The sequence below is a fragment of the Pseudomonas fluorescens genome (genome assembly GCF_001902145.1).
Classification (GTDB): domain Bacteria; phylum Pseudomonadota; class Gammaproteobacteria; order Pseudomonadales; family Pseudomonadaceae; genus Aquipseudomonas; species Aquipseudomonas fluorescens_BV.
This window is the reverse complement of sequence record NZ_MRST01000020.1, coordinates 115,343-230,685: the sequence shown is the minus strand read 5'-3', so window position 1 is coordinate 230,685 and position 115,343 is coordinate 115,343. Positions and strand designations below refer to the sequence as shown.

The window sequence follows — 115,343 nt, the reverse complement described above, 5'->3', positions numbered from 1 at the left end:
ATCTCGAGAGTAGGTTGCAAAAACGCGCGAATCGGCATGGCAGCAACATCGTCGCTGGCCAGGGCGGCGCTCAAGGTGGTCAATTTCGAACTGCCGGAAATCGACAGCACGGTGTAGTCGGCCGTGGCCAGCAACGCACGACTCATGGTCAGGCGCTGGTGCGGTACAGTGGGCGCCAGCATCGGCCAGCAACGGCGGGTACCGTCGGCCTTCAGCGCTTCACTCAGGTTGGGGCTGTTGGGGAACAGCGACGCGGTGTGACCGTCATCGCCCATGCCCAGCACCAGCACGTCAATGGCTGGCAACTCGCCCAGCAGGCGATCGGCCTGCTCGGCAGCGTCTTCAAGGTTGGCAGCGGGGCTGTACAGGCTCAAGAACTTCGCCTTGGCCGCCGGACCTTGCAGCAAGTGTTGCTTCAACAGGCCAGCATTGCTGTCGGCGTGTTCGACCGGCACCCAGCGCTCATCGGCCAGGGTGATGGTGACCTTGGACCAGTCCAGGCCCTGCTTGGCCAGGTTCTGGAAAAACGCCACGGGGCTGCGGCCACCGGACACCACCAACGTCGCCTCGCCACGAGCACTGATGGCCGAGCGCAGTTGTTCAGCCACGTCATTGGCCAGTCCATCGGCCAGCAGCGCAGGCGTACGGTACTCATGGGCAGTGACGCCCTGAGGCAGTTTCAATTCAGATATCGCCATACCACGACCTCCCATCCCGCGTGATCAGTGCAATGGAGCTCATCGGCCCCCAGGACCCCGCCGCATACGGCTTGGGCGCATCACCGGATTTTTTCCACCCGGCGATCAACTGGTCACACCACTTCCACGCGGCTTCGATTTCATCTTTGCGAACAAACAGGTTCTGATTGCCGCGCATCACTTCCAGCAACAATCGCTCGTAGGCATCGGGGATGCGTGCGCTGCGATAGGTGTCCGAAAAATTCAATTGCAGTGGCCCGCTGCGCAGTTGCATGCCTTTGTCCAGGCCCTGCTCCTTGGTCATCACACGCAAGGAAATACCTTCGTCCGGCTGCAGGCGGATGATCAGCTTGTTGCTGATCTGCAGGCGCTGCTCGGGGGCGAAGATGTAGTGGGACGGTTCCTTGAAGTGAATGACAATCTGCGACAGTTTTTGCGGCATACGCTTGCCCGTACGCAGGTAGAACGGCACGCCGGCCCAGCGCCAGTTACGGATATCGGCACGCAGGGCAACGAACGTCTCGGTGTCGCTCTGGGTGTTGGAGTTGTCTTCTTCCAGGTAACCCGGCACGGCTTTACCGGCGCTGTAGCCGGCGATGTACTGGCCACGAACTACCTGGGTGGTCAGGCCCTCGGGGCTGATCGGCGCCAGGGCCTTGAGCACCTTGACCTTCTCGTCGCGGATGCTGTCGGCAGACAGGTCGGCGGGCGGGTCCATGGCAATCAGGCAAAGCAGTTGCAACAGGTGATTCTGGATCATGTCGCGCAGTTGGCCAGCCTTGTCGAAGTAACCCCAACGGCCTTCGATGCCAACCTGCTCGGCCACGGTGATTTCCACGTGGGAGATGTAGTTCTGATTCCACTGGGTTTCGAACAGGCTGTTGGCGAAACGCAGGGCGATCAGGTTCTGCACCGTCTCTTTGCCCAGGTAGTGGTCGATGCGGTAGGTGCGGTTTTCCGGAAAGAACTGCGCCACGGCGTCGTTAACCTTGCGCGACGACTCCAGGTCCGAACCGATGGGTTTTTCCAGCACTACGCGGGTATTTTCCGCCAGGCCGACCTTGGACAGGTTTTCGCAGATCGCGCCGTACACCGCCGCCGGGGTGGCGAAGTAGGCAATCAGGCGTTGATCGCTGCCAGCTTTTTCGGCCAGGGCGACGTAGTCGTCGGCCTTCATGAAGTCGACATGCACATAAGCCAGGCGTGCGAGGAAACGCTGGGCCACGGCTTCGTCGAGTTCCTTGCCAACGTATTTACGCAATTCTTTTTCGATATGGGCCAGGTGTTGCTGCTCGGAGCCGGCTTCACGGGCCAGGGCCAGGATGCGGGTGTCGTCGTGCAGCAACCCGGCGCCATCGAGTTGATAAAGGGCAGGAAATAACTTGCGCAGCGCCAGATCACCCAAGGCGCCAAACAGGGCAAAGGTGCAGGGTTCCACGGTTATCGAAGGCATGATGTTTGTTCTTTTATCAAGTTAAGCTACAAATACCTTTTTTCAAGGCATCACTCAAGGAAAAATGTAGTAATAACCACAACATTTTCCGGAAATACGCATTGCGAGTGGTGGTGTTCAGCTACCCTCAGTAGGATAGGCCACCGCGAAAAGCCACTCATCGATTGGTTACCGCCTTTTTATTTGCATCGTCGCCCGAAGGAAAGACTGAATGGACCGCGTGCGAAATCTTCTGGAACAGATCCGGAACCGCCTCGAAGAATTGAACAAGGCCGAGCGCAAAGTCGCTGAAGTGATCCTGCTCAACCCGCAGCAGGCCACACGCTTCTCGATCGCCGCCCTCGCCCAGGCCGCATCGGTCAGTGAACCGACGGTCAACCGTTTCTGCCGTTCATTCGGTGTCAGCGGTTACCCTGAACTCAAATTGCAGTTGGCGCAAAGCCTGGCCAGTGGCGCCGCGTATGTCAGCCGCGCCGTGGAGGCCGATGATAACCCCGAGGCGTACACCCAGAAGATCTTTGGCAGCGCCATTGCCTCCCTGGACAGTGCGTGCCAGGCCCTGGACCCGGCGTTGATCAGCAAGGCCGTGGACTTGTTGATCCAGGCGCGGCAAATCCACTTCTTTGGCCTGGGCGCTTCGGCTCCCGTGGCCATGGATGCGTTGCACAAGTTCTTCCGCTTCAACCTGGCGGTGACCGCCCACGCGGACGTGCTGATGCAACGCATGATCGCCTCGGTGGCGCACACCGGTGAGTTGTTCGTGATCATTTCCTACACCGGCCGTACCCGCGAGCTGGTGGAAGTTGCGCGTATCGCTCGGGAAAACGGTGCGTCAGTGCTGGGCGTGACCGCCGAAAACTCGCCGCTGGCCAAGGCCAGTACGGTGAGCCTGAACATCCCGTTGCCGGAAGACACGGATATCTACATGCCGATGACTTCTCGGATTATCCAGTTGACGGTGCTGGATGTGCTGGCGACCGGCATGACCTTGCGTCGCGGGGTGGATTTCCAGCCGCATCTGCGCAAGATCAAAGAGAGCTTGAATGACAGCCGGTATCCGGTGGGGGATGAGTTCAACTAGCAGTAATCTTTGCCAGCAGTACCGGCGCTATCGCAGGCAAGCCAGCTCCCACAGGGGAATGCATTCCAGATGTGGGAGCTGGCTTGCCTGCGATAGCGCCATCAGCCACACCGCTAAGCGCCAGCCCGCGCCTGTAAACTCAGATGGGCCCTCTCCCCCGGCGCCAGGCTCGCCGCCGCCATCGCCGCCTCTACGCACACAAACCCCGACGCTTCGTTAAAGCTCACGCCCAACAGCGGCCGGCTCCCCGGGTGCCACACCACCGTGTCGGCGCTGTCGCCCGTGTCGATGCACAATTCACGCTGCCAGGCGTGGTCCTTGAGTTGCAGTTCGCCCTCATGCTGGAACACCCGCTGGCAACCGCCATCGACCCGCAGGTCGCCTTCCTGCTGGCAAACCTGGCGATTGAGTTGGTCGTAGCCTTGCGCCCCTTCGAGCCCAGACAGCGCTATCTCATCAACGTGACCAATACGCCAGTAAGCGTGCAATGCATGACTCAACTGGCACGGCAGCTCGTCGTGATGCTCGGTGCTCAGGCGCAGTTCCAGGGTGTCGCCCAGGTGCGCGTGCAAGTCCACCTGCCAGTCACACAGCTGCAATTGCCAGTGCAGGCGCACGCCGTTGTCATCGGTGCTGCTGTCGAGCAGCTTCCAGTCGATCAAGCGGGCCCAACCGTGGGAAGGCCAGGCATTTTCGCTGGGGTGGCGGCCATACCACGGCCAGCACACCGGTACGCCGCCCCGAATGGCGCCGACCTGCGGCCACTTGGCCGCGCACCACAGCCAGGGTTTCTGGCCGGTGGGCTGAAAATGCAACAGTTGCGCACCCTGGCGACTGAACACCGCCTGGCACAGCGGATGGTCGATCACCAACACATCGCGCATCTGAAAGCGCTCCCAGGCGAACACCGGACGCTCGCGCAGGGATTTGAAAAAGCGTTGCAGCGGTTGCTCGTGCATGTGCCCAGGTCCCGAATATCACAGTGCCACGCAAAAAAAAGCGGATAGCCATGGCTACCCGCAAATGCGCACAGAGAGAGGAGCTTATCGCAACAGCGTTAGAACGTAGACTGAATTTTCAGGCCCGCTACCAGCGCGTTGTCGACTTTATCCACGCCGCCAGGCTGGACAACGTACTGCAGGTTCGGACGCACAGTCAGCCAGTTGGTGACGTGGAAACCGTAGTTGAGCTCGACGTTGTACTCAGTCTCACGAATCGGCGTGTACAGCGGATTGTCGTAGTCGCTCACACCATTGGCGGCGTTGAGCAATTGAGAGTTCTTCTTCACGTCATCGTTGACATGCAGGCGAGCGACGCCAATGCCGACGTCATCTTTTGGACGCGCGTCGAATGGGCCTTTGTACACGAGCATCAACGACTGGTAGTTGTCGACCAGGTTGGTTTCCTTGTCATGGAAGGTCGCGTTGGCTGCAATGTTCAGGCCACGGGAAGCGTCGCCGTTATGGGTGGTGAGTTGCTGTTGCGCAACGAACCAGTAGCCTTTCTTGCTGCTGCGGGTACGGTAATCAGCGCCAGTGGTAGCGGCATCGTTGCCGTTGATGTCTTCGCGAACGTCAGAGGCATCGGCGGCACTTTTATAGAAACCCACACGGTATTCGCCCGGCAGGTTATTAACCTTCGGCGACCAGACCAATTCCACCGGGATCACGGTGCCCTTGGTACCACTGCCGCTGAGTTTGAAGCCGTTGCCGTGCTCCAGCTGCGACGGGTTCTGGTTGTAGGCACCGATTTGCGCATACAGCTCAGGCGTGATGTTGTACTTCACGCGGATAGCGGCCTGGGCGACCGGCCAGTTGTACCAGGTATTGACGTAGTTACCGACCTGGGAGCCGCAGAACGACAGGTTCTGGAAGTCGCAAGGGAAGGTGTTGAAGTCTTCGCCTTCACCGAAGTAACCCAGCTTCACGTCCAGCTTGTTGTCGAACATCTGGTGCTGAATCCAGAACTGGGTCAGACGCACCATGTGGCCACGGCCATACACTTCTTGCGAGGAACTCAAGGTGCCGGCACGCGGGTCGCCAATGCGGTCATTGGAGATGTTCTGGCCATTACGGTTGGTCAACTGGATCTTGGCCTGGGTGTTATCCCAGCCCCACAGTTTTTGCAGGTCCAGCGCCACGCCCAGACCGAACTGGTCGGAGTAACGACCGGTCTTGTCGTCGTTGTAGCCGCCGTGGGCGTTGTAGCCCATCTCGCCCACGTAGTCGGCCTTGATGTCGATACCTTGCTCGATCAGCTTGGTACGCTCGCCGCCCCAATCGCCGGTCATCCACTTGGAATCGGCGCTGAATGCATCGGCCGCCATCGCATTGGCGGACAATACAAGGGCTGCTGCCGCTGACAGTTGGCAGATCAGCCGGGTGTTGTTGTGTTGCTTTTTCATCCCTACATCCTCGTCTTTATTGTTATTAAACTGTTTTTATCTAACGCGGGTTACATTTTTTAACGAAAACAACCAGTTATCTTGCTTAGCGGCCCTTGAACTGGGTCACGTTATCGGCATGCCCCTGTGCCGGCAACGAAGCAGCAGTCCCCAATCGCTCACCGGTCTTGGCGTCAAACAGCAACACCTTGGCCGGGTCGAATTGCAGTGTCAGCGTCTCGCCCACCTGCGGCGCGACGTCCGGCGCCAGGCGGCAGCAGACCTTGGTGTCGTTGAGCTGCACAAACACCAGGGTGTCCGGGCCCGTCGGCTCGGTCACCTGTACTTCGGCGCGAATGCTCGACGAGCCATTGCCCTCGCCTGCCGCCAGCACGATCTGCTCAGGCCGCAGGCCCAGGATCACATCGCGATCTTCAAGCCCGGCGTCATTCATGCCCAGCGGCAACTCGCAACGGGCCTGGCCGCTGTCGAGCAGCGCGACCAGACCACCGTTCTGGCGTTTTAGACGCATGGGAACGAAGTTCATCGGTGGTGAACCGATAAAGCTTGCCACAAACAGGTTGGCAGGGTCGTTGTAAATTTCTTTCGGCGTGCCGAATTGCTGGATGATGCCGTCCTTCATCACCGCCACTTTGTCGCCCAGGGTCATCGCTTCGATCTGGTCGTGGGTCACGTAGACGGTGGTGGTTTTCAGGCGCTGGTGCATCAGCTTCATTTCGGTGCGCATCTCGACGCGCAACTTGGCGTCGAGGTTGGACAGCGGTTCGTCGAACAGGTAGATCTTAGGCCGGCGCGCCAGGGCACGGCCCATGGCCACGCGCTGTTGCTGGCCACCCGACAACTGGCCCGGCTTGCGGTTGAGCAGGTGTTCGATCTGCAGCAGCTTGGCTACGCGCGCCACTTCGGCGTCGATGTCGGCTTGCGGCATCTTGCGAATCTTGAGGCCGAACTCGATGTTCTCGCGCACGCTCATGGTCGGGTACAGCGCGTAGGACTGGAACACCATGGCGATGTCACGGTCCTTGGGGCTCATGCCGCTCACGTCTTGATCACCGATCATGATCGCGCCGCCGGTGATGGTCTCAAGGCCGGCGATGCAGTTCATCAGCGTGGATTTACCACAGCCCGACGGGCCGACCAGGATGAGGAACTCGCCTTCCTTGATCGACAGCTCGATGTTCTTCAAGGTGTCGGGCAGGCCGGCGCCATAGGTCTTGTTTACATTGCGAAGTTCAAGCGTAGCCATGATTACCCCTTGACCGCGCCGGCCGTGAGGCCGCGCACGAAATACTTGCCTGCGATCACATAGACCAGCAGGGTCGGCAGCCCGGCGATCATCGCCGCCGCCATATCCACGTTATATTCCTTGGCCCCGGTACTGGTGTTGACCAGGTTGTTCAGCGCCACCGTGATGGGCTGGGAGTCGCCGCTGGAGAACACCACACCGAACAGGAAGTCGTTCCAGATCTGGGTGAACTGCCAGATCAGGCAGACCATGATGATCGGCGTCGACATCGGCAGGATGATCCGGCGGAAGATGGTGAAGAAACCCGCTCCGTCCAGGCGTGCCGCCTTGATCAGCGCATCCGGGATGCTCACGTAGTAGTTACGGAAGAACAGCGTGGTGAACGCCAGGCCGTAGACCACGTGGATAAATACCAGGCCGGTGGTGGTGCTGGCCAAGCCCATCTTGCCGAGGGTGAACGACGCGGGCAGCAGCACAGTCTGGAACGGCAGGAAGCAGCCGAACAGCAACAGGCCGAAGAACAGCTGCGAACCGCGGAAGCGCCAGAACGACAGCACGTAGCCATTCAAGGCGCCAATGGCGGTAGAGATCAGCACAGCAGGAACAGTGATCTTGATCGAGTTCCAGAAGTAGCCATCCACGGTGGCCCAGGCCTTGACCCAGCCGATGCCGCTGACCACGGTGGGCCAGCTCAGCAGGTTACCGGTGCTGATGTCTTCCGGGGTTTTGAAGCTGGTGAGCAGCATCACCACCAGCGGCACCAGGTACAGCAGCACCGCCAGGATCAGCACCGCGTAGATCGCGATGCGACTCAGGCTGATGGCAGGTTTGGCGACGAGACTAGTCATTACGTTTGGTCCTCAGCTCGGAATACAGGTACGGCACGATGATCGCGAGGATCGCACCGAGCATCAGGATTGCACTGGCCGAGCCCATGCCCATCTGGCCGCGACTGAAGGTGAACGAGTACATGAACATCGCTGGCAGGTCGGACGAGTAGCCCGGGCCGCCTGCGGTCATCGCCGCCACCAGGTCGAAACTCTTGATCGCAATGTGCGCCAGGATCATCACCGCACTGAAGAACACCGGACGCAGGCTGGGCAGCACCACGCTCCAGTAAATGCGCGGCAGGCTCGCACCGTCGATCTGGGCGGCGCGGATGATCGACTGATCAACCCCACGCAGGCCGGCCAGGAACATCGCCATGATAAAGCCGGAGGCTTGCCACACAGCGGCGATCACCAGGCAGTAGACCACGCGGTCGGGGTCGATCAGCCAGTCGAGACGGAAGCCTTCCCAGCCCCAGTCCCGCAGGAGTTTGTCCAGGCCCATGCCCGGGTTGAGCAGCCATTTCCAGGCGGTACCGGTCACGATCATGGAGAGCGCCATCGGGTACAGGTAAATGGTGCGGATAAAGCCTTCGCGGCGGATTTTCTGGTCGAGGAAAATCGCCAGCAGCACACCGATCACCAGGGTGATGCCGATGAACATGCCGCCGAACACGGCCAGGTTCTTGCTCGCCACCCACCAGCGGTCGTTATCGAACAGCCGCTGATACTGCGCCAGGCCCGCCCATTTGTAGCTGGGCAGGAACGTCGAGGTGGTGAACGACAGCACGAACGTCCACAGAATGTAGCCATAAAAGCCCACCAGCACGATGAACATGCTCGGCGCCAGCACCAGTTTAGGGAGCCAGCGCTGCAGCACATCGAATGGCGAGGCCTTGCTGAACACAGCAACAGAACTCATGGGAAAATCCAGTACAGGGAAAAAGGACTACAAGGTGAACCGTCTGGTACGCGGTTCGTGTGGGAGCGGGCTTGCTCGCGAAAGCGGCAGGTCAGTCACCAAACATGCTGTCTGATACACCGCTTTCGCGAGCAAGCCCGCTCCCACACAAGCCCGCTCCACAACTGTTACTTGGCCGACTTGATCGCAGCACCCAGCTTCTTGGCAGTATCGGCCGGGTCGGCTTTCGGGTCGTTGATGTAGTTGGTCACGACGTCAAAGAACGCACCCTGTACCGCCAGGGTCGTGGCCATGTTGTGGGCCATGCTTGGCTGCAGGCCGCCAGTCTTGGCGTCGGTCAGGAAGTCCTTGGCGGCGGTCTGGGCGCAGGAATCAAAGCCGTAGGATTCCATCTTGGTCAGCATGTCGTTACGCACAGGGATCGAGCCCTTGTTGATGCTGAACACCTTCTGGAAGTTTTCACCCAGCACAACTTTGGCGATGTCCTGCTGGCCCGCGGCAGTGCCTTTGTCTTTCTGCTTGAACACCGCCAGGGAGTCGATGTTGTAGGTGAAGGCTTTGTCGGTGCCCGGGAACGCTACGCACTCATAATCCTTGCCGGCGACTTTCTTGGCCGCAGTCCATTCGGACTTGGCCCAGTCACCCATGATCTGCATGCCGGCCTTGCCGTTGATGACCTTGCCAGCTTCCAGGTTCCAGTCCTGGCCCTTGCCGTCGACGTCCATGTAGGTCGCGACTTTCTTCAGCTCGGTGAGGGCCTTGACCATTTCCGGGCCGGTCAGGGCGCCGTTATCCAGGTCGACCAGGGCTTTCTTGTAGCCATCGGCACCCATCACCGAGAGCACCACCGCTTCGAACACGGTGCTGTCCTGCCAAGGCTGGCCGCCGTGGGCGAGCGCAATGAAGCCTGCAGCCTTGAGCTTGTCGCCCGCTGCGTAGAATTCTTCGAGGGTAGTTGGGTTCTTGGTGATGCCGGCTTTCTTGAAGACTTCCGGGTTGATCCACAGCCAGTTCACGCGGTGGATATTCACCGGCACGGCCACGTAGTCACCGTCGTATTTCACGGTGTCGGAGACTTTCTTGTCGAGCAGCGAATCCCATTTTTCTTCTTTGGCGACGTCTTTGAGCACGTCGGTGTCGAGCAGGCCAGTAGACGCCCATTCCTGGATGTCGGGGCCTTTGATCTGGGCAACGCCTGGCGGGTTGCCAGCGACCGCGCGGCTTTTCAGCACGGTCATGGCGGTGGCGCCACCGCCGCCGGCTACGGCACCGTCTTTCCAGGTGAAGCCGTCTTTCTCAACTTGGGCCTTCAGGACATCCACAGCCGCTTTTTCACCGCCGGAGGTCCACCAATGCACCACTTCCACCGTACCTTTGGAGTCGGCGGCAAATGCACTGAGGGGGAACAACGAGGCAATGGAAATAGCGACGGCGAGGCGATTAATCGCGTTCATCTGAGTACCTTTTCTTGTTGTTATGCATGCAAGTCTAGAGCTTGCGCTGCACGGAGTTTAAACATGGATTTTCAGGGCGCAGGTAACAAAGGGACGCACAAATGTCACCATCTGGTGACATAGCATCCACTGCCCAATGCGCTGGCCAGGCTGGGCGCCAAGGGCAGTGCAGGCAGCACGACCGCTTGCCAGGCATGGTACAGGTCAGGTTTACCGCCCCAGATTTTACTGCTGGGTTGGTTGTGCGGGCTGAGTTCGTGGTGCCAACTGCCCTGGAGCCGGTCGATGAAGTGGGTTTCGCAAAATTCCCAGAAGCGTCGGTACCAGGTTTCGTAATGCAGCTCACCGGTACGTTTGAGCAGCGCCTGAGCAGCGGCGCTGGCTTCGGCGTGGGTCCAGTGCAGGCGCTCGCGTACCACCGGGCGCTGGTTCCAATCCAGAGTGTAGACAAGGCCCGGCGCACCATCCACCGCCCAGGCGTACTCGCAGGCACTGGCGAACAGGCCTTTGGCGTCGCTCACCAGCCAGTCGGGCGTGGCCAGCTTGGCCTTAAGGCGCGCAGCTTCCAGGTGCAGCAGCAACCGCGCCCATTCGAAACCATGGCCGGGGGTGATGCCATAAGGACGAAAGCCATCGGCAGGGTTGTCTTCGTTGTAACCGAGCAAAGGTTTCCACTGCGCGTCGAAATGTTCGATCACCATGAACTGGTTGCCGACGGCGTGGGTGTGGATGACCCGTTCGACGATGCGCAGCGCGCGGTCCAGCCAGCGCGTATCACCACTGACATCGGCCAGCGCCAGGAAAGCTTCGGTGGCGTGCATGTTGCTGTTGGCACCACGATAGGCTTCGACGCCGCTCCAGTCCCGGGAAAAGGATTCGAGCATGACGCCCTCCTCTTCGCTCCAGAAGAACTGGTCGATAATATGGACGGCGTCGTTCATTAATGTGTGCGCACCCGGCGCGCCGGCCACCACGGCAGAGCTGGCGGCGAGGGCCACGAAGGCGTGCAGGTAGGCGGCCTTGCCGGTGTTGCCGTCAGCCGCGTGGGGCGCGGCGAACCAGCCACCGTGTTCACTGTCACGCAGCGGGCCGCTGAGCGCTGCCACACCGTGCGCCACCAGCTCGGCATAACCCGGCAACCCCATGGCATGGGCCATGGCAAAGCTGTGGGTCATGCGCGCGGTGTTCATGGTTTCGGCGCGGGCATTGGCCGGCAACTGGCCCTTATCGTCAAGGTTGCCGAAACCGTCCGGCAGGCGCGAGGCCTTGGCGAACGCCAGCAGACGCTGGCCTTCCGCGGCGAGCCAAGCGTGATGGGCAGGTGCATTCAGCCAACTGCTGGCAGGCAGTGGATGGGTGGTCATGGGTGGCCCTTATTGTTTTTTTGGGATGACCGGAGTCTAAACAAGGGCGCGGCAGGGGCAAGTAACGAAGGGGAAAAGAAATGTCACCGAGCGGTGACAATCCATGTAGGAGCGAGCTTGCTCGCGAAAAACTCACAGGCGCCGCGTTCATTCAGCAAGTACCCGTTATCGTTAACGTTTTTCGCGAGCAAGCTCGCTCCTACAGAGGGCGATTTGCGTTCATTGGCCCAGTGGCGTGGCCGCAGCAGGCGCATTGAGACGCTGATTCAAGTTCTGCACCTGGCTCTGCAAGGTGGTGATATTGCGCGTGGTCTGGATGCGGAACACGTCGAATTCCTTGTTGGTCGGCGCGTCGATATTGGCCGGCTGGTTTTCCTGGGCGCTCTTGAGCACCAGCACGTCCTGCTCGAGGCGGGCGATGGCCGCACTTGGGTTGCCTTGTTTCTTCAAGGCCGCCACATCGGTGGCCAGGCCCTTGCTCTCGGCCTGTGCTGCCGTGAGGCTGGCGACCGCGTCAGTGAGGGCCTGCACCTGGCCTTGCAGCTTGGTATTGGCCGCTGTCAGCTCGGTGTTGCTGGCACTCATCTGGGCCAGGCGGCTGTCCAACTCGGTGGCTTGACCCGCTACGCCCAACTGTTGCTTGCCCTGCTCCTGCAACTGGGCTTCCAGCTGCTTGATCTGCAGCTTCAAGGCTTCGCTGCCGTTGTTTACATTCGCTTCGCTGGCCACGACCTTCCCGGAAATCGCCTGCAGGCGCCCCGCCGCTTCCTCGCTGATGCGGGCAAAGCTTTCCTGGGTGGCGACCAACTGCTGGCCCATCAGGGAGATCTGCTGGAAGCTCCACCAAGCCAGGCCCGCGAAGGCGATCAACAGCGCGCCGACCAGTGCCCACAACGGGCCGGTGCTGGCGCTCTTGACCTTGACCACGGGCGTCGTTCGCGAACGCACCGACGTCGCGGGGGTCGGCACGAAATCATCGTCATCCCCAAGGTCGGCCCGCAGGCTGGGAACGTTGTCGAAGTCGTCTTTAGCATCGTTACGCATGAATCTACCCTGAATCAATGAGATGGCTGGCTGTAAAGCCGAGCGGCAGGAGTATAAACCGCACTCCCGGCGCATGGATCGACTCGGAACCTGGAATTGGGTTCCCGAAGTGTTGCAGCTTATGAGGTTATTGGCGGCCCGGGTCCTGGGCTTTCCACCAACTGCAGAACTCGTCGAGCGCGGCCCACAGGCTGACCTTGGGCTCGTAGTCGAGATAATGCCTGGCGCGACTGATGTCGAGGGTGAAGTTTTTGTTCATCACTTGCATGCCCAGACGCGATAACGCCGGTTCCGGCCGCCCCGGCCACATCGCGCAGAATGCCTCGTTCAACGCCGCCACGCTGTAGGACAAACCGTAGGACCGATAACGCGTCACTTGAGGCAGCTCCATTTGCCGCATCACGTAATTCACCACATCCCAGATCGGCACCGGTGCGCCGTTGCTGATGTTGTAGGCTTTGCCCAACGCCGAGCCGGTGGCGAGCAAGCTGCTGAGCAGCGCCTCGTTGAGGTTGTGCACGCTGGTGAAGTCAACTTTGTTCAAGCCGTCACCGACGATCGCCAGGCGGTTCTTGCGCTGCATTTTCAGCAGGCGTGGGAAGATGCTCATATCGCCGGCCCCGGTGACAAAGCGCGGGCGCAGGGCTATCACTTGCAGGCCGAACTCCTGGGCGCCGAACACCTTCTGCTCGGCCAGGTACTTGGTGGCGGCATAGGGATGTTTGAAACGCTTGGGCACTTGCTCTTCGGTGAGACCAAGGTGATCGCGACCGTCAAAGTAGATCGACGGCGACGACAGGTGCACCAGGCGCCCGACGCGCTGTTTCAGGCAGGCTTCGACGACGTTTTCGGTGACCAGCACGTTGTTCTGGTGGAAGTCCTGGTACTTGCCCCACAGCCCGACGGCGCCGGCACAATGCACCACGGCTTCGACATCGCGGCACAGGTCGCGTACCAGATCGGCATCATTCAAATCACCCTGGACAAACTCGGCACCGCGCCGCACCAGGTGTTCCACACCCTCGGCGCGCCGCCCGTTGACCCGCACGTCCAGGCCTTGTTCAAGGGCGAAGCGCGCAAAGCGCCCGCCAATGAAGCCGCTTGCGCCGGTGACCAGAATTTTCATGTTGTACTCCGTGTTCTTTCGTTTTTCATCGCTGTTGCCTTGACGCCCGCCATCACTCCAACGGCACCAACCAATGGCCACACACATCGGCCAGATGGTCGGTCAACAAGCCCAACAGTTGCCCGCCGCTGCGCCAATGATGCCAGTACAGCGGCACGTCGATGGGCTTATCTGGCAATAACTCGACCAATACGCCGGTTTCCAACTGGTCGCGCACCTGCAATTCAGGCACCAGGCCCCACCCCAGGCCGGCTTCCGTCAGGCGGATAAAACCTTCGGACGACGGGCATAGATGGTGTTCGAAACCACCGTCCACTCCCAGGGACGCCAGGTAGCGGTGCTGCAGGAAATCGTCCGGGCCGAACACCAACGCAGGCGTGCGCGCCAACTGGTCGGCCCGCACCCCTCCAGGAAAATGCCGCGCCAGGAAGGCCGGGCTGGCCAGCGCCCGATAACGCATGGCACCCAGCAACAGGCTGCGAGCGCCAGCCACGGGCCGTTCGCTGGCGCAGATACAGGCCGCCACTTCCCCAGCGCGCATGCGCTTGAGGCCCACGGTCTGGTCTTCGACCACCAGGTCCAGCAACAAATGCTGTTCGGCGCAGAAGTCGCTGACCGCCTCGGCCCACCAAGTGGCGAGGCTGTCGGCATTCAGGGCAATGCGCAGGCGCTCGGGCATGCCCTCCTCGTCCAGGGCCGGCACCTGGCTTTGCAGGTCACGCTCCAGCAAACGCACCTGTTGCACATGGTTGAGCAGGCGCCGGCCGATATCGGTGGGTGTCGGCGGCGAGGCGCGCACCAACACTGGTTGGCCGACGCGCGCCTCCAATAGCTTGATACGTTGGGAGATGGCTGACTGCGACAGTCCCAACACCTGGGCACCGCGCTCGAAGCCGGCTTGTTCCACCACCGCCGCCAAGGCGGAAAGCAATTTATAGTCGAACATCAGTTTCTCTAATGAGCGATCAGCAATATTGGTTTTTCTTATACAGCCCCGACCCGCACCATAGCCAGCATCGTTTGAGCATCAACAAGGATCTCCCCTATGTGGCAAAGCTATATGAACGGTTTGCTGGTGGCCCTCGGGCTGATCATGGCAATCGGCAGCCAGAATGCATTCGTACTCGCGCAGAGCCTGCGCCGCGAACATCACTTACCCGTGGCGGCGTTGTGTGTGATCTGCGACGCATTGCTAGTGGCCGCGGGGGTATTCGGGCTAGCCACCGTGCTGGCGCAGAGCCCGATACTGCTGGCGGTGGCACGCTGGGGCGGCGCAGCGTTCTTGCTCTGGTACGGCGCATGCGCGCTGCGCAGGGCGTGCTCCAAGCAGAGCCTGGACCAAAGCGACAGCCTCAAGACGCGCTCATTGCGCGCTGTGCTGCTGAGCGCTTTGGCGGTCACCTTGCTCAACCCCCATGTCTACCTGGACACCGTCCTGCTGATCGGCTCCCTGGGCGCGCAACAAACCGAACCTGGTGCTTATGTAGCCGGAGCAGCCAGTGCCTCGTTCCTGTGGTTCGCCACCCTGGCGCTGGGCGCGGCATGGCTGGCACCCTGGCTGGCACGCCCGGCCACCTGGCGCCTGCTGGACCTGCTGGTGGCCGCGATGATGTTCTCGGTGGCCTATCAACTGATCAGCGCCTGAGCAATATTCCAAAACGCTCTGGAACCTCTATCCCACACAGTTGTTGCGTGGTTATGCCGCACCCCCGGTGCTATGATCGGACCCCTGCGCCGCAAAGAGTACAAACTCCCCGGCGCATGTTTGGCCGCCCGTGATCGGCCTTGCGCTCACCGCAACTGACCTGATTAGGAGAATCATCATGGCTTTCGAATTGCCGCCGCTGCCCTACGCACACGATGCCCTGCAGCCGCACATCTCCAAGGAAACCTTGGAATACCACCACGACAAGCACCACAACACCTATGTCGTGAACCTGAACAACCTGGTGCCTGGCACCGAGTTCGAAGGCAAGACCCTGGAAGAGATCGTCAAGTCTTCCTCGGGCGGCATCTTCAACAACGCCGCTCAGGTCTGGAACCACACTTTCTATTGGAACTGCCTGGCGCCAAACGCCGGTGGCCAACCAACCGGCGCACTGGCTGAAGCCATCAACGCTGCGTTCGGTTCGTTCGACAAGTTCAAGGAAGAGTTCACCAAGACTTCGGTCGGCACCTTCGGTTCCGGTTGGGGCTGGCTGGTGAAAAAGGCTGACGGTTCCCTGGCCCTGGCCAGCACCATCGGTGCCGGCAACCCGCTGACCAACGGCGACACCCCGCTGTTGACCTGCGACGTCTGGGAACACGCCTACTACATCGACTACCGCAACGTGCGTCCAAAGTATGTGGAAGCGTTCTGGAACCTGGTCAACTGGAAGTTCGTGGCTGAGCAGTTCGAAGGCAAGGCCTTCACTGCCTAAGCGACGCTTGCAGTAGAAAGAGCCCGGCGATTGCCGGGCTTTTTCATGGGTGCCCTGATTGCCATGCCAGAAAGTCCGGAACCCAACGGTAGTCATTCACCACACAAGCGCCAGGAGGAATAAACCTCCAGAACCAATGTGGAGAATGACAATGGATCCTATTTCAACGGCCGCGGGTGCAATGCCAATGTTATCCGGTCTTCTTGAGAAGGGAATGGACCTGGCAAAAAGCGCACTGGACTTGACGGGCAAACTCGTAGACATAGCAGGTGAACAATCAAAGGTCGGTGGGGAAGAGCAACAGCCAGAGGGCAAGGTCAATTATTGAGAGCGTCGCCAAATAGAAGGCGGGGTCTGCTCCGCCTTCTTCTCTGCCAAGCCTCCAGCGTACGCCCGGCCCTTTGTCCACGTCTAAAACATCGTGACATAAGCTGGGATTCCTGCGCGTTTCGCCATCCCCCTCAATTGATCACAGGCCCGAATGTCCCTTTGACTGCCATCACCAGATTGCCAATACTCATGGCATATTGACGGCCACCCGCATGAGACAAGGAATGCCCCTTTGAAGCTGGAACTCAAGAACAGCTTGTCGGTGAAGTTGCTACGGGTTGTGCTGCTGTCGGCCTTGATTGTGGGTGTGGCACTGAGCGTGGCGCAGATCGTTTTTGATGCCTACAAGACGCGCCACGCCGTGGAAGGTGATGCCCAGCGTATCCTCGACATGTTTCGTGACCCCTCAACCCAGGCCGTGTACAGCCTGGATCGCGAGATGGGCATGCAAGTGATCGAAGGTCTGTTTCAGGACGACGCCGTGCGCATGGCCTCTATCGGTCACCCCAACGAGACCATGCTGGCGGAAAAAAGCCGCGCTTTGCAGCAGTCTCCCAGCCGCTGGTTGACCGACTTGATTCTTGGCCAGGAACGTTCCTTTACCACTGCGTTGGTCGGCAAGGGCCCCTACAGCGAATATTACGGCGACCTCAGCATCACCCTCGACACCGCGACCTATGGCCGAAGTTTTCTGGTCAGCTCGGTCATCATCTTTATCTCGGGCGTATTGCGCGCCCTGGTCATGGGGCTGGTGCTGTACCTGGTGTATCACTGGATGCTCACCAAACCGCTGTCGCGGATGATCGGGCACCTGACTTCGATCAACCCGGACCGTCCCAGCGAACACAAGATCCCTCAGCTCAAGGGCCACGAACGCAACGAACTGGGGCAGTGGATAAACACCGCCAACCAATTGCTCGAATCCATCGAGCGCAATACCCACCTGCGCCACGAGGCCGAATCGAGCCTGTTGCGCATGGCCCAGTACGACTTCCTGACCGGCCTGCCGAACCGCCAGAAGTTGCAGGCGCAACTGGATAAAATCCTCACGGACGCCGGCCGCCGGCAACGCCGTGTCGCGGTGTTGTGCGTGGGGCTGGATGACTTCAAGAGCGTCAACGAGCAATTCACCTACCAGGCCGGCGACAAACTCTTGTTGGCGCTGGCTGATCGCTTGCGCGCCCATAGTGGCCGCCTGGGCACGCTCGCCCGCCTGGGCGGTGACCAGTTCGCCCTGGTACAAGCCGATATCGACCAGCCCTACGAAGCCGCCGAACTGGCGCAAAGCATTCTCGATGACCTGGAAGCAGAGTTCGCCCTTGAGCATGACCTGATCCGCCTGCGCGCCACCATCGGCATCACGCTGTTCCCGGAAGATGGCGACAGCACCGAGAAGTTGCTCCAGAAAGCCGAGCAGACCATGACCCTGGCCAAGAGCCGCTCGCGCAACCGCTATCAGTTTTATATCGCCAGCGTCGACAGCGAAATGCGCCGGCGCCGTGAACTGGAGAAAGACTTGCGAGACGCCTTGGGCCGCGAGCAGTTCCACTTGGTGTACCAGCCACAAATCAGCTATCTCGACCATCACGTGGTCGGTGTGGAAGCCCTGCTGCGCTGGCAACACCCGGAACATGGGCTGGTACCGCCGGACTTGTTTATTCCGCTGGCGGAACAGAACGGCACCATCATTCCCATTGGCGAATGGGTGCTGGACCAGGCATGCCGGCAACTGCGCGAATGGCATGACCAGGGTTTCACCGCGCTGCGCATGGCCGTCAACCTGTCCACCGTGCAACTGCACCACACCGAGTTGCCGCGGGTGGTCAACAACCTGATGCAGATCTATCGCCTGCCGCCCCGCAGCCTGGAGCTGGAAGTGACCGAGACCGGCCTGATGGAAGACATCAGCACCGCCGCCCAGCACCTGCTGAGCCTGCGCCGCTCCGGGGCGCTGATCGCCATTGATGACTTCGGTACCGGCTACTCCTCCTTGAGTTACCTCAAGAGCCTGCCCCTGGACAAGATCAAGATCGACAAGAGCTTCGTCCAGGACCTGCAGGACGACGACGATGACGCCACCATCGTGCGCGCCATTATCCAATTGGGCAAAAGCCTGGGCATGCAGGTGATTGCCGAAGGGGTGGAGACTGCCGAACAGGAGGCCTACATCATCTCCGAGGGGTGCCATGAGGGGCAGGGTTATCACTACAGCAAACCGCTGCAGGCCCGGGAGTTGACGGCTTATCTGAAGCAGTCCGAGCGCAGTAACGCCGTGAGTCTTTGAATTTACACTTCGATACTCAACATTTCCTGCGTATAAGCCTTTACACAAAATGCAAATCTTTCGCATTATGTCGCAGCGTTTGCGCTCCCCGCGCGCCCTTTCAACAACCGAAGCAGGATGTTCGCCATGATTCGTATGCCCCTGGCCACCGCCAGTCTGCTGGCCATTGCCATTTCTCTCGCCGGTTGCGGCGAAGGTAAAGACAAGGCCGCCGCGCCCCAGGCACCCGCTGCCGCCAGCACTACCGCACCGGCGGCTGCCCCGGCAGGCCAGGTCGACGAAGCGGCCGCCAAGGCCGTGGTCGCGCACTACGCAGACATGGTGTTTGCGGTGTACAGCGATGCCGAATCCACCGCAAAAACCCTGCAGACCGCAGTCGACACCTTCCTCGCCAACCCGAACGACGAAACCCTGAAAGCGGCCCGTACCGCCTGGATCGCCGCGCGCGTACCCTACCTGCAGAGCGAAGTATTCCGCTTCGGCAACACCATCATCGACGACTGGGAAGGCCAGGTGAACGCCTGGCCCCTGGACGAAGGCCTGATCGACTACGTCGACAAGTCCTACGAACACGCGCTGGGCAACCCAGGAGCCAACGCCAATATCATCGCCAATAACGAGATCCAGGTGGGCGAAGACAAGGTCGACGTCAAGGAGATCACTCCGGAAAAACTCGCCAGCCTCAATGAACTGGGCGGTTCCGAAGCGAACGTCGCCACCGGCTACCACGCCATCGAATTCCTGCTGTGGGGCCAGGACCTTAACGGCACCGGCCCAGGCGCGGGCAACCGCCCGGCGTCGGACTACATGACCGGTGACGGTGCAACCGGCGGCCACAACGAGCGTCGCCGCACTTACCTGCGCGCTGTCACCCAACTGCTGGTCAGCGACCTGCAGGAAATGGTCGGCAACTGGAAGCCCAACGTCGAAGACAACTACCGCGCCACCCTGGAGTCGGAACCTGCGACCGATGGCCTGCGTAAAATGCTGTTCGGCATGGGCAGCCTGTCCCTGGGCGAACTCGCCGGGGAGCGCATGAAGGTGTCCCTGGAAGCCAACTCGCCGGAAGACGAGCAAGACTGCTTCAGCGACAACACCCATTACTCGCACTTCTACGACGCCAAGGGCATCCGTAACGTCTACCTGGGCGAATACACTCGTGTTGACGGCACCAAGCTGACCGGCGCCAGCCTGTCGTCCCTGGTGGCCAAGGCCGACCCGGCAGCCGATGCAGCCCTCAAGGCTGACCTGGCGGCCACCGAAGCGAAGATTCAGGTGATGGTCGACCACGCCAACAACGGCGAGCACTACGACCAGTTGATCGCCGCTGACAATGAAAAGGGCAACCAGATCGTGCGTGACTCGATTGCCGCCCTGGTCAAGCAGACCGGTTCGATCGAAGCCGCTGCCGGCAAGCTGGGCATCAGTGACCTGAACCCGGACAGCGCTGATCACGAGTTCTGATCAAGCGCAGTTGAAAGAGGCGACCTGCGGGTCGCCTTTTTCATGCGCGCAATAACTGCCGCGCCTATCCCTGTGGGCTGGCTTGCCTGCGATAGCGGCGGTTCAGTCGACTAATCTGTAACTGACACACCGCCATCGCAGGCAAGCCAGTTCCCACATTGGATTGCGGGGCGTCAGGTGGATATGCGCCGGCTGGCAGGCCAGCTTCCGCAGGGGTTCTCCATCAACCGGCAGCCCTTGGTTTACAAGACCTGCACCGCAGGTAGAATGGCGCCTCTGCCCAATCACCCGAGCGAACTTCATGGCGTTGCCGACCCTGCGCATCATCGGTTTCATCATCGGCATCTTCCTGATCACCCTTGCGGTCGCCATGGTAATCCCGATGGCGACCCTGGTGATCTTCGAACGCACCAGCGACCTGCCCTCGTTCCTGTGGGCCAGCCTGATTACCTTTATCGCCGGACTGGCGCTGGTCATCCCTGGCCGCCCAGAGCATGTGCACCTGCGCCCCAGGGACATGTACTTGCTGACGGTCAGCAGTTGGGTGGTGGTGTGCATCTTCGCCGCCCTGCCCTTTTTGCTGACCCAGCACATCAGCTACACCGACTCGTTCTTTGAAAGCATGTCCGGCATCACCGCCACCGGCGCCACCGTCTTGAGCGGCCTGGACAGCATGTCGCCGGGTATCCTGATGTGGCGTTCGCTGCTGCACTGGCTCGGCGGTATCGGCTTTATCGGCATGGCGGTGGCGATCCTGCCGCTGCTGCGCATTGGTGGCATGCGCCTGTTCCAGACCGAATCCTCAGACCGCTCGGAAAAGGTCATGCCTCGCTCACACATGGTGGCGCGCCTGATCGTGGCGGCGTATGTGGGCATCACCATCTTCGGCAGCCTGGCCTTCTGGTGGGCCGGAATGGGCGTGTTCGATGCGATCAACCATGCGATGTCGGCGATTTCCACGGGTGGGTTTTCCACCTCGGACGAGTCCCTGGCCCATTGGAAACAACCGGCGGTGCACTGGGTCGCGGTGGTGGTGATGATCCTGGGCAGCTTGCCGTTCGCCCTGTATGTGGCCACATTGCGCGGCAACCGTCGGGCGCTGATCAAGGACCAGCAGGTGCAAGGCTTGCTTGGCCTGCTGCTGGTGACTTGGCTGGTACTCGGCACCTGGTACTGGTGGACCACCGACCTGCATTGGCTCGATGCCTTGCGCCATGTGGCGCTGAACGTGACGTCTGTGGTGACCACCACCGGCTTTGCACTGGGGGACTACAGCCTGTGGGGCAACTTCTCACTGATGCTGTTTTTCTACCTGGGCTTTATCGGGGGCTGCTCGGGCTCCACCGCAGGCGGTATCAAGATCTTCCGTTTCCAGGTGGCCTACATCCTGCTCAAGGCCAACTTGAATCAGTTGATCCACCCACGCGCGGTGATCAAGCAGAAGTACAACGGCCACCGCCTTGATGAAGAAATCGTACGCTCGATCCTGACCTTTTCGTTTTTCTTCGCCATCACCATCTGCATGATCGCCCTGGCCCTGTCATTGCTGGGCGTGGACTGGATGACCGCGTTGACCGGCGCCGCCAGTACCGTATCCGGCGTGGGCCCGGGCCTGGGCGAGACCATCGGCCCGGCCGGCAACTTCGCCACCCTGCCGGATGCCGCCAAGTGGATCCTGTCCCTGGGCATGTTGTTGGGGCGCCTGGAGATCATTACCGTGTTTGTGTTGTGCATTCCGGCGTTCTGGCGTCACTGACAGTCGACATTTGTTGCAAGCGCGTCCGGTATTCCCCGGGCGTTGCATCGAACCAGCGGCGAAATGCGCGGAAAAAGTTGCTCGGGTCGGCAAACCCCAGCAAATAGGCAATTTCCAGCAGGGTCATGTTGGGTTGTGCCAGGTATTGCTCGGCCAGTTCGCGCCGGGTGTCATCGAGCAAAGCCTGGAAGCTGGTGCCCTCTTCCTGCAACCGCCGCTGCAAAGTGCGCTGTGACAGGTGCAACGTCTGGGCCACCGCTTCGCGCTTGGGCTCGCCCTGAGGCAACAGGCGGCACAGCACCTGACGCGCCTTATGAGTCACGCGGCTTTCGGAAAAACGCGCCAGGTATTCACCGGCAAAGCGATCATGCAACAGCGCCATGGCTTCGTTGGCCGTGGGCAGCGGCGCCTCCATGTCAGCCTGCTCGAAAATCAGCGCGTCATAGTGTGCATTGAATTGCAAAGGCGCATGAAAGGCCTGTTGGTAGGGCGCCAGGTCCGCTGGCTGCTCGCCTTGCAGCAGCACTTTGCGGGGCTGCAGTGTGCGCCCGGTGAGCCAGCCGCACAGGGCCAGGGCGCTGGCCAGCGAGGCTTCGGCGCTTTGACGGGTGGGCGGCAGGTGATCGCCATGCACAGTCAGAATCAGCGCATAGCCTTCGGGTAAGAGTCGGAAGCTCAAGTCAGCGCTTTCGGCGATGATGCGCTGGTAGCGCACCAATCGCATAAAGCCTTCGGCCAGGGTGTTGCTGGACATCAACGCATAACCGGCAACATGAAACGAGGCAGGCCGCACCACCTTGCCCATGTTCAGGCCAATCGCCGGGTTACCCGACACCTCCACCGCGCGCTGCCACAGGCGGGTCATGGCGTCTTGCGGGAAGCGCGCATCGGGGTCACTGAGGGCCCCATAGTCCAGGCCCAGTTGCCGGAACAAGGCACGGCAATCCAGGCCATCCATTTCCAATGCCTTGACGATGCCCATCACCCAGCTTGCAGAAGTTGTTCGTTCGCTCATGGCGTCTTCTTATTGAAAGCAGGCTCAAACGGCAGCCAGGAAGCCAAGGATACTAAAGTGGCATCTATTGTCACTGGCTGTTAGCACCGATCACTCTAGACTCAAATAAGCTCCCCGCCGCGCACCCGTTGGCGGCACAACAACCAGAGGGCCGGTGACCGTGGAAAACATCAAGAAATTCAACAGTTTTGCCGAGTTCTACCCGTACTACCTGAGCGAACATGGCAACAGCACCTGCCGACGCCTGCACTTTATCGGCACCACCCTGGTAATAGGCATTCTCGCGTACGCCATCGGCAGAGGCTCATTGGTCCTGCTGCTGGCGTTGCCTCTGGTGGGCTACAGCTTTGCCTGGATTGGCCACTTCTTCTTCGAAAAGAACCGCCCCGCCACCTTTCAACACCCGTTCTACAGCTTGTTGGGGGATTTTGTGATGTACCGCGACATGATCCTCGGCAAGGTGCCGTTCTAGGGGTGTGACCTCATGTCACTTGCGACTGAACCATGAAAAATTATGCATCCGGGGAGATAAAAGTCTTTTTGTCATTTACGGTGCTGTATCCTGCCAAGGCTTTTTGAGAGCGCGGAATCACCTGCGATTGAAAAAACAGACCTTGCGAGGAGCGACCACGATGCACGAGATACCTAATCTCCCCTTCCCAAGCCTGCACCCAACTGAGCAGCCAACACCGCAGCAGGCCAGCGACAAGCAGCCTGAGGCCAAAGAAGCAAAACCAGTCGAGCGCGAAAGCCGGGACTGACGCCGTACCAGACCGTGTGGAAAGCGCACCTTTGAGCGCTTTCCACACTGCCTGAATCATCCGAGACCTTCACTATGACCACTTCCCCTCCCGACACGCCAGACGCCGCTGTACTCGACGCTGCCTTGCAGATGGTCGAAGTCTGGAACCGCCTCAGTGCCGACAAGCAAGCCGCACTGCTCAAGCGCTTCGGCACCCAGGAAAACGCCCTGGCGGCCCTGGTGACCACCCAATTGCTGGCCCCCGCCCACGCTTGATCTGCCCTAGATCTGACGTTTTACATTTTTACCGCCCTGCCCGGCCTGCGCGCCGGTATCATTAGCAGCCTATCTTTACCTGCTGCGACAGTGGATCTCTCCCATGCCAGATACCCAGCGCCCCATGGCGGTCACGCTGCAAGTCGTTTCCATCGTGCTGTTTACCTTCATCGGCTACCTGAATATCGGCATCCCCCTGGCCGTACTGCCGGGTTATGTCCATAGCCAACTGGGCTATGGCGCCGTCATTGCCGGGCTGGTGATCAGCGTGCAATACCTGGCAACCCTGCTGAGCCGCCCCTATGCCGGCAAGATCATCGACAACCTGGGCAGCAAGCGCGCCGTGCTGATCGGCCTGGTGGGCTGTGGTTTGAGTGGCGTGCTCATGTTGTTGGCGGCGTGGTTTTCCAGCCTGCCGGCCCTGAGCCTCGGCTGCCTGCTGATAGGTCGACTGGTGCTGGGCAGCGCTGAAAGCCTGGTGGGGTCGGGCGCGATTGGCTGGGGCATTGGCCGCGTCGGCGCGGCGAACACGGCCAAGGTTATTTCTTGGAACGGCATCGCCAGCTACGGCGCGCTGGCGGTCGGCGCACCGCTGGGGGTGTTGCTGGTCAGCCATTTCGGGCTGTGGAGCATGGGGGTCAGCATTATTCTGCTGGCCGTGCTGGGTGTGTTGTTGGCCTGGAAAAAACAAGCCGCGCCGATTGTGCCCGGCGTGCGTTTGCCATTCATGAATGTGCTGGGCCGCGTGCTGCCCCATGGTTGCGCGCTGGCGCTGGGCTCCATCGGCTTTGGCACCATCGCCACCTTTATCACGCTGTACTACAGCACCCAGCAGTGGGATAACGCGGTGTGGGCCTTGAGCCTGTTCGGTGCCAGTTTTATCGGCGCACGCTTGCTGTTTGGCAATTTGATCAACCGCATTGGCGGTTTTCGCGTCGCAATCGCTTGCCTGTCGGTGGAAGTGCTGGGCCTGCTGTTGCTGTGGCTGGCGCCGGATGCCCAACTGGCGTTGGCGGGTGCAGCGTTGAGCGGTTTCGGCTTTTCCCTGGTGTTCCCCGCGTTGGGGGTAGAGGCGGTCAACCTGGTGCCGGCCTCCAGCCGTGGCTCGGCGGTGGGCGCCTACTCGCTATTTATCGACTTGTCCCTGGGCATCACCGGGCCGCTGGCGGGCGCGGTGGCGGCAGGTTTTGGCTTTGCCTCGATATTCCTGTTCGCCGCCCTCGCAGCTTTCGCCGGTTTGCTGCTGAGCTTCTACCTGTACCGCCAGGCGCCCAAGGCCCGAGAAACACGCGACGCCTAGAAGTCGACCTTGCCGCGCCCGGCCTTGATGCTGCCGCGCTTGGTCTTGGACTCCAGACGGCGTTTCTTCGAACCCAGGGTGGGCTTGGTCGGACGGCGCTTTTTTTCGACCTTGGTGGCGCTCTGGATCAACTCCACCAGGCGCTCCAGCGCATCGGCGCGGTTCTGCTCCTGGGTGCGATATTGCTGGGCCTTGAGCACCAGCACGCCTTCGCTGGTGATCCGGCTGTCACGCAGCGCCAGCAGGCGCTCCTTGTAGAATTCCGGCAATGACGACGCAGGGATATCAAACCGCAGGTGCACCGCACTCGACACCTTGTTGACGTTCTGCCCACCAGCACCCTGGGCGCGAATGGCGGTCAGCTCGATCTCGGCATCGGGCAACTGTACATTGTTGGAAATCACCAGCATGAGTAACACGGTCCTCCGGAAGAAGCCCTAGGATACGCGAATGCACCTTGGCCATCTCCTCAAACAACAAACCCGGCACAAGGCCGGGTCTGCTTAACAACATTGACGCTTACTTCACCGCTGGGACCGCCATGTCCATGGACTGCTGCGCCCGCTTGTTCTTGACCCAGTAACACACACCCATGAACGCCACCCACACCGGGATCGCGTACACCGAGCGGTCAATGCCGGGAATCATCAACATGGTGCCCAGGATAAACACCACGAACGCTACGCAGATGATGTTGCCATAGGGGTACCACAGCGCCTTGAACAGCGGCACCTGGCCGGTGCGGTTCATGTGCTGGCGGAACTTGAAATGGGAGAAGCTGATCATCGCCCAGTTGATCACCAACGTGGCCACCACCAGCGACATCAGCAATTCCAGCGCGTCATGGGGCATCAGGTAGTTCATCAGCACCGCCACCAGAGTGATCGCCGCCGAGGCCAGGATCGAACGCACCGGCACGCCGCGCTTGTCGATCTTCGCCAGCGCCTTGGGCGCATCGCCCTGCTCGGCCATGCCCAAAAGCATGCGGCTGTTGCAGTAGGTGCCGCTGTTGTACACCGACAGCGCGGCCGTCAGCACCACGAAGTTGAGGATATGCGCGGCCGTGTTACTGCCCAGCATCGAGAACACCTGCACGAACGGGCTACCGCTGTAGGCATCGCCAGAGGCGTTGAGGGTCGCCAAGAGGCTGTCCCACGGTGTGAGCGACAGTAACACCACCAGGGCACCGATGTAGAAAATCAGGATGCGGTAGATCACCTGATTGATCGCCTTGGGAATCACGGTGCGTGGCTGGTCGGCTTCGGCAGCGGTAAAGCCGAGCATTTCCAGGCCGCCGAAGGAGAACATGATGATCGCCATGGCCATCACCAAGCCGCCGACGCCATGGGGGAAGAAACCACCATGCTCCCACAGGTTGCTGACCGAGGCTTGCGGGCCGCCGCTGCCGCTGACCAGCAGGTAGCTGCCCAGGGCAATCATGCCGACGATAGCCACCACCTTGATGATGGCGAACCAGAACTCGGCCTCACCGAAGACTTTGACGTTGGCCAGGTTGATCGCGTTGATCAGCACGAAAAACGCCGCCGCAGAGACCCAGGTCGGGATCTCCGGCCACCAGTAGTGCACGTACTTGCCGACGGCCGTCAGCTCCGACATACCTACCAGGATGTACAGGATCCAGCAGTTCCAGCCCGACAGGAAGCCGGCGAAACCGCCCCAGTACTTGTGGGCAAAGTGGCTGAAGGAGCCGGCGACCGGCTCCTCGACAATCATTTCGCCAAGCTGGCGCATGATCATGAAGGCGATAAAGCCGCAGATGGCATAGCCCAGGATCATCGACGGGCCGGCGGATTTGAGCACCCCGGCCGAGCCCAGGAACAGGCCGGTGCCGATGGCGCCACCAAGGGCGATCAACTGGATATGCCGGTTTTTCAGGCCGCGTTTCAGCTCGCCTGAAGAAGAATGGGGTCCACTCATGAAAAGGGTCTCACGCAAGGTTTGAAGAGTTGAATGCAGGTTGCTGCCTTGAATTACCGACTCAAGCAGCGCCGCTCAAACCCCAGCGCAGGCACCAGGAGTACAGCGTCTTTCTAATGGTCATGCGTCACCTGTTTGTTTTTATCTGTGACGAAATCGAACCCGTCCGGCTCGTGGCCAGGCGGAGTGATCAGGGGGATCAAACCCTGAGGTCTTGGCCTTTTGCGTGGGTACGCAAGGGGGGTCACAGTAAAACGCGGCGCATTGTACACCGCTCGACAGCTTCGGCACGCACCGGGAAAGTGCACCGGTGAATCTGTCAGCTAATTCTTACATCCGCGCGATAATCAACAACGCCAGGGCACTTTCGTAAACCTATCGTTACGCGCCGGAAAATCTTCGTTACAGTCAGCTTTTTGCAGCCCTCAACGGAATTCTGTCGGAAGGCAACGTTTGAAGAATCGCTTCAGCCAATTTACTGTTTTGCCTGAATAAAAAAATCCGCCAAAAAACAGAAGAAAAAATCCAAATGAAACCGTGTCAATAAATTTTTTGCATTTCGAAACACTCTCTTCTAGGTTCTTTCCACTTGCCCGCGAAGCCCGTGGGTGAGCCGTTCTCAATCAACGTCCTCTAGGAGATACACCATGCAAGCACTGGAAAACGACCTGGAAACCGAACTGCAACTCGACGATTGGTTTGAAGCGCCGACCCATGAGGCCGCCGTTGAAATGATGCAAGCCGATGCCGTTGTGCCTTTTGGCACCGCGATGTGGCCTTTCTAATACCCGGCAGGCATCCGGCAGGCGCTGTGCACGGCGCCTGCCCCCTTACCCAAGGCACAGAAGGACACCCGTCATGGACAAGGCCCGCGCCGTCGAACACTTTCTCTACTACCTTGCGCACCACCCCGCCCTCAACGGCCTGAACCGCCCCACCGTGTTGCTGGGCCATACCGAGCGCTATGACGCCATCGCACAGGCGATCACCCACGGCAGCGCCGCCCGCTTCAACTTCCAACTGCAACGCCTGGACCTGGCGCCCACCGACACCCTGGCGCAGGCCATTCAAACCTGTGACCTGTACCTGTTTCTCTACGATTCCTCCACGCTGCCCAACCCGCGCGCCGAAGGGCCTGACTTTATCCGCGCCCTGCAAGGCGTGATGGCCGAGCACTGGAAAAAATCCCTGCTGTTCAAGGATTACGGCGACTATTTCTACGACACCTTCAGCGTCGAGCCCCAACGCATCGCCGACCTCAACGCCACACTGATCCGGCGCATGGCCCAGGCCAACGTGCTGAGCTTTACCGACAAACACGGTTCGCGCCTGGAAGCGCCGATGAGCAGCATCAAGAAGTGGACCAATATCAACGGCGTCGGCAACCACGACCTGGCGCCCGGCGAAATCGCCACCCACAGCGAGGCCATCAACGGCCAGGTGCGGTTTGTCGGCACCTTCCTCAGTACCATCCCCTTTGCACGCAAATACGGCGTGCTGCAATCGCCGCTGGAGTTATGGATCGAGAACTCCACCGTTTGCAGCGTGGCCAGCGATGTGCCGGGGCTGGCGGATGATTTCAACAAGTACCTGAATGCCAACCCGTCCAACCGCCGTGTGGAGGAACTGGGCATTGGCACCAATGAAGGGGTCAAGGACCTGTATGCGCGCAATGCCGGGTTTGAAGAGCGCCACTGCGGGTTGCACCTGGGCTTGGGGGGCGGGCAGAAAGGCAGTCATCACCTGGACCTGATCTTCGCCAGTGGGGTATTGGCGCTGGATGACAAGCCGGTGTTTGATGGCTCCTTTGCCTTTTAAAAGATCAACAGACGGGTAGAGATCCCTGCGGGAGCCGGGCTTGCCCGCGATAGCGGTGGGTCAGTTAGCATAAAGGTGACTGGCCCACCGCTATCGCAGGCAAGCCAGCTCCCACAGCGGATTGCATTTCAAATTCAGATTAAAAAAAAAGCCAACCCTAGGGTTGGCGTTTTTGTGCAGCGCTTAGCGCATCACTGCGGCTTCTTGCGACCAAAACCAGGGCGCTGGCCGGAACCCGCCGGGGCGCCACGGCGCTTGCCCGACGGCTCATCGGCTACCAGTTTCGGGCCAGGGCGCTTGTTCGCCGCTGGCTTGGCTGGACGCTTGGTGCTGGCGTTATCGGCCGGGCGATCCTCACCACGGTTGCTGCGACCACCCGCCGGGGCAGGACGCGGCGTACGTGGCGCACGCTCGCCTTCCTGACGCGATGGTGCGGTGGGGCGGCGCTCGCCTTCAATGTGCGGCTGACGCGAGATACGACCGCCGGTGGCCGGTGCATCCAGCGCAGGGCGCAGGGTGCGGGCAACACGTTCGGTACGTGGCACTGGGCGCGAAGATTTACGCTGCATACGCTCAAGCTTGTCTTTGCTCTTGGCGTTCATCTGCGGCATGGCGACGGGCGCCAGGCCCACTTCGGCGCTGAGGATATCGACTTCGTACTGGCTCATTTCGCGCCAGCGGCCCATCGGCAGGTCGGAGTTCAGGAACACCGGGCCAAAACGCACGCGCTTGAGGCGGCTGACCACCAGGCCCTGGGACTCCCACAGGCGACGCACTTCACGGTTACGGCCTTCCATCACCACGCAGTGGTACCAGTGGTTGAAACCTTCGCCACCCGGCGCCTGCTTGATGTCGGTGAACTTGGCCGGGCCGTCTTCGAGCACCACGCCCGCCTTGAGGCGTTCGATCATCTCGTCATCGACTTCACCACGTACACGCACGGCGTATTCACGGTCCATCTCGTAGGACGGGTGCATCAGGCGGTTGGCCAACTCACCGTCGGTGGTGAACATCAGCAAGCCGGTGGTGTTGATATCCAGGCGGCCGATGTTGATCCAGCGGCCTTCTTTAGGCTTGGGCATCTTGTCGAACACGGTCGGACGGCCTTCCGGGTCGTCACGGGTGCAGATCTCGCCGTCGGGCTTGTTGTACATGATCACACGGCGCACCGATTCGGCGGCCTCTTCACGCTTGATGACCTTGCCATCAATGGTGATTGCATCGTGCAGGTCGACGCGCTGGCCAAGGGTGGCCTCGACGCCGTTGACCTTGATGCGCTTCTGGGTGATCCAGGCTTCGACGTCGCGGCGCGAGCCCACGCCGATACGCGCCAGCACCTTTTGCAGTTTTTCGCCTGCTGGGCCGATTTCCTGGTCTTTCTGGTCTTGGTCATTCATCGTAAGCACCTCCCGGTGGGTCGATTCAGGCGTGGCCTGAGGGTATTGAAAGCGGGGCCTTGGCCAAATAGCTCGGCAAGGGGCCGCGAATCATACGCGCATGGCGCGTGTTGCGCATCACAGACTAGTCGATAACGCCCAGCTCATTTGCATTTCCGCCGACCGGTGGCCCCCAGGGCCAGCAATCGCAGTTCGGCTTCGGCCAATACCGTGCGCTTGTCGGCTTTGTCGAGTTTCTTCCAGGCGCGGATTTCGCGCTTGCTGCGGCCACAGCCGACGCAGATGTCGTCGCTGAATTTGCAGATGCTGATGCACGGGTCTTTGGTCGAACTCATACACTTCCCCAGGCGACGCTGATTAAATGTGGGAGCGGGCTTGCTCGCGAATGCGGTGGTTCAGTCAATGTATCTGCAAGCTGATACACCGCATTCGCGAGCAAGCCCGCTCCCACATGGGGTATTGCGGTGTTTGGAAATACCGGGTCAGTCTTCGAGCTGACGGCGTTCGTTTTCGATGGCTTCGGCCAACGCCCGGGCTTCGTCTTCTTCGTCGCTCAGGGGCGGCTGTTCGAGGGCGGCAACGGCGGCCAGGAGTTTTTCCCGGGCGTCGGCCACGCCGAGAATATCTTCCTCGGTGTGGACCTCAGGCTCGGATTCAACGTTCACCTGGGTTTCCGACTCCGCCCCACCGTCACGCAGCAAATCGTCGAAGTCGGTCTTTATCCCCTGCTCCATATCGTCCAGCTCCAGCAATAGCGTATGGAAACTGGTCTCGTCCTTGGGCTCCTCCGGCTCGGCGCTGGCGTCGGCCAGTTCCTGCAGGCTTTGCGGCACCGGCGCGTCGTCGAAGTCGAGCACAGGCTCGGCCTCCATTTCGCGCAGCTCGGCCAGGGGTGGCAGGTCGTCGAGGTTTTTCAGGTTGAAGTGATCGAGAAACACCTTGGTGGTGGCGAACATGGCCGGTTTGCCCGGCACATCGCGGTAGCCAACAATACGGATCCACTCACGCTCAAGCAAAGTCTTGACGATATGGCTGTTGACCGCCACACCACGCACATCTTCGATCTCGCCCCGAGTGATGGGCTGGCGATAGGCGATCAGCGCCATGGTCTCCAGCATCGCGCGGGAGTAGCGCTGCGGGCGTTCTTCCCACAAACGCCCGACCCACGGTGAAAACTTCTCACGGATCTGCAGGCGGTAACCCGACGCCACTTCGCGCAGTTCAAAGGCACGGCCCTCGCAGGACTTGCGCAGGATCTCCAAGGCCTTCTTGAAGACCGGCGGCTCCGGGCGTTCGGCCTCTTCAAAGAGTTCGAACAGGCGCTCCAGAGATTGCGGTTTACCCGAGGCCAGGAGAAAGGCCTCCAGCAAAGGGGCCAGTTCGCGGGGTTCAGTCAGATTCATCGATTCAGCTCGTTATTCGGCTCGCGCCCGCACGTGGATAGCCGCAAAAGGCTCATTCTGCACCAGCTCGACCAAGGATTCCTTGACCAGCTCAAGGATCGCCATAAAGGTCACCACCACGCCCAGTCGGCCCTCTTCGGCAGTAAACAACTCGACAAAGGGCACAAAACCACCGCCCTTGAGACGTTCCAGCACATCGCTCATGCGCTCGCGGGTGGACAGCGCTTCACGGCTGACCTGGTGGCTCTCGAACATATCGCCACGACGCAGTACTTCGGCCATGGACATCAGCAATTCTTCCAGGCTCACGTCTGGCAGCAACTTGCGCGCACGCGCCTCGGGGGCATCGAGCTTGGGTACCACCACATCACGGCCCACACGGCTCAGGCCGTCGATACCTTCGGCGGCGGCCTTGAAGCGTTCGTACTCCTGCAGGCGGCGGATCAGCTCGGCGCGCGGGTCATCCTCTTCGGCCTCCACCGTCTCCGAGCGCGGCAACAGCATGCGCGACTTGATCTCGGCGAGCATGGCCGCCATCACCAGGTACTCGGCGGCCAGCTCCAGGCGCACCGACTGCATCAGCTCGACGTAGCCCATGTACTGGCGGGTGATCTCTGCCACCGGGATGTCGAGGATGTTGATGTTCTGCTTGCGGATCAGGTACAGCAGCAAGTCCAGCGGGCCTTCGAAGGCTTCAAGAAAAACCTCCAGGGCGTCCGGTGGGATGTACAGGTCCAGGGGCATTTCCATGACCGCCTGGCCGTACACCATGGCAAATGGCAGTTCCTGCTGGGCGCCAGCCTGAGGATCAGCGGCTTCCACGGCCGACATTCAGGCCTCGACCATGAACGGAGTCGGGTCGCCACAACCCACACGCACCACTTCTGGCTCGCCGTCGGCCAGGTTGATCACCGTGGAGGCCTTGTTGCCGCCGTAGCCGCCGTCGATGATCAGGTCGACGTGCTTCTCCAGCAAACGGCGCATTTCGTACGGGTCGTACAATGGCTCGGTTTCGCCCGGCAGGATCAACGACACGCTCATCAGCGGTTCGCCCAACTCGGCCAACAGCGCCAGGGCAATCGGGTGTTCCGGCACGCGCAGGCCAATGGTGCGCTTTTTCGGGTGCAGCAACAGACGCGGTACTTCACGGGTGGCGTTGAGGATGAAGGTGTAGGGCCCCGGCGTGTGGGCCTTGAGCAGGCGGAAGGTACCGGTGTCGACCTTGGCGAACAGCCCGAGCTGGGACAAGTCGCTGCAGATCAGCGCAAAGTTGTGCTTGTCGTCCAGCTGGCGCAGGCGTCGTACCCGCTCGACCGCGCTCTTGTCGCCGATCTGGCAGCCAATGGCGTAGGACGAATCCGTCGGGTAGATGACTACACCACCGGCACGGATGATCTCCACGGCCTGCTTGATCAGGCGCGCCTGAGGGTTTTCCGGATGAATCTGGAAGAATTGGCTCACGTACTCTACCTGTTCAGACGGTGGCAATAATGGGGTCATGCTTGAATCGCCCCCACAACAGCGGCAGATCTTCCGGGACCTGGCGATACTCGCCAATCTCGGACCAGCCGCCTGGGCCATGAAAATCACTGCCGGCACTGACCAGCAGACCAAATTCGCGGGCAAGGATCGCCAGGCTGCCGACCTGTTCGGCGGGTTGATGCCCGTTGACCACCTCAATGGCGTGGCCACCCGCTCCAATATAGTCGCTGATCAGCTTGCGGCGCTTGCTGCGGGTGAAATCGTAATGCCAGGGATGCGCCAGGCTGACCCAGGCCCCGGAGGCCCGCAGGGTCTGGACGGTGTCTTCCAGGGTCGGCCAGTGCAGCTTCACATCGCCCAACTTGCCGGCGCCCAGCCATTTGCGAAAGGCTTCGGCACGATCCTTCACATACCCTTCACGCACCATCCAGTCGGCAAAGTGCGGACGGGCCGGTGCGTTGCCGCTGTCGCCCAGTTCCTGCTGGACAGCACGGGCGCCGTCGAGGGCACCTGGCATGCCTTTGAGGCTGAGCTTGCGGCTTATTTCTTCGGACCGCAGCCAGCGGCCATCGTGCAATTGGGCAATCGCCGCGACCAAGGGCGGGGCCTTTTGATCAAAACCGTAGCCCAGCACATGGATGGTGGCGCCGCCCCAAGTGCAGGACAATTCCACGCCGTTGACCAGCTGCATACCCAGGGAGTGCGCGGCCTGGCGGGCTTCGTCGAGGCCTTCAAGGGTGTCATGGTCGGTCAATGCCAAAACTCGCACGCCTTTTTCAAACGCACGCGCAACCAGTACCGCGGGCGCCAGGGCGCCGTCGGAGGCCGTGCTGTGGCAGTGCAAATCAACATTCACGGGGGTGTGTAACCTCAAGTCAGCTGGCGCTATCGCAACCAAGGATGTTTGTTATTATGCCGCCACATCCAGCTTCTGGCTCTTACTGTGAAACAATTCATCGACTTCATCCCGCTGTTGCTGTTTTTCATCGTTACCAAACTCGACCCCAGGGTCATCGAAATCGCCGGCCACCAACTATCGTTCGGGGGTATCTACAGCGCCACGGCCGTACTGATCGTCAGCTCCATCGTGGTCTACGGTGCCATCTTCATCTCCCAGCGCAAGCTGGAAAAAAGCCAATGGCTCACCCTCGTCGCCTGCCTGGTGTTCGGTGGCCTGACCCTGGCCTTCCACAGCGAAACCTTCCTTAAATGGAAAGCCCCGGTGGTGAACTGGCTGTTCGCCCTGGTGTTTATCGGCAGCCACTTCATCGGTGACCGCCTGCTGATCAAGCGGATCATGGGCCATGCGCTGACCTTGCCGGAGCCGGTATGGGTGCGTCTGAACGTGGCCTGGATCGTGTTTTTCCTGTTCTGCGGTGCCGCCAACCTGTTCGTGGCCTTTACCTTCCAGGATTACTGGGTCGACTTCAAAGTGTTCGGCAGCCTGGGCATGACCGTGCTGTTCTTGATCGGCCAGGGTATCTACCTGTCGCGTCACCTGCATGACACCACACCGAAAACCGAGGACTGACATGCTCTACGCCATCATTGCCACCGACGTTGCCAACTCGCTGGAAAAACGCCTGAGCGTACGCCCGGCCCACGTCGAGCGCCTCAAACAGCTGCAAGCCGAAGGCCGCATCGTACTGGCCGGCCCGCACCCGGCCGTCGACAGCAACGACCCGGGCGACGCCGGTTTCAGCGGAAGCCTGATCGTGGCCGAGTTCGCCTCCCTGGCCGACGCCCAGGCCTGGGCCAAGGCTGACCCTTATGTCGCAGCAGGCGTCTACGCCGATGTGGTGATCAAGCCGTTCAAGCAAGTCTTGCCTTGAGCCTGGCTGCGTCGAACCTAATCGTTTCGGCGTACTCCTAATGGCTCACGGCGTCACCGGTGGGGCCTTCGCCGCCGACAATGGCTAAATTGAGTGAGTCATGAGCGAGCTGTTACTGATAGATGATGACCAGGAGCTCTGTGAGCTGCTGACCAGTTGGTTGAGCCAGGAAGGTTTCCAGGTACGCGCCTGCCACGACGGCTTGAGCGCCCGAAAAGCCCTGGCCGACAGTGCGCCTGCGGCCGTCGTGCTCGACGTGATGCTGCCCGACGGCAGCGGCCTGGAGTTGCTCAAGCAATTGCGCAACGACCACCCGGAGCTGCCGGTGCTGATGCTCTCGGCCCGGGGCGAACCCCTGGACCGCATCCTCGGCCTGGAACTGGGCGCCGACGACTACCTGGCCAAGCCTTGCGATCCGCGCGAGCTGACGGCGCGCCTGCGCGCCGTGTTACGCCGCAGCCACCCGGCCGCGGTGTCGACTCAGCTTGAGCTGGGCGACCTGTGTTTCAGCCCGGTGCGCGGCGTGGTCAGCATCGATGAACAGGAGTTCGCCCTCACCGTCTCCGAAAGCCGCCTGCTCGAAGCCCTGCTGCGCCAGCCCGGCGAGCCCCTGGATAAACAGGAACTGGCGCAGATCGCCCTGGGCCGCAAGTTGACCCTGTATGACCGCAGCCTGGACATGCACGTCAGCAACCTGCGCAAAAAGATCGGCCCACACCCCGATGGCCGGCCACGCATCGTGGCGCTGCGTAGTCGTGGTTACTACTACAGCCTGTAGGAGCGAGCTTGCTCGCGAAAAACGCCAACGATAACGCAGGCATCCTGATTAAACGCGGTGCCTCTACGCTCTTCGCGAGCAAGCTCGCTCCTACAGAGACAGGGTTTTGTCAGCTTCTATCAAAACCGTCTTTACCGAAGCTTTACCCTCCCCTGACCGCCGCTGACCTTGCCCTGCGTAACCTACTCACATCCGGACTCACCGGAATAGAGACAGGAGAATCACCATGCGCAAGACCCTTATCGCTTTGATGTTCGCCACTGCCCTGCCCACCGTTGCCATGGCAATGCCGGAAGGCCCAGGCCCGATGGGTGGTCCTGAAAGCCACATGATGGGCGGCCCAGGCCACGGTGAACACGGTCCGCGTGGCAAAGGCGGCCCGCTCAGCCAGCTGGACTTGAGCAAGGAACAGCGCGAGCAGATCCGCAAGCTGATGGGTGACCAATGGCACGCCCGCAAAGACCTGGTCAAAAAATACCTGGACAAACTCCCAGCCGCTGACCAGAAGGCCATGCAGGACGAAATCGCCGCCGGCAAGCAGAAAACCCAGACCGATATCCGTGCCGTGCTCAAGCCCGACCAACAGAAGAAGTACGACGAGATCGTCAAGAAGCAAGCCGAGCGCCGCGCCGAATGGAAAGAGTTCCAGGACTGGAAAGCCCAGCAAGCGCAAAAAGCGCAATAATGGCCTAGCTTCACCCCAGCCCAGTGGTTCGCGCCGCTGGGCTTTTCCTGTTTGAGGGTTTCCTGTGCGTTCATTGTTCTGGCGTATCCTGGCGAGTTTCTGGCTGGCCATCGCCCTGGTTGCCGGTTTGTCGATCCTGCTTGGGCACATGCTCAACCAGGACGCCTGGATTCTCAGCCGCCACCCTGGCCTCAACAACCTGGCCCAAGAGTGGACGCAGCTCTACGAAACCCAGGGCGAAGACGCCGCCCAAGAGTTGCTGCAGCAGCGCAAACGCCAGTACCACATCGACGTGCAAGTGCTTAACGAAAGCGGCGAGCCGGTGGTGCGCGGCACCTTCCCGCGCCGCGCCGCCGCCTTCGAAGCCCGGCAGAACGACAGCCAGGATGGCCACCTGCCGTGGCGACGCCTGACCGCCGAGTACACCAGTGACAAAACCGGCGATACCTACCTGCTGATCTACCGTATTCCTCACCCGGAGCTGGACGCCTGGCACCGCAGCAGCCTGCTGTGGCCGCTCAGTGCATTGGCGATTACCCTGGTGGTGCTGACCCTGTTCAGCCTGCTGGTGACCTTGTCCATCACCCGCCCTCTGAGCCGTCTGCGCGGCGCGGTGCATGACCTGGGGCAAACCACCTATCAGCAAAACAGCCTGGCGCAGCTGGCCAATCGGCGTGATGAGTTCGGCGTGCTGGCCAACGACTTCAACCGCATGGGCGCCCGCCTGCAAAGCCTGATCGGCAGCCAGCGCCAGTTGCTGCGCGACGTCTCCCACGAACTGCGCTCGCCCCTGGCACGCTTGCGTATCGCCCTGGCCCTGGCCGAACGCGCCAGCCCCGAAGAACGGGAAAAACTCTGGCCGCGCCTGACCCGCGAATGCGATCGCCTGGAAGCCTTGATCAGCGAGATTCTGGTATTGGCACGGGTCGACGCCGACAACGCCAGCGCAGAAGACATCGACCTCAACCCGTTGCTTAGAACGCTGCAAAAGGACGCCCAACTCAGTGCCCCCGAGCAAGTGGTGCAACTGACGACTGCCAATGATTTGCAGCTTAAAGGCTGGCCGACCATGATCGAACGCGCCGTGGATAACCTGCTGCGCAATGCCCAGCGCTTCAACCCGGTTGGCGAACCGATTGAATTGCAGGCCCGGCATCAAGACGGGCGCATTCTGATCAGCGTACGCGACCACGGCCCCGGCGTGGAGGCCGAGCACCTGAGCCAATTGGGCGAGCCGTTCTACCGTGCCCCCGGCCAGACCGCCCAAGGCCATGGCCTGGGCTTGGCCATCGCTCGTCGCGCCGCCGAGCGCCACGGCGGCAACCTGATCCTGGCCAACCATCCCGATGGCGGCTTTATCGCCAGCATCGAACTGCCCTTGATCCCTGGGGTTGCCACACCGGTGGGATGATCTTCTATAGTGGCCCTTCTCTTACGGAGGGCCTTTGATGACTGACCTGCTGACTCCCATCCAAGCCGCACTCGCTTTACCGCACGCCCCACTGCTCCTGACCCAGGCCGGTGCCTTGCCCTCGACCTTCGCCGTGACAGACCTGGCGGCCGCCAGCATCGGCGCCGCGGGCCAGGCCGTCGCCCAGTTGATTGAGCAACAAACCGGCCGCCTGCCCAGCGTCAGCGTGGATCGGCGCCTGGCCTCGTTGTGGTTCTCCTCGTCGATTCGCCCCGTGGGGTGGCAAGTGCCGCCTTTGTGGGACCCGGTAGCGGGTGATTACTCCAGCGTCGATGGCTGGATCCGCCTGCACACCAACGCGCCCCATCATCGCGCAGCGGCCGAGCGGGTATTGGGACCTGCCGCTGATCGCGCAGCGATGGCGAGTAGAGTCGCGACCTGGAAAGCCGCCGAACTGGAACAGGCGGTTGTCGATGCGGGCGGTTGTGCGGCGCAGATGCGTAGCTGGCAAGCCTGGCAGCAGCATCCCCAAGGTTTGGCGGTAAACGCCGAGGCGTTGATCCAGCGCCAGGTCTTCGAACCCGGCACCGACAAACCCTGGCTCGGTTTTGCGGCGCGTCCACTGGCTGGCATCAAGGTGCTGGATTTGACCCGGGTGCTAGCCGGCCCGGTGGCCAGTCGTTTCCTCGCCGGCTTGGGTGCCGACGTACTGCGTATCGACTCGCCCACCTGGAACGAACCTGGCGTCGTCCCGGAAATGACCTTGGGCAAACGCTGCACTCGCCTTGATCTAAAGAGCCACGACGACCGCCAGGTGTTCGAAGCGTTGCTCAAGGACGCCGACATCCTGTTCCACGGTTATCGCGCCGATGCCCTGGAGCAACTGGGTTATACCCTTGGCGAACGACAGCGCATCGCCCCCGGCCTGATCGACGTCAGCCTCAACGCCTATGGCTGGAGCGGCCCATGGCGTAATCGTCGCGGCTTTGACAGCCTGGTGCAGATGAGCAGCGGGATTGCCGAGGCTGGCATGGCTTGGAAACAGGCAGATAAACCGCTGCCGCTACCGGTGCAGGCGCTGGATCACGCCACCGGCTACCTGATGGCCGCCAGTGCGATTCGGGCTTTGGCCGAGCGCCTGGAAACTGGCCGTGGCGGTTCGGCGCGCTTGTCGTTGGCACGCACCGCGAAATTGCTGGTGGAGGCCGGGCAAGTGCCACAGCAAGCGGCATTGCGTGAGGAAGACATCAATGACCAAGGCCTGGTGGTGGAGCAGACAGCCTGGGGCCAGGCTCATCGACTACTCGCGCCGCTGAGCATCAGTGGCACGCCGTTGCAGTGGGATTTGCCGGCGGTGGAACTGGGCTCGCACCGGCCACAGTGGTGACTGATACCCTGTAGGAGCGAGCTTGCTCGCGAAGGTCGCCAACGATAACGCGGGAAACCTGATACACAGCGGCGTTCTCAGGTTTTTCGCGAGCAAGCTCGCTCCTACAGGGTTGTCCACAAATGCTGCGCCGCATACGCCCTCAACGGCCGCCACGCCTCGGCCCGCGCCAATAACTGCCGCGCCGACACCGGCCCACCTTCCAAGGCCGCCAAGGCATTGATCAGCCCGATATCCCCCGACGCAAACGCATCCGCCTCACGCAACTGGCGCATGGCGATGTACTGCGCGGTCCACTCTCCAATCCCCGGCAACGCCACCAACTGTGCAACGCCGTCCTTGAGGCTGGCCTTGGGTTCGAAAAGCTGAGGATCATCCAACAGCGCCTGGGCCACACCAGACAAGGTACGGCCTCGCGCCTTGGGCATGCCCAGGGTGGCCAGGTCCGCCGCCGCCAGCACCTCAGGTGCCGGGAACAGGTGGGTAATACCGGCGTGCGGGGTTGGCAGGGTCTGGCCATACTGCGCCACCAGTTTGCCCGCCAGGCGAATCGCCGCCACTACGGTGATCTGCTGGCCCAGCACCGCGCGAATCGCCAGTTCCAACCCATCCCAGGTGCCAGGCAACCGCAGGCCAGGGCGGGCCGTAACCAGTTGCGCCATCAGGGGGTCCTGCGCCAATTGCGCGTTGATTACCTCAGGCACGGCATCCAGATCAAACATCCTGCGCAAGCGCTGCTCGATCTCGGGCATGGCGGCAGGCTCAGGAAAGTCGACCGTCACCTCCAGCCAATCCCCCGCACCCGGTTCGACGCTGACCCAGCCATATCGCCCAGCCACACTGATGCTGCGTCGATATACGCCGGCGACCACGGTTTCCAACCCGGTAATCGCCCGCGCCGATAAGAAACCCAGCATCGCCGCCCAGTCGTAGGGCCCTTGATACGCCAACTTCACAATGACAATACTCCGCTGTACAACCCATACGCGGCCAACCCGGCGCCCGCGATCACGCCGCCGAAAATGCCTTTTTCCACGGTGGTAAACAAGGGTTTGCCCTGCTCGCGCTTGGCCAGGGCAAACAGGATCACACCCGGTGCGTACAGCAACGCCGACAGCAGCAAGTACTTCAAGCCCCCCGCATACAGCAGCCAGATCGCATAGCCGAGGGCAATCAGCCCCACCAGCAGATCTTTCATGCGCCGACCCTGCCAGCCTGCATAGGTTTCGCCGCGTGCGCTCAACAGCACCGCATAGGCCGCCGACCACAAGTAAGGCACCAGGATCATCGACGACGCCAGGTAGATCAGGGTGGTGTAGGTGCTGGCTGAAAACAGCGTGATCACCAAGAACGCCTGGATCATCACGTTGGTCAGCCACAAGGCATTGACCGGCACCTGATTGGCGTTTTCCTTCTTCAGGAACGCCGGCATGGTCTTGTCCTGGGCGGTGGCATAGAGGATTTCCGCGCACAGCAGCGCCCATGACAGCAGCGCCCCGAGCAGCGAAACCGCCAGGCCGATACTGATCAGTACCGCGCCCCAAGGCCCGACGATATGCTCCAACACCCCCGCCAGGGACGGGTTCTGTAATTGCGCCAGCTCCGGCTGGCTCATGATGCCCAGGGACAGCACATTCACCAGCACCAGCAAGGCCAGCACGCCGACGAAACCAATCACGGTGGCACGCCCGACATCCGAGCGCTTCTGAGCCCGCGCTGAATACACACTGGCGCCTTCGATCCCGATGAATACGAACACCGTGACCAGCATCATATGGCGCACCTGCTCGACCACGCTGCCCATCTGCGGATTGCCCAGGCCCCAGATATCGCGAGTGAAAATATCCGCCTTGAACGCAACGGCGGCGATCACGATAAACATCAGCAGCGGCACGATCTTCGCCACCGTAGTGACTTGGTTGATGAACGCCGCCTCTTTGATCCCGCGCATCACCAGAAAATGCACAGCCCACAACAACAGCGACGCGCAGCCAATGGCGAGCGGGGTATTGCCCTGGCCGAACGCCGGAAAAAAGTAGCCGAGGGTGCTGAACAGCAAGACGAAATAACCGACGTTGCCCATCCACGCACTGATCCAGTAACCCCAGGCGGACGAAAAACCCATGTAGTCGCCGAAACCCGCCTTGGCATACGCATAGACCCCGGAATCCAATTCGGGCTTACGGTTCGCCAGGGTCTGGAACACAAAGGCCAGGGTCAGCATGCCAATGGCGGTGATTGCCCAGCCGATCAGTATGGCGCCCACTTCGGCACGGGCGGCCATGTTTTGCGGCAGTGAGAAAATCCCGCCGCCAATCATCGAGCCCACCACCAGGGCGATCAGGGCACTGAGCCGGAGTTTCTGGGCGGGTTGGGTCATGCAGGTTCCTCGAAATAAACGGTTGGCCGACAACTGCGCACGCAAGTAATTCAAATTAATGACGTTGTCATAACATAAGGATATGTAAAGGTACGAAGTTTAGGCTTATTTAGAATTTAAATACGTCAATTATGAAGTACTCGTCAAACAACGCACAAAAAATTTGCACATTCGCAAATAAGAACTAGCGTCAACACCCATGCCCCAACCAATTGATTAACCATAAAGCAAAGAGCGCTCTACCCAGCGTCTTTGCGGGATTTTCTTGCCCGCAAAACCTCACCCTAAGTCGTTAATTCACAATGGAATGTGCCAATGAAGTGATCTGAGTCAGCTGTTTGATTAGCGCACGGAATTATTCTGTGGTCTCTCTTCTCCTGCATTGGAGTCATGCAATGTCTGAAACTCCCGGAAAACTTCGATTAGGCGCCCTGGTCGCACTTGTCGTCGGTTCGATGATTGGCGGCGGCATCTTTTCATTGCCACAAAACATGGCCGCCAGCGCCGATGTCGGTGCGGTGTTGATCGGCTGGGTAATTACCGCCATCGGCATGTTGACCCTCGCCTTCGTGTTCCAGACCCTCGCCAACCGCAAGCCTGACCTCGACGGCGGGGTATATGCCTACGCCAAGGCCGGTTTCGGCGACTACATGGGCTTTTCGTCCGCCTGGGGTTACTGGATCAGCGCCTGGCTGGGCAACGTCGGCTACTTCGTCTTGCTGTTCAGCACCCTGGGCTACTTCTTTCCGGTCTTTGGCGAGGGCAATACCCCGACGGCGGTGATCGCTGCGTCAGTGCTGTTATGGGCCGTGCATTTTCTGGTGCTGCGCGGGATCAAGGAAGCGGCGTTCATCAACCTGGTGACCACCGTCGCCAAGGTGGTGCCGCTGCTGCTGTTCGTGCTCATCGCGCTGTTCGCGTTCAAGCTGGACATCTTCACCGCCGACATCTGGGGCGTGAAAAACCCTGACCTGGGCAGTGTGATGAACCAGGTGCGCAACATGATGCTGGTCACCGTGTGGGTGTTTATCGGCATCGAAGGCGCGAGCATCTTCTCGTCCCGCGCCGAGAAACGCAGCGACGTGGGCAAGGCCACCGTGATCGGCTTTATCACCGTCTTGCTGTTCCTGATGCTGGTGAACGTGCTGTCCCTGGGGATCATGACCCAGCCGGAACTGGCCAAGCTGCAGAACCCGTCGATGGCCGCCGTGCTGGAGCATGTCGTAGGCCACTGGGGCGCGGTGCTGATCAGCGTGGGCTTGATCATTTCCCTGCTCGGCGCGCTGCTGTCCTGGGTGCTGTTGTGTGCGGAGATCATGTTCGCCGCCGCCAAGGACCACACCATGCCGGAGTTCCTGCGCAAGGAGAACGCCAACCACGTGCCGGTCAACGCCCTGTGGCTGACCAACGCAATGGTGCAGATATTCCTGGTGATCACGCTGTTTTCCGCCAGCACCTACCTGTCACTGATCTACCTCGCCACCTCGATGATCCTGGTGCCTTACCTGTGGTCGGCGGCCTATGCCCTGCTGCTGGCGGTGCGCGGCGAGACCTACGAGAACGCCCTCAAAGAGCGCAGGAAAGACCTGTTCATCGGCGCCATCGCCCTGATCTATGCGATCTGGCTGCTGTATGCCGGCGGCACCAAATACCTGCTGCTCTCCGCCCTGCTCTACGCCCCCGGCGCGATCCTGTTCGCCAAGGCCAAGCGTGAACTGGGCAAACCGATTTTCACCCCCGTCGAGAAGCTGATTTTCGCCGCCGTGGTCATTGGCGCCCTGGTGGCGGCCTATGGGCTCTACGACGGCTTCCTGACCCTGTAATTGTTGTTCACTGGAGGATCTGTAATGACCACGGAAAAAGTGAAGTACGGCGTACATTCCGAAGCCGGCAAACTGCGCAAAGTCATGGTGTGCTCCCCAGGTTTGGCCCACCAGCGGCTGACCCCCAACAACTGCGACGAGCTGCTGTTCGATGACGTGCTGTGGGTGGCCCAGGCCAAGCGCGACCACTTCGACTTCGTGACCAAGATGCGCGAGCGGGACATTGATGTGCTGGAAATGCACAACCTGCTCACCGACATCGTCGCCAACCCCGAAGCGCTGGACTGGATTCTGGAACGCAAGATCACCGCCAACACGGTAGGCCTGGGCCTGGTCGATGAAGTCGGCTCGTGGCTGCGCAGCCTGGAGCCGCGCAAAATCAGCGAGTACCTGATTGGCGGCGTGTCTGCCGACGACCTGCCGAGCAGCTTCGGTGGCAAGACCATCGAGATGTTCCGCGATTTTCTCGGCCACGCCAGTTTCATTCTGCCGCCGCTGCCCAACACCCAGTTCACCCGCGACACCACTTGCTGGATCTACGGCGGCGTGACGCTCAACCCGATGTACTGGCCGGCGCGCCGCCAGGAAACCCTGCTGACCAGCGCCATCTATAAATTCCACCCTGAGTTCACCAACGCGGACTTCCAGATCTGGTACGGCGACCCCGACCAGGAACATGGCGCCGCGACGCTGGAAGGCGGCGACGTGATGCCGATTGGCAACGGTGTGGTGTTGATCGGCATGGGCGAACGCTCGTCCCACCAGGCCATCGGCCAACTGGCGCGCAACCTGTTCCAGAACAAAGCCGTGGAACGCGTCATCGTTGCCGGCCTGCCCAAATCCCGCGCCGCGATGCACCTGGACACCGTGTTCAGCTTCTGCGACCGCGACCTGGTCACCGTTTTCCCCGAAGTGGTCAACCAGATCGTGCCCTTCACCCTGCGCCCTGATGAGAGCAAGCCCCACGGCATCGACATCCAGCGCGAGAAAACCAACTTCCTCGAAACCGTGGCTGCAGCGCTCAACCTCAAGGCGCTACGTGTCGTGGAGACCGGCGGCAACAGCTTCGCCGCCGAACGCGAGCAATGGGATGACGGCAACAACGTGGTGGCCGTGGAACCGGGCGTGGTGATTGGCTACGACCGCAACACCTACACCAACACCCTGCTGCGCAAGGCCGGTGTGGAAGTCATCACCATCAGCGCCGGTGAACTCGGCCGTGGCCGTGGCGGCGGCCACTGCATGACCTGCCCGATCATCCGCGACCCTATCGACTATTAAGGAGATTCCATCATGGCTTTCAATATGCGCAACCGCAGCCTGCTGTCGCTGATGCACCACACTACCCGCGAGCTGCATTACCTGCTGGACCTGTCCCGCGACCTCAAACGCGCCAAATACACCGGCACCGAGCGCCCGCACCTGCTGGGCAAAAACATCGCGCTGATCTTCGAAAAAACCTCGACCCGCACTCGCTGTGCCTTCGAAGTCGCGGCCCATGACCAGGGCGCCCACGTTACCTACATCGACCCGGTGTCGTCGCAGATCGGCCACAAAGAAAGCATGAAAGACACCGCCCGCGTGTTGGGCAGGATGTTCGATGCCATCGAGTACCGTGGTTTTGAGCAGGAAATCGTCGAAGAGCTGGCCAAGTTTGCCGGTGTGCCGGTGTTCAACGGCCTCACCGCCGAATTCCACCCGACCCAGATGATCGCCGACACCTTGACCATGCGCGAACACAGCGACAAGCCGCTGCATGACATCAGCTACGCCTACCTCGGGGACGCCCGTTACAACATGGGCAACTCGCTGCTGATGATCGGCGCCAAGCTCGGCATGGACGTGCGCATCGGCGCGCCGAAAGCGCTGTGGCCCCATGAAGATTTCATCAAGCAATGCCAGGCCTTTGCCGAGGAAAGCGGTGCACGCATCACCATCACCGAAGACCCTGCAGAGGCCGTGAAGGGCGTGGACTTCATCCACACCGATATCTGGGTGTCCATGGGCGAACCGGTGGAAGCGTGGGACGAGCGCATCGAGCAACTGCTGCCGTACCAGGTCAACGCCAAGATGATGAAAGCCTCGGGCAACCCTCGGGTGAAATTCATGCATTGCCTGCCGGCGTTCCACAACAGTGAAACCAAAGTCGGCAAGGACATCGCGGCGCGCTATCCGCACCTGGCCAATGGCGTGGAAGTGACCGAAGAGGTGTTCGAGTCGCCGGCCAACATCGCCTTTGAGCAGGCGGAAAACCGCATGCATACCATCAAGGCGATCCTGGTGTCGGCGTTGGCAGACATCTAAACCCTGCCGCGATCCCACTGTAGGAGCGAGCTTGCTCGCGAAAAACTCAAGGGCACCGCGTTCATCCAGAAAGGGCGCGCTATCGTTGACCGCCTTCGCGAGCAAGCTCGCTCCTACACAGGATTGCGAGCTCTAGAAGGATTGCATTATGCGCATCGTCGTAGCCCTGGGCGGCAACGCCCTCCTGCGTCGTGGTGAACCCATGACCGCGGACAATCAACGGGCCAATATCCGTATCGCCACCGAACAGATCGCCAAGATCCACCCCGGCAACGAGCTGGTGATCGCCCATGGCAATGGCCCGCAAGTGGGCCTGCTGTCATTGCAGGCGGCGGCCTACACCAGTGTTTCGCCCTACCCCTTGGACGTGCTCGGTGCCGAGACCGAAGGCATGATCGGCTACATCATCGAACAGGAACTGGGCAACCTGCTGGACTTTGAAGTGCCGTTCGCCACCTTGCTCACCCAGGTGGAAGTGGATGCCAAGGACCCGGCCTTCCAGACCCCTACCAAGCCCATCGGCCCGGTATATGCCAAAGCCGAAGCCGAGAAACTCGCCGCCGAGAAAGGTTGGACCATCGCGCCCGACGGCGACAAATACCGCCGCGTAGTGGCCAGCCCGCGCCCCAAACGCATCTTTGAAATTCGCCCGATCAAATGGCTGTTGGAGAAAAAAGCCATCGTGATCTGCGCCGGTGGCGGCGGCATCCCCACCATGTATGGCGAAGACGGCAAGCTGCGCGGCATTGAAGCCGTGATCGACAAAGACCTGTGTTCCTCCTTGCTGGCCACGCAACTGGAGGCCGATTTGCTGGTCATCGCCACCGACGTCAACGCCGCCTTTATCGACTTCGGCAAGCCCACCCAGCAGGCCATCGGCCAGGCCCACCCTGACGATATGGAGAAACTCGGCTTCGCCGCCGGCTCCATGGGCCCCAAGGTACAGGCCGCCTGCGAGTTCGCCCGCCAGACTGGCAAAACCGCCGTGATCGGTTCACTCTCGGACATCGAAGCCATCGTCCAGGGCAGCGCCGGCACGCGCATCAGCACGGCCAAACCTGGCATCACCTACCTGTGAAGTTGAGGAGAATCGCCTATGGCTACCTTTGAACCCGGTCACTTGCATATCGAGCGACACGCGCTGAACAAGGACGATGTCAGCTACGACCTGCGCCTGGACTATGAAGTTGTCACGGATGACCGCGAAGGCAAAGGCATGCAGTTCACCCTGCATGGCAGCATCCAGGGCAAGGACATGAAGGAAACCTTCTTCCTGCCCAAGGACCAGGCCTACAACTTCGCCAGCAATGTGACCAAGATTGTCGAAAAATACGGCATTCCCAAGGCTCATAGCAGCGTCGGTTCACAGCACAAGCATTACGATCTGATGTTTGAGGATGTGCGCAAGCAGTTGGACATGAAGTCCGGCGACCCAGTCAAACCCGAACACCTGGAGTAAAAACACCGCAAATCCCCTGTGGGAGCGGGCTTGCTCGCGAATGCGGTGGATCAGTCAATAATCAGCTGACTGACCCACCGCATTCGCGAGCAAGCCCGCTCCCACATTTTGATCTCCACTCGCTCCAAGGCATACTTGCCGCCTCTGCTCTTCAGAATTGCCAACCGCCCCATGCGTATCCACGTCAGCTTCATCGACCGCGTCGGCATCACCCAGGAAGTCCTGGCCTTGCTCGGTGGGCGCAATCTCAATCTGGATGCGGTGGAGATGGTGCCGCCCAATGTCTATATCGATGCGCCGACCCTCAGCGCCGAGGTGCTCGAAGAACTGCGCGACGCGTTGTTCAGCGTGCACGGCGTGCAAGCGGTGAAGGTGGTCGACATCCTTCCGGGCCAGCGCCGCCATTTGCAACTCGACGCCCTGCTGGCGGCCATGACCGACCCGGTACTGGCTCTGGACAGCGCGGGCAAGATCCTGCTGGCCAACCCGGCGTTGATCGCCTTGTACGGGCGCGAACCGGCCGGGGAAAGCATCGCCGAGCTGTTCGATGATCCGGCCTTGCTGGAGACCCTGCTGGAGCAGGGCTTTCGATTGCCGTTGCGCGAGATCAGCGTCAACGGCCAGACCCTGCTGCTGGGCGCCACGCCGATCACCGACGCCGGCGCCCTGCTCACCCTCTACCAGCCCAACCGCATCGGCGAACAACTGTCGGCGCTGCACCATGACCACGCCGAAGGGTTTGATGCGCTGCTGGGCGAGTCCCCGGCGATCCGCACGCTCAAGGCGCGGGCGCAACGGGTGGCGGCGCTAGATGCACCGCTGCTGATCCAGGGCGAAACCGGTACCGGCAAAGAGCTGGTGGCCCGCGCCTGCCACGCCATCAGTGCGCGTCACAGTGCGCCGTTTCTGGCACTGAACTGCGCGGCACTGCCGGAAAATCTCGCCGAAAGTGAATTGTTCGGCTATGCCCCTGGCGCCTTTACCGGCGCGCAACGCGGTGGCAAACCAGGGCTGATGGAGCTGGCCAACCAGGGCACGGTGTTCCTCGATGAGATCGGTGAGATGTCGCCGTACCTGCAAGCCAAGCTGCTGCGTTTTCTCAATGACGGCAGCTTTCGCCGCGTGGGCGGTGACCGCGAAGTGAAGGTCAATGTGCGCATCCTCAGTGCCACCCACCGCGACCTGGAAAAGATGGTCAGCGAAGGCACCTTTCGCGAAGACCTGTTTTACCGCCTCAACGTGCTCAACGTCGCCGTGCCGCCCTTGCGCGAACGCGGCCAGGACATCCTGCTGCTGGCGCGCTACTTCATGCAGCAAGCCTGCGCGCAGATCCAGCGCCCGGTCTGCCGCCTGGCGCCCGGCACCTACCCAGCCCTGCTCGGCAACCACTGGCCGGGCAACGTGCGGCAGTTGCAAAACGTGATCTTCCGCGCCGCCGCCATCTGCGAAAGCAGCCTGGTGGACATCGGCGACCTGGACATCGCCGGCACCTCCGTGGCGCGCCAGAGCGATGGTGAAGTCGACAGCCTGGAACAGGCCGTGGAAGACTTCGAGCGCAGCCTGCTGGAAAGCCTCTACAGCCGCTACCCCTCGACCCGCCAACTGGCCAGCCGGCTGCAAACCTCCCACACGGCTATCGCCCATCGCCTGCGCAAATACGGCATACCCAACAAGCCTTGAGCCATGTTCTATCCACTGTAGGAGCGAGCTTGCTCGCGAAAAATCCGAGGGCGCTAGGTTCATCCAGGCTTCCCGCGTCATCGTTGGCGATCTTCGCGAGCAAGCTCGCTCCTACAGTGGGCGAAACCCAGATTTGGTCTGAGAACGACATTCAGTGTACTGAAAGCGCTACAGCGTAACGATATCGCTACAGCCCTGTTTTTTGCGTGCCATGCAAGGCTTTGATCCACATAGGCTTTTTTTTACGCACCCGACTGTAGCGAAATCGCTACAGTCAAATACATCCCCGCCCTTACCACAACTCTTAAATCGTTGATCTATAACGAATTAATAACCTTGGCCGCGATATTGCTAAGCAACTCCTCATTATTCCAATCCCGTCCACCAGACGATTCTGGCCCTGAGGAGTTTCCATGAGCGAGTTGCGTTTCACTGAAGATCACGAATGGCTGCGCGCCGAAGCCGATGGCAGCGTCACCGTGGGTATCACCGCTTTTGCGCAAAACGCGCTGGGTGACGTGGTTTTCGTGCAACTGCCGGAGTTGCAGGCTTATACCAAGGGCGCCGAAGCCTCCACCGTGGAATCGGTAAAAGCTGCCAGCGGTGTGTACATGCCGCTGGACGGCGAAGTGCTGGAAGTCAACGACAAGCTCGATGGCAGCCCGGAACTGGTCAACGAAGACCCGATGGGCGAAGGCTGGTTCTTCCGCTTTAAACCAACCGATGCCAGTGCAGTGGCTAAGCTGTTGGATCAGGATGCGTACGACCGTCTGATCAAAGCCAACGCTGAAGCTTGAGGAGCGCGCCATGACCGTTAATCTGACCACCGCCAACGAATTCATCGCCCGCCACATCGGCCCGCGCCAGGAAGATGAGCAGCAAATGCTCGCCAGCCTGGGGTTTGATTCCCTCGAAGCCCTGAGCGCAAGCGTCATCCCCGAAAGCATCAAGGGCACCAGCGTGCTTGGCCTGGAAGACGGCCTGAGCGAAGCCGAGGCCCTGGCCAAGATCAAGGCCATCGCCAGCCAGAACCAACTGTTCAAGACCTACATCGGCCAGGGCTACTACAACTGCCATACGCCGTCGCCGATCCTGCGCAACCTGCTGGAAAACCCGGCTTGGTACACCGCCTACACGCCATATCAACCCGAGATTTCCCAAGGCCGCCTGGAAGCCCTGCTGAATTTCCAGACCCTGATCAGCGACCTCACCGGCCTGCCGATCGCCAACGCCTCCTTGCTCGACGAAGCCACCGCTGCCGCCGAAGCCATGACCTTCTGCAAGCGCCTGAGCAAGAACAAAAGCAGCCACGCGTTCTTCGCTTCGGTGCATAGCCACCCACAAACCCTAGACGTCCTGCGCACCCGCGCCGAACCACTGGGCATCGATGTGGTGGTGGGCGATGAGCGCGAACTGACCGACGTCAGCCCGTTCTTCGGCGCCCTGCTGCAATACCCGGCCAGCAACGGCGACGTGTTCGACTACCGCGAACTGACCGAGCGCTTCCACGCCGCCAACGCACTGGTCGCCGTGGCCGCCGACCTGCTGGCCCTGACCCTGCTGACGCCGCCGGGCGAATTCGGCGCCGACGTCGCCATTGGCAGCGCACAACGCTTTGGCGTGCCACTGGGCTTCGGTGGCCCGCACGCCGCGTACTTCTCCACCAAGGATGCGTTCAAGCGCGACATGCCAGGCCGTCTGGTCGGTGTGTCGGTAGACCGCTTCGGCAAGCCGGCCCTGCGCCTGGCCATGCAAACCCGCGAGCAACATATCCGCCGCGAGAAAGCCACCAGCAATATCTGCACCGCTCAAGTGCTGCTGGCCAACATCGCCAGCATGTACGCCGTGTATCACGGCCCCAAGGGCCTGACCCAGATCGCCCAGCGCATTCACCAGCTGACCGCGATCCTGGCCAAGGGCTTGACGGCCCTGGGCTTGAAAGTCGAGCAGCAACACTTCTTCGACACCCTGACAATCCACACCGGCGCCCACACCGCAGCCCTGCACGACAAGGCCCGCGCCCAGCGCATCAACTTGCGCGTGGTGGATGGCGAGCGCGTTGGCCTGTCGGTCGACGAAACCACCACCCAAGCCGATATCCAAGCCTTGTGGGCCATCTTCGCCGACGGCAAAAACCTGCCAGCCTTTGCTGCAACCGAAAGCACCCTGCCGAGCGCATTGCTGCGTCAGTCGCCGATCCTCAGCCACCCGGTGTTCAACCGTTATCACTCGGAAACCGAGCTGATGCGCTACCTGCGCAAGCTGGCCGACAAGGACCTGGCCCTGGACCGCACCATGATCCCGCTGGGCTCGTGCACCATGAAGCTCAACGCCGCCAGCGAAATGATCCCGGTGACCTGGGCCGAATTCGGTGCCCTGCACCCGTTCGCCCCCGCCGCGCAAAGCGCCGGCTACCAGCAACTGACCAGCGAACTGGAAGCCATGCTGTGTGCAGCGACCGGTTACGACGCGATCTCCCTGCAACCCAACGCCGGTTCCCAGGGTGAGTACGCCGGCCTCTTGGCCATCCGTGCCTATCACCAGAGCCGTGGCGAAGAACGTCGCGACATCTGCCTGATCCCGTCGTCAGCCCACGGTACCAACCCTGCGACCGCCAACATGGCCGGCATGCGCGTGGTGGTCACCGCTTGCGATGCACGCGGCAACGTCGACATCGAAGACCTGCGCGCCAAGGCCATCGAACACCGCGAGCACCTCGCCGCACTGATGATCACTTACCCGTCCACCCACGGCGTGTTCGAGGAAGGTATCCGCGAAATCTGCGGGATCATTCATGACAACGGCGGCCAGGTGTACATCGACGGCGCCAACATGAACGCCATGGTCGGCCTGTGCGCACCGGGCAAGTTCGGCGGCGATGTGTCCCACCTGAACCTGCACAAGACCTTCTGCATTCCCCACGGCGGTGGCGGCCCGGGCGTTGGCCCGATTGGCGTCAAATCGCACCTCACGCCATTCCTGCCAGGCCACGCAGCCATGGAACGCAAGGAAGGCGCGGTGTGCGCCGCGCCGTTTGGCAGCGCGAGCATTTTGCCAATCACCTGGATGTACATCAGCATGATGGGCGGCGCCGGCCTCAAGCGCGCGTCGCAGTTGGCGATCCTGAATGCCAACTACATTTCCCGCCGCCTGGAAGAGCACTACCCCGTGCTGTACACCGGCAGCAATGGCCTGGTGGCCCACGAATGCATCCTGGACCTGCGCCCGTTGAAAGACAGCAGCGGCATCAGCGTGGACGACGTGGCCAAGCGCCTGATCGATTTTGGTTTCCATGCGCCGACCATGTCGTTCCCGGTGGCCGGCACCTTGATGATCGAGCCGACCGAAAGTGAATCCAAGGAAGAGCTGGACCGCTTCTGCGACGCCATGATCGCCATCCGCGAAGAGATCCGCGCGGTAGAAAACGGCACCCTCGACAAAGACGACAACCCCCTCAAGAACGCACCGCACACGGCTGCGGAACTGGTGGGCGAATGGAGCCACCCCTACAGCCGTGAACAAGCGGTGTACCCAGTGGCGTCGTTGATCGAAGGCAAGTACTGGCCGCCGGTTGGCCGGGTCGACAACGTGTTTGGCGATCGCAACCTGGTGTGTGCGTGCCCTTCTATCGAGAGCTACGCATAACCTGAGAATGCACCCGGTCAAAAATGTGGGAGCGGGCTTGCTCGCGAATGCGGTCTTTCAGATGTTGATTATTTGACTGACCCACCGCTTTCGCGAGCAAGCCCGCTCCCACATTGACCGAGTCGGCTTTCAGAAAATAATAAGAAACCGGAGAACAACCATGTCCCTCAGCGTGTTCGACCTGTTCAAGATTGGCATCGGCCCCTCCAGTTCCCACACCGTCGGCCCGATGCGTGCCGCCGCTCGATTCGTCGAGGGGCTCAAGCGTGACAACCTGCTAGCGGCCACCACCGGCATCAAGGTGGAACTCTACGGATCGCTGGGCGCCACCGGCAAAGGCCACGGCAGCGACAAGGCTGTGTTGCTGGGCCTGGAAGGCGAACACCCGGACACCGTGAATACCGAAACCGTGGCAGCACGCCTGGCGCAGATGCGCAGTGACGGGCGCCTCAACCTGCTCGGCGAACACAGCATCGCGTTCAACGAGAAAGAACACCTGGCGATGATCCGCAAGCCCCTTGCCTATCATCCCAACGGCATGATCTTTCGTGCCTTTGACGCTGCCGGCATCCAGACTCGCAGCCGCGAGTACTACTCGGTCGGTGGCGGTTTCGTGGTGGATGAAGACGCGGCGGGCGCCGACCGTATCGTCGAAGACGCCACACCCCTGACCTTCCCGTTCAAACACGCCAAGGACTTGCTCGGCCACTGCACCACCTATGGCCTGTCTATCAGCCAGGTGATGCTGACCAATGAAAGCGCCTGGCGCCCGGAAGCCGAAACCCGCAGCGGTTTGTTGAAGATCTGGCAGGTCATGCAGGATTGCGTCGATGCCGGCTGTCGCAACGAAGGCATCTTGCCCGGAGGCTTGAAGGTCAAGCGCCGGGCGGCGGCCTTGCATCGGCAGTTGTGCAAGAACCCGGAGTCGGCGCTGCGCGACCCGCTGTCGGTGCTCGATTGGGTCAACCTGTATGCGCTGGCAGTCAACGAAGAAAACGCCAATGGCGGGCGCGTGGTCACTGCGCCCACCAACGGCGCGGCCGGGATCATTCCTGCCGTGCTGCATTACTACATGCGTTTTATTCCCGGCGCGAATGAAGACGGCGTGGTGCGCTTTTTGCTCACAGCCGCCGCCATCGGCATCTTGTACAAGGAAAACGCTTCGATCTCAGGCGCCGAAGTCGGTTGCCAGGGCGAAGTCGGCGTGGCCTGTTCCATGGCCGCAGGCGCACTCTGCGAAGTGCTGGGCGGCAGCGTGTCCCAAGTGGAGAACGCCGCCGAGATCGGCATGGAACACAACCTCGGCCTGACCTGCGACCCAATTGGCGGGCTGGTGCAGGTGCCATGCATCGAGCGCAATGCCATGGGCTCTGTGAAGGCGATCAATGCGGTGCGCATGGCCCTGCGTGGCGACGGGCAGCACTTTGTGTCCCTCGACAAGGTCATCCGCACCATGCGCCAGACGGGCGCCGACATGAAAAGCAAATACAAGGAAACCGCCCGTGGCGGTTTGGCGGTCAACATTATCGAGTGCTGACGCCCACAAGCGCGTCGGCACGTTTTTCAGGAGCTGAATATGTCCACCGAAACCCTGTTGAAAACCCCATTGCATGCCCTGCACCTGGAACTGGGCGCACGCATGGTGCCCTTCGCCGGCTACGACATGCCGGTGCAGTATCCATTGGGCGTGATGAAGGAACACCTGCATACCCGTGAACAGGCCGGGTTGTTCGACGTCTCCCACATGGGCCAGATTCGTCTCACTGGCGCGAATGCCGCCAAGGCTCTGGAGACCCTGGTGCCCGTCGATATCATCGACCTGCCAGTAGGCATGCAGCGCTATGCGATGTTCACCAATGAGCAAGGCGGCATCCTCGACGACCTGATGGTCGCCAACCTGGGCAACGACGAGTTGTTCCTGGTGGTCAACGCCGCCTGCAAGGACCAGGACCTGGCGCACCTGCGCACACATATTGGCGACCAATGCACCATCGAACCGCTGTTCGAAGAACGCGCCCTGCTGGCCCTGCAAGGCCCGGCGGCAGTGAAAGTATTGGCGCGCCTGGCCCCTGAAGTCACCCAGATGACCTTCATGCAATTCGCCACCCTGCGTTTGCTGGGCGTGGACTGCTACGTCAGCCGCTCCGGCTACACCGGTGAAGACGGCTTTGAAATCTCCGTGCCGGCGGCCAATGCCGAGAGCCTGGCCCGCAGCCTGCTGGCCGAAACCGAAGTGCAGGCCATCGGCCTGGGCGCTCGCGATTCGCTACGCCTGGAAGCCGGCCTGTGTTTGTACGGCCACGACATGAACACCGACACCACGCCAATCGAAGCCAGCCTGCTGTGGGCGATTTCCAAGGCTCGACGTGCCGATGGCGCACGGGCCGGCGGCTTCCCTGGCGCCGACCGCATCTTCACTCAGCAGCAAACCGGTGTGGCGCGCAAACGCGTAGGCCTGCTGCCGCAGGAGCGTACCCCGGTGCGCGAAGGCGCTGAAATTGTCGATGCACAAGGTACGGTTATCGGCAGCGTCTGCAGCGGAGGCTTTGGTCCAACCTTGGGTGGCCCTCTGGCGATGGGTTACCTGGACAGCGCATTTGTCGCACTGGATACCGAAGTTTGCGCAATGGTACGTGGGAAAAAGGTGCCACTGCGTGTAAGTAAAATGCCATTCGTTCCGCAACGTTACTACCGTGGCTGATTAACTGTTTCTATAAGTAACGCGGTTGCGTTAACGTGCACTAAACTGTAACGCGACCGCCATAAAACAGTGCATTCACGATAGGCTTTTTATAGCTGATGCTCTATAACAAGTGAATAACTCTATCGAACAAGCCATTATCAGAACATTCAACAAAGTGTCATGAGCCCCAGTAAAATCAGGGCCTGCACAAGGGCTTGTTTTTTTCATATTAGTTGGCGTAGAGTTTGCCCACTGTGTTTGCATGGGTCGCTTGGAACCTGGACCTGGGCAGTAGCTCAAGTAGTTTGCTACAACCCGTTCGACGTCTCTTACTTTCCTGCAACCCAGCCCAGTACTCTTTCGTGTGAAAGGGGCTGTCATTAATTTTTAGCGTCAAAGGAAAGAAGAAAATGTCGGATAAAGGTGGACGTCAGAGCGGTACCGTCAAGTGGTTCAACGACGAGAAAGGGTTTGGTTTTATCACTCCTGAAAGCGGCCCGGATCTGTTCGTGCATTTCCGTGCAATTCAGGGCAATGGCTTCAAGAGCCTGAAGGAAGGCCAGAAGGTCACCTTCGTTTCAGTTCAAGGCCAAAAAGGCCTGCAGGCTGACGAAGTTCAAGCAGAGGGCTGATCCTTCCTGCGACAAAAAGCCCCTGATATGACATCAGGGGCTTTTTTATGGGCGCCATTGCGTAAACTGCGTGCTTTCTCCAGAGAGCCCTGCCATGTCCAAACCCCTGTTGAGCCCCCAGGGCGAATTCCCCGCCGTTGGCCTGGGCCGCCGCCTGGCAGCGATGTTCTACGACTTTCTTTTATGTACCGCACTGCTGATCGTCACCGCGTTTATCTACAAGCTGGTGTGGATCGCCTTCGTGGGCGAAGCGAAGATGCGCACGCTCACCGAATCCGGCGCGCTGGACGGTGACCCGTTGCTGTCCACGATCCTGCTGTTCGTGCTGTTCGGGTTCTTCGCCAAGTTCTGGACCCATTCGGGGCAAACCCTGGGCATGCAGGTGTGGGGCGTGCGCGTGCAAAACGCCGACGGGTCGCGGATCAGCCTGTGGCAGGCACTGCTGCGTTTTGTGGTGTCGATTGCGTCATGGCTGTGCGTGGGGTTGGGGTTTATCTGGTCGTTGTTCGATAAACACAAACGCAGCTGGCATGACATCTATTCGGATACGCAGTTGGTGCGGATCCCGAAGCAAAAGAAGTAACTCAAGCGCATCACAGATCAACTGTGGGAGCTTGCCTTCTGTAGGAGCGAGCTTGCTCGCGAAAAATTCAAAGGCGCCGCGTTCATTCCGCAAGCACGCGTTATCGTTGACGTTTTTCGCGAGCAAACTCGCTCCTACAGAGGGCAAGCCAGCTCCCACATTTTGATTTGTGTTCAGGCGTTGCCGGCCAGTTTCAACCGTGCTGCCTGGGTAAAGTCGAGCATGCGCTTGAGCGGTCGTACCGCCTGCGGAATCACCGCCGGCTCCACGAAGATCTCATTACTGCCCTCACGCAAACACTGCAACGTACGCTCCAGTGTGTTCATTGCCATCCACGGGCAGTGCGCGCAACTGCGGCAGGCTGCGCCGTTACCAGCGGTAGGCGCTTCGACAAAGACTTTGTCCGGGCACAACTGCTGCATCTTGTAGAAGATGCCGCGGTCGGTGGCGACGATAAAGGTCTTGTTCGGCAAGCGTTGCGCCGCAGCGATCAGTTGGCTGGTGGAACCCACCGCGTCCGCCAATTCGATCACCGAAGTCGGTGACTCCGGGTGCACCAGGATTGCCGCATCCGGGTACAGCGCCTTCATGTCTTCGAGCTGCTTGGATTTGAATTCTTCGTGGACGATGCAGGCACCGTCCCACAGCAGCATGTCGGCACCGGTCTGGCGCTGGATGTAGGTGCCCAGATGTTTGTCCGGGCCCCAGATAATGGTCTCGCCGTTGTCCATCAGGCTTTCGACGATTTCCAGCGCGCAGCTGGAAGTCACCACCCAATCCGCCCGGGCTTTGACCGCCGCCGAGGTGTTGGCATAGACCACCACGGTGCGTTCAGGGTGCTGATCGCAGAACGCGGAAAACTCATCCACCGGGCAACCCAGGTCCAGGGAGCAGGTGGCTTCCAGAGTAGGCATCAGGATGCGTTTTTCAGGCGTGAGGATCTTGGCGGTCTCGCCCATGAAGCGCACGCCAGCCACCAGTACGGTTTTGGCCGGGTGAGCGGCGCCGAAGCGCGCCATCTCCAGGGAGTCGGAAACACAGCCACCGGTTTCTTCGGCCAGGGCCTGAATGACCGGGTCGCAATAAAAGTGGGCAACCAGCACCGCGTCCTGAGCCTTGAGCTCGGCGGCGATGGCGGTTCGCAGGCTCGCCTCTTCGGCAGCGCTGAGTACCTTGGGCTGCTTGGCATCGAGGTGGGCTTGAACCAGTAGGCGTTCGGAAATGTGCGTCATGTTCGCAAGACCTGCAGGCGCAGTAGCGCGAAAGTCGAGTGTACCACCGGCTCAGGAGCCCTTCGGGCGCCGCCGGACGAAGTGTTTTTGTTCATCAAGCACGGGTAAAGCTTAAAGCTGCGCAAGGCTACAGAATATCCAATGGATTCAAAAGCCTAATCTGGCAACCGGGCAAGGTGCTCAGTCCCTGGTCGCAGCACGCCGATTAGGTGAAGCCCACACAACAATCAAAACCGCCCCGTCCCCCTCCCGCCCCCTGAGAAGTCAGGATTCTTGGGCTGAAATGCCCCTTCGCGCACTAAATTTGTGCATTTGAGCACTGCATCACACGATTTTTCTTACAGAATGTGCAATAAATCCTACGGCGATGTAACAAACCGTTCAGCACTCACTCAAGTGGGGCAAGTCTGCGCTGAGTTCAAGGTTTAGCTCGTGCGGTGTGGATCGTGTGTATTTCTACGTTAAGGATGTCGAGTGCCAAATCTGCTCTCAACCGGACACTTGTGTTGTACCCGGAACCTGGGCATCGCCCTGCTCTGCCTGTGCGCGCTGCCAGTGGCTGCCGCCGAGGCACCACAGCCAGGCCAGGAAGCCCTGCGCTTGCAGCAACAACAGCAACGCGACCTGCAGCAATTGCAACTGGAGCAGCGCCAGCGCCAGATGCAACGCGGCAGTTTCGGTACCCCACCGGTCACACCGGCCTTGCCCACGGACATCGCCAAGGATGAACGCTGCTGGCCCTTGAGCGGTACGCGCCTGGCCGGGGTCACGCTGTTCAGCCGTGCCGAGCTGGACAAACATATCGAGCCCTACGTGGCGCCTTGCATGGGCGTCACGCAGATCAACCGCCTGCTGGCCGAGATCACCCGGCTGTATGTCGAGGCCGGTTATATCGCCAGCCGCCCCTACCTGATCAGTGCGCCCGCCGCCGGGCAACCGCTGGATGTTCACGTCGAAGAAGGCTACCTGGAGGCTATCGAACTGGCCGACCAAAGCCTGCCGGTGTCATTGGGCGGGGCATTCCCCGGGATGCTCGGCAAACCACTGAACCTGCGAGACCTGGAACAGGGCCTGGACCAGCTCAACCGCCTGCGCTCGGTGGACCTCACCGCCGACATCGCCCCAGGCAGTACGGCGGGCGCGTCGCGCATCATCCTGCGCTCGCGCAGCAGTGCCTCGCGCTGGGCCCTGGGCCTGGGAGTGGATAACCTCGGCAGCGCTGGCACCGGGCGTGATCGCAATGCGATCAACTTGAGCCTGGACAGCCCGCTGCAAATCAACGACTCGCTCAACCTGAGCTTCAGCGACACGCTCAACCATGGGCCGCGCTACAGCCGCAGCCACAGCCTGTTCTACTCGATCCCCTACGGTTACTGGACCTACAGCCTGTTCGCCAGCCATGCCGAATACCGCTCGCCGTTCAAGCTCAGCCGCACCACGTTTTACAACAGTGGCCGCACCGATCAGGTCAGCCTGCGCAGCGACCGTGTGTTGTGGCGCGACCAGGGCCACCAACTGAGCGCCAACCTGCAACTGGCCTACAAAGACGTCGACAGCTACCTGCAAAAGGTACACCTGGACATCCAGAGCCCCACGCTGACCGTCGCCGAAGCGGGCCTGAACCTGTTCTGGCTCAACAGCGCGGTGTGGAACCTGGACGTCAATTACGCCCAGGGCCTGACCTGGTTCGGCGCCGATCGCGATGCCGACCAGGTGCAGAAAAACCGGCCCAAGGCGCAGTTTCAAAAGTACCGCGCCAACCTCACCCAATGGCGCAACGGCCGATGGGCAGCGCAGCCATGGCAGTGGCAGAGCCAGTTGTCGGTGCAGTACAGCCCGGATGCATTGCCCGCCATCGAACAGCTGCTGATCACCGACGACTCGGCCGTGCGCGGCTACCGCGAAAACAGTAGTTCCGGTGCCATTGGCGCGGTATGGCGCAACACCTTGCGCCTGCCGCTCAACACTGACTTGCCGGTGAAGCTTACCCCGCGTCTGGGCCTGGACAACGGCTGGGTCAAGCACGAACACGGTGCCCAGAGCCAACGCCTGAGCGGCGCCAGCGCGGGGCTCAACCTGAGCTGGAAGAACGTGCAGCTCGACGTCGACTACCAACGCAACCTCAACACCCCCACAGGTTTTCGCCAGGAGCCGGAGGTCTGGCTGACGCGCCTCAGCGTGCTGATATGAGTGTGCACCGATAAGCCAACACCTGTTTTTAGCCTGAGTCACCGCCGTACCTGACCACCCCAAGCAGCGTTGCAACGAACAACCCGCGTCGTGGATCAGCCAACACAGAGCGAGATTATTTATGCCGACTACTCCACACAGCTTCCACCTTTCACCCCAAGGCAAACTGCGCTGGGCCATCGCCAGCCTGTTCCTGCTGCCGCAGCTCGCGCTCGCCGCAGGCTTGACCGTCGTCGAAGGGCCTGGCGGCACGCCGCAACTGCAAAACCAGGGCGGTGTACCCATCGTCAACATCGTCGCGCCGAACGCCGGTGGCCTGTCCCATAACCAGTTCCTGGATTACAACGTCGACCGCCAGGGCCTGGTGTTGAACAACGCCTTGCAGGCCGGCCAGTCCCAACTTGCCGGGCAGTTGGCGGCCAACCCGCAGTTCCAGGGCCAGGCGGCGAGCGTGATCCTCAACGAAGTGATCAGCCGCAATGCCTCGACCCTCAACGGTGCCCAGGAGATTTTCGGTCAGGCGGCCGATTACGTGCTGGCCAACCCTAACGGTATTTCGGTGAATGGCGGCAGTTTCATCAACACGCCCAATGCCAACCTGGTGGTGGGCCGCCCTGAACTCAACGACGGCAAGCTGCAAGCCTTGAGCACCCGCGATGCCAACGGCCAACTGACAGTGCAAGGCCAGGGCCTGCACAACCGCGAAGGCTCCATCAACCTGATCGCGCCGCGCATCGACAGCGAAGGTCGCCTCAGTGCCCGCGATCAATTGAACCTCACCGTCGGCCGCAACCAGGTCGATTTCGCCAGCGGGCAGGTACGCCAGGTGGACCCGGCCAGCAAGACCCAGGACCAACGCATCGACGCGCGCCTGTTCGGCGCCATGCAGGCCGGGCGCATCAACATCATCAGCACCGCCGAAGGCGCCGGTGTACGCGTGGGCGGCGTGCAGGTGCAAGGCACTGACGGGGTGAAGATCAGTTCGGCCGGCGACCTTGATATCAGCGGCCAGGTGCATGCCAACAGCCTCGACGCCACCCGCGCTGGCGTGCACAGCCGCCAGGGCGATATCAACTTGCACAGCGCCAAGGACCTGAACCTGGCCGCCACCGACGTCAGCGGGCGCAACGTCAAACTCGACGCCAGCCGCAACCTCACCCTCAGCAGCCTGGAAAGCCGCAAGCTCCAGGAAAAGCGTGAACAGTGGAACAACAGCAACTTCCTGTTCACCTACGAAACCTACGACCGCACCACCACCGACAAAGACTCGCGCCAGCACGGCAACAAGGTTGTGGCGCAACAGGATGCGGCGCTGTCTTCCGGCGCCAACACCGAGATCAAAGCCAGCCATGTGGAAGCGGGCAACACTCTGCGCGTCGACAGCGGTGCCGACCTGCACGTTAACGCCGCCACCGAAACCCATGAAACCCGCGACCAGGGCAACCATCGCAAGCACCTGTGGAAAGCCAACTGGGATAAATCCAGCAGCGAACAACGCAGCATCACCAGCAGCCTCAAGGCCGGAAAGACACTGGAGCTGACCAGCCAACAGAAGCTGCAATTGCAAGGCGCCGAGCTGAAAACCCCCGGCGATATTCAACTGGCCGCCCGGCACGTGGAAATCACCAGCGCCAGCCGTACCCAGAGCAGCCGCGACAATGCCTACTCCGGCGACCTCACCGGTGGCAGCTTCTTCGGCAAGCAAGGCGACGGTAACCAGGGCAAGACGTCGAACACTGGTAGCAAGGTCAACGCCGACGGCAAGCTGATCGTCAAGGCCGACGACGTGCGCATCAGCGGCAGCCAGGCCCGAGGCGGCAAACAGGCCAGCGTCATCAGCGACAAAGGCTCGCTGGTGATCGACGGCGTCCAGGACACCTCCCACGACAACCGCTACAGCAATGACAGCAAGTTCTTCGGTATCTCCAAGGACGAAAGTCGCAAGAACCTCAAGGACAGCACCGTGGTTGCCAGCAACCTGCGCTCGGACAGCAACCTCAAGCTGCAAAGTGCCAAGGACATCACCGTCAGTGGCTCCCAAGTGTCCGCCGCAGGTGAACTGCAAGCGGATGCCAAGGGCGATATCAAGGTCGTTGCCGCCGAGAACACCACTCACGACACCACCCGCACCCATACCCGTGGCTTCGATGGCTACGCCAAGGAAACCGAGGGTGTCAGCCGCCAGTACCGTGCGGGCCTGAGCTATGAAGACCAGCAGCAAACCCACCAGACCGACACCACCGGGCAGCAGGCTTCCAGCCTTAAAGGCGCCAGTGTGGCGGTTAATGCCGCAGGCGATGTCAGCATCACCGGATCCAACCTCCAGGCCACCGAAGGCGATGCGAGCCTGAGCGGCAAAAACGTCGAGCTGTTGGCCGCCCACGACAAGCGCACCGAAGCCGTCGACAAAACCGCCACCGGAGGCAGTTTCTACTACACCGGCGGCATTGATCGGGCAGGCAGTGGCGCTCAGTTCAGCCACCAAAGCAGCCAAGACACCGCTGAAAAAACCACGGCGCAAACCAGCACCGTGGCCGCGACCGGCAAGCTGACCATCAACGCTGGCAACACCTTCACCAGCGAGGGTGCACAGGCCAAGGCCGGCGCCGAACTGCAGGTCAACGCTGGTCAGATCGACAACCAGGCTGCCCATTCCACCGAAACCAGCACCCACAAGGAAAATGGCTGGACCGCCGATGTCGGCGCCAATGTGGAATACAAAGGCATTACCCGCCCGATCGAAAAAGCCGTCGAGGGCGTGGCCCAGGCCAAGTTCCATCAGCCCGGTTTGCTGGACGCGTTCGAGCAGCCCAATGTCGGCCTGGATGTGGAAGTCGGCCACACGAACAAAACCGGCACAACACAGGACAGCACCGCCGTGGTCAGCCAGTTCAGTGGCGCCACGGTGCAGGTCAATGCAGCCGGCACGTTGCAGGACGAGGGCACCCAGTACCGCGCCACCGACGGCGGGCTGAACATCAAGGCGGGCGAGCACGTTGCCACCGCAGCGGCCAACACCCACAGCAGCAGCGAGCAAGGCGTGGACGCCAAGGCTGGCGTGCGGGTCTATACCACCACCGGTGAAGACCTGAATGTGCGCGGCAGCGGCCTGGGCGGCAGCAGCGATGTGCGCGAGTCCAGCAGCACGGCGGTGGTCGGCAGCTATGTGGCCAGCCAAGGCGTGAGCATCGAGACCAAGGGCGATGCCCGTTATGAAGGCAGCCAGTTCGACGGCGGCCAGGTCGGGGTCAACCTCAAGACCGGCGGTGAGCTGGCGTTTAACCAGGCCACCAACACCCAGAGCAAAAACAGCAGCACGCTGCGCGGCAACGGCTCACTGACGGTGGGTACCGCGCCCGGCGCCAATGGCAGCAACGTCAACCTCGGTGCCGGCGTGCAGTTGGATAACAAGCGTCTGGACACCCAGGACAGCCAGGCCCAGGTCGCGACTATCCAGGGCAGCGGCCCCGTCCAGCTCAGCAGCGGCGCTGACATGACCCTGCAAGGCACGCAGATCGGCAGTACTGGCGCGAAGACTGGTGATATCAGCCTCAATGCCGGCGGCAAGCTGGACCTGCGAGCCGCCACCGACAGCCACGTCAGCAACGGCAGCAACCTGGGCGGCGGCCTGACCCTCGGTGCCGGCAAGACCAGCAGCGCCGAAAGCAACAGCAAGACCGGCAGCCTCAGCGCCAATTTCAACATCGGTAAAGTGGCGGAGAGCGACAAGAGCGCCGTCGTCGGGCAATTGCACAGCAGCGGCAAGGTCAGCCTCGCCAGCGGCGCTGATACAACCGATGCCATCCACTTGCAGGGCACTCAGGTCAGCGCAGCCAGCGTTAGCCTCGATGCGCAAAACGGCGGCATCCTGCAAGAGTCTGCGCAATCGACCCAGTCCCATGGCAACTGGGGCGTCACCCTGGGCGCAGGGGGCAGCGTCGGCAAAACCACCTTGGCCGACGCCGGTGAACATGAGACACCCAAGACCCAGCGCGGCCTCAATGCGCGGGCCAAAGTCGATGTGGATCACTTGCAAGGCACCACCCAGCACAACAGCGTGATCACGGCGGGTGACGTCACCCTCAACAGTGCCGGCGATACCCATCTGGCCGGAGCGCGTATCGACGCCGATCAGGTGCACGGCACGGTGGGCGGCGACCTCATCGTCGAAAGCCGCAAGGACCAGGTCAACAGCACTCAGGTGAATGTCGACGCCAGGCTGGATGTCGAAAAAAACCAGCCGGGGGTGGTGGATAAGCTGGCCAAAGCCAGCGGCCCACTGAAGGACAAGGTACAAGCCAAGGCTGAAGGGGCGTTCGACAAGCATCGCGACAAGCTGGAGAACGTCGTCGATAAAGGCACCGGGCACCTGGCTTCGGCCAAGGACAGCGTGGTCAACAGCGTCGTCAATGCCAAGGAACGCCTGGGTGAAAAACTCACCCGCAGTGGCAGTTACGACGTGAACCCAGAGCCCCGTGGCGCCTTCGGCACCCGCGTGGACAAGGCCAAGGCTTACCTGGCAGACAAGACCGATGCCCTGGGCACGCGCCTGTCTGGCTTCAAGGATAAGGTCTGGCCAAAAACCAGCGACAGCTACACCGTCAGTGGCAAAGACACCACCGGCAGCAAGGTGGCCAATACCGCCGAAAGCGTGTTGTTCGGCGACAAGAGCGGCAACACCAACTACACCCCGACCCTGTATCTGGACGTCAGCCATGGGGTCAAGGACAGCGTCACCCAAGCGTCAGGCATCCAGGGGAGCCAAGGCGTTAACGTACAGGTGAAAGGTGATACGCAGCTCACGGGCGCGCGGGTCAGTGCGGCCAATGGCAAGGTCGAGCTGGGTGGCTCCAAGGTGACCGCAACCACACTGGCCGGCAGCGACTACCGCGCCGATGTCGGGCTGAACCTGTCGAAGTCACCGGTCAACCTGGCACTGGGCGCCAAGGACGAACTGACCCAGAAACACGACGACGCCACGCGCAAGGATCAAGCCTTCAACCTGGGCCCGCTGCGCGCGGGTGGGCACAGTGAAAGCCAGGCTTTGCAGGCGGGGATTGATCAGGCCATCAACTAAAGGGTAATGCCCACCCTTCTGTAGGAGCGAGCTTGCTCGCGAAGAACGTCAACGATGACGCTGGTGTGCTTGGAGTACGCGGCGCCCTCAGGTTTTTCGCGAGCAAGCTCGCTCCTACACATCAGTTGAAAAGCGCCTGTACGTTCTTCATCGCGTCATCGGCAAAGCCTTGCAGGAAAGCTTCAAACGCCGGTACGTCTTCCTTACCGCCCGTGCAGGGCTGGCCAATGATGGTCCAGGTCGCCAGGCTCTGGTTCGGGCCTTGTGGCACCACCTCCATCAGCGCCCACAGGTTGCCGATGTTCAGCGAGGTGTAAATCAGCGACCAGGTCATGGTCATGGTTTGGTCGTCATGGCTGTTGAGTTGCTCAATCACGACATTGCCGTCCTTGAAGAGTTTCTTGCGTACCGAACGCACGCCCTCGCCGGTCATTTCGATATGGGACAAGGCAGGGATAAACTTCGCGAAACCAGCGAAATCCCCCACCACACTCCACACACTGCGCGCATCGCCATTCACGCTGACGCGGGCGACGACAGGGCTGCCGACCGGGTTACGAACCAGGGTATCGGGTTGTTGCATGAGAGAGCTCCTTTTTCCGGGGGGCGGATAGTGGGCTCCTGCCAAACGCAATGGGCTGTACAAGTTCAACACCTGCTTGGCGTGGCTATCCGTTCTTGGCTGACTGCCGTAATGCCAAGGCCGCAACCCCGCACACGATCAACGCGATACAGGACACGTAGAACGCATCGCTGTAGGCCATCAGATACGCCTCGCGCCGCACGGTGTGGATCAAGCCCTCGATCACCTGCTGTTGAGCGGGTAACAGCTGGTTGAAGATAAAAGCTTCGCTGTCGGCCATGCTCGCCCGCAGGCGCTCCTGAAAGGACGGGGAAAACAGGGTGATCGACTCCCCTACCCGCTCAGAGTGAAAGCGCTCGCGCATGGCCACGATCTGCGTCAGGCCCGCCGTGCCCACGGCACCACCCAGGTTACGCAGCATGGAGAACAAGGCCGAGGCCGAGCCGGCTTCATCTTTGGCCAGGCCAGACACCGCCAGCACGGAAAGCGCCACCATGATCAGCGGCTGCCCGATGCCCCGTACCACGGTGGACGGAATAATCACGTTGGCGGCGCTGTCCACGTCCAGGTGCGCGCCGAGATAGCACCCCAGGGCCATGATGAAAAAGCCACTGGCGACCATCAGTTTCGGGTTGAGCCACTTCATCAGGCGCGGCATGAACGGCGCCAGTACCAGTTGCACCATGCCGTAGGCGATCAGGCTGATGCCAATCTCCCGGGCGTTGTAGCCCTGCAACTGAGACAGGTAATTAGGCACCAGGAACACCAGGCCGAAGGTGGCCGCGCCAAAGATGAACATCGCTGCGCTGGCCACGCCGAAGTTGTAGCTCTTGAGCAGGCGCAGGTTGATGAAGGAGCGACTGCCATACAACTGCGACAGCACGAAGTACACCAAGGCAACGCCGGCAATCAGTGACATCCACACAATGAAATCGGAGCCGAACCAGTCCTTGCGGCCACCTTCTTCCAGCACGATCTGCAAGCCACCCAGGCCGACGATCATGGCGATGATTCCGCCCCAGTCGCCGCGCTTGAGCAGGCTCAACTGCATGGGCTTGGCATCGATCGACCATGCCACCGCCAACAGCAAGAGAATGCCGGGAGCCAGTTGCAGGTAGAAGATCCAGCGCCAGGAATAGGCATCGGTCAGCCAGCCGCCAATGGACGGCCCGGCGGCCTGGGCGACGCTGTTGGACAGCGCGAACAAGGCCATGCCCATCGCGATCTTGCTGGGCGGCAGTTCAGTGATGATCAGTTGGAATGACAAGGGAATCAGCACTGCGCCGGCAGCGCCCTGGATCACCCGAATGATGATCATCACTTCCAGGTTGAGCGCCCAGGAGCAGGCAATCGACGCCACCAAAAATACAAACGAGCCCACGAGCATCACTCGCCGCAGGGAGAATACCTGCACCAGCCACGCTGTCAGCGGAATCATCACGATTTCCGCGACCAGGTAGGCGGTGGAAATCCACGAGCCTTCTTCGAACGTCGCCCCCAGGGAGCCTTCGATCTCCGGCAGCGCGGCGCTGGTCACGTGCACGTTCATGCCGGCCATGAAACAGCCGAACAGCCCCCCGATCACCGCCACCCAGGCGCGAAAGGAGACGCTCTTTTCAGCCGCTTCAGTCATGTGCAGCGCCCTGCTCAGCTGGGCGGGTGTCCACCGTGGTGATCACCGACATGCCCGGCAGAATAGGTCCGCCTTCATCATGTTCATCAATGACGATCTTCACTGGAAAGCGTTGCACGATCTTGGTGAAGTTGCCGGTGGCGTTATCCGACGGCAACAGTGCGAACACCGCCCCGGAGCCTGGCGAAAAGCTCACCACATGGCCTTTGAGCTTGCGCCCCGAATAGCTGTCGACGCTGATATCCACCGGTTGGCCGGCACGCATATCGCGCAATTGAGTTTCTTTGTAGTTGGCCACGACATAAGCCTGCTGCAAAGGCACCACCGCCAGCAGCGGCAACCCTGGCGCGACGTATTGGCGGGTACGCACTTTGCGCTGCCCCACCGCGCCGTCGATGGGTGAGCGGATCAAGGTGTCCTCCAACGCATGCGTCGCCAGGTTCAACTGCGCCTCGGCCTGGCTGCGCCGGGCTATCTGCTGCTGGAGCGAAGCCTGGGCCAGTTGGCGGCGGGTGATGGCCACGGTCAAGCGGGTTTCCTGCTGGCGTTGCATCGCCTTGGCAATTTCGACCGCAGCATTGGCCTGGGTGTAGCTGGCGGCGGCCGTTTCCAGACGCTGCGCGCTGGCAGCATGTTCGCGCACCAAGCCTTCGTAGCGACGCTGGTCGAGGCTTGCGCGGCGCAACTCAGCGGCCACACTGCGAGCATGGGCCTCAGCCTGGGCAACCCCGGCCTTTTGCTGGGCGATCAGGCTGTCAGTGACTTTCAAGTTGGCCTCTTGCGCTGCCACCGAGGCCTGGGTCTCGGCCAGTTCTGCGCGGGCTTGTGCCAAACGGGCCTGGTAGTCACGGTCCTCGATGCGCACCAGCACATCCCCTGCCTTGACCGGCTGATCATCCTCTACCATCACCTCGGCCACGTAGCCTGAGACTTTCGGGCTGATAGGGATCCAGTCGGCCCGCACATACGCATCATCGGTCTGCTCCAGATAGCGGCCGACGGTCATCCAGTACACGCCGAACACCACCGCCGCGATCAACAACGCGGCGCCGCCCAGCAGGATCAGGTTTCTTTTGCGCCGTTGCTTACGCGCATGCATAAGTTGCTCGAGCACATTCTCCTGCTCGTTCTGGACAGCAGTTTTTTCATCAACGGCGATATTCATGGCTGGGTACCGGAAGAAGGGATAGACGCGTGGGTGGGCGCAGCGGCCGGGGTATCGACGGCGCCGGACTGCCAACCGCCGCCAAGGGCACGGAACAGGCTGATCTGGCGTTGCAGTAACTGGCCATCGGCGTCGGCTCGTGCGGCCTGCAAACGGATCAGTTCACGCTCACTGTCCAGTACGTCGAGAAAGTCGATGGCCCCCGCGTCATAGTTGAATTGGGCCAAGGTGTAGGCCTGGCGACTGCTCTCCAGCGCCTGGCTCAGGGCCGCGTGATGCTGGCGTTCGCCGTCGTATAAGGCCAGGGCCTGGCGCACCTCCTTGAGAGCCTTGAGCACGCTGGCCTCGAATTGCGCGACCTCTACCCGCTCAAGCGCTTGCGCCTGGTTGACCCGTGCGCGGTTGGCGCGCCAATTGGGGAACTGCCAGGTGATCAGTGGGCCGATGCCGAACATCAGCGCACTGCTGTCGCCCAGCTCATGGGGTTTATTGGCCGAGGAAGACACTGAAGCACCGAAGGTGACCTTGGGGTACAGGTCGGCCTGGACGATATCCACTTGCAGCGTGGCCGCCTGCAGCGCACGCTCGGCCTGCCGGATATCGGGGCGGCGCGCCAATAGTTGCCAGCCATCGCCCACCGGCAACTCGGCATTGAGTTGTGGCACCACTTCACAGGTTGCGGCGCCAGAGCCTTGGTCCAGATCAGCCATGCCGGTCAGCATTGCCAACTCGTACAGCGCGGCTTGTCGACGCGCCTGCAGCATCGGCAGCAGGGCCTGAGTTTCGCCTTGCAGGGCTTGCATGCGGCGGTATTCAAGGTCGGTCACCACACCGGCCTGGCGCTGGCGATCGATCAACGCCAGGCTATGCCCGACCACGTCCAACGAATGGCGCTGGACCTTGGCACGCGCACCCAAGGCGCAGGCATTCACATAAGCGCGGGTGGTTTGTGCCGCGACCGTGATGCGCAGCAAGTCTTCGGCAGCCTGCGCCGCCGCGGCTTGCACCTGGGCCCGTTCAATGGTGCGCTGAACCTGGCCCCAGACATCCACTTGATAAGCCAGTTCGAAGCCTGGGTTGAACGCCCATTCTGAAGGCGCATGGCTGTCGGTGGCTTTGGCCAGAGTCTGGTCATCGGCGGTCTTGCCGTAAGCGGCGCCCAATGACGCCTGGGTAGACGGCCAGCGCTCGGCATCGGCCTGCATGATGCCGGCCAGCATCGCCTGCACATGGGCCTGGGCCGCTGCCAGGTCGCGGTTGTGCAACAACGCCTTTTGCACCAGCGCATCAAGTTGCGGATCGTTGTACAGCTGCCACCAACGCTCGGGCAATGCTTGGGCCGACACGCCTTGCGGCAGGCGACTCAGGGCATTGATGCGTTCCGGATGGGGCTGCGCGGGCGTATGCGCAGCCCAAGACGAACACCCCGCCAACACCACCGCCGCCACGCCGAGCAGCGAGAGACGGCCATGCCGTAGGAAAAAAGAAGGCGAACCCATCGAAGAAATCCAGAAAGCCAAGTAGAGACGCAGGGTAAAAGCGCAACGGGGTGCGCATCTCCCGAGTTCTGGACAACCATCGTTTCGATTGGGACAAGGTGGGACAACGCGTCTGAATCGTGGCCACTGATCGCGTCAGAACCTACCGGTTCAAGGCGTCGAACTCGGTCAAAAATGTGGGAGCGGGCTTGCCCGCGAAGGCGGTGTGTCAGTCGATGCATCTGTTACTGCACCACCGCTTTCGCAGGCAAGCCAGCTCCCACATTGGATCTTCGTCGCCCCCTCGCCAACGTGCCAGTCACGGCTACCGGTGTGAATTCAGACCAGGCGGCAGTGACTCGGGGTGTAACCCAGGGTGCGCTTGAACATCGCGGTAAATGCACTCGGGCTTTGGTAACCGTGCTCCAATGCCACCTCCAGGATGGAGGCCCCACTGGCCAGCCGCTGCATGCTGAGCAGCAACCGCGTGCGCTTGCGCCACTCGCCATAACTCATGCCCAACTCTTTCTGGAACAGCCGAGCCAGGGTGCGTGAACTCATATTGAGCTGCACCGCCCATCTCTCCAGTTTCGACTCCTGGGAAGGGTTGTCGATAAACTCCGCGCACAGCGCCTTGAGCCTCGGTTCATGCGGGATCGGCACATGCGCCAGCACCCGCTGCGCGCGGTCAAGCTCAGAGAAAATCAGCTCGACAATTTGCACATGACGCAACGACGCCGCCTGGCTGTCAGGCTCATCACCTGCAGCCACAATCAGCTCGCGCAGCAACGGTGAAACCCTGATCACCTCGCACGCCTGCGCCAACCGACCGTGCGCCCCCGGCGAGATCAGCAAGGTGCGCATACGCACCTCGCCGGTCATGCGGATCTGATGCTCGATTCCCGGTGGCACCCACAAGGCGTGCCCGGAAGGCAGCACCCAGGTTGCCTGCTGCACCGACACCAGCATCACACCGTTGATGGCATAGACCAATTGGCCCTCGTCATGTCGGTGGGGAGCCACGATGTCGCCGTGCACGTAGTTACCGGCGAGGGCTGCCAAAGAGGTATGCGCGTTCATTTCAGGAGGCCGCGAACAGGTTAGGTCGGCCAGCGCTGAAAGGATCCTTGGGCATCATGTCGCTTCTCCTTTTTTGAACAGAGTGGGCCTCAGTGGCCACTGGATCCAATACTAAACAAAGAAAGGGGGCGGGGAATTGCGTATTGGGGTGGGTACTGTGAAAAAACGCAAAGTAAAAATTAAAAAAACCAGAATATCGGCGAGTGGATTTCAACAAAGAAAGATTATTGCTTGTGGGGACAACAGGGGCTCTTGAAGAGCCCCTGTTCGGGCTTAACCCTAAAACGCGTAACGCGCCTTGACCATCACCCCATCAGCATCAAACCCGCTACGCGCCTGACGGGTATAGCTGGCGCCCACCGTCAGCGCCGACACCTGATAATTCAGGCCCAGGCTGGCTTCGTAACTGTCACGTGCGACCGAAGCGCCCGTGACGGTAAACGCCGAACCGCCCAGCACAAAGCTGGAGGTTTGCGCCACGCGGTCGCCCATCAGGTCGTGATAAGCCATCAAGGTGGCTTCCGGTTGCAGGCTGCCGGTGGCCAACCGCAAGTTGCCGGCCAAGCGCACACCCGCGCCCAACTCGCCCACTTCATAGCGTTGCGAGCCGGTACTCAGCGCCGCTGAAGAGCCCTTCTCGGTAAAGCTGTCCATGCGCACGTTGGAATAACGTGCCGCCACTCGCGGTTCAATCACGGCAGCATCCGACAGCTTGAAGCTGTAGCCGCCCAGTACGCTGGCCGACAACACATTGCTGTCGTAGCTGCCCTTGGCGGTAGTGCCCGCCACACGGCGCTTGCTGTCATTGTCGTTATGGCCGTAGCTCAAGCTGCCATCGACGAACCAGTTCTGCAGCGACCAGTTGCCGTACAACGACAGCGCATGGCCCTGCACGTCAGTCTTGGTGCCCAGGTCCGAATGGATGTTGGAGTTGAGGTAGCTGTAAGCCACACCCACCGTGGTGCTGTCGTTCAACCGACCATCCACACCCACCGCCATGCCGCTGCTGTTGGCCGAATAACCGTTGTCGCCGCTGCGGCCATCCTGATCCATGTTGCTGCTCAAGCCTTGCAACCACACACCCACGGCTTCGCGATTATCACGCTGGCCCGAGAGGCGATTGAGGATCGCGCCATTGACCACCGTCTGGCCCGACAAGGCCACGTCCAGCGCGCCACGGTTGACGTCCGGCTTGAGTTGCTCGCCCACCTGCGCCAACTGCTGCGCCGTGCCTGCGTTGGCCAGGGCCTGGAACACCGGATCATCCGTTGCCAACTGCCCGAGCACGTCATTTTTTGCTTCGTTGACCACAGTGACAACCGGCTCAGTGGCGCCCGCGCCGGTCAGTTCCTCTTGCACTTGCTGATTGCTCTTCAAGCCCACCACGGCCTTGACCGTCTGTGCATCGGCCGAATAACTGAGCACGTCCAGCAGCGACGAAGTGCTGGCAACCGACAGGCCGTTGTTCTGCAGACTGCTGGCTTGCAGCAAGGTGTATTCGGTGCCGCTTGGCACGGCGGTGAAATCGCCAGGGGTGGCGCTCAAGGTTACTTTCGATGCCTGAGCAAAATTCGCCGCACCGTTGACCGTCAGGTATGGCGTGGTCGGCACCACGCTGTTGGCCAGGCGCATATCAATGCCTGCACCGCTGGCGATGTTGAGGTCACCGGTGAGCACCGTGCCGGGGGCCGACAGGTTCAGAGAGCCCGAGTTGATCGACACTGGCGCGATGATGCGGCTGCCGGAAAAGTCAGCCTGGCCGGCGATGTTCACCGTGCTGACGTTGAGTACGTCGCCGACGATTTTGCCGCCGGTCCAGTTGAGGGTGGCGCGGTTGGCTGCGTCGATGGCAATGCCGGAATTGCTGCGGATTTCACCGGCTTGTTGGTTGATTTCAAAGGTGGAGGTTTGCTCGGCTGCGTCAACAGAGATGGCCGTGCCATCGGCGATGATCGTGCCGCGGTTGATGATGCCGCGGGAGCCGGTGGGGTTGTTTTGGGTGAAGGTGGCGCCCAGGAGATCGATCGCTTTGGCGTGGGTGCCTTGGGCTTCGAGGGTGCCGGTGTTGAGGATGGAGTCGACGGTGCCGGCATAAAAAACAATACCGGAAGCATCTGCGCCGTTCACAGACAGCAGGCCACTGTTTTCGATACGCAGTGGGCTCGTGGTGGTTTCAACTTCTATGCCCCAGGCGCGCTGGCCAGTTGCAGTGATAGTTCCGGAGTTGATGATTTTGCCGCCGATATTGATCGGGAAATCACTCGGGCCATCCACTGCCAGCGCCACTACTTCATCGCCAACCACCTCGATCACGCCCGTGTTAGCAACGTCGCCTGCCACTTGGGTGTTATGCAGGAACATACCCTCGCCGCCAACCGTGCCACCAAAAGCAGAAGTGCCCGATACAACGGGAGTTGTTTTAATGGTGCCGGAGTTGATTACGCTGCCCCCAATCACGGCTTCACCGATCTCAAAACCTTCATAACCCCCATTGTTCATGGTGATGTTACCGGCCTGAATCAGATCGCCCGTAATTGTGCTGGGGGTTGAAGTTCCATCTCTGAAACCGAATGGGTCCACGGCAAACGCTCGGATGGAGCGCCCGTCCGACGTCATCACAATATCGGCACGATTAATCAGCGAACCTTGGATGTGGGTTTCGGAAACACTGACCCCCATCAACGCAGTAGTGCCAGATTCAGGGGTGGGGGTTTGATTGGTTGCTTGGGTCAGCCTCCCGGTGAAGGTCAGTGACTCATTAAACGTCTCACCCTTCCACGAGGTTTTGCCTTGACCCAGATCCACTTCAACCGCCAATGCCTGGCTGCTGATTGCACCGACCATCACGGCCAACAGTTTCTGCTTGAACGGTTTTTGCTTCATTTGAAAACTCCATGTACGACAGAAAGCAACGCCACAAACCCATGGCGATTACAGATATAAAACGAACGACTACAACAAGCGCCGCTGCACCGCCTCATCCAACGTGCTGCGGGTCAGGGCCTGCACCACCTCGTGGGTGTCCTGGCGGAAAGGCACGGCAACGATCAACAGCAACTGCATCCAGGTACGCAGCGACTCGCTCTTGTGCACACGGCCCAGCTCTTTACCGTCCTTGTCCTTGAATACGGTCTCCAGGGTGAAGGTGTTCTTTGCGGTAGAAGGGATAATGAAGAACGTCACCCCGGTGATGATGGCCGACGCCATGCTGAACTGTTCGTTGTTGTACAAGGTGGCCTCAACATAAAGATCCGCCTCGGCCTTATCCGTACTCACCCACGCAAAACGCCCCGACTCACGAAAGCCCTCGGCAACCGTCGCTTCCCCAACCGCTGCCGCAGCCCCCGCAGCCGTATTGGCCGGCCCACCGTTGACCTGATTCATGACCGTGGTGCGCACGAACACCTTCGGTTTCTGTTGCGGCGCATTGGCCGTGGGTGGCCACGCCTGCACGGGAGGCAACTCGTTCTGCGAATACGTCACGCAGCCAGATAACAGAACCGCAGCGAGCACCACGCAGTGCTTGATTGACCCAATCATTTTTGTTCTTCCTTAAGTTGTGGTTGTGCCAACTTCGCCGTGGCGTTATCGAGCAGCGTTGAAACCAGTTCATTCAACTTCTTGCCCCCCACTACCGGCGACCAATACTCCCGCCCGTAAAGCCCCACGTTGTGTTCAAACTTGATCTGCTCCTTGGCGGCAGCCAGTTCTTTACCGTTACGGTCAACGATCGACAGATCACCGGCCATATCGAAACTGTCGACGTAGATGGGCCCGTTTACCCAAATCCAGATCGTCAGGGTCAACAAAGCCCCCGGGATGTAAGCAGGGTGCGGCGCGCGATGGCCCTTGAGCGAGGTCACGTTGAACTTGAGCACCACGTCGTTCTCGCCCAGGCGCACGGGGTATTCGGTGACATCCTTGAAGTAGCCACCGGCCTTGACGTATTGGTTGAGCTGATGGGTGAGTGAACGGCTGATGGCGGTGCGGGTGGCGTCGTCAGTGTCTGGGATGGCGACAGAAACGTCGGCGATTTGTGCGGTACGGGGGCTGCTGACCTTTGCGGAGTGGGGCGGAGCGCTCAATGGACCGGTGACGGTGTAGGAAACGCAGCCGGTCAGGGACAATGCCGTGAGGAGTGCGGCGGTTTTGAAGAGGGTTTGGAGCACGGAATGTCCTTATTGGGTGTTTGATTTGTTGGCGTGAAACTTTTGGGAAAGTGGAATAAGAGGCGCGCCGAGGGGATGCCATACACTCTGTATATGCAGCTTTCATAAACGGAAGGGGCCGATTTTAGAAAAGTGGCCTTAAGTAAGTGCCATTCGGGACAGATTTATTTTTCACCCTTTTTGGTCGATAACTAAAAACCCTCGCCAAACCTAAAATTTAAAAATAAATCTGTTCCCTTTTCTCGTATCGAAGCCAGCGTCAATTGCACCTCCAGAGCTTTTTGCACCAACTTATTCGTGAGAGCTTAAAGTCTTAGCCGCCTGATGCAAAGCAGTCATAAGGTCCTCAAGATTGAAATTCCACTTACCTCCCTCAGCGGGGGGATAAATTTCTATTTCAATTGGTCTTCCTGGCTCATGTGATACCTCAGCCAACTGACTCGAGCCCGCCCAAATCTCGAATACACAATTCTCTCGATCTGGGGGGCTTGTTATTACAGTAGATAAAAGATTCATCGTTTTGGAGGCTCCAACAAACCAATAAATTTCCCATTTGAATCGTAGCGAAGTCCACGGCCATCGGGGGCAATCACATCCATGACCTTCCCAAATCTACCGGTGTCTTTGTAGGTTACAGTGGCCGCCGGATTGCTCAGAATTTCGTCAGCTATTTTTTGCCCTTGAGCGTTGATTTCAGAAGGGCTTCCTTTAACGCTAGGAAACGCACTGCCTTCACGACTACCGTGTTTTTGGAGTGCTCGACCCGCTAATGAAAGTTGTCCTGATTTATCGGCCGGATCAAGCAGTTTTCCTGCATTTGACAAATCATCAATGTTTTTCCCAGCGAACGCACTACCTTTTGCCCCCCCCATCACAAGCCGACCTAATACTGCCGCCAGCCCCGCACCTGTGAGCTCGCCGGCCATAAAATAGCCCCAAGCCTTGACGAACTCGTTAGCCGGTTGAACCCCTTCAAAACCTTGCCCTCGGGCCAGCTCCAGCTGTGCTTGGGCAATTTGGTCGTTAGTGGCACCTTTTTCCAGCATGTCCTTTGCCAGAGTAGTCGCCGCTGATCCGTATTCACTTAAACCTGGTGGCAGATGCTCCAGAAAATTGTATTGCGTCAGGTTTTGCGCAACCCAAGCCCCTTTCTCGATCTTGGCAGCATCCGCATCTTTCTGCCCAGCAGCCGCCAACACACCCACGATCTGCGAACTCATCGTCAGCAACTCTTCGTTGCCGTTAACCAGCGTATTCAGATGAGTAACCAGCGCCTCGTTCGCCCCCGCCGCCAACGCACCGGTTTTAAAATCGCCGCCCGTAGCCTCAGCCAGCAAACCACCCACCATCGCGTGAATCGCAACTTTGGGTGCCGATCCATCGGCAATTACGCCTTGGGTGTAATTGCCCACTAGGTTAAAACTGGCTGCCGCCAACGTATTGAACAGCGCACTTTTTAATGCATCGCTGGCGCTACCGCCCTGCCCGAGCGCCTTGCTCAACAGCATGGATGTGCCGCTTTGCAATGTCTGATTGGCGGCAAATTTACCAACACCGCTCCAAGTGTTCAGTAGACCCGGTGTCGTAACTTTCCCGGTAATTGTGTTTGTTTGAGTCCCCGTCCAATCACCAAAATAAGCAGCGGTCATGCCAGCCGTGACGCCAGCAATCACATACCCCTTCATCGCATCCGAAGAAGTCACGTCCTTGAGTACCGCGCCCAAGTTGCCACGGTTGTTAACGACACTGACCGTAGCGTTGGTCGCTGCTCCTGCAGCCACTGCTCCAGCTCCAGCTGCCACCCCAACGCCCGCCCCTGCGCTGGCAGCTGCACCTGCAGCCAATGGCCCAACCACCGCCGCCATCACAATCGCAATAATGATCTGCGACGCCGGCCCCAACCCCGAGTTGCTGTACTTGAAGCTGTCATGAATCTCCTTGACCTGCCTCCAGTCCACATCCCCACGCGCTTCGGCCTCTTTGATCCAGGCCAATTGCGGATCTGCCTTGACCATCGCATCAATCGATTGGCTGACGGTTTGCTGGTTGACCTGTCTGACGTCGATCTTCAGGCCTTCCACTGCCTTGATCGCGATATTGCCCTCAGCCACCATTTGGGTTTGGCGCAGGGTCTCATCGGTATTTCCTTTACCTTTTGACGATGTCCAGAACGCATCTCCCTTGCTCTTGGTGTGACTCTCGTCATGCAGATCCTTCACCGCCTCAAACTCGACCGCCCCACCGCTGACAATCGCAATATCCCCGCCACTCTCAAGCTTCGCCGCCTGATACTTCTGATCCCCCCCGCTCTCCAGCGTCAAATCACCCCCAGTCTTGATCTCGCTCCCGACATTCTTCACATCGGTTACTTCATCACGCTGAGTCTTTTTGCTGCCCCAACTGCCCTTCTTGCTCATGTCATACAGCGAGTAGTGGCTGTCTTGCGCCGCCAGCATTTGCAGTTCGTTATCCGCATGCACATAGGCTTCATTGCCCGCGCTGATTTTGCTGGCGACCAGGGTCAGGTCGGTGCCGGCGATGGCGATCAGGTCGCCGCCGGCTTTGAGTTCGGCGCTTTGTTGGGTGATGTCGTCCAGTTGGGTGGTGGTTTTGGTGCCGCCTTTTTTGCCTTTGGAGTAGTCGTGTTGTTCGTTGGCGGCAGCAGCCAGGGTCAGATTTTCTCCGGCTTTGACGCTGAGGTCTTTGGCGGCGCTGACGGTGCTGGCGACCACGGCGATGTCGCGGCGGGCGTCGATGGCGAGGTTGCCGCCCACGTCCACGGCGGAGGTGTGTTGCAGGATGGTTTGCTCGGTGCCGCTGATGCGACGGCGTTGGTAGGCGTAGTCGTCCTGTTCGGTCTGGCTGGCGATCAGTACGTCACGCCCGGCGGTCACGCTGGCGTTGCCACCGGCCTTGAGGTTGCTGCCGAGGTTGAGCACATCGCGGCCCGCGTTCAGCTTGAGCGTGTCGGTGGCTTCGAAGCGTGAGGCTTCGCTGACCACGTCGTTGCGCAGTTGGTAGCCCTGGCCGTCCTGTTTGAAGGTGGTGACGGTGCGCTCGTTGATGATGTCGCCGGTCACGGCGGTGGCGCTGATGTCGCGGCCATTGACGATGCCGCCACGGGTGTTGCGGATCGAGTCGGTGGCGAGCATTTCCAGGCGGTTGCCGGCTTGCATCAGGCCGCTGTTGTCGATGTTGCCGGCGACCATGTTCAGGTTGTTGGTGGCGCGCAGGGTGCCGCTGTTGCGCAGGTCGCCACCGGTGATCAGGCTGACGTCCTGGCCCTGGATCAGCGCGCCGTTGGGCGCCAGGCGGTTGTCGGCCTGGGCCAGGTAGAGCACGGGCGTCAGGACTTTCTGGCCGTTGACCTCGGTTTCTTCCATCCACACGATGTCGTGGGTCAGGGCCGCGACTTGTTCGGCGGTGAGGGATACGCCCAGTTGCAGGTTGAGCGAGTCCTTGTAAGAGATGGCGTTGTCCATCAGGTAGCGGAACAACGCGTCGTCGCTGGCGAGGCCGTTGATGTAGCGTTGGCCGGTGCGGGCCACCACGGCTTCGCGGATCAGGCGTTGCTCGTACAGGCCGTCGCCCAGGCGCTTCCAGCTGGCGTCGGGGTTGTAGCCCAGTTTGCCCAGCAGGTAGTCGGAGCTCATGAACTGCTTGAGGTCGGTGAGCGCCGGGTTGGTTTCGATCAGGTATTTGTGGCTGTTATCCACCGGGGTGATTTCCGGCAGGCCTTGTACGCGGGTGACCGATTGGGTGCTGCTGTCCAAGGCCCGCGGGCCCTGGCCGTTGACCGCACCACTGGTGGGCTGGCCGTCGAGGTTGAAACCGCGTTCTTGCACGGCGGTGTAGTCGAGGGTTTTCTCGCGGTCGGCGGCGGTGATGACACGCCCGTTGACGTTGAAGTCTCCGGTGGCAGTGTCCGCTTTGCCCGCTGCACCGCCCTTCGCTGCCTGGCCGCTGAGGCGGAATAGGCCGTTCTCACCCGTTGGCAGACTGAAGCCAGGCAAGGTCACCGGGTTGACCTGGCGTTGGGCCAGGTCTGGCGGTAGCTGCGCGGTAATGGCCGGTTTTACCGTGGAAGCAAATACATCCGAGTTAGTGTTGCGGTTGGCCACCGGGGTGTCGATGTCGGTAGCGTTCGGGCGGATGACGCTGTTGTTGATTTCTTTGGTTGCGTTAACGGTGACCGATCCGGCTGCCTGGATGACCGCTTGGGCGATCACGCTGCCAGAGGTGGGGACGGTGTAGTCGATAGGTGAAGTAAAGAAGGTGTCCGAGAACCTCGTCTTCTCAACGAACTGGTCGAACGTGTACTCACCCGGCTTATAGTCACTTGAGTTGGGATCGTTGCTACGGTTGAACTGCTCGACTTCGCTCATCAGCAACGCGTAAGCCGACCGGTTGCGCGTGTAGTAGGCGTAACCGAAATTACGCTGCTCACCACCGGCAGCGCCGATGTTGTTCAGCACGTCGGTGTTGATCAGGATATTTTTCGATGCCGATACCGAGCTGTAGAGGTTATCGAAGGTCTGGCTGCCCACCGTCAGGTCGCCACCGGCATTGATGAATGCGGAGGCGGAGCTGCCTTTGATCACGTCCTCATAGGTTTCGACGCCGCTGAACTTCAGCTCGCAGCCTTTGCCTTTGCAATAGTCGTTGCCGTACACACTGATGCTGGCGGAAACCAGGCTTTTTTCGGTGGTGAACTGTTCACGACGATTGCTCAGCGTATCCGCCAACAAGCGCATATTGCCGTCGCTTTCCAGCGTACCGGAGACGTTTTCGATCAGCGCACTGCGCCCGTTGGCATCATCGCGGGCGATGTCGAGGCCGCCCAGGCTATAGACGTCACCAAAGCGGTTGCTGAACTCGTTGACCCGCAGGGTCATGTCTTCGCCACTGAACAGCAGGCCTTTTTCGTTGAGCACATGCGTGGCGTTAAGGCGAACGTTCTTGGAGCCACCCAGGGTGCCGTAGTTGTTCAAGGTAGCGGCGTTGACCGTCAGATCACCTACTGATGTCAGGCGACCACGGTTGTTGAGGACGTTGCTGCTCGTGATTTGGGTGACGGCACCACCGGCAATACGAGCGCTCTCGCTCAGGTCCATGTTGGCGGCGGCGAGGGTCATGTCGCCCAGGCTGCTGACGCGGCCGTTGCCGCTGTAGCCACCGGTGAGGGTCAGCTTGAGGGTGCCGTCACTGGCCAGCAGGCCGTCGTTGGTCCAGGTGTCGCCGATGCCGGTCAGGCTTTGTGCCCCAAGCAATTGGCCGCTGGCAGTCTGGGTGAATTGGCCGATATCGAGGTTCAGGCGCCCGGCCTGAATCACACTGCTGTTGGTCCAGCTTGCGGCCTTGATGTCCAGTTGGCCATTGGTGACGAAGCTGCCGCCTGCACGGGTGACTTGATCGGACGTCAGGTCAAATTTACCGCCGCCAGTGTGGACGATACGCCCGCCGTTGTTATCCAGGCTGGCCGCTTGCAGGTTGAGGGTTTCGTTGGCGCTTTCCAGCGCGCCGAAGCGGTTATCGAACAGGCCCGTGGTGCGAATATCGGTGGTGCCAACCCGGCCCATGGCGCGCAGGTTGCCGCTGACGTTGTCGATGGTCTGCGCGACGAGGCTCAGGGTGTCGTCGCTTTCGATCAGGCCATAGCGGTTGCTCAGGGTGCCCGTGAGGCCGAAGTCGATGGTGCGTGCGCCGACCTTGCCGCCGTTGTTGGCCGCAGTGCCCTGGTTATCGAAGTTGTTGGCGGTGACTTTGAGCAAGGTGTCGGCATACACGCCGCCGCCCTGGTTATTCAGGGTAGTGGTGATGATCTGGCTGTCACCGCCAAGGGCCGACAGGTGCCCCAGTTGGTTGAGCAGGCCGCCTTTGGCTTGGATGTCCAACGACTGCGCCTGGGTGATGCCGCTGCCGTTGTTGAACAGCCCTGTGACCAGTTTGATCCAGCCTTTGCTGCTGTTGAGGATGCCACCTGCGGTATTGGCGACGCTGGCCGTTTCCAGGTCCAGATTGCCGCTGAGGCTGTCGACGCGACCGCCTTGGTTGTTCAGGGCGCCACTGAGGCGCAGGCGGTTATCGGCCTGGCTTTGCAGCGTGCCTTGGTAGTTAGTGAGGGTGCGGGCGGTAATGTCGAGCTTGCCCTTCTGGCTGAAGATCAGGCCGTCTAGCTGGTTGTGAACGTCACCGGCCAACAGCTTGATCACCAGGTCTTTCTGGCTGGCAAGCGTGCCTTTGGCGCTGTTATCCAGGTCGCCATTGGCGAGGGTCAGGTCAAGGCGGTCCTGGCTGACCAGTTGGCCCCCTCGGTTGTCCAGGCTGGCGGCGCTCAGCAACAGTGCTGCGCCACTGGCCAGGCGCGCGTTGTTGGCGTTGATCAGCGCGCCGCTGAGGGTGCCGTCCAAGGTGCCTTGGCTGATCAGTTGACCCGCGCTGTTGTCCAGACTCCCACCGATAAAGGTGATGTTGGCCGCGTTGATCCGGCCACCACGGTTGAGGATCTGATTCTGGGCGTTATTGAAACCCAGGTGTTGAGCCGCGGAAATCAGACCGTTGTTGCTGTTATCCAGGCGACCGGCAACGTTGAGGTCGACGTCAGCCTGGCCGGAGATGATCCCCTGATCATTGTTCAGGCTGCCCGCGATGAGGGTTTGTTTCCCCTGGCTGACCAGGGCGCCGGCTGCGTGGTTATCCAATACGCCGCTGAGGTCGGTGTGCAGGGTGCCGCTCTTGCTCGACAACGTGCCCTCGGCGCTGTTGTCGAGGCTCTTGCCGACCACCGTCAGACCGTTCCAGCCGGAGATCAGACCCTTGTTGGCGTTGACCACTGCATCCGCTTCAAGGCGCAGTTGATCGGCACTGAGGATGACCCCGCGATCGCCGTTGTCGATGCGCTTGGCGGCTACGGTGAACGCCGTCTGGCTGGAGATTTCGCCTTGTTCGCGGTTGGTCAGGTTAGCCAGGCGCGCGAAGGTCAGCGGGCCTTTGGCGCTGATCAAACCGGCGCTGTTATCGAGGTTGCCGCCTTGCAAATCGAGGCTCACAGCGCGCTCGCCGATCAGGCGGCCCTGGCGCTGGATCAGCTGTTGAACGATGAGTTTCAAATCGCCCTTGGCCGAGATTTCCCCTTCCAGGCTTGAGTCGACGGTATGCCCGGTCAGGGTCAGGCCTGCCTGGCTGTTGATCAACCCGGCGGTGTTATCGAGGTTGGCAGTGGTCAGGTTCAGCGACTGTTGACTGCCGATCACACCTGCACGGTTATTCACATTGGCGGCAGTGACTGTCTGGCTACCGTCGCTGACGATGCGCCCGCCCTGGTGATTGTCCAGCGCGCCGGTGTTGAGCGTCTGGAGCGTGCCGGCCGAGAGGCTGCCCTTGTCGCTGTTGTTCAATGAGCCTGAGGTGGTAGTCAAAACCGTAGCGGCGGTGATCTGCCCGTGGTTATGGTTATCCAGCACGCCGGTAACCTTCAGGTCCAGCGCACCACGGCTGGCGAGCGCTCCACCGGCCTGGTTGTCCAGGCTATCTGCATCCACCTGCAAGAGGTTCTTCGCGGACAACACACCTTCAACGCTGTTATCCAGCGCCTTGGCGATACGTACCTGCAGGCTGTCGCCACTGATGACTTTGCCGCCACGGTTATTCAGCGCATCGGCCACCAGCAGGAATGACTGGGTGCTGGAAATTTCACCGCCCTGACTGTTGTCGACGTTGCCCAGGTTGTTCAGCAGCAACTGGCCCGGTGTCGCGATCAGGCCGTGGTCGCGGTTGATCAGTTGCCCATGCTGCAAGTCCAATTCGATGTGGGTGTTGCTGACCAGCTCACCACGGTCATGCTGGTCCAGCCCGGTCAGGTTTGCCTTGACCGTGGACTTGGCGAAAATCGACCCTTGTTGGCTGTTGTCCAGCTGGCCTGCGTTGAGGGTTATACCGGCGTCACTGCTGATGCTGCCGCGCTGGCTGTTATTCAGGCTGGCACTGCGCACGTCAACGTGCTGTTTGGCGCTGATTACACCGCCCTGGCTGTTGTTAAGCGCAGCGCTGGCCAGCGTGGCTGTGCCATCGGCGAGTAATTTGCCTGCCTGGTTGTTCAGCTGGCCCTGAGTAGTGATCGCCAGCGCCTTGGCCGCAGAAAGAATGCCGCCCTGGCTGTTGTCCAGCGTGCCGGCATTGACCGTCAACCCGCCCTCGCTGAGCAGCGTGCCCTGCCCTTGGTTGAGCAAGTCGCCGGTCAGGGTGATATGCAGGCCTTTTTGGCTGGTGACACGGCCACCCTGGCTGTTGTCCAGGTGAGCGCCGCTCAACACGAGGCTGTCACGCCCCGCTAGCAAGCCTTTGCTCTGGTTGAGCAGGCGTTGCACCGTGAGGGTCAGGCCGCTGTCGCCGATGACCTTGCCGGTGGTGTTGTTCAGTTGTTCGGCGACCACCAGCACCTTGGCCTGGCTGGATATCTCGCCTTGCTGGTTGAGGATGCTCTGGCTGCGCAGGTCCACACCGTTGGTGGCCGCGATAAGGCCGCCATTGCGGTTGTCCAGCGAGGTGCCGCTCAGCGTCAGTGCCCCGTCGCTGACGAGTTCGCCTGTGTGTTGATTGAGCACACCGACCGTTGCCTGCAAGTCGCCCTTGGCGCTGATGCGACCGGCGCCGTTTTCAAGCTGGTTGGCGTTGAGGGTCAACGCACCATCGCTGCTCAACTTGCCGCCGTTGCGGTTGTTCAACTGGTTCAGTTGCAGGTGCGCTGTGGCCTTGGTGCTGATCACCCCCGCTTGGCTGTTATCCAGATCGCCGCCGGTGAGGGTCAGCGCGTCGTCGGCAATCACCAGGCCGCCTTGGTTGATCAGGTTGTCGCCATGCAGCGCCATGGTGGTTTTGCTGGACAGCAACCCACCTTGGCTGTTGTTCAACTGCCCAGCGGATATTTGCTGAGCGCCTTGGCTGATGAGGTTGCCTTCATTGCGATTGTCCAGCAGCCCGGTGACCGTCAGATTCATCATGCCTTGGCTGGCAACGGAACCTTTATCGCGGTTATCCAGGCTGGCTGCCTGTACGGTCAGCAAGCTGACGGCGGAAAAAATCCCCAGGCGGTTATCGATGGCCCCGCTGGCGGTCACGTTGAGGTTGCCGCCCAGCAACTTGCCAGAACGGTTATCCAGGTTCGTGGCAATCACGGTGGTCTGGTTGGCGGAGATTTCCCCCGCCTGGTTACTCAGTTGGCCGGCGGTTATATGGGCTTGCGCCTGGCTGGCGACCAGGCCGTTATCGTTTGTCAGTTGGCCGGCGTTGAGCACCAGGTTCTTGAGACCGATCACGCGTCCGCTCTGGTTATCCAGCGCAGCGGTCACCGTGACGTCGGTGCTGTTTTCACTGTGCAGCAAACCCTGGGTGCGGTTATCCAGGCTGGTGGCCGTGACCTTGAGCGAGTCGGTACCCAATACGCGACCGCCGCGGTTGTCGAGTTGACCGGCGTTAATCACGGCGCTGGTGCCGCTCAATGTGCCGCCTTGATTGTTCAAGGTCTGGCTGGCGGTAGCCGTGAGGGTTCGGCTGGCAACTACGCTGCCGCTATTGCTCAACTTCGCGGCTGAAAGGCTGACATCGCCGCTGGCGTTGCGGCTTTCATCAGCGTTGACACCGGCTTCGATGATGCCGCTGTTGACCAGCGCCCCACCGCTGGTCAGGGTAATGCTGTCGCGGGCAGCCAGGCTTTTCTGGTTGCTCAGGCCTGCCGAGGTTTGCACATCGACTCGCGTGCCGGCATACACCGCGCCAGCAGCGTCCAGCTGCCCGGCCTTGATCACCACCGCTTCGCTGGCTTTGGCATTGGCCAAGCTCAGACGTCCATTGGCATCGAGCTGAATATCGCCGCCACTGGCCATTAACGTACCGTCGAGCTTCACGCCCACACCGGCCTCGGTGCCCACCAGTTTGATCGCGCCGGCATACATGCCGCCCAACGCCGTGGAGTCAATCGCCAGTTCTGGCTTGGCGCTGCCGTCATCGGCCCGTGCGGTTGCACTCAAGGTCTGCGCATTAACATCATTGCGCCCAGCAACCACGCTCAAGTTGCGCGCATTGATCTGCGCATTGATCTTGGCCGAGCGGGTGATGATTTCGAAGCGGTCGACGTTGCTGGCGTTCAAGCCCTGGCCGTCGATGGTTACGGCGCCGCCATCGACTTGGTAACGGTCCAGGCGGCCGTTATCGAGGATGGGTTTGCCGGTGGTCAGGGTGACGTTGGGGGTGTTGATGAAGCCGCAGCCGCTGCAGGTGATGCCGTAGGGGTTAGCGACGATGACCTTGGCGGACTGGCCCGCCACTTCGGTGTAGCCGCGCAGTTGGCTGGGGCTGCCGCCGTTGACTTCGTTGAGGATGATATTGGCGGCGCGGCCTTGCAGGTTCGGGTTGCCAAGGATGATGCCGCCCAGTTGCGTGGACTGGGTACGGCCGGTGGCATTGTTGAGGATCACCCCGTTGGCGCCGACGTTGTAGTCCTTGAACTGGTTGTGGGACAGGCCACTGCCATTGGGGGCGGCAATGTTCACCACCGGCACGCCATTGCCGGCTTGGCCGACCGTGGTGCCGGGCGCGCTGACCACGATGCCTTCGGCCTGGGCCAGCAGCGGCTGCCAGAACAGTGCGTTGGCCAGGATCAGCGCCAGGCCACGTTTGGGCAGGCCGAGGAACGCGTCACGGCTTTTCAGGGCAGCAGAAGGCTGGCGAACCAGGAAGGCAAATTGGCGAACATCCATTTCAAATTCTCGTTGCAACTGGGCGTTGAATTACAGGAAAAAATCCATGCGCAAGTAGATCGGTGCTTCGCGCTCAAGCAGCGCGGCCGGTCGTTCCAGCGAGTGGGCAAAGGTCACGCTGGTGCTCACGTGTTGGCCACGGGCGAACAGCTCAAAGGAATTGCTTGAGACGCGGCCGTGCACTTCGCCGTTGTAGCGACCATTGCGGATCACGCCCTGGTCGTAGCCCACGCTGGCACCGTATTCACCGAACACCGGACGCAGCCAACCGAGCGTCACCGGCCGGCTCCAGCGCAAGTCATTGCGCCAGTAACCGCCGCTGTCGCCGGTCAGTTGCTGATCCTTGTAGCCGCGTATAGACGCCGAGCCGCCGAGGCTCATGCGCTGGGGGCTGAACAGCACGTCTTCGCTGCGTTGGCCGGTGGCCAGGCTGGTGAAACTGAACGACTCGCCCCACAGCGTGAACGGTTGCAGGTAGCTGATGGTGGCGGTGTATTTGCGGTAGCGCGCATCCGGTACGCCAGGCCGAGGGTTGTGGTTGCCCTGGGCGTCGAAGGCGCCGGTGCCGTTTTGCATGCCCACATCCACGTTGACGAACGCGCTGGCGATGCGACGACCGTGGTTGATGCCCAGCTGCAGTTCACTGATGCGATTACTGCTTTCTTTGAGGCGGCTGCTTTCGATGTAGTTGTTGGTGCGCAGGTGGGACACGCCGACATTGAGCGAGGTTTTGCTCAGGGCATCACGGTGAATCACCCGCTCAGCGCGCAACTGATGGTTTTCACTGTCACCGGTTTGCTTGAAGTCGAAACCGTCGCCCTGGACGACCGAGCGGTAATCGCTCTGGTTGTAGCTGTAGCTGAAGTTCCACCAGCCCCAGGGCACGTTGTAGTAGAGCATCGCGTTCTTTGAGGTTTTCTGATGGTCGCTGACCGCGTCATGGCCGCCACGCAGAATCAGCTGATCGGCCAGGCCCAGCGGGCTGTCCCATTCAAAGCCGGTGCCCCACTGCTGTTCGCCGGTGCTTTTCTGGCCATCGTTGTTGCGCGACAGGCTGGCGCGCCAAGGCGTCTGCGGGTTGTTTTTGACCAACACCGAGCTGCCGCCCACGGCCTCTCCCGGAGTGAGCTCCATTTGGGCTTGATTGGACGGCAAACGATTGAGCTGGTCGACGGCCTGCTCGATTTCCCGCAGGTTCAATATCTCGCCGCTTTTGCCGGGGAAGGCCATGGCCAGCTCGCGGTCCGACAACTTGCTGCTGTCGGCGCCCTTCAGGCCTTCGAGCTTGCCTTCCACCACCAGCACTTGCAGATGCTCCTTGGACATATCTTGCTGGGGCAAGTAAGCGCGGCTGGTGACCAGGCCTTTGTCGATGTAGAAGTCGGTAAGGTCTTTGAGCAGGGCGTTGAGCTGGGAAACGCCCAGGCATTGATCGGTGTACGGTTTGAGCAGATGCTCGCGCTCAGCGGCAGGCAGGTGCTCGGCACCTTGCAGTTCAATGGTCTGGATCGGGAAGCAACGGCTGTCCACCGGGGCTGCCGGCGCTTCGGGCCTGGCCTCTTTGCCGGGCAGCTCTTTGAGCTGTTCCAGGCGTCGCTGCTGATCTTCCAACAGGCGGTTTTGCCGCTCGCGGATCAGGTCCTGATCGCCCGGCAGGGTGGCAGCCAACACGCCTGGGGAAGTGAGGCAGGCGAGCAGGAAGATGCTCAGTGAATACCGAGTCCGTGGCAGTAAGGGCGACATGTTCGATCCATCGAATTGCGAAGGCCGGCAAACTAACATCACCCACCTAGCTAGCCAATAATCTGGCTCAAATTTAGGAAATTTCCTAGAAAAGCTATAACCAATTGAAAAACAATGAATATATTCAGATAACAAAGAATATCGTTTGAAATTTATGTTCGGTTTCCGACCAGCGGTATGGGCTTTGATACACATCGAGCGCGCATACAAACGACCGGACTCTTCGGTCAGCACCGATCCGGGATATGAATACATGAATTTGAAGGCGTGTTTTGATGACGACAGGCATCTGAGCAGCGATGACTCAGCGTCGACCTGGAAGGGCCAAATGACAGGCAAAAAAAAACCCGGAAATCCTCACTTGCGTGGGCCTTCCGGATTTTCTAAACCGCCAAAAATGGTGGGTCGTGTGGGATTCGAACCTACGACCAATTGGTTAAAAGCCAACTGCTCTACCAACTGAGCTAACGACCCGCTGTGTGGTGGCGCGTATAATACTGATTTCTAAGGATTATTCAACACCTTATTTTAAATAAATCAGAAAAAACGCATTTGAACTGTAATTCGGTGGGTAGAACGCCTATCGCAGCCGCCTGATCAGCGGCCAGGCTCGTCGTTCCACAGGTACTTATGCAGTTGCAATTGCAGGCGTACCGGCAGGTTGTCGGCCACTACCCAGTCCGCCAGGTCGCGGGCGTTCAGGTCGTGATGGCTGGGTGAGAACAGCACCTCGCCCGCCCGACGCTCCAGGCCGTATTGGATCAGCTTGGAAGTCGCCCAGTCATAGTCGTCGCGGGAACAGATGACAAACTTGACCTGATCGTTGGCCGTCAGCAAGTCCATGTTCTCGTAGCGGTTGCGGTGGGCTTCCTTGGAGCCTGGGGTCTTGAGGTCGACCACTCGGCTGACGCGCGGGTCGACCGCAGAGATGTCCAGGGCGCCACTGGTTTCCAGAGAGACCTCGTAGCCGGCGTCACACAGCTGCTTAAGCAAGGGGATGGCATTGGGTTGCGCCAGTGGCTCGCCGCCCGTCACGCAGACGTAGCGCGGCCGGTAACCGGCAACCTGTTCCAGGATGTCGTCGAGGGTACGCACGGTGCCGCCGCTGAAGGCGTAGGCACTGTCACAGTATTGGCAACGCAACGGGCAGCCGGTGAGCCGTACAAATACGGTGGGCAGGCCAGCGGTGCGCGTTTCACCCTGTAACGAGTAAAAGACTTCGGTAATACGTAATGTGTCTTGCATAGTCGCCACGGGCGTAACAGCTAAACAGGCTGTCCGCCTCCGTCAGGCACTTCAAGGGATTGCGCCAACGCGTCAACCCCAGGAAGCGTGTTTCATAAAAGGGCGTGGATTCTAACGAAAAAACCCGCGACAAGCGCGGGTTTCTTCTAAACGGGCTGCATTGCTTACAAGCGTTGCAGGTCCCGCTGGGCCAACTGCGCCGCGGAGGTGCCCGGGTACTGGGCAACCACCTGCTGCAGAATGCCTTTGACCTTGTCGGTGTGACCCAGGCGGCGTTCTACGTCAGCGAGTTTGTACAGCGAATCCGGCACCTTGGCGTGCTTGGGGTACAGCTGGCTGACCTTGGCAAAAGCCTGGCCCGCCCCCTGCAGATCACCCTTTGCCAAGTTGACCTCACCCAACCAGTACTGGGCATTGCCCGCGTACTGGCTGTTGGGGTATTTGCGCAGGAAAGCGGTAAAGGCCTGGCTGGCCTTATCGAAATCCTTGGCCTTGATCAGGTCGAAGGCTGCATCGTAATACAGTTTTTCCTTCGCTGGATCGCCAGGCTCGCTGCTGGCGGCAGGAGCTGCAGCGGCGGCCCCCGCTGCTGCGCCACCGGCAGCGGCACTGGGTGCGCCACCGGCAGAAGAATTATCAGGAGTAGCGGCAGGTGCAACACCGGCTCCAATACGACGATCAAGATCCTGGTAACGCTCCAGGCCTTCTTGCTTCAGCTGGTTCACTTGGTTCTGCAGAACTTCAATGGCGCCTTGTTGCTGGGCCAATTGATCCTGCATGCGTTGCAGCTGGTTGAACAGTTCGCCCTGTGCCGAGGGAGCGGACGTAGCCGCTCCCCCCGCATAGGCGCCGTTCGTGCCATAACCCGCTGGCGGATAACTGCTCCCGCTATTGTTATAGCCTGAGTTGCTATCCGTTACAGGAACCGCAGCCCACACCGCAAGCGGTGCGAAGCTGAGAGCCAATACAGTCAGAGCACGACGGCACGTTCGCATGACGAATTACTTACGCAGTTCGACGCGACGGTTCTGAGCCCACGACTGTTCGTCGTTGCCAGTCGCAACTGGACGCTCTTTACCGTAGGAAACCAGTTCCAGTTGGCCTGGAGCAACACCTTGCAGTACCAGGTAGCGCTGAACGGCTTTCGCACGACGCTCGCCCAGAGCCATGTTGTACTCACGAGTACCACGGGCGTCAGTGTTACCTTCCAGAACAACGCGAGCGCCGTTAGCTTTCAGGTCCTTGGCGTGAACGTCCAGAGCGCGCATGGCTTCTGGCTTCAGGTCCGAACTGTCGTATTCGAAGTAGAAAGTGGTGATAGCGCGCAGAGCAGCTTCTTCGCTCAGGGAGCCGTCGACCGCACCAGTGTTGGCGCCGTAACCAGCGTTTGGATCAACAGCTGCGCCTTCACCGGCATTGTCGCCGCCTTTAGAGGAGCAACCAACGGCTACGGACAGAGCCAGAGCCAGAGCAGCAAACTTACCAAACTTCAGCATTTCCATCGTGAAACTCCTAATGAACCCCAGTGTGTTAAGTACTTCTTTTTGTAGCGCCGCGTCAGTTCAGGTAAGGGGACCAGGATGGTTCTCTGACTTCGCCTTGTGCGGTAGGAAGTGGGAGCCTTACGCGTCCATTGATGGACACGAGCATCAAGACTCCCCGGCCCTGCTGGCGGGTGGCGTAGATTACCATGGTGCCGTTGGGCGCAACAGTGGCTGACTCATCAAGGTTGGTATCTGTAAGGATTTTTACCGTTCCACGCTGCAAATCCTGGGCCGCAACCCGGAAATTAGTGAAACCATCCTGACGGTGAATCATCACCAACGTCTTTTCATCGGCCGAAAGCTTGGGGTTGGCGTTGTAGTTACCAATAAAGGTCACACGTTCTGCGCCGCCGCCGTTCACATTTGCCTTGTAGACCTGAGGCTTGCCGCCACGGTCAGAGGTGAAGTAGATGGTCGAGCCATCCTTACCCCAGAACGGTTCGGTGTTGATGCCCGGGCCGCTGGTCACACGCGAGAGCTGACGCGAGGCCATGTTCATCACGTAGATATCCGGGTTGCCGTCCTTGGACAGCACGAAAGCCAGGCGCGAACCATCCGGCGACCAGGCTGGCGCACCGTTGAGGCCTTCGAAGTTGGTGATCTGCTCGCGACGCCCCGTATCAATGTGCTGAACAAAGATACGCGGGCGGCGCTGTTCGAACGATACGTAGGCAATACGCTTGCCGTCCGGCGCGAAGCGCGGCGACAGGATTGGCTCACGGGACTGCAGCAAGGTCACTGCACGAGCACCGTCGTAGTCCGAGCGCTGCAGGGTGTAGCGCGTGTTGTCTACCGAGAAACGCTCAGCGGTGACATACAACAGGCGCGTCGAGAACGCTCCTTTGATACCGGTGAGTTTTTCAAACGACTGGTCCGAGATGTAGTGAGCCATGTCGCGCAGTTGTTCGGCGGTACCCGATACGCTGCCGGTCAATACCTGCTGCTCGGTGGCCACGTTGAACAACGCGTACTGGATCTGCAGGCGACCGCCGGCCGGGGTGATGCTGCCGACCATCAGGTACTGGGCTCCGACGGCCTTCCAGTCACGGAAGATGACTTCGCTGGCCTGGGTTGGCTGGCTGATCATGTTGCCTTTCGGAATCGGCGCGTAGTAACCGGAGTTACGCAGGTCGTCACTGACGATCTGGGCCATGTCGTCCGGCAGCACGCTGCCGCCCTGCCAACCGAACGGCACGACTGCAATCGGGGTGGCCCGATCACTGCCACTGGTTACCAGGATGTTCTTTTCATCCGCCGTCGCTATCCCTGCCATACAGCAAATAACGACAAGCATTCCTCGAAGAAGGTTTCTCACAAGGCTAGATCCTCAGGTGTGAATGTCATCTTGAATGAACGATAGGGAGCGAAGTCACTTGGTTTCATTCCCTGCATCTCGGTCAACCGGCCAATATTCTTGACCGCGGCAACCGCCGAACTGTCGAACGAACCGTCACCACTGGACTTGGCCACGCTGACCGAAGTCACCGTACCGTCCGGCAACATGCCGATCTGCAGCACTACTGTCATGCCTTTACGTGCCGAAGGTGGACGTGTCCAGCCTTCCGCTGCCCGCGCCCGAATCAGGTCGTCGAAACTGCCCGCGACTTCATCGCCACGCTCATCGGCCAAGGCTTGCTGACGCTGCGGCGTGTCGGAAAGCAAATCTGCCAGGGCCTGGGCCTTTTTCTCTTCGGCGGATTTGCGTGCTGCTTCCTGGGCCTTTTTCTTGGAGGCGTCGGCGGCAGCTTTCTTCTTCGCTTCGTCGGCGACTTTCTTCTTCGCCTCGTCTGCTTCAGCTTTTTTCTTGGCGTCTTCGGCGGCTTTCTTCTTCGCGTCTTCGACTATCTTTTTCTTGGCTTCTTCAGCGGCCTTTTTCTTGGCCTCTTCTTCGGCAGCCTTCTTGGCTTCTTCTTCAGATTTCTTCTTGGCTATATCAGCCAATTGTTTCTCTTCGGCCTTTTTCGCTTCGGCAGCTTTCTCGGCTTTCTTGGCTTCATCAGCCTTTTTCGCCTCGTCGGCCTTCTTGGCTTCGTCAGCCTTTTTCGATTCCTCGGCCTTTTGAGCCGCCTCTTCTTTCTTTTGTTCCGCAGCAGCCTTCACCGCTTCCTGCTCGACCTTCTTCTGTTCCATCTGCTCGACTTCAGTCTGGCGCGCAGCCGACTTCTGGGCCTCACCCGCAATCTTCTGATTGGTCTGGGTGGTGGCCTGGCTTTTCGATTTCAGCTGATACAGGGTCGCCTGCACGATCGGCTTGGCTGGCGGCAGGTCCGGGGTCATGGCAAAGCTGACGAACAGCATGCCGAACACCAGGACGTGCAGGGCAATTGCCCACACGCCAGGCCAGAAGTAGCTTTCCGAGGCGGACGGCTCTCGCTGTTGCTGCATCAGGGCGCCTCGGTAATCAAGCCAACGTTACCGACGCCGGCCTTCTGCAGCCCGCCCATGGCACCCATGACGGAGCCGTAGTCGACCGATTTGTCACCCCGGATAAACACCTGGGTGTGCTTGCCACCTTCGTTGCCGGAGCGAATGATCTTGGTCACCGCATCGGTCATGGCCGGCAAGGTCAGGGCCTTGTCCTGCTGCTTTTGCGTGTCGACTTCACTGCCAAGGTTCCAGTAATAGGTCTTGTCAGCCTTGATCGAAATGGTCAGGACCTGAGTGTTGTTGTCCTGCGGCAAGGCTTCACTGGAAACCTTGGGCAGATCAACCTTCACGCCCTGGTTGAGCATCGGCGCGGTCACCATGAAGATCACCAGCAGCACCAGCATCACGTCGATGTAGGGCACTACGTTCATCTCGGCGACCGGCTTGCGCTTTTTGCGAGCTCGAGCGATTAAAGCCATTGGGAATTACCTGCTTATTCTTCGCTGGTGTGCACTTTACGGTGCAGGATCGCCTGGAATTCGTCGGCGAAGGTGTAGTAACGGCCGATCAAGGTTTCGCTGGTTGCGGCGAAACGGTTGTAGGCGATTACTGCGGGGATAGCGGCGAACAGGCCGATCGCGGTGGCGATCAGGGCTTCGGCAATACCCGGGGCCACGGTGGCCAGTGTGGCTTGCTGCGCCTGGGCCAGGCCGCGGAAGGAGTTCATGATGCCCCATACGGTACCGAACAGGCCGATGTACGGGCTGACGGAACCCACGGTGGCGAGGAACGGCAGGCCCTGCTCAAGTTTCTCTTCTTCGCGGGAGATGGCCACGCGCATGGCACGGGCCACGCCTTCCATCACCGCTTCTGGATCGACGCCAGGCTGCTGGCGCAGACGGGAGAATTCCTTGAAGCCGGCACGGAAGATCTGCTCGACGCCTGAGTCCGGGTCCGGGTTGCTGCCGGCCTGGCGGTACAGCTTGGACAGGTCGATACCCGACCAGAAGCGCTCTTCAAAGCTCTCCAGGGCACGTCGACCGGCGCGCAGCATGTTGCCGCGCTGAAAAATCATGACCCAAGAGGTAACCGATGCGGCTACCAGGGTCAGCATGACCAGTTGAACCACGACACTGGCATTGCTGACCAGGCTCCACATGGAGGAATGGTCGACGACGGTAGGTTCCACGCTAAATCTCCTGCTTTGATTGTTGACCCGCGCCGCTCACGGCGGCAAAGGCCGCGCGTAGAGTTTCGGGAATGGCCCGAGGTTTCAAGCTGTTGGTGCGCACACACGCCACCAGGAACTGCCCCTCACAGAGCAGCGTTGCATCCGTGGCCCGCCTGACCTGCTGTTTGAAACGCAGGCTGGCACGGTTCAATTCGATGACTTCAGCGCTGACCAGCAATTCATCGTCCAGTCGCGCCGGCGCGTGATACCGCGCCTCGCTGGAGTGCACGACGAATAACAGGTCCTCGCCTACAAGCTCGGACTGGGCAAAACCCAACTCCCGCAGCCGCTCGGTTCGAGCCCGTTCCATGAATTTCAGGTAATTGACGTAATAAACGATGCCGCCGGCATCGGTGTCCTCGTAATAAACGCGACAGCGATGTGCGAACGACTGATCCCCGTTTTGCGCGCGCATACTCTAGTGCTTACTCCTCAGGTTGCCAATTGGCTGGGCAACTGTTTTTTCATTCCTGAACGCTTTCAAATGACGACGCCAGACACTGGGACAGCACAAAGCTCGGATAAATCACCCCACATGGCAAATACCCTGTAGGAGCGAGCTTGCTCGCGAAGCACCTGAGCACGCCGCGTATAGCCAGACATACCGCGTTATCGTTGGCGTTTTTCGCGAGCAAGCTCGCTCCTACAATTTTTAATCGTCTACTGCATCGAGGAATTCGTCTACCACGGGCATCTCTCCCAATCGTGACGGAATGTTTAGCCCGAAATGCAAATAGGCATGGCGCGTCACCACCCTGCCCCGCGGGGTACGCATGATGTAGCCCTGCTGGATCAGGTACGGTTCCAGTACATCCTCAATGGTATGGCGCTCTTCACTGATGGCTGCGGCCAGGCTGTCCACGCCGACCGGGCCACCGTCGAATTTCTCGATCATGGTCAAAAGCAGGCGTCGATCCTGGTGATCAAAGCCATGTTCATCCACATCCAGCAGGTTCAAGGCCAGGTCCGCCACGGCCTTGGTGATGTGGCCCTTGGCACGCACTTCGGCAAAGTCACGCACGCGGCGCAGCAAACGGTTGGCGATACGTGGAGTACCGCGGGCGCGTCGAGCGATTTCAAAGGCGCCTTCCGGGTCCAGGGGCAAACCAAGGATACTCGCCGACCGGCTGACAATGGTCGCCAGATCTGCGGTGCTATAGAACTCCAGACGTTGAACAATGCCGAAACGGTCTCGCAGCGGATTGGTCAGCATGCCCGCGCGGGTGGTCGCCCCGACCAGGGTGAACGGTGGCAGGTCGAGCTTGATCGAACGGGCCGCCGGGCCTTCGCCGATCATGATGTCGAGCTGGAAGTCCTCCATCGCCGGATACAGCACTTCCTCGACGATCGGCGACAACCGATGGATCTCGTCGATAAACAGCACATCGTGGGGTTCAAGATTGGTCAGCAGCGCCGCCAGGTCGCCAGGACGCTCCAGCACCGGGCCGGAGGTGGACTTGATCGACACGCCCATTTCCTGGGCGATGATATTGGCCAGGGTGGTCTTGCCCAACCCCGGCGGGCCGAAGATCAAGGTGTGGTCCAGGGACTCACTGCGCCCGCGCGCAGCCTGGATGAACAGCTCCATCTGCTCGCGCACGGTAGGCTGGCCGATGTACTCGGCCAGGCTCAGGGGGCGGATGGCCCGGTCCTGGACTTCTTCACGGTCACGCGGGCCGGTGGCCGCGATCAGACGATCAGCTTCAATCACTTAAATCATTCCCTTCAGGGCTCGGCGGATCATGTCTTCGCTGCTCAGGTTCTTGTCCTTGATGGCCGATACCGCCTTGCTCGCCTCCTGGGGCTTGTAGCCCAGGGAGATCAGCGCACTGACTGCATCGCTTTCGGCGCTGGCGACCTGGCCTGCCGGCATATCCGGCTGGTTCGGTACCAGGGCGAACATGCTCGGCACCACCTCCCAGGCCTTGAAGCGATCCTTGAGCTCCACCAACAGGCGCTCGGCGGTTTTCTTGCCCACGCCCGGCACCTTGGTCAGGGCCGAAGTGTCCTGGGCGGAAACGGCACGTACCAGCTCGTCCACTTCCAGGCTCGACATCAATGCCAGGGCCAGTTTTGGCCCCACGCCATTGAGGCGAATCAGCTCGCGGAAGAAATCGCGGTCACGCTTGCCGATGAAACCATAGAGCAGTTGCGCGTCTTCGCGCACTACTAAATGAGTGTGCAAGGTTATCGGCTCGCCGACCGACGGCAGGCGATACAAGGTGGTCATGGGCACTTCCAGCTCATAACCCAACCCATTCACATCCAGAATCAGGTGCGGCGGCTGTTTCTCAGCCAAGGTGCCGCGCAAGCGTCCAATCACGGTTCAGATCCTTAAAGCTTGGGGGTCAGATCGGAGCCTGACCGCAAAAATAACGATTGCGCTGATGCTATCAGAGACGCAGGCGCCCGCCACGACTACGTGCTGTGCCCAAGCCGTGAGGCAGCAGGCTGGAGCGGGTATGTGCATGACAAATGGCGATGGCCAGGGCATCCGAGGCATCGATCTGCGGCTTTGAAGTGAGCTTGAGCATGTGCATGACCATCATCTGCACTTGCTCTTTATTGGCGCCACCGGTGCCGACCACGGCCTGCTTGACCTGGGTCGCGGTGTATTCAGCGATCTCCATGCCCTCCTCGGCACCCGCCACGATGGCAGCGCCACGAGCCTGGCCGAGCTTCAACGCCGAGTCGGCATTCTTGGCCATGAACACTTTTTCGATGCCCATGGTGACCGGGCCGTAGGTCTGGATGACTTCACGCACGCCGCGATAAACGATCTGCAGCCGCTCGGCCAATTCCCCTGCGCCAGTGCGGATGCAGCCCGAGGCGACGTACACACAGCCGCGTGGGGTCTGCTGCACCACGCCAAAACCGGTGATGCGCGAACCGGGGTCGATACCTAGGATTAAAGTCATAACGCCTGCGGGTTTATCAGTTGAGGCGTCAGAAGCGACGCTATTCCACTGTAGGAGCGAGCTTGCTCGCGAAAAACTCGATAGCGACGCGGGGTGTCAGAGACCCAGCGTTATCGTTAACGACTTTCGCGAGCAAGCTCGCTCCTACAGTGGTGGGTGTCAGGTGAGTTGTTCGGCTACCGATTCCGGGATGTCGGCATTCGAATACACATTCTGCACATCATCCAGGTCTTCAAGCATGTCCAGCAGCTTCAACACCTTTTGCGCACCGTCAAGGTCCAGCTCGGCGCTGGTGGTCGGCAGCATCACGATTTCCGCGTCGGTGCCGTTGAAACCAGCGGTTTCCAGGGCGTTACGCACGGCGTAGAAGCTGGCGAACGAGGTGAACACATCGATGGAGCCGTCTTCGTTGGTCACTACGTCATCGGCATCCGCTTCCATCGCGGCTTCCATCAGCGCGTCTTCATCGGTGCCCGGTGCGAAGGTGATCTGCCCCTTGCGCTCGAACAGGTAGGCCACCGAGCCGTCCGTGCCGAGGTTGCCGCCACACTTGCTGAACGCATGGCGCACGGCTGCCGCGGTACGGTTGCGGTTGTCGGTCATGCATTCGACCATCACCGCCACGCCGCCCGGACCGTAGCCTTCGTAGGTCAGCTCGACCATGTCGTCGGTATCGGCCGCACCGGCACCACGGGCCACGGCGCGGTCAATGATGTCGCGGCTCATGTTCGCGCCCAACGCCTTGTCCAGCGCCAGGCGCAGACGCGGGTTGGAGCCCGGGTCACCGCCACCCTGGCGGGCCGCGACGGTCAGTTCGCGGATCCACTTGGTGAAGATCTTGCCTTTCTTGGCATCCTGACGCTCTTTGCGGTGCTTGATGTTCGCCCACTTGGAATGGCCAGCCATAACACAACTCCGAATTCTCTAGAAACCTTATCAATCCCGCCCCAGGCGAGATTTCCCTCTTTTAAACGCAAAGGCGCATCCGAAGATGCGCCTTTTTGACTGCCTGCTACCTTATTGCGCTTTCACGCAGCAGCCTTACTCAGCCTTCGGCGTCTCGCGCAGGCGGATGTGCAGCTCGCGCAGTGCCTTGGCATCCACCACACCCGGAGCCTGGGTCATGACGTCCGCAGCGCTCTGGGTTTTCGGGAAGGCGATCACTTCGCGGATCGACTGGGCGCCGGTCATCAACATCACCAGACGGTCCAGGCCGAACGCCAGGCCACCGTGCGGCGGCGCGCCGTATTTCAGGGCGTCGAGCAGGAAGCCGAACTTCTCTTCCTGCTCCGCTTCGTTGATGCCCAGCAGGCGGAATACCGCTTGTTGCATCTCTTTGCGGTGGATACGGATCGAACCGCCACCCAGTTCAGTACCGTTCAACACCATGTCGTAGGCACGGGACAGCGCGCCTGCAGGGTTGGCTTCCAACTCTTGCGGGGAGCACTTCGGCGCGGTGAACGGGTGGTGCAAGGCGCTGAAGCTGCCGTCGTCGTTCTCTTCGAACATCGGGAAGTCGACCACCCACATCGGTGCCCATTCGCAGGTCAGCAGGTTCAGGTCGTGACCGAGCTTGATACGCAGCGCGCCCAGGGCCTCGCTGACGATCTTGGCCTTGTCGGCGCCGAAGAACACGATGTCGCCGTCAACCGCACCGACGCGATCGAGGATCACGTTCAGGTTGGCCTCAGGGATGTTTTTCACGATCGGCGATTGCAAGCCGTCGACACCATTGGCGCGCTCGTTGACCTTGATGTACGCCAGGCCCTTGGCACCGTAGATGCCGACGAACTTGGTGTAGTCGTCGATCTGCTTGCGCGGCATGCTCGCGCCGCCAGGCACGCGCAGGGCAGCGATGCGGCATTTAGGGTCGTTGGCCGGGCCGCTGAACACCTTGAAGTCGACGTCCTTGAGCTGGTCGGCCACGTCCACCAGTTCCAGCGGGTTACGCAGGTCTGGCTTGTCGGAACCGTAGCGGCGCATGGCTTCTTCGAAGGTCATATGCGGGAATTCGCCGAACTCCAGGTCCAGCACTTCCTTGAACAGGTTGCGGATCATTTGCTCGGTCAGGCCCATGATCTCTTTTTCATCGAGGAAGCTGGTCTCGATGTCGATCTGGGTGAATTCCGGCTGGCGGTCAGCGCGCAGGTCTTCGTCACGGAAGCACTTGGCGATCTGGTAGTAACGGTCGAAGCCGGCCACCATCAGCAGTTGCTTGAACAGCTGTGGCGACTGCGGCAAGGCGAAGAAGCTGCCGGCGTGGGTGCGGCTAGGCACCAGGTAGTCACGCGCGCCTTCCGGGGTGGCCCGGGTGAGGATCGGCGTTTCGACGTCGAGGAAGCCGTTTTCGTCGAGGAAACGGCGGATGCTGGTGGTCATGCGCGAGCGCAGGCGCAGCTTCTCGGCCATTTCCGGACGACGCAAGTCCAGGAAGCGGTAGCGCAGGCGGGTTTCTTCGCCCACGTCGGAGTATTCGTTGAGTGGGAACGGCGGGGTTTCCGACTCGTTCAGCACTTCCAGCTCATAGCCCAGCACTTCGATGCCGCCGGACGCCATGTTCTTGTTCACGGCACCGGCCGGACGCAGGCGTACCTTGCCGGTGATCTTCACCACGTATTCACTGCGCACGCGGTCGGCGGCGGCGAAACTCTCGGCGCGGTCCGGGTCGAACACCACCTGGGCCAGACCATCACGGTCACGGATATCGAGGAAGATCACCCCGCCGTGGTCGCGGCGACGGTGAACCCATCCGCAAAGGGTGATTTCCTGACCTTCCAGGGTCTCGTTCAGTTGGCCGCAATAATGGCTGCGCATCATGGTCGTGGTTTCACTTCTCGTAATTCGAAATTCGGTGGCAGGCCTGCCTCGTCACCGCACAGTCAAGCAGGGGACGGATAATGCAGGAGCCTGCGCGTAGAGTTCAACTCAGTCTGCTTTGTCGCCGCCGGCCAGGTTCTTCTTGGCACCGGTCTTGAAATCAGTCTCGTACCAGCCGCTGCCGCTCAGACGGAAGCCCGGCATGGACAACATCTTCTTCAACTCAGGTGCCTGGCAGGCAGGGCAATCGACCAGCGGCGCGGCGCTGATCTTCTGAATGGCTTCCAACTGATGACCACAGGAAGCGCATTGATAGTCGTACATGGGCATGGAGATGTCTCGGCGATCAGATCGTTACAGCGCCACGCCCTGCCCTGTGCATAAAGCCCGGCATGCGCAGCAAAGCGCGGGATTATATCTGGTAAATCAACACAGCGCAGCCGGCTTTGTGCCCAGGACCCGGCCCGTCGGGCTGAGGAGCCGGTCATCGGACTACTGCGCGAGCGTATCCCCGGACGTGAGGGCGCCCCGGCCTTTAAGAACGTGAACCACGCACACCACCCTCACCAGCCCACTGAAGTTCTTCACGCCTCCGTAACGCAAATGCACTTCCCGATCGACATAGGACAACAGCGCACTGACCGAACAGGTATTGAGCCTGGCGATTTCCGTCAGGATATTCCAATAGACCTGTTCAAGCCGCAGGCAGGTAGAAAACCCATTGAGCCTGACCGAACGGGACAGTGGCTTGGCCAGCCCCATATCAAAACCCTTGGCAAAAGGGTCGACCTTTATCTTGTGAAAACCACAGGTTTCCATCATTCCCTTACCCACTCCACGTGACATACACCTGACACTCCATTGCCAAACAGCAGCCAACAGGCTTCTCCCATTGGACGATGGCTTATAAAACAGCAGCCAGCGCAGAGCAGCCAGAAGACGGGGAGTTGTTAGTTGTAGGACAACGCCAGGAAGCGCAGGGAAACCAGCAGGCGGCGCTGAAAAGGCGCCGCCAGGGTTCGACAGTTACTGGTTTTCGAGCAGGGAGCGCAGCATCCACGCGGTTTTCTCATGAACCTGCATACGCTGGGTCAAGAGGTCCGCCGTGGGCTCATCACTGACTTTGTCGAGCAATGGGAAGATGCCTCGCGCGGTACGCGTGACCGCTTCCTGGCCGGCCACCAACTGCTTGATCATCTCTTCGGCGCTCGGCACACCCTCTTCTTCCTTGATGGAAGACAGGCGGGCGTAAATCGAATAGGCACCCGGCGCCGGGAAGCCCAGGGCACGGATACGCTCGGCAATGGAGTCCACTGCCAGCGCCAGCTCGTTGTACTGCTCTTCGAACATCAGGTGCAGCGTACGAAACATGGGGCCTGTGACGTTCCAATGGAAATTGTGGGTCTTCAGATACAGAACATAGGTATCGGAGAGCAGGCGGGAAAGTCCGTCGACGATGGATTTACGGTCTTCTTCACTGATACCAATATCGATTGCCATGTGTTTCCCCTTCAATTGACGAGCATTCATTGATCAGGTGCAGCTCCACTCTAGCAAGAGAGTGCGCCACGTGCAGCCCGACACACTCGGGCGGCATGCGGCAAATCGCCCCGCACCGCCTGCGGGATCTGACTTGGCAAGCCTGTTTACCTGTAGGAAGGGTCTAGGCCGCCACTGAAAAATCCCGCACCTGTCTAGGACAAGCGTTTGCCGCAGAAATGCCGTAGCCGTGGCAACACCCCGAAATGCTTGATTTGAGTAGGCACAGCCTTTGCTGTTAAATAGACGCGGTGTGGCTGCCGTTTATTCCTGCGGCACGTCACATAGGCTGATACCCGCGCACGTGCTCAACGCCTCCCATTGTTCAGAAGCGAACCGTGCCAGTCAGCTCTTCCTTGTGATCCGTCTTAACGTGAGTTAACCAAAATGTTGAAAATCGTCCACCTGCTAACGGGCGTTGCAGCCTTGCTGCTGTCCTTTATTCCGAGCCTGCAGCCTGAAAGCCTGCCCTACCTGGAACAACACGACGCCCTGTACCTGGCCTTGTTCGGCCTTCTTAACCTGACGCTCGCACCGGTAATCCCTTACTGGAACAAAGGCACGCGTCATCAACTGCAAAACCTGGTCAGTGCGCTGCTGGTGCTGACTGTTGTCGTACAAACCCTCACCCTCCTGGCGCCCATGCCTGAAGTCGGGGGCCATCCGGCCATCCTGCTCAGCCTGGTGATCGCTGTGGTCGCCATCGTTCTTCACCTGGCCATCAGCTTCTACCGCTCGTCTCCAGCGGCCGCGTCGCAAAACTATGACATGACCAACCGGGATACCGGGACCGTCAAGTGGTTCAACACCTCCAAGGGCTTCGGCTTCATTTCCCGCGACTCGGGCGACGATATCTTCGTCCACTTCCGAGCAATTCGTGGCGAAGGCCATCGCGTCCTGGTCGAAGGCCAGCGCGTAGAGTTCTCGGTGATGAACCGTGACAAGGGCCTGCAAGCCGAAGATGTCATTGCTGCCCTGCCGCGTCGCTGATCCCAGCCCTCGCAGCAAAAAAAACCGCGATCCAGCCTTGGCTGGGTCGCGGTTTTTTTATTGCGTGCGCACTCAATAGTGTGGCGGTGGCGCTTCTTCTTCGGATGACTCGAACTGCCCGCCCATTTCTTCCTGGCGCTTGAGCAGTGCAGTCATTTGCAATTGCAGGCGTTCGACGGCCCGCTGCTGGGTGACCAGGATGTCATTGAGGGTTTCAATGGTGTCGTCCTGGAAGGCCAGGCGGCTTTCCAGGTCGGTGACGCGTTCTTGCAGGTCCATGGTTCAGTCCTGGGTAAAGATGAAGTCGGCAGGCAATAGCTCACGCAATCGGCTGCGAATCGCGGCCACCTGCTCTTCGGTGTAGGGCCGGGCTGGATGCTTGCCCCACACCGGGGCTGGCCAGGCGGCGTCGTCGCGCTTGCGCACAATCACATGCACATGCAACTGACTGACCACATTACCCAACGCGCCGATGTTCATCTTGTCGGCCGCCAGTTCCTCGTTAAGCAGTTGCGCCAGGGCCGTCGTTTCTTGCCACAAGGTTTGTTGATCTGCGACATCCAGATGAAACACTTCGCTGATACCTTCGATGCGCGGCACCAGGATGAACCAGGGGTAATTTGCGTCATTGGACAGCAGCAGGCGACAGAGCGGGAAGTCCCCAATGGCCAAGGTATCTTGTTGCAGGCGTTGATCTAAGGCGAACACGTGGCACTCCGTTCGGCAGGTCGGTAACAGGTGCCCAGCATACCTTCGAATGCCCAAGGCTTCACGGGCAATGCTGGCGGCCTTGAGGCAACCAGGCAAAAAGATGCACCCTTTAGAGGCAATAGCCCAGGTGAGCAACGCTAGGCCGGGCCTCAACGGGATGCACCAAAATGACCCACCTGTGCCTCAAAGGGATCCGCCGATTACCCACTGATAAGGGTCAACCGGTAACGTTTTACCCAGGTACAGGATTCAGGTACCACCGAACCGGGATAACACCCTGGCGTCAAGCCCAACCGAAATGGCGTAAACCCCCCGTGCTTATGCGGTTTTTACAGGTTCATCACACTTTTCACGAAAAAATGACATTCGGTAAGTGGTTTGAGCACGCTTGTTGCATTCACCCCCATATCGTCGGCAACGACACCCGTTTGGACACAGGTGTTTCGCGATAAAAGTAGTGGCGTTTCAATGTGTATCAGGGATGCGTTCAAACTTTGAAAGAAGTCTGAAAACAGCATTGAAGTTGTCAGCCTGGATACATTTCTGGCTGTGAATTTGCGACATGGATCTAGCGATTTACGACAGCCTCGTAAAGAAGCTGAAAGGATAATTGAGTAAGTATCGTCAATAGGGTCTGCGTGAGATAACTTTGCGCCGACACAAAAAGAAAGAGCCGCCCAGATAAAAATACAGGTGGGACGGCAGTACTCTTCCTAAAACCAAAGGAGCAAATCACGATGCGCGTGATGAAGTGGAGCATGATCGCCCTGGCTGTTTCAGCAGGCACCTCGCAGTTCGCAATGGCGTCCGCCCAGGACGATTCCAAGGGCTTTGTTGAAGACAGCACGTTCAGCATCAATACTCGCGCGCTGTACTTCAGCCGTGACTTCCGTAACAACCCGTCGGGCCCAGGCTCCAAGAGCCGTGCTGAAGAAACCGGCCTGGGCTTCAATGCCCTGTACGAATCGGGCTTCACCCAGGGCACCATTGGTGTCGGTGTCGACGTGATCGGCCTGATGGGCGTCAAGCTCGACAGCGGCAAGGGCCGCGCCGGCACCGGCCTGTTCCCAACCGGTTCCGACGGTCGCTCGCAAGACGATTACTCCAAAGGCGGCGGCGCGGTTAAGTTCCGCATTTCCAACACGGTGCTGAAAGTCGGTGACCAATACACCACAGCCCCAGTGTTTGCCTCCGACGACAGCCGCCTGTTGCCAGAGCTGCCACAAGGCATCTCCATCACCAGCAATGAAATCAAGGGCCTGAAGCTTGAAGGCGGTCACTTCACTTCCAGCGTCGCGCAGAACCAGACCTACCACGACAGCCTGGGCCTGACCAAAACCGACTTTGTCGGCGGTGTGTATGCCTTCACTCCAGAAGTCACCGGCAGCCTGTACTACGCGAAAACCGAAGATTACTTCCGCAAGTACTACAGCAACCTGAACTGGACCCACGCCCTGAGCGATGATCAGTCGTTCGCGCTGGACTTCAACATCTACGACACCAAGAGCGACGGCGCCGGCCTGCAACGCGCAGAAAAAGATGGCGTGACCAAGCTCGACAACCGCGCCTTCAGCTTGCAGGGTGCCTACACAATTGGCGCTCACACCTTCACCCTGGCAGCCCAGAAAGTCACCGGTGACGGCGACTACGGTTACGGCGTAGACGGCGGCGGCACTGTGTTCCTGGCCAACTCCATCGCCCGTTCCGACTTCAACGCCGAAGGCGAGAAGTCCTTCCAGGCGCGTTACGACATCAACATGGCGACCTTCGGCATCCCTGGCCTGAGCTTCATGACTCGTTACGTCACCGGCAGCGGCGCCAACACCGGCACTACCAGCAACGGCAAAGAGTGGGAACGCGACATCGAAGCCAAGTACGTGATCCAGAGCGGCCCGGCAAAAGATCTGAGCCTGCGCCTGCGTCAAGCGACTTACCGTTCCGGTGATGGCGTGTACTACGGTTCGCCGTCGATCGACGAGCTGCGTCTGATCGCCAACTACCCGCTGAACATCTTGTAATTGCCGGTTCAATTACAACGATGACCTAAGGCTTCGGCCTTAAACAAAAAGCCGCTCCTCTGTTTAAACAGGGAGCGGCTTTTTTATTGCAGTTTTATTTCAAGCAACAAACAACTAGCAAGCTAAGTAACTAGTTTTTCAAAGCTGACCTTTCGGCCAACTTCGATAGCATCACGCCAAGTTACTTCGGCGCACTTTCCTGCATCACCCGAATAACCCGTTGCGGAAACGGAATATCAATCCCGGCCGCTTTCAAACGGTCACGCGCCAATTCATTGAGCATAAACACCACGTCCCAATAATCCGGGGTGTTGGTCCAGCAACGCAGGGAGACGGTGATGGAACTGTCGCCCAAGGTCGACACCACCGCCACGGCGGCAGGGTCCTTCAGAACACGCGGGTCTTCAGCCAAAGCCAGCAGCACTTCACGGGCCTTCTGCAGGTCCGCCTCATAGTCCACACCCACGTCAAACACAACCTTGCGGGTCGGCTGGCGATTGGTGTTGGTGATAAGACCGTTGGACAGGCTGCCGTTGGGAATGATCACCGTCTTGTTGTCGCCGGTACGCAGCACCGTGTGAAAGATCTGGATGCTGTCGACGGTACCCGAGGTACCCTGGGCTTCGATCCAGTCACCGATACGGAACGGGCGGAACAACAGAATCAACACGCCGCCAGCAAAGTTCGCCAGGCTGCCTTGCAAGGCCAGGCCGATAGCCAGGGTAGCGGCACCGATCGCGGCCACGAACGAGGTGGTAGCCACACCGATCATCGAGGCCACGTTGACCACCAGCATGACTTTGAGCGCGATGTTCGCAAGGCTGGTGATGAAGTGTTGCAGTGCCAAGTCTGCGTTACGCATGGCCAGCAAGCGGCCCACGCGTTGAGTCAAGACATTGATCAGCCACCAGCCGATGGCCAGGGTGATCAACGCCAGCAATACGCGACTGCCGTATTCCATGATCATGGGGATCCAGGACTGGGAGGTCTTGATCAGGTGATCCATTTCAGCGTTCAAATCCATCTACTTTCTCCTGTGGTGCGGCGATAAGGCTCGATTGACTGCCTGAAAACGCAATTGAGCCCCGAAGGGCTCAATTGTAGGCAATGATGCTGGGGCGTGGGACGTCAAAAGTGCCCACAGGTTCCCCAAAGTGCCATCAGTCGCGGAAGTTATTGAACTGCAGCGGCATGTCAAATGTCTTGGCGCGCAGGGCCGCGATGGCCTCTTGCAGGTCGTCACGCTTTTTGCCAGTGACGCGAACCTGCTCGCCCTGGATGGCGGCCTGGACCTTGAGCTTGGCGTCCTTGATGTGCGCGACGATTTTCTTGGCCAGTTCTTTGTCGATGCCTTCCTTGAGTACGGCTTCCTGCTTCATCAGTTTGCCGGAAGCGTAGGCGTCCTTGACTTCCAGGCACTGCACGTCGATCTTGCGCTTGACCAGGGCCAGCTTGAGGATCTCGATCATTGCTTCGAGCTGGAAATCGGCTTCAGCGGTCAGGTTGACGGTCAGTTCCTTTTCCTTGAATTCGAAGCTGCCCTTGCCTTTCAAGTCATAGCGACGGTCCAGTTCCTTGACGGCGTTCTCGACGGCGTTGGTGACTTCGTGTTTGTCCAGTTCAGATACCACGTCGAACGAAGGCATGTGATTTCTCCAATATAAGGGGCGGGCTCAGTAGAGATGGAGCGCGCCCGAGCTAAAATGCCGGGGCATTATAGCGGTTCTTTCGCGCCGTTCACCGCTGGCGACCTTATGGAGTACACACTGATGTCGACCCCCTGGCATATTCTTGGCGCCGGCAGCCTGGGCACTCTCTGGGCCACGCGTCTGGCCCGCGCAGGCGTTCCCGTCAGGCTGATCCTGCGCAATGAGGCGCGCCTGGCCGACTATCGAGCCGGCCAAGGGCTGACCCTGGTCGAGCAGAGTGTGGAACAGACTTACCCGGTAGTCGGTGAAACGCCTGACAGCCCGGAGCCGATTCATCGCCTGCTGGTCGCGTGCAAAGCCTACGATGCTCAAAGCGCTATCGCCCAGTTGCAACATCGACTGGCGCCCGACGCCGAACTGATCCTGCTGCAAAACGGCCTTGGCAGCCAGGACGCAGTGGCTGCACAAGTGCCGTTGGCCCGTTGCATCTATGCCTCAAGTACCGAAGGCGCGTTTCGCGAAGGCGACTGGCGGGTGGTATTTGCCGGCCATGGTTACACCTGGCTGGGGGATGCGAGCCACCCCACGCCACCGCTGTGGCTGGACGACCTGCAAGCGGCCGGCATTCCCCACGATTGGGCCAGCGATATCCTCACGCGCCTGTGGCGCAAGCTGGCGCTCAATTGCGCCATCAACCCGCTGACCGTGCTTTACCAGTGCCGCAACGGCGGTTTGCAAGCCCACGCGTGTGAAGTGGCAACCTTGTGCGCTGAATTGGCCGAGCTGCTGGAATGCTGCGGCCAGCCTGCTGCCGCACAGGACCTGCACAGCGAAGTGCAGCGGGTGATCCAGGCCACGGCGGCCAATTACTCGTCCATGCACCAGGACGTGGCCAACCGCCGACGTACCGAGATCAGCTACCTGCTGGGCTACGCCTGCCAGGCGGCGGCCCGCCATCAATTGGTGTTGCCGCACCTGCAACAGTTGCAAGCGCGCCTGGTCGAATATCTGCGCGCACACGGATTGGCCAGCGACTGAGGCACGCGCTACCCTGCCTACCTGTCTATCACCTCGGAAAACCCTGATGCCACTGCGCCAGCGTCTTGAAAATCTACCGGTAGGGCAGAAACTGCTGGCGGCCCTGCTGGTGTTGTTGACCACCGTATTGCTGGTGGCCAACCTGACGTTTATCAGCGCCGCCTACTGGATCTCCCAGGAAAGCATGGCCCCCCAGGCCTTGCAGTCCATTGGTCGACTGGTGTCCAACCCCGCGCTCGCCGCCGAGGCCCTTGAGTCTCCGACCAAGGCCGAGGCGCTGCTCAATGAGCTGACCAGCTATTCACCGTTGCGCGCCGCCGCTTTGTACGATGGCGAAGGCAACCGCCTGGCGCAGATGCAGCACGGCGACCGCCTGCACCTGCCGGACCACTACCGGCATATCGAAGCGTGGCGCCTCACTGAATTTCGCAGCAACCAAGTCATCACCCTGCCCCGTGGCACTCAGCCTTCGGGGCATTTGTTGCTGGTGGCCAGCAGTGAGCTGCCGGTGGCGTTCTATACCGGCACGCTGACCGCGAGCCTGGGTATCCTGATTTTCAGTGTGTTGTTGTGGCTGGTCATCGCCAGGCAGATCAAACGCCTGATCACACGGCCGATTCATGAACTTGAAGAACTGTCCCGCCAGGTGACCCGCGAGGAGAACTACGCTTTACGCGCCGGGCGTGGCAACCGTGATGAAATCGGCAGCCTGGCCGAAGCGTTCAACACCATGTTGTCGCGCATCGAAGCCCGCGAGCAGCAGCTCAAACGCGCACGCGACGACTCCCAGGCTGCGTATGACCAGGCTCAGGGCCTGGCTGAAGAAACCCGGCATACCAACCGCAAGCTGGAACTGGAAGTCCAGGTACGCAGCAAGATCGAGAAAAAGCTCACGGGCTTCCAGAACTACCTGAACAGCATCATCGACTCGATGCCTTCGGCGCTGATCGCCCTGGATGAACAACTCTACGTCACTCAGTGGAACCAGGAAGCCACCGCCCTATCCGGTACGCGCCTGGACGAAGCCCTGAACCAGCCGATATTCCTGGCCTTCCAGCCGCTCAAGCCGTACCTGCCGCAAATCAAGGCGACCGTGGAACAGCACACGGTGGAGCGGATAGAACGGGTCACCTGGATCAAGGACGACGAGCCCAAGCATTATGCGCTGACGTTCTACCCGTTGATGGGCGGCGCCGGGCGCGGAGTGGTAATCCGAATCGACGACATCACCCAGCGCCTGTCCCTGGAAGAAATGATGGTGCAATCGGAAAAAATGCTCTCCGTGGGCGGCCTGGCCGCAGGTATGGCCCATGAGATCAACAATCCGCTGGGCGCGATCCTGCATAACGTGCAGAACATTCGCCGGCGCCTGTCCCCCGAGCTGCCCAAGAACCTGGAACTTGCCGAACAGGTGGGCATCGAGCTGGAGACGGTCAACCGTTACCTGCAAGGCCGCGAAGTCCCGCAATTGCTCGACGGCATCCAGCAGGCCGGGGCGCGTGCCGCGAAAATCGTTACCCACATGCTCAGCTTCAGCCGCCGCAGCAATCGCCAGATGGCGCCCTGCGATTTGCCCGCGCTGATCGACCAGGCCGTGGAAATCGCTGGCAACGACTTCGACCTGACCATTGGTTTCGACTTCAAGGGCCAAGCGATCATCCGCCAGTTCGATCCGCAACTGGGCCCGGTACCCGGCACCGCCAACGAGCTGGAGCAAGTGCTGCTCAACCTGTTGAAAAACGCCGCCCAGGCCATTCACCTGCGTGAAGATGACAGCGAACCTGGGCGCATTATCCTGCGCACCCGCCTGAACCCGCCGTGGGCAGAAATCCAGGTAGAAGACAACGGCATCGGCATGAGCGAAAACGTGCGCAAGCGTACGTTCGAACCCTTCTTTACCACCAAGGAAATCGGCCAGGGCACCGGGCTAGGCCTGTCGGTGTCGTACTTCATCATCACCAACAACCACAAGGGCCAGATGGAGGTGCATTCCACCCTGGGCCAGGGCACCTGCTTTACCTTGCGCCTGCCTTTGGCCGGCAGCCAATTGCCCCCCACTGAACTTACCCAACTGGAGCACTGACCATGGGCTTTCGCCTGTCGAAGATTTACACCCGTACCGGCGACAAAGGCGAGACCGGCCTCGGCGACGGCCGCCGCGTGCCCAAGGACCATCCACGCGTGGAAGCGATTGGCGAGGTGGATACCCTGAACAGCCAGCTGGGCCTGCTGCTGGCCAACCTTGAAGAACAAAGCGGCAAGCACCCGGCGTTGAAGGACGTGATTGAAGTGCTCACACCTTGCCAGCACCGTCTGTTTGACTTGGGCGGTGAACTGGCGATGCCGGTGTACAAGGCGCTGAATGCGGGGGAAGTGGATCGGCTGGAAGCAGCGATTGATCGCTGGAACGAGGAAGTCGGGCCGCTTGAGAATTTCATCCTGCCCGGCGGCTCAGCCTTGATTGCCCAGGCCCATGTGTGCCGCAGCCTGGCGCGCAGCGCCGAGCGCCGCTGTCAGCACCTGAATGCGGTGGAGCCGCTGGAGGGTGTGGGGTTGGCGTACATCAATCGGTTGTCGGATTTGCTGTTTGTGGCGGCAAGGGTGATTGCCAAGCGCCAAGGCGTTGCGGAAGTGTTGTGGCAGGCTGCGGCCAAGCCACACTGACCATTATGTACCGCTTGATAGTGCCCCATCGCAGGCAAGCCAGCTCCCACACTTGAAGTGTTCACCTATCAAATGTGGGAGCTGGCTTGCCTGCGATGAGGCCATCAGAGCTGCATCACACCTGGGGCCAGAACGCCCTGATACCTGCCACACCTTGCGCCCCGGCTTCCCAAGCCTGCTCCCGCTGCGCCGGCCCAACCCCGCCCAACAGAAACACTGGCTTGCTGAACCCAGCAATCAACTGCTGCGCCTGCTCCCACCCCAACGGCTGGGCGTCCGGATGGGTCTGGGTCGGTTGGACGGGCGACAGGGTGACAAAATCCACGTCCATCATTTCTGCCAGGGCCAGCTCTTCAGCGTTGTGGCACGAAGCCGCCAGCCAACGGTCTTTGGGCAATGGGCGGCCCTTACTGGCGTATTTGCGCAATTGCGCCGAGGTCATGTGCCAGCCGGCAGCGGGGAAGTCCCCCAGCCACTCGAACGGCCCCTTGAGCATCAGTTGCGCCTTGCCGGCACACAGGCCCACCGCATCCACCGCCAGGTCACGGTACTTGGGGTCATAGCCGTTGGGCGCACGCAGTTGAACCAGCTTGATGCCACCGGCAATAGCCTTCTGGATACCGCGCAACAGCGTCGGGGTTTCCAGCTCACCAGGGGTGATCAGGTACTCGGCGGGCAAGCGTGCTGCAGCGACAATCGGCGCATTCGCCGCCGGAAATTCATAGTTGACCAGGTCCCGCGGTGCCACCCACGCCAACGGCTGCCCTTCAGCGCCATGGGGCTCGCCGGTAAAAGCCGAGACTTCCCAGACATCCAGCAATACCTGCTTGTCCGGATAGTCATGTTGCACCTTGATCAGCGGCCGCGCCGTAGTGACCTGGATGCCCAGCTCTTCCTGCAATTCACGGGACAAGGCCGTGGCAACCGACTCATCGGCCTCCACCTTGCCGCCAGGAAATTCCCACAGGCCGCCTTGATGCTGAGTATCGGCACGGCGCGCCAGCAGGATCCTGCCATCGACACCGCGGATCACCGCTGCTGCTACATGCACTCGTTTCACGCCACTGCTTCCTCTCGTTGTAGCCCCCGTAGGAGCGAGCTTGCTCGCGAAGAACGTCAACGATAACGCGTACATCCTGGATAAACGCGGTGGCGTTGAGTTTTTCGCGAGCAAGCTCGCTCCTACAGGGGGAGGGTCATTTTCAGGTACGGTATTCCGCGTTGATCTTCACGTACTCGTGGGACAGGTCGGTGGTCCAGATGGTTTCGCTGCAGTCACCACGACCCAGTTCGATACGGATGGTGATTTCTTCTTGCTGCATCACCGCCGAACCCTGGGCTTCGGTGTAGGTTTCGGCACGGGCGCCACGGCTGGCGATGCACACATCACCCAGGAACACGTCGATCTTGCTCACGTCCAGGTCCGGCACGCCAGCACGACCAACAGCCGCGAGGATACGGCCCCAGTTAGGGTCCGATGCAAACAGCGCGGTCTTGATCAGCGGCGAGTGCGCCACGGTGTAGCCCACATCCAGGCATTCCTGGTGGTTGCCGCCGCCGTTGACTTCAACAGTCACAAACTTGGTCGCGCCCTCGCCGTCACGCACGATGGCCTGGGCCACGTCCATGCACACTTCGAACACCGCCTGCTTCAATGCCGCAAACAATGGACCTTCGGTAGAGGTGATTTCCGGCAGGTTGGCCTGACCGGTGGCGATCAGCATGCAGCAGTCGTTGGTGGAGGTGTCACCGTCGATGGTGATGCGGTTGAACGACTTGTTGGCGCCGTCCAGCATCAGGCGTTGCAGCACATCACGGGAGACTTTGGCGTCGGTGGCGATATAACCGAGCATGGTGGCCATGTTCGGACGGATCATGCCTGCGCCTTTGCTGATACCGGTGACGGTGATGGTCACGCCCTCATGCACGAACTGACGGCTCGCGCCTTTGGGCAAGGTATCGGTGGTCATGATGCCGGTAGCCGCAGCCGCCCAGTTATCCACAGACAGATCATCGAGCGCGGCTTGCAGGGCGCCTTCGATTTTTTCCACCGGCAGCGGCTCACCGATCACACCGGTGGAGTACGGCAGCACCTGGCTGGCATCGACGCCCGTCAACTGGGCCAGCTTGGCGCAGGTGCGCGCCGCCGCGACAAGGCCCGGCTCGCCGGTACCGGCGTTGGCATTGCCGGTGTTGGTCAGCAGGTAACGGATCGACCCGGCCACGCGCTGCTTGGCCAGAATCACCGGCGCGGCGCAGAAGGCGTTAAGGGTGAACACTCCCGCCACGGTCGAGCCTTCAGCACAGCGCATCACCACCACATCTTTGCGCCCCGGGCGCTTGATGCCGGCCGAAGCGATACCAAGTTCAAAACCGGCAACCGGGTGCAACGTGGGCAAAGGACCAAGACCAACAGCCATGAATGCGCTCCTTAAAAATAGGTGATGTCTGTGCCGTCGCTATCGACGGTGGGAATTAATGGCAAAACGCCGCGACGGCAAAAGCCGGTCGCGGCGCGGGGTGTTGCAGCGTCAGGCGAAAATCTTATTCGATCTGGCCGTGGCAGTGTTTGAATTTCTTGCCCGAACCGCAGTAGCACAGCTCGTTGCGACCCAGCTTCTGGTCATTGCGAACCGGGGTCTGGGCCAGGGCCACATCGACCTCTTCGCCCAAGGCCTCAGGCGCATCCAGGCCCGGCGCTTCATCGTGCTGGAACTGCATGCGCGCCGCCAGGGCCTCGGCTTCCTGACGCAGGCGTGCTTCTTCCTCGATCGGGTCTTCGCGACGCACCTGAACGTGGGACAGCACGCGGATCGAATCGCGCTTGATCGAATCCAGCAGTTCGGAGAACAGCGTGAACGACTCGCGCTTGTACTCCTGCTTCGGGTTCTTCTGGGCGTAGCCACGCAGGTGGATACCGTGGCGCAGGTGGTCCATGGTCGACAGGTGGTCTTTCCACAGGTCATCCAGCACGCGCAATACGATCTGCTTCTCGAAGGTGCGCAGTGCTTCGGCACTCGCCTGCTCTTCTTTCTCGTTGTACGCCGCCAGCAGCTCGGCCATCAGTTTTTCGCGCAGGGTTTCTTCGTACAGGTGGTCGTCTTCGTCCAGCCATTGCTGAACCGGCAAGTCCACACCGAAATCGCTCTTCAATGCCGCTTCCAGGCCGGCAACATCCCACTGCTCAGGCAGCGACTGTGGCGGAATATGGGCGCTGACAGTGGCGTTGAGCACGTCCTGGCGGAAATCAGCGATGGTCTCGCCAATGTTGTCGGCGGCCAGCAACGTGTTACGCATGTGATAGATCACTTTACGCTGTTCGTTGTTGACGTCGTCGAACTCGAGCAATTGCTTACGAATATCGAAGTTACGGCCTTCTACTTTGCGCTGGGCCTTCTCGATGGCGTTGGTCACCATGCGGTGCTCGATCGCTTCACCGGACTGCATGCCCAGGGCTTTCATGAAGTTCTTCACCCGGTCCGATGCGAAGATGCGCATCAGGCTGTCTTCCAGCGACAGGTAGAAACGGCTGGAACCGGCGTCACCCTGGCGACCGGCACGGCCACGCAGCTGGTTGTCGATACGACGCGATTCGTGACGCTCGGACGCGATCACCTGCAAGCCACCGGATTCCAGCACGGCCTGGTGACGCTTCTGCCAGTCGGCCTTGATCTGGGCGATCTGCTCAGGTGTCGGGTTGTCGAGCGAGGCCACTTCCACTTCCCAGTTGCCGCCCAACAGGATGTCGGTACCACGACCGGCCATGTTGGTGGCGATGGTCAGCGCGCCTGGGCGGCCGGCCTGGGCGATGATCTCGGCTTCTTTTTCGTGGAACTTGGCGTTCAGTACCTTGTGCTCGATGCCTTCCTTGTTGAGCAGGTTGGACACGTGCTCGGAGGTCTCGATGGTGGCGGTACCCACCAGGATCGGACGGCCCTTGGCCATGCCGTCCTTGATGTCATTGATGATCGCCGCGTATTTCTCTTCGGCGGTCAGGAACACCAGGTCGTTGTAGTCTTTACGCGCCAACGGTTTGTTCGGCGGAATGACCATCACGGCCAGGTTGTAGATCTGGTGGAACTCGAACGCTTCGGTGTCGGCGGTACCGGTCATGCCGGACAGCTTGTTGTACAAACGGAAGTAGTTCTGGAAGGTGGTGGACGCCAACGTCTGGCTTTCGGCCTGGATGTTGAGGTGTTCCTTGGCTTCGATGGCCTGGTGCAGGCCTTCGGACAGACGGCGACCGGGCATGGTACGACCGGTGTGCTCGTCAACCAGTACCACCTGGCCTTCCTGCACGATGTATTCGACGTTGCGGTGGAACAGCTTGTGGGCGCGCAGGCCAGCGTACACGTGGGTCAACAGGCCCAGGTTGTGCGCCGAGTACAGGCTTTCACCCTCGGCCAGTTCGCCGATCTGAGTCAACATTTCTTCGACAAACTGGTGACCGGCTTCGTTGAGTTCGACCTGGCGGGTCTTCTCGTCGATGGTGAAGTGACCTTCTTTGGTCACCACGCCTTCCACTTCCTCGATGTGCTGCTCAAGGCGCGGGATCAACTTGTTGATCTCGGTGTACAGGCGCGAGCTGTCTTCGGCCTGGCCGGAGATGATCAGCGGGGTACGGGCTTCGTCGATGAGGATGGAGTCGACTTCGTCGATCACGGCAAAGTTGAGTTCACGCTGGAATTTTTCATCCATGCTGAACGCCATGTTGTCGCGCAGGTAGTCGAAACCGAATTCGTTGTTGGTGCCGTAGGTGATGTCGCAGGCGTATGCGGCGCGCTTCTCTTCCGGCGGCTGGAACGGCGTTACCACGCCGACGGTCAGGCCGAGGAATTCATACAGCGGGCGCATCCAGTTGGCGTCCCGGCGAGCCAGGTAGTCGTTCACCGTCACAACGTGCACGCCCTTGCCGGACAGTGCGTTGAGGTAGACGCCCAGGGTTGCCACCAGGGTCTTGCCTTCACCGGTGCGCATTTCGG

At 60.3% G+C, this 115,343-nt stretch carries 94 protein-coding genes, 1 tRNA gene and 1 pseudogene (2 of these 96 running past the window's edge); 37 read left to right on the top strand and 59 right to left on the bottom strand.

Annotation, left to right across the window (positions count from 1 at the left end; translation table 11 throughout):
- Positions 1-698, bottom strand: the 5' portion of a protein-coding gene (pgl, locus tag BUE92_RS08300) for a 6-phosphogluconolactonase (protein ID WP_073523015.1). 16 nt of this gene lie to the left of the window's left edge; only the first 698 of its 714 coding nucleotides appear in the window; its start codon is at positions 696-698; the stop codon falls past the left edge of the window.
- Positions 685-2,151 (bottom strand): glucose-6-phosphate dehydrogenase, encoded by a 1,467-nt coding sequence (gene zwf, locus BUE92_RS08295; RefSeq protein WP_044267731.1) that lies wholly within the window; start codon positions 2,149-2,151, stop codon positions 685-687. Before zwf ends, pgl begins: the two co-directional genes overlap by 14 nt.
- 220 nt (positions 2,152-2,371) lie before the next feature.
- On the opposite strand from zwf, the gene BUE92_RS08290 reads away from it, so the two are divergent.
- Complete coding sequence (locus BUE92_RS08290) at positions 2,372-3,232, top strand: MurR/RpiR family transcriptional regulator (RefSeq protein WP_169856377.1); 861 nt, start codon at positions 2,372-2,374, stop codon at positions 3,230-3,232.
- A gap of 113 nt (positions 3,233-3,345) precedes the next feature.
- Here the strand turns inward: BUE92_RS08290 and BUE92_RS08285 are convergent, their stop codons facing one another.
- From BUE92_RS08285 to BUE92_RS08240, 10 genes are all read right to left on the bottom strand, one after another.
- Positions 3,346-4,191, bottom strand: coding sequence for a D-hexose-6-phosphate mutarotase (locus BUE92_RS08285; protein WP_073523014.1), 846 nt, complete (start codon positions 4,189-4,191; stop codon positions 3,346-3,348).
- Positions 4,192-4,289: 98 nt separating this feature from the next.
- On the bottom strand, positions 4,290-5,636 hold the full coding sequence (locus BUE92_RS08280) for a carbohydrate porin (protein ID WP_073523013.1): 1,347 nt from the start codon (positions 5,634-5,636) through the stop codon (positions 4,290-4,292).
- An 85-nt stretch (positions 5,637-5,721) separates the two neighbouring features.
- Positions 5,722-6,882: an ABC transporter ATP-binding protein gene (locus BUE92_RS08275; protein WP_073523012.1), complete on the bottom strand. Its 1,161-nt coding sequence runs from the start codon at positions 6,880-6,882 to the stop codon at positions 5,722-5,724.
- 2 nt (positions 6,883-6,884) lie between these two features.
- A complete protein-coding gene (locus BUE92_RS08270) occupies positions 6,885-7,730 on the bottom strand; it encodes a carbohydrate ABC transporter permease (RefSeq protein WP_073523011.1) in 846 nt (281 codons plus the stop codon).
- Positions 7,723-8,631 carry a carbohydrate ABC transporter permease gene (locus BUE92_RS08265; RefSeq protein WP_003193765.1) on the bottom strand — a complete coding sequence of 303 codons (909 nt, stop codon included), beginning with the start codon at positions 8,629-8,631 and terminating at the stop codon, positions 7,723-7,725. Before BUE92_RS08265 ends, BUE92_RS08270 begins: the two co-directional genes overlap by 8 nt.
- A 167-nt stretch (positions 8,632-8,798) precedes the next feature.
- The gene (locus BUE92_RS08260) at positions 8,799-10,085 is read right to left on the bottom strand and encodes an ABC transporter substrate-binding protein (protein ID WP_073523010.1); all 1,287 of its coding nucleotides are present in this window, start codon (positions 10,083-10,085) and stop codon (positions 8,799-8,801) included.
- 104 nt (positions 10,086-10,189) lie between these two features.
- On the bottom strand, positions 10,190-11,449 hold the full coding sequence (locus BUE92_RS08255) for a D-mannose isomerase (protein ID WP_073523009.1): 1,260 nt from the start codon (positions 11,447-11,449) through the stop codon (positions 10,190-10,192).
- 219 nt (positions 11,450-11,668) lie between these two features.
- Positions 11,669-12,493 carry an ATPase gene (locus BUE92_RS08250; RefSeq protein WP_073523007.1) on the bottom strand — a complete coding sequence of 275 codons (825 nt, stop codon included), beginning with the start codon at positions 12,491-12,493 and terminating at the stop codon, positions 11,669-11,671.
- Positions 12,494-12,620: 127 nt separating this feature from the next.
- Positions 12,621-13,619, bottom strand: a complete 999-nt coding sequence (locus tag BUE92_RS08245) for an NAD-dependent epimerase/dehydratase family protein (RefSeq protein WP_073523004.1) — start codon at positions 13,617-13,619, stop codon at positions 12,621-12,623.
- A 52-nt stretch (positions 13,620-13,671) separates the two neighbouring features.
- Positions 13,672-14,565 (bottom strand): LysR family transcriptional regulator ArgP, encoded by an 894-nt coding sequence (locus BUE92_RS08240; protein ID WP_073523002.1) that lies wholly within the window; start codon positions 14,563-14,565, stop codon positions 13,672-13,674.
- Positions 14,566-14,664: 99 nt separating this feature from the next.
- On the opposite strand from BUE92_RS08240, the gene BUE92_RS08235 reads away from it, so the two are divergent.
- The 6 genes from BUE92_RS08235 (at position 14,665) to BUE92_RS08210 (ending at position 21,873) form a co-directional block, all read left to right on the top strand.
- A complete protein-coding gene (locus BUE92_RS08235; protein WP_032895568.1) occupies positions 14,665-15,264 on the top strand; it encodes a LysE/ArgO family amino acid transporter in 600 nt (199 codons plus the stop codon).
- A 178-nt stretch (positions 15,265-15,442) separates the two neighbouring features.
- Complete coding sequence (locus tag BUE92_RS08230) at positions 15,443-16,039, top strand: superoxide dismutase (protein ID WP_014719672.1); 597 nt, start codon at positions 15,443-15,445, stop codon at positions 16,037-16,039.
- A gap of 151 nt (positions 16,040-16,190) precedes the next feature.
- Positions 16,191-16,367 carry a hypothetical protein gene (locus BUE92_RS28470; protein ID WP_178380695.1) on the top strand — a complete coding sequence of 59 codons (177 nt, stop codon included), beginning with the start codon at positions 16,191-16,193 and terminating at the stop codon, positions 16,365-16,367.
- A 234-nt stretch (positions 16,368-16,601) separates the two neighbouring features.
- Positions 16,602-18,653, top strand: coding sequence for a putative bifunctional diguanylate cyclase/phosphodiesterase (locus tag BUE92_RS08220; protein WP_073523000.1), 2,052 nt, complete (start codon positions 16,602-16,604; stop codon positions 18,651-18,653).
- Between the two features lie 126 nt (positions 18,654-18,779).
- A complete protein-coding gene (locus BUE92_RS08215; protein WP_073522999.1) occupies positions 18,780-20,117 on the top strand; it encodes an imelysin family protein in 1,338 nt (445 codons plus the stop codon).
- A gap of 301 nt (positions 20,118-20,418) precedes the next feature.
- Positions 20,419-21,873 (top strand): TrkH family potassium uptake protein, encoded by a 1,455-nt coding sequence (locus tag BUE92_RS08210; RefSeq protein WP_073522998.1) that lies wholly within the window; start codon positions 20,419-20,421, stop codon positions 21,871-21,873.
- Here the strand turns inward: BUE92_RS08210 and BUE92_RS08205 are convergent.
- Complete coding sequence (locus BUE92_RS08205; RefSeq protein WP_073522997.1) at positions 21,830-22,888, bottom strand: AraC family transcriptional regulator; 1,059 nt, start codon at positions 22,886-22,888, stop codon at positions 21,830-21,832. The two genes, BUE92_RS08210 and BUE92_RS08205, sit on opposite strands and share 44 nt — an antisense overlap.
- Before the next feature lie 160 nt (positions 22,889-23,048).
- Between BUE92_RS08205 and BUE92_RS08200 the strand changes: the two genes are divergently transcribed.
- From BUE92_RS08200 to BUE92_RS08190, 3 genes are all read left to right on the top strand, one after another.
- Entirely contained in the window at positions 23,049-23,360 is a 312-nt protein-coding gene (locus BUE92_RS08200) for a DUF962 domain-containing protein (protein WP_073523107.1), read from the top strand.
- Between the two features lie 363 nt (positions 23,361-23,723).
- Positions 23,724-23,906: a hypothetical protein gene (locus BUE92_RS08195; protein ID WP_073522995.1), complete on the top strand. Its 183-nt coding sequence runs from the start codon at positions 23,724-23,726 to the stop codon at positions 23,904-23,906.
- A gap of 103 nt (positions 23,907-24,009) precedes the next feature.
- Positions 24,010-25,206 carry an MFS transporter gene (locus tag BUE92_RS08190; RefSeq protein ID WP_073522993.1) on the top strand — a complete coding sequence of 399 codons (1,197 nt, stop codon included), beginning with the start codon at positions 24,010-24,012 and terminating at the stop codon, positions 25,204-25,206.
- On the opposite strand, the gene arfB is transcribed toward BUE92_RS08190, so the two are convergent.
- Together arfB and BUE92_RS08180 are read right to left on the bottom strand one after the other, a co-directional pair.
- Positions 25,203-25,616: an alternative ribosome rescue aminoacyl-tRNA hydrolase ArfB gene (arfB, locus tag BUE92_RS08185; protein ID WP_003193787.1), complete on the bottom strand. Its 414-nt coding sequence runs from the start codon at positions 25,614-25,616 to the stop codon at positions 25,203-25,205. The genes BUE92_RS08190 and arfB overlap by 4 nt on opposite strands.
- A gap of 109 nt (positions 25,617-25,725) precedes the next feature.
- Positions 25,726-27,144: an amino acid permease gene (locus BUE92_RS08180; RefSeq protein WP_057710461.1), complete on the bottom strand. Its 1,419-nt coding sequence runs from the start codon at positions 27,142-27,144 to the stop codon at positions 25,726-25,728.
- A gap of 647 nt (positions 27,145-27,791) precedes the next feature.
- On the opposite strand from BUE92_RS08180, the gene BUE92_RS28465 reads away from it, so the two are divergent.
- Positions 27,792-27,929, top strand: a complete 138-nt coding sequence (locus tag BUE92_RS28465) for a hypothetical protein (RefSeq protein WP_003175756.1) — start codon at positions 27,792-27,794, stop codon at positions 27,927-27,929.
- A 73-nt stretch (positions 27,930-28,002) separates the two neighbouring features.
- Positions 28,003-28,962, top strand: a complete 960-nt coding sequence (locus BUE92_RS08175; RefSeq protein ID WP_073522992.1) for a leucyl aminopeptidase — start codon at positions 28,003-28,005, stop codon at positions 28,960-28,962.
- Between the two features lie 191 nt (positions 28,963-29,153).
- Here the strand turns inward: BUE92_RS08175 and rluB are convergent, their stop codons facing one another.
- The 6 genes from rluB to BUE92_RS08145 form a co-directional block, all read right to left on the bottom strand.
- A complete protein-coding gene (gene rluB / locus BUE92_RS08170; RefSeq protein WP_073522991.1) occupies positions 29,154-30,359 on the bottom strand; it encodes a 23S rRNA pseudouridine(2605) synthase RluB in 1,206 nt (401 codons plus the stop codon).
- 143 nt (positions 30,360-30,502) lie between these two features.
- Entirely contained in the window at positions 30,503-30,694 is a 192-nt protein-coding gene (locus tag BUE92_RS08165; RefSeq protein WP_073522990.1) for a DUF1289 domain-containing protein, read from the bottom strand.
- Between the two features lie 147 nt (positions 30,695-30,841).
- The gene (gene scpB, locus BUE92_RS08160) at positions 30,842-31,762 is read right to left on the bottom strand and encodes an SMC-Scp complex subunit ScpB (RefSeq protein ID WP_073522989.1); all 921 of its coding nucleotides are present in this window, start codon (positions 31,760-31,762) and stop codon (positions 30,842-30,844) included.
- A gap of 12 nt (positions 31,763-31,774) precedes the next feature.
- Entirely contained in the window at positions 31,775-32,473 is a 699-nt protein-coding gene (locus tag BUE92_RS08155) for a segregation and condensation protein A (RefSeq protein ID WP_164365898.1), read from the bottom strand.
- Positions 32,474-32,593: 120 nt separating this feature from the next.
- Positions 32,594-33,223, bottom strand: coding sequence for an L-threonylcarbamoyladenylate synthase (locus BUE92_RS08150; RefSeq protein WP_143169960.1), 630 nt, complete (start codon positions 33,221-33,223; stop codon positions 32,594-32,596).
- A 13-nt stretch (positions 33,224-33,236) separates the two neighbouring features.
- Positions 33,237-34,100: a PHP domain-containing protein gene (locus BUE92_RS08145; protein WP_073522987.1), complete on the bottom strand. Its 864-nt coding sequence runs from the start codon at positions 34,098-34,100 to the stop codon at positions 33,237-33,239.
- A gap of 87 nt (positions 34,101-34,187) precedes the next feature.
- Between BUE92_RS08145 and BUE92_RS08140 the strand changes: the two genes are divergently transcribed.
- From BUE92_RS08140 to BUE92_RS08110, 6 genes are all read left to right on the top strand, one after another.
- Positions 34,188-34,775 carry a septation protein A gene (locus tag BUE92_RS08140; RefSeq protein WP_073522986.1) on the top strand — a complete coding sequence of 196 codons (588 nt, stop codon included), beginning with the start codon at positions 34,188-34,190 and terminating at the stop codon, positions 34,773-34,775.
- A 1-nt stretch (position 34,776) separates the two neighbouring features.
- On the top strand, positions 34,777-35,076 hold the full coding sequence (locus BUE92_RS08135) for a YciI family protein (protein WP_073522984.1): 300 nt from the start codon (positions 34,777-34,779) through the stop codon (positions 35,074-35,076).
- A gap of 100 nt (positions 35,077-35,176) precedes the next feature.
- The gene (locus BUE92_RS08130; RefSeq protein WP_003193803.1) at positions 35,177-35,854 is read left to right on the top strand and encodes a response regulator transcription factor; all 678 of its coding nucleotides are present in this window, start codon (positions 35,177-35,179) and stop codon (positions 35,852-35,854) included.
- Positions 35,855-36,080: 226 nt separating this feature from the next.
- Positions 36,081-36,539, top strand: coding sequence for an LTXXQ domain protein (locus BUE92_RS08120; RefSeq protein ID WP_073522980.1), 459 nt, complete (start codon positions 36,081-36,083; stop codon positions 36,537-36,539).
- A 64-nt stretch (positions 36,540-36,603) separates the two neighbouring features.
- Positions 36,604-37,950 carry a sensor histidine kinase gene (locus BUE92_RS08115; protein WP_073522979.1) on the top strand — a complete coding sequence of 449 codons (1,347 nt, stop codon included), beginning with the start codon at positions 36,604-36,606 and terminating at the stop codon, positions 37,948-37,950.
- 37 nt (positions 37,951-37,987) lie between these two features.
- Complete coding sequence (locus BUE92_RS08110) at positions 37,988-39,337, top strand: CoA transferase (protein WP_073522976.1); 1,350 nt, start codon at positions 37,988-37,990, stop codon at positions 39,335-39,337.
- 104 nt (positions 39,338-39,441) lie between these two features.
- Here the strand turns inward: BUE92_RS08110 and BUE92_RS08105 are convergent, their stop codons facing one another.
- Positions 39,442-40,293: a DNA-3-methyladenine glycosylase family protein gene (locus BUE92_RS08105; protein ID WP_073522974.1), complete on the bottom strand. Its 852-nt coding sequence runs from the start codon at positions 40,291-40,293 to the stop codon at positions 39,442-39,444.
- Complete coding sequence (gene arcD / locus BUE92_RS08100) at positions 40,290-41,717, bottom strand: arginine-ornithine antiporter (RefSeq protein ID WP_073522971.1); 1,428 nt, start codon at positions 41,715-41,717, stop codon at positions 40,290-40,292. Before arcD (BUE92_RS08100) ends, BUE92_RS08105 begins: the two co-directional genes overlap by 4 nt.
- Before the next feature lie 395 nt (positions 41,718-42,112).
- On the opposite strand from arcD (BUE92_RS08100), the gene arcD (BUE92_RS08095) reads away from it, so the two are divergent.
- The 12 genes from arcD (BUE92_RS08095) to BUE92_RS08035 all read left to right on the top strand — a co-directional run bounded on the left by arcD (BUE92_RS08095) (position 42,113) and on the right by BUE92_RS08035 (position 56,526).
- On the top strand, positions 42,113-43,540 hold the full coding sequence (arcD, locus tag BUE92_RS08095) for an arginine-ornithine antiporter (RefSeq protein WP_014719693.1): 1,428 nt from the start codon (positions 42,113-42,115) through the stop codon (positions 43,538-43,540).
- 24 nt (positions 43,541-43,564) lie between these two features.
- A complete protein-coding gene (gene arcA, locus BUE92_RS08090; protein WP_014719694.1) occupies positions 43,565-44,821 on the top strand; it encodes an arginine deiminase in 1,257 nt (418 codons plus the stop codon).
- Between the two features lie 12 nt (positions 44,822-44,833).
- Entirely contained in the window at positions 44,834-45,844 is a 1,011-nt protein-coding gene (locus BUE92_RS08085; protein WP_073522969.1) for an ornithine carbamoyltransferase, read from the top strand.
- A 148-nt stretch (positions 45,845-45,992) separates the two neighbouring features.
- A complete protein-coding gene (gene arcC / locus BUE92_RS08080; protein WP_073522967.1) occupies positions 45,993-46,922 on the top strand; it encodes a carbamate kinase in 930 nt (309 codons plus the stop codon).
- Positions 46,923-46,940: 18 nt separating this feature from the next.
- Positions 46,941-47,303: a DUF5064 family protein gene (locus BUE92_RS08075; protein WP_073522966.1), complete on the top strand. Its 363-nt coding sequence runs from the start codon at positions 46,941-46,943 to the stop codon at positions 47,301-47,303.
- A 171-nt stretch (positions 47,304-47,474) separates the two neighbouring features.
- Complete coding sequence (locus BUE92_RS08070; RefSeq protein WP_073522965.1) at positions 47,475-48,983, top strand: sigma-54-dependent transcriptional regulator; 1,509 nt, start codon at positions 47,475-47,477, stop codon at positions 48,981-48,983.
- Between the two features lie 413 nt (positions 48,984-49,396).
- The gene (gcvH, locus tag BUE92_RS08060) at positions 49,397-49,780 is read left to right on the top strand and encodes a glycine cleavage system protein GcvH (protein WP_073522963.1); all 384 of its coding nucleotides are present in this window, start codon (positions 49,397-49,399) and stop codon (positions 49,778-49,780) included.
- 10 nt (positions 49,781-49,790) lie between these two features.
- Positions 49,791-52,628 carry an aminomethyl-transferring glycine dehydrogenase gene (gene gcvP, locus BUE92_RS08055; RefSeq protein ID WP_073522962.1) on the top strand — a complete coding sequence of 946 codons (2,838 nt, stop codon included), beginning with the start codon at positions 49,791-49,793 and terminating at the stop codon, positions 52,626-52,628.
- Between the two features lie 160 nt (positions 52,629-52,788).
- Complete coding sequence (locus BUE92_RS08050) at positions 52,789-54,165, top strand: L-serine ammonia-lyase (RefSeq protein ID WP_073522961.1); 1,377 nt, start codon at positions 52,789-52,791, stop codon at positions 54,163-54,165.
- A 39-nt stretch (positions 54,166-54,204) separates the two neighbouring features.
- The gene (gcvT, locus tag BUE92_RS08045) at positions 54,205-55,329 is read left to right on the top strand and encodes a glycine cleavage system aminomethyltransferase GcvT (protein WP_054898393.1); all 1,125 of its coding nucleotides are present in this window, start codon (positions 54,205-54,207) and stop codon (positions 55,327-55,329) included.
- A 392-nt stretch (positions 55,330-55,721) separates the two neighbouring features.
- Positions 55,722-55,943: a cold-shock protein gene (locus tag BUE92_RS08040; RefSeq protein WP_014719702.1), complete on the top strand. Its 222-nt coding sequence runs from the start codon at positions 55,722-55,724 to the stop codon at positions 55,941-55,943.
- Positions 55,944-56,037: 94 nt separating this feature from the next.
- A complete protein-coding gene (locus BUE92_RS08035) occupies positions 56,038-56,526 on the top strand; it encodes an RDD family protein (protein WP_034128556.1) in 489 nt (162 codons plus the stop codon).
- 173 nt (positions 56,527-56,699) lie between these two features.
- Here the strand turns inward: BUE92_RS08035 and nadA are convergent, their stop codons facing one another.
- Entirely contained in the window at positions 56,700-57,758 is a 1,059-nt protein-coding gene (gene nadA / locus BUE92_RS08025) for a quinolinate synthase NadA (RefSeq protein ID WP_003193840.1), read from the bottom strand.
- Positions 57,759-58,232: 474 nt separating this feature from the next.
- Between nadA and BUE92_RS08020 the strand changes: the two genes are divergently transcribed.
- Positions 58,233-59,948 (top strand): ShlB/FhaC/HecB family hemolysin secretion/activation protein, encoded by a 1,716-nt coding sequence (locus tag BUE92_RS08020; RefSeq protein ID WP_073522957.1) that lies wholly within the window; start codon positions 58,233-58,235, stop codon positions 59,946-59,948.
- A gap of 121 nt (positions 59,949-60,069) precedes the next feature.
- Positions 60,070-65,025, top strand: coding sequence for a hemagglutinin repeat-containing protein (locus BUE92_RS08015; protein ID WP_073522955.1), 4,956 nt, complete (start codon positions 60,070-60,072; stop codon positions 65,023-65,025).
- A gap of 121 nt (positions 65,026-65,146) precedes the next feature.
- On the opposite strand, the gene BUE92_RS08010 is transcribed toward BUE92_RS08015, so the two are convergent.
- The 28 genes and pseudogenes from BUE92_RS08010 to BUE92_RS07875 all read right to left on the bottom strand — a co-directional run bounded on the left by BUE92_RS08010 (position 65,147) and on the right by BUE92_RS07875 (position 101,252).
- Positions 65,147-65,608 carry an SRPBCC family protein gene (locus BUE92_RS08010; RefSeq protein ID WP_073522953.1) on the bottom strand — a complete coding sequence of 154 codons (462 nt, stop codon included), beginning with the start codon at positions 65,606-65,608 and terminating at the stop codon, positions 65,147-65,149.
- A gap of 85 nt (positions 65,609-65,693) precedes the next feature.
- Positions 65,694-67,241, bottom strand: coding sequence for an MDR family MFS transporter (locus tag BUE92_RS08005; protein WP_073522952.1), 1,548 nt, complete (start codon positions 67,239-67,241; stop codon positions 65,694-65,696).
- Positions 67,234-68,406, bottom strand: coding sequence for an HlyD family secretion protein (locus BUE92_RS08000; protein WP_073522951.1), 1,173 nt, complete (start codon positions 68,404-68,406; stop codon positions 67,234-67,236). The genes BUE92_RS08005 and BUE92_RS08000 overlap by 8 nt, the downstream gene beginning before the upstream one ends.
- Complete coding sequence (locus BUE92_RS07995; protein ID WP_073522950.1) at positions 68,403-69,905, bottom strand: efflux transporter outer membrane subunit; 1,503 nt, start codon at positions 69,903-69,905, stop codon at positions 68,403-68,405. Before BUE92_RS07995 ends, BUE92_RS08000 begins: the two co-directional genes overlap by 4 nt.
- A 318-nt stretch (positions 69,906-70,223) precedes the next feature.
- Positions 70,224-70,964, bottom strand: coding sequence for an AraC family transcriptional regulator (locus BUE92_RS07990; protein WP_073522949.1), 741 nt, complete (start codon positions 70,962-70,964; stop codon positions 70,224-70,226).
- 279 nt (positions 70,965-71,243) lie between these two features.
- A complete protein-coding gene (locus tag BUE92_RS07985) occupies positions 71,244-73,847 on the bottom strand; it encodes an autotransporter family protein (protein WP_073522948.1) in 2,604 nt (867 codons plus the stop codon).
- Positions 73,848-73,916: 69 nt separating this feature from the next.
- A complete protein-coding gene (locus BUE92_RS07980) occupies positions 73,917-74,504 on the bottom strand; it encodes a hypothetical protein (protein WP_073522946.1) in 588 nt (195 codons plus the stop codon).
- Positions 74,501-75,133 (bottom strand): hypothetical protein, encoded by a 633-nt coding sequence (locus BUE92_RS07975; protein ID WP_073522945.1) that lies wholly within the window; start codon positions 75,131-75,133, stop codon positions 74,501-74,503. Before BUE92_RS07975 ends, BUE92_RS07980 begins: the two co-directional genes overlap by 4 nt.
- A 512-nt stretch (positions 75,134-75,645) precedes the next feature.
- The gene (locus BUE92_RS29185; RefSeq protein ID WP_305887673.1) at positions 75,646-85,887 is read right to left on the bottom strand and encodes a two-partner secretion domain-containing protein; all 10,242 of its coding nucleotides are present in this window, start codon (positions 85,885-85,887) and stop codon (positions 75,646-75,648) included.
- Between the two features lie 30 nt (positions 85,888-85,917).
- Positions 85,918-87,630 carry a ShlB/FhaC/HecB family hemolysin secretion/activation protein gene (locus tag BUE92_RS07960; RefSeq protein WP_073522943.1) on the bottom strand — a complete coding sequence of 571 codons (1,713 nt, stop codon included), beginning with the start codon at positions 87,628-87,630 and terminating at the stop codon, positions 85,918-85,920.
- A 398-nt stretch (positions 87,631-88,028) separates the two neighbouring features.
- Positions 88,029-88,104: transfer RNA gene (locus BUE92_RS07955), tRNA-Lys, on the bottom strand.
- 123 nt (positions 88,105-88,227) lie between these two features.
- Positions 88,228-88,875 (bottom strand): 7-carboxy-7-deazaguanine synthase QueE, encoded by a 648-nt coding sequence (gene queE / locus BUE92_RS07950; RefSeq protein ID WP_073522942.1) that lies wholly within the window; start codon positions 88,873-88,875, stop codon positions 88,228-88,230.
- A gap of 164 nt (positions 88,876-89,039) precedes the next feature.
- Complete coding sequence (gene ybgF, locus BUE92_RS07945) at positions 89,040-89,870, bottom strand: tol-pal system protein YbgF (protein WP_057013720.1); 831 nt, start codon at positions 89,868-89,870, stop codon at positions 89,040-89,042.
- A gap of 6 nt (positions 89,871-89,876) precedes the next feature.
- Entirely contained in the window at positions 89,877-90,377 is a 501-nt protein-coding gene (pal, locus tag BUE92_RS07940; RefSeq protein WP_003193861.1) for a peptidoglycan-associated lipoprotein Pal, read from the bottom strand.
- Positions 90,378-90,432: 55 nt separating this feature from the next.
- Entirely contained in the window at positions 90,433-91,713 is a 1,281-nt protein-coding gene (gene tolB, locus BUE92_RS07935; RefSeq protein WP_178380694.1) for a Tol-Pal system beta propeller repeat protein TolB, read from the bottom strand.
- 17 nt (positions 91,714-91,730) lie between these two features.
- Positions 91,731-92,804, bottom strand: coding sequence for a cell envelope integrity protein TolA (tolA, locus tag BUE92_RS07930; protein WP_003193863.1), 1,074 nt, complete (start codon positions 92,802-92,804; stop codon positions 91,731-91,733).
- Complete coding sequence (gene tolR, locus BUE92_RS07925) at positions 92,804-93,256, bottom strand: protein TolR (protein ID WP_161793227.1); 453 nt, start codon at positions 93,254-93,256, stop codon at positions 92,804-92,806. Before tolR ends, tolA begins: the two co-directional genes overlap by 1 nt.
- 23 nt (positions 93,257-93,279) lie before the next feature.
- Positions 93,280-93,975: a protein TolQ gene (gene tolQ / locus BUE92_RS07920; RefSeq protein ID WP_073522939.1), complete on the bottom strand. Its 696-nt coding sequence runs from the start codon at positions 93,973-93,975 to the stop codon at positions 93,280-93,282.
- 1 nt (position 93,976) lies between these two features.
- Complete coding sequence (gene ybgC, locus BUE92_RS07915; protein WP_003193866.1) at positions 93,977-94,432, bottom strand: tol-pal system-associated acyl-CoA thioesterase; 456 nt, start codon at positions 94,430-94,432, stop codon at positions 93,977-93,979.
- Between the two features lie 237 nt (positions 94,433-94,669).
- Positions 94,670-95,728: a Holliday junction branch migration DNA helicase RuvB gene (gene ruvB, locus BUE92_RS07910; RefSeq protein ID WP_003193867.1), complete on the bottom strand. Its 1,059-nt coding sequence runs from the start codon at positions 95,726-95,728 to the stop codon at positions 94,670-94,672.
- Positions 95,729-96,340 carry a Holliday junction branch migration protein RuvA gene (gene ruvA / locus BUE92_RS07905; RefSeq protein ID WP_003175802.1) on the bottom strand — a complete coding sequence of 204 codons (612 nt, stop codon included), beginning with the start codon at positions 96,338-96,340 and terminating at the stop codon, positions 95,729-95,731.
- 70 nt (positions 96,341-96,410) lie between these two features.
- Positions 96,411-96,935 (bottom strand): crossover junction endodeoxyribonuclease RuvC, encoded by a 525-nt coding sequence (gene ruvC / locus BUE92_RS07900; RefSeq protein WP_003193869.1) that lies wholly within the window; start codon positions 96,933-96,935, stop codon positions 96,411-96,413.
- A gap of 46 nt (positions 96,936-96,981) precedes the next feature.
- Positions 96,982-97,098 (bottom strand): annotated as a pseudogene (locus BUE92_RS28785) (outer membrane lipoprotein carrier protein LolA); the annotation flags it as partial.
- Entirely contained in the window at positions 97,095-97,841 is a 747-nt protein-coding gene (locus BUE92_RS07895; protein WP_073522937.1) for a YebC/PmpR family DNA-binding transcriptional regulator, read from the bottom strand. The pseudogene BUE92_RS28785 and the gene BUE92_RS07895, both read right to left, overlap by 4 nt.
- Positions 97,842-97,976: 135 nt before the next feature.
- Positions 97,977-99,752 (bottom strand): aspartate--tRNA ligase, encoded by a 1,776-nt coding sequence (gene aspS, locus BUE92_RS07890; protein WP_073522935.1) that lies wholly within the window; start codon positions 99,750-99,752, stop codon positions 97,977-97,979.
- A 108-nt stretch (positions 99,753-99,860) separates the two neighbouring features.
- On the bottom strand, positions 99,861-100,082 hold the full coding sequence (locus BUE92_RS07885) for an FmdB family zinc ribbon protein (protein WP_003193872.1): 222 nt from the start codon (positions 100,080-100,082) through the stop codon (positions 99,861-99,863).
- 162 nt (positions 100,083-100,244) lie between these two features.
- Complete coding sequence (locus tag BUE92_RS07880) at positions 100,245-100,598, bottom strand: ribbon-helix-helix domain-containing protein (protein ID WP_073522933.1); 354 nt, start codon at positions 100,596-100,598, stop codon at positions 100,245-100,247.
- 180 nt (positions 100,599-100,778) lie between these two features.
- Positions 100,779-101,252: a Dps family protein gene (locus BUE92_RS07875; protein ID WP_003193874.1), complete on the bottom strand. Its 474-nt coding sequence runs from the start codon at positions 101,250-101,252 to the stop codon at positions 100,779-100,781.
- Between the two features lie 426 nt (positions 101,253-101,678).
- On the opposite strand from BUE92_RS07875, the gene BUE92_RS29180 reads away from it, so the two are divergent.
- Positions 101,679-102,281: a cold-shock protein gene (locus BUE92_RS29180; RefSeq protein WP_003193875.1), complete on the top strand. Its 603-nt coding sequence runs from the start codon at positions 101,679-101,681 to the stop codon at positions 102,279-102,281.
- Between the two features lie 72 nt (positions 102,282-102,353).
- On the opposite strand, the gene BUE92_RS07865 is transcribed toward BUE92_RS29180, so the two are convergent.
- Both BUE92_RS07865 and BUE92_RS07860 read right to left on the bottom strand, forming a co-directional pair.
- A complete protein-coding gene (locus tag BUE92_RS07865; RefSeq protein ID WP_005790924.1) occupies positions 102,354-102,560 on the bottom strand; it encodes a SlyX family protein in 207 nt (68 codons plus the stop codon).
- A 3-nt stretch (positions 102,561-102,563) separates the two neighbouring features.
- Positions 102,564-102,989, bottom strand: coding sequence for an HIT domain-containing protein (locus tag BUE92_RS07860; protein WP_073522931.1), 426 nt, complete (start codon positions 102,987-102,989; stop codon positions 102,564-102,566).
- Between the two features lie 740 nt (positions 102,990-103,729).
- Between BUE92_RS07860 and BUE92_RS07855 the strand changes: the two genes are divergently transcribed.
- Entirely contained in the window at positions 103,730-105,010 is a 1,281-nt protein-coding gene (locus BUE92_RS07855; RefSeq protein WP_073522929.1) for an OprD family porin, read from the top strand.
- A 181-nt stretch (positions 105,011-105,191) separates the two neighbouring features.
- Here BUE92_RS07855 and BUE92_RS07850 read toward each other — a convergent pair whose 3' ends face one another.
- Together BUE92_RS07850 and BUE92_RS07845 are read right to left on the bottom strand one after the other, a co-directional pair.
- A complete protein-coding gene (locus BUE92_RS07850; protein ID WP_073522927.1) occupies positions 105,192-106,034 on the bottom strand; it encodes a mechanosensitive ion channel family protein in 843 nt (280 codons plus the stop codon).
- Positions 106,035-106,170: 136 nt separating this feature from the next.
- Complete coding sequence (locus BUE92_RS07845; protein ID WP_003193880.1) at positions 106,171-106,656, bottom strand: YajQ family cyclic di-GMP-binding protein; 486 nt, start codon at positions 106,654-106,656, stop codon at positions 106,171-106,173.
- Positions 106,657-106,779: 123 nt separating this feature from the next.
- Here BUE92_RS07845 and BUE92_RS07840 point away from each other — a divergent pair, with 123 nt between their 5' ends.
- Genes BUE92_RS07840 through BUE92_RS07830 form a run of 3 tightly spaced genes read left to right on the top strand, consistent with a single transcriptional unit; the run spans position 106,780 to position 110,361 of the window.
- Positions 106,780-107,697, top strand: coding sequence for a putative 2-dehydropantoate 2-reductase (locus tag BUE92_RS07840; protein ID WP_073523104.1), 918 nt, complete (start codon positions 106,780-106,782; stop codon positions 107,695-107,697).
- Between the two features lie 46 nt (positions 107,698-107,743).
- Entirely contained in the window at positions 107,744-109,780 is a 2,037-nt protein-coding gene (locus tag BUE92_RS07835; protein ID WP_073522926.1) for a sensor histidine kinase, read from the top strand.
- A 2-nt stretch (positions 109,781-109,782) separates the two neighbouring features.
- Positions 109,783-110,361 carry a cob(I)yrinic acid a,c-diamide adenosyltransferase gene (locus BUE92_RS07830; protein ID WP_073522925.1) on the top strand — a complete coding sequence of 193 codons (579 nt, stop codon included), beginning with the start codon at positions 109,783-109,785 and terminating at the stop codon, positions 110,359-110,361.
- Between the two features lie 115 nt (positions 110,362-110,476).
- Here the strand turns inward: BUE92_RS07830 and BUE92_RS07825 are convergent, their stop codons facing one another.
- The 3 genes from BUE92_RS07825 to secA all read right to left on the bottom strand — a co-directional run.
- The gene (locus BUE92_RS07825) at positions 110,477-111,421 is read right to left on the bottom strand and encodes a Nudix family hydrolase (RefSeq protein WP_047711674.1); all 945 of its coding nucleotides are present in this window, start codon (positions 111,419-111,421) and stop codon (positions 110,477-110,479) included.
- 142 nt (positions 111,422-111,563) lie between these two features.
- Positions 111,564-112,781, bottom strand: coding sequence for a bifunctional glutamate N-acetyltransferase/amino-acid acetyltransferase ArgJ (argJ, locus tag BUE92_RS07820; RefSeq protein ID WP_054918425.1), 1,218 nt, complete (start codon positions 112,779-112,781; stop codon positions 111,564-111,566).
- A gap of 124 nt (positions 112,782-112,905) precedes the next feature.
- Positions 112,906-115,343: the 3' portion of a preprotein translocase subunit SecA gene (gene secA / locus BUE92_RS07815; protein WP_073522924.1), read on the bottom strand. The gene runs 298 nt beyond the window's last position; only the last 2,438 of its 2,736 coding nucleotides appear in the window; its start codon lies beyond the right edge, outside the window; its stop codon occupies positions 112,906-112,908.

What these genes read in the sequence shown, in the direction of transcription:
- BUE92_RS08245 (WP_073523004.1), bottom strand. Translation starts at nt 13,619, where the DNA reads ATGAAAATTCTGGTCACCGGCGCAAGCGGCTTCATTGGCGGGCGCTTT.
- BUE92_RS08040 (WP_014719702.1), top strand. Translation starts at nt 55,722, where the DNA reads ATGTCGGATAAAGGTGGACGTCAGAGCGGTACCGTCAAGTGGTTCAAC.
- BUE92_RS08035 (WP_034128556.1), top strand. Translation starts at nt 56,038, where the DNA reads ATGTCCAAACCCCTGTTGAGCCCCCAGGGCGAATTCCCCGCCGTTGGC.
- BUE92_RS08210 (WP_073522998.1), top strand. Translation starts at nt 20,419, where the DNA reads ATGGCGTTGCCGACCCTGCGCATCATCGGTTTCATCATCGGCATCTTC.
- BUE92_RS08250 (WP_073523007.1), bottom strand. Translation starts at nt 12,493, where the DNA reads ATGCGTAACGATGCTAAAGACGACTTCGACAACGTTCCCAGCCTGCGG.
- BUE92_RS07980 (WP_073522946.1), bottom strand. Translation starts at nt 74,504, where the DNA reads ATGATTGGGTCAATCAAGCACTGCGTGGTGCTCGCTGCGGTTCTGTTA.
- zwf (WP_044267731.1), bottom strand. Translation starts at nt 2,151, where the DNA reads ATGCCTTCGATAACCGTGGAACCCTGCACCTTTGCCCTGTTTGGCGCC.
- BUE92_RS08070 (WP_073522965.1), top strand. Translation starts at nt 47,475, where the DNA reads ATGCGTATCCACGTCAGCTTCATCGACCGCGTCGGCATCACCCAGGAA.
- arcA (WP_014719694.1), top strand. Translation starts at nt 43,565, where the DNA reads ATGACCACGGAAAAAGTGAAGTACGGCGTACATTCCGAAGCCGGCAAA.
- BUE92_RS07850 (WP_073522927.1), bottom strand. Translation starts at nt 106,034, where the DNA reads ATGGATTTGAACGCTGAAATGGATCACCTGATCAAGACCTCCCAGTCC.
- BUE92_RS08000 (WP_073522951.1), bottom strand. Translation starts at nt 68,406, where the DNA reads ATGAATATCGCCGTTGATGAAAAAACTGCTGTCCAGAACGAGCAGGAG.
- BUE92_RS07990 (WP_073522949.1), bottom strand. Translation starts at nt 70,964, where the DNA reads ATGAACGCGCATACCTCTTTGGCAGCCCTCGCCGGTAACTACGTGCAC.
- BUE92_RS08260 (WP_073523010.1), bottom strand. Translation starts at nt 10,085, where the DNA reads ATGAACGCGATTAATCGCCTCGCCGTCGCTATTTCCATTGCCTCGTTG.
- BUE92_RS08265 (WP_003193765.1), bottom strand. Translation starts at nt 8,631, where the DNA reads ATGAGTTCTGTTGCTGTGTTCAGCAAGGCCTCGCCATTCGATGTGCTG.
- ybgF (WP_057013720.1), bottom strand. Translation starts at nt 89,870, where the DNA reads ATGCGAACGTGCCGTCGTGCTCTGACTGTATTGGCTCTCAGCTTCGCA.
- tolB (WP_178380694.1), bottom strand. Translation starts at nt 91,713, where the DNA reads ATGCTTGTCGTTATTTGCTGTATGGCAGGGATAGCGACGGCGGATGAA.
- BUE92_RS08050 (WP_073522961.1), top strand. Translation starts at nt 52,789, where the DNA reads ATGTCCCTCAGCGTGTTCGACCTGTTCAAGATTGGCATCGGCCCCTCC.
- ruvC (WP_003193869.1), bottom strand. Translation starts at nt 96,935, where the DNA reads ATGACTTTAATCCTAGGTATCGACCCCGGTTCGCGCATCACCGGTTTT.
- arcD (WP_014719693.1), top strand. Translation starts at nt 42,113, where the DNA reads ATGTCTGAAACTCCCGGAAAACTTCGATTAGGCGCCCTGGTCGCACTT.
- BUE92_RS08075 (WP_073522966.1), top strand. Translation starts at nt 46,941, where the DNA reads ATGGCTACCTTTGAACCCGGTCACTTGCATATCGAGCGACACGCGCTG.
- BUE92_RS07995 (WP_073522950.1), bottom strand. Translation starts at nt 69,905, where the DNA reads ATGGGTTCGCCTTCTTTTTTCCTACGGCATGGCCGTCTCTCGCTGCTC.
- BUE92_RS07885 (WP_003193872.1), bottom strand. Translation starts at nt 100,082, where the DNA reads ATGCCCATGTACGACTATCAATGCGCTTCCTGTGGTCATCAGTTGGAA.
- BUE92_RS07895 (WP_073522937.1), bottom strand. Translation starts at nt 97,841, where the DNA reads ATGGCTGGCCATTCCAAGTGGGCGAACATCAAGCACCGCAAAGAGCGT.
- BUE92_RS08120 (WP_073522980.1), top strand. Translation starts at nt 36,081, where the DNA reads ATGCGCAAGACCCTTATCGCTTTGATGTTCGCCACTGCCCTGCCCACC.
- BUE92_RS08230 (WP_014719672.1), top strand. Translation starts at nt 15,443, where the DNA reads ATGGCTTTCGAATTGCCGCCGCTGCCCTACGCACACGATGCCCTGCAG.
- nadA (WP_003193840.1), bottom strand. Translation starts at nt 57,758, where the DNA reads ATGACGCACATTTCCGAACGCCTACTGGTTCAAGCCCACCTCGATGCC.
- BUE92_RS08195 (WP_073522995.1), top strand. Translation starts at nt 23,724, where the DNA reads ATGACCACTTCCCCTCCCGACACGCCAGACGCCGCTGTACTCGACGCT.
- BUE92_RS08205 (WP_073522997.1), bottom strand. Translation starts at nt 22,888, where the DNA reads ATGAGCGAACGAACAACTTCTGCAAGCTGGGTGATGGGCATCGTCAAG.
- BUE92_RS08085 (WP_073522969.1), top strand. Translation starts at nt 44,834, where the DNA reads ATGGCTTTCAATATGCGCAACCGCAGCCTGCTGTCGCTGATGCACCAC.
- BUE92_RS08175 (WP_073522992.1), top strand. Translation starts at nt 28,003, where the DNA reads ATGGACAAGGCCCGCGCCGTCGAACACTTTCTCTACTACCTTGCGCAC.
- BUE92_RS07845 (WP_003193880.1), bottom strand. Translation starts at nt 106,656, where the DNA reads ATGCCTTCGTTCGACGTGGTATCTGAACTGGACAAACACGAAGTCACC.
- BUE92_RS07865 (WP_005790924.1), bottom strand. Translation starts at nt 102,560, where the DNA reads ATGGACCTGCAAGAACGCGTCACCGACCTGGAAAGCCGCCTGGCCTTC.
- BUE92_RS08015 (WP_073522955.1), top strand. Translation starts at nt 60,070, where the DNA reads ATGCCGACTACTCCACACAGCTTCCACCTTTCACCCCAAGGCAAACTG.
- BUE92_RS08285 (WP_073523014.1), bottom strand. Translation starts at nt 4,191, where the DNA reads ATGCACGAGCAACCGCTGCAACGCTTTTTCAAATCCCTGCGCGAGCGT.
- arfB (WP_003193787.1), bottom strand. Translation starts at nt 25,616, where the DNA reads ATGCTGGTGATTTCCAACAATGTACAGTTGCCCGATGCCGAGATCGAG.
- BUE92_RS07875 (WP_003193874.1), bottom strand. Translation starts at nt 101,252, where the DNA reads ATGGCAATCGATATTGGTATCAGTGAAGAAGACCGTAAATCCATCGTC.
- BUE92_RS29180 (WP_003193875.1), top strand. Translation starts at nt 101,679, where the DNA reads ATGTTGAAAATCGTCCACCTGCTAACGGGCGTTGCAGCCTTGCTGCTG.
- BUE92_RS08135 (WP_073522984.1), top strand. Translation starts at nt 34,777, where the DNA reads ATGCTCTACGCCATCATTGCCACCGACGTTGCCAACTCGCTGGAAAAA.
- BUE92_RS08180 (WP_057710461.1), bottom strand. Translation starts at nt 27,144, where the DNA reads ATGAGTGGACCCCATTCTTCTTCAGGCGAGCTGAAACGCGGCCTGAAA.
- rluB (WP_073522991.1), bottom strand. Translation starts at nt 30,359, where the DNA reads ATGAATGACCAAGACCAGAAAGACCAGGAAATCGGCCCAGCAGGCGAA.
- BUE92_RS08270 (WP_073523011.1), bottom strand. Translation starts at nt 7,730, where the DNA reads ATGACTAGTCTCGTCGCCAAACCTGCCATCAGCCTGAGTCGCATCGCG.
- BUE92_RS07835 (WP_073522926.1), top strand. Translation starts at nt 107,744, where the DNA reads ATGCCACTGCGCCAGCGTCTTGAAAATCTACCGGTAGGGCAGAAACTG.
- arcC (WP_073522967.1), top strand. Translation starts at nt 45,993, where the DNA reads ATGCGCATCGTCGTAGCCCTGGGCGGCAACGCCCTCCTGCGTCGTGGT.
- gcvP (WP_073522962.1), top strand. Translation starts at nt 49,791, where the DNA reads ATGACCGTTAATCTGACCACCGCCAACGAATTCATCGCCCGCCACATC.
- arcD (WP_073522971.1), bottom strand. Translation starts at nt 41,717, where the DNA reads ATGACCCAACCCGCCCAGAAACTCCGGCTCAGTGCCCTGATCGCCCTG.
- BUE92_RS07880 (WP_073522933.1), bottom strand. Translation starts at nt 100,598, where the DNA reads ATGTCACGTGGAGTGGGTAAGGGAATGATGGAAACCTGTGGTTTTCAC.
- BUE92_RS08275 (WP_073523012.1), bottom strand. Translation starts at nt 6,882, where the DNA reads ATGGCTACGCTTGAACTTCGCAATGTAAACAAGACCTATGGCGCCGGC.
- BUE92_RS08165 (WP_073522990.1), bottom strand. Translation starts at nt 30,694, where the DNA reads ATGAGTTCGACCAAAGACCCGTGCATCAGCATCTGCAAATTCAGCGAC.
- BUE92_RS08130 (WP_003193803.1), top strand. Translation starts at nt 35,177, where the DNA reads ATGAGCGAGCTGTTACTGATAGATGATGACCAGGAGCTCTGTGAGCTG.
- queE (WP_073522942.1), bottom strand. Translation starts at nt 88,875, where the DNA reads ATGCAAGACACATTACGTATTACCGAAGTCTTTTACTCGTTACAGGGT.
- BUE92_RS08280 (WP_073523013.1), bottom strand. Translation starts at nt 5,636, where the DNA reads ATGAAAAAGCAACACAACAACACCCGGCTGATCTGCCAACTGTCAGCG.
- scpB (WP_073522989.1), bottom strand. Translation starts at nt 31,762, where the DNA reads ATGAATCTGACTGAACCCCGCGAACTGGCCCCTTTGCTGGAGGCCTTT.
- BUE92_RS08190 (WP_073522993.1), top strand. Translation starts at nt 24,010, where the DNA reads ATGCCAGATACCCAGCGCCCCATGGCGGTCACGCTGCAAGTCGTTTCC.
- BUE92_RS08010 (WP_073522953.1), bottom strand. Translation starts at nt 65,608, where the DNA reads ATGCAACAACCCGATACCCTGGTTCGTAACCCGGTCGGCAGCCCTGTC.
- BUE92_RS28470 (WP_178380695.1), top strand. Translation starts at nt 16,191, where the DNA reads ATGGATCCTATTTCAACGGCCGCGGGTGCAATGCCAATGTTATCCGGT.
- argJ (WP_054918425.1), bottom strand. Translation starts at nt 112,781, where the DNA reads ATGGCTGTTGGTCTTGGTCCTTTGCCCACGTTGCACCCGGTTGCCGGT.
- BUE92_RS07855 (WP_073522929.1), top strand. Translation starts at nt 103,730, where the DNA reads ATGCGCGTGATGAAGTGGAGCATGATCGCCCTGGCTGTTTCAGCAGGC.
- gcvH (WP_073522963.1), top strand. Translation starts at nt 49,397, where the DNA reads ATGAGCGAGTTGCGTTTCACTGAAGATCACGAATGGCTGCGCGCCGAA.
- BUE92_RS08255 (WP_073523009.1), bottom strand. Translation starts at nt 11,449, where the DNA reads ATGACCACCCATCCACTGCCTGCCAGCAGTTGGCTGAATGCACCTGCC.
- BUE92_RS08005 (WP_073522952.1), bottom strand. Translation starts at nt 67,241, where the DNA reads ATGACTGAAGCGGCTGAAAAGAGCGTCTCCTTTCGCGCCTGGGTGGCG.
- BUE92_RS07840 (WP_073523104.1), top strand. Translation starts at nt 106,780, where the DNA reads ATGTCGACCCCCTGGCATATTCTTGGCGCCGGCAGCCTGGGCACTCTC.
- BUE92_RS08240 (WP_073523002.1), bottom strand. Translation starts at nt 14,565, where the DNA reads ATGTTCGACTATAAATTGCTTTCCGCCTTGGCGGCGGTGGTGGAACAA.
- BUE92_RS08235 (WP_032895568.1), top strand. Translation starts at nt 14,665, where the DNA reads ATGTGGCAAAGCTATATGAACGGTTTGCTGGTGGCCCTCGGGCTGATC.
- BUE92_RS07830 (WP_073522925.1), top strand. Translation starts at nt 109,783, where the DNA reads ATGGGCTTTCGCCTGTCGAAGATTTACACCCGTACCGGCGACAAAGGC.
- BUE92_RS07985 (WP_073522948.1), bottom strand. Translation starts at nt 73,847, where the DNA reads ATGAAGCAAAAACCGTTCAAGCAGAAACTGTTGGCCGTGATGGTCGGT.
- pal (WP_003193861.1), bottom strand. Translation starts at nt 90,377, where the DNA reads ATGGAAATGCTGAAGTTTGGTAAGTTTGCTGCTCTGGCTCTGGCTCTG.
- BUE92_RS08110 (WP_073522976.1), top strand. Translation starts at nt 37,988, where the DNA reads ATGACTGACCTGCTGACTCCCATCCAAGCCGCACTCGCTTTACCGCAC.
- BUE92_RS07960 (WP_073522943.1), bottom strand. Translation starts at nt 87,630, where the DNA reads ATGTCGCCCTTACTGCCACGGACTCGGTATTCACTGAGCATCTTCCTG.
- ybgC (WP_003193866.1), bottom strand. Translation starts at nt 94,432, where the DNA reads ATGCGCGCGCAAAACGGGGATCAGTCGTTCGCACATCGCTGTCGCGTT.
- BUE92_RS29185 (WP_305887673.1), bottom strand. Translation starts at nt 85,887, where the DNA reads ATGGATGTTCGCCAATTTGCCTTCCTGGTTCGCCAGCCTTCTGCTGCC.
- gcvT (WP_054898393.1), top strand. Translation starts at nt 54,205, where the DNA reads ATGTCCACCGAAACCCTGTTGAAAACCCCATTGCATGCCCTGCACCTG.
- tolA (WP_003193863.1), bottom strand. Translation starts at nt 92,804, where the DNA reads ATGCAGCAACAGCGAGAGCCGTCCGCCTCGGAAAGCTACTTCTGGCCT.
- BUE92_RS08215 (WP_073522999.1), top strand. Translation starts at nt 18,780, where the DNA reads ATGATTCGTATGCCCCTGGCCACCGCCAGTCTGCTGGCCATTGCCATT.
- BUE92_RS28465 (WP_003175756.1), top strand. Translation starts at nt 27,792, where the DNA reads ATGCAAGCACTGGAAAACGACCTGGAAACCGAACTGCAACTCGACGAT.
- aspS (WP_073522935.1), bottom strand. Translation starts at nt 99,752, where the DNA reads ATGATGCGCAGCCATTATTGCGGCCAACTGAACGAGACCCTGGAAGGT.